This window comes from Arthrobacter sp. AFG7.2, from assembly GCF_002892835.1.
Taxonomy (GTDB): domain Bacteria; phylum Actinomycetota; class Actinomycetes; order Actinomycetales; family Micrococcaceae; genus Arthrobacter.
The window spans coordinates 1-112,965 of sequence record NZ_PJMB01000009.1 but is presented as its reverse complement, the minus strand read 5'-3'; the positions used below and the strand labels follow the sequence as shown (position 1 = coordinate 112,965).

The 112,965-nt window shown below is 64.4% G+C and carries 107 protein-coding genes and 2 pseudogenes (1 of these 109 only partly in view); 44 read left to right on the top strand and 65 right to left on the bottom strand.

Features of this window, described 5'->3' with window-relative positions:
- The 4 genes from CXX84_RS15390 to CXX84_RS15375 all read left to right on the top strand — a co-directional run.
- On the top strand, positions 1-729 hold the 3' portion of the coding sequence (locus CXX84_RS15390; RefSeq protein ID WP_102977593.1) for an MSMEG_6728 family protein. Its footprint begins 183 nt before the window's first position; 729 of the gene's 912 nt are visible here — the last part of the coding sequence; its start codon lies beyond the left edge, outside the window; the stop codon is at positions 727-729.
- 3 nt (positions 730-732) lie between these two features.
- Complete coding sequence (locus CXX84_RS15385; protein ID WP_102977592.1) at positions 733-1,593, top strand: SDR family oxidoreductase; 861 nt, start codon at positions 733-735, stop codon at positions 1,591-1,593.
- Between the two features lie 74 nt (positions 1,594-1,667).
- A complete protein-coding gene (locus CXX84_RS15380) occupies positions 1,668-2,063 on the top strand; it encodes a DUF1622 domain-containing protein (protein WP_102977591.1) in 396 nt (131 codons plus the stop codon).
- Positions 2,064-2,295: 232 nt separating this feature from the next.
- Positions 2,296-3,063 (top strand): YqjF family protein, encoded by a 768-nt coding sequence (locus tag CXX84_RS15375; RefSeq protein WP_223253112.1) that lies wholly within the window; start codon positions 2,296-2,298, stop codon positions 3,061-3,063.
- Here the strand turns inward: CXX84_RS15375 and CXX84_RS15370 are convergent.
- On the bottom strand, positions 3,060-3,380 hold the full coding sequence (locus CXX84_RS15370; protein ID WP_102977590.1) for a hypothetical protein: 321 nt from the start codon (positions 3,378-3,380) through the stop codon (positions 3,060-3,062). The two genes, CXX84_RS15375 and CXX84_RS15370, sit on opposite strands and share 4 nt — an antisense overlap.
- A 104-nt stretch (positions 3,381-3,484) precedes the next feature.
- On the opposite strand from CXX84_RS15370, the gene CXX84_RS15365 reads away from it, so the two are divergent.
- Positions 3,485-4,276, top strand: coding sequence for a ZIP family metal transporter (locus tag CXX84_RS15365; RefSeq protein WP_102977589.1), 792 nt, complete (start codon positions 3,485-3,487; stop codon positions 4,274-4,276).
- Positions 4,277-4,304: 28 nt separating this feature from the next.
- Here the strand turns inward: CXX84_RS15365 and CXX84_RS15360 are convergent, their stop codons facing one another.
- Positions 4,305-6,713 (bottom strand): Tex family protein, encoded by a 2,409-nt coding sequence (locus tag CXX84_RS15360; RefSeq protein WP_102977628.1) that lies wholly within the window; start codon positions 6,711-6,713, stop codon positions 4,305-4,307.
- 133 nt (positions 6,714-6,846) lie between these two features.
- Between CXX84_RS15360 and CXX84_RS15355 the strand changes: the two genes are divergently transcribed.
- The gene (locus CXX84_RS15355; protein WP_102977588.1) at positions 6,847-7,164 is read left to right on the top strand and encodes a hypothetical protein; all 318 of its coding nucleotides are present in this window, start codon (positions 6,847-6,849) and stop codon (positions 7,162-7,164) included.
- A gap of 222 nt (positions 7,165-7,386) precedes the next feature.
- Here CXX84_RS15355 and CXX84_RS15350 read toward each other — a convergent pair whose 3' ends face one another.
- The 4 genes from CXX84_RS15350 to CXX84_RS15335 form a co-directional block, all read right to left on the bottom strand.
- Complete coding sequence (locus tag CXX84_RS15350; RefSeq protein ID WP_102977587.1) at positions 7,387-8,457, bottom strand: alkene reductase; 1,071 nt, start codon at positions 8,455-8,457, stop codon at positions 7,387-7,389.
- A gap of 126 nt (positions 8,458-8,583) precedes the next feature.
- A complete protein-coding gene (locus tag CXX84_RS15345) occupies positions 8,584-9,384 on the bottom strand; it encodes a hypothetical protein (RefSeq protein WP_102977627.1) in 801 nt (266 codons plus the stop codon).
- Between the two features lie 143 nt (positions 9,385-9,527).
- The gene (locus CXX84_RS15340) at positions 9,528-9,992 is read right to left on the bottom strand and encodes a DUF6318 family protein (RefSeq protein WP_223253111.1); all 465 of its coding nucleotides are present in this window, start codon (positions 9,990-9,992) and stop codon (positions 9,528-9,530) included.
- 400 nt (positions 9,993-10,392) lie between these two features.
- The gene (locus CXX84_RS15335; RefSeq protein ID WP_102977585.1) at positions 10,393-12,120 is read right to left on the bottom strand and encodes a purine-cytosine permease family protein; all 1,728 of its coding nucleotides are present in this window, start codon (positions 12,118-12,120) and stop codon (positions 10,393-10,395) included.
- A gap of 211 nt (positions 12,121-12,331) precedes the next feature.
- On the opposite strand from CXX84_RS15335, the gene bioB reads away from it, so the two are divergent.
- The 4 genes from bioB (at position 12,332) to CXX84_RS15310 (ending at position 15,329) form a co-directional block, all read left to right on the top strand.
- Positions 12,332-13,348 carry a biotin synthase BioB gene (bioB, locus tag CXX84_RS15330; RefSeq protein ID WP_102977584.1) on the top strand — a complete coding sequence of 339 codons (1,017 nt, stop codon included), beginning with the start codon at positions 12,332-12,334 and terminating at the stop codon, positions 13,346-13,348.
- A 337-nt stretch (positions 13,349-13,685) separates the two neighbouring features.
- Complete coding sequence (locus CXX84_RS15320) at positions 13,686-14,120, top strand: pyridoxamine 5'-phosphate oxidase family protein (protein WP_102977582.1); 435 nt, start codon at positions 13,686-13,688, stop codon at positions 14,118-14,120.
- A gap of 19 nt (positions 14,121-14,139) precedes the next feature.
- The gene (locus CXX84_RS15315) at positions 14,140-14,568 is read left to right on the top strand and encodes a very short patch repair endonuclease (RefSeq protein ID WP_102977581.1); all 429 of its coding nucleotides are present in this window, start codon (positions 14,140-14,142) and stop codon (positions 14,566-14,568) included.
- Between the two features lie 350 nt (positions 14,569-14,918).
- Complete coding sequence (locus CXX84_RS15310) at positions 14,919-15,329, top strand: Hpt domain-containing protein (protein WP_102977626.1); 411 nt, start codon at positions 14,919-14,921, stop codon at positions 15,327-15,329.
- On the opposite strand, the gene CXX84_RS15305 is transcribed toward CXX84_RS15310, so the two are convergent.
- Positions 15,302-16,072: a response regulator transcription factor gene (locus CXX84_RS15305; protein WP_102977580.1), complete on the bottom strand. Its 771-nt coding sequence runs from the start codon at positions 16,070-16,072 to the stop codon at positions 15,302-15,304. The two genes, CXX84_RS15310 and CXX84_RS15305, sit on opposite strands and share 28 nt — an antisense overlap.
- 93 nt (positions 16,073-16,165) lie before the next feature.
- Here CXX84_RS15305 and CXX84_RS15300 point away from each other — a divergent pair, with 93 nt between their 5' ends.
- Positions 16,166-17,821, top strand: coding sequence for a sensor histidine kinase (locus tag CXX84_RS15300; RefSeq protein WP_102977625.1), 1,656 nt, complete (start codon positions 16,166-16,168; stop codon positions 17,819-17,821).
- Positions 17,822-17,871: 50 nt separating this feature from the next.
- On the opposite strand, the gene CXX84_RS15295 is transcribed toward CXX84_RS15300, so the two are convergent.
- From CXX84_RS15295 to CXX84_RS15250, 10 genes are all read right to left on the bottom strand, one after another.
- Positions 17,872-18,105, bottom strand: a complete 234-nt coding sequence (locus CXX84_RS15295; protein WP_102977579.1) for a PLDc N-terminal domain-containing protein — start codon at positions 18,103-18,105, stop codon at positions 17,872-17,874.
- An 86-nt stretch (positions 18,106-18,191) separates the two neighbouring features.
- Positions 18,192-18,608, bottom strand: a complete 417-nt coding sequence (locus CXX84_RS15290) for an acyl-CoA thioesterase (protein WP_102977624.1) — start codon at positions 18,606-18,608, stop codon at positions 18,192-18,194.
- Between the two features lie 32 nt (positions 18,609-18,640).
- Positions 18,641-20,716: an ABC transporter ATP-binding protein gene (locus CXX84_RS15285; protein WP_102977578.1), complete on the bottom strand. Its 2,076-nt coding sequence runs from the start codon at positions 20,714-20,716 to the stop codon at positions 18,641-18,643.
- Positions 20,713-22,446 (bottom strand): ABC transporter ATP-binding protein, encoded by a 1,734-nt coding sequence (locus CXX84_RS15280; RefSeq protein ID WP_102977577.1) that lies wholly within the window; start codon positions 22,444-22,446, stop codon positions 20,713-20,715. The genes CXX84_RS15285 and CXX84_RS15280 overlap by 4 nt, the downstream gene beginning before the upstream one ends.
- A gap of 162 nt (positions 22,447-22,608) precedes the next feature.
- Complete coding sequence (locus CXX84_RS15275; protein WP_223253110.1) at positions 22,609-24,219, bottom strand: MFS transporter; 1,611 nt, start codon at positions 24,217-24,219, stop codon at positions 22,609-22,611.
- 10 nt (positions 24,220-24,229) lie between these two features.
- On the bottom strand, positions 24,230-24,703 hold the full coding sequence (locus CXX84_RS15270; protein WP_102977575.1) for a MarR family winged helix-turn-helix transcriptional regulator: 474 nt from the start codon (positions 24,701-24,703) through the stop codon (positions 24,230-24,232).
- Between the two features lie 147 nt (positions 24,704-24,850).
- Positions 24,851-26,554, bottom strand: a complete 1,704-nt coding sequence (locus tag CXX84_RS15265; protein ID WP_102977574.1) for a thiamine pyrophosphate-binding protein — start codon at positions 26,552-26,554, stop codon at positions 24,851-24,853.
- 4 nt (positions 26,555-26,558) lie between these two features.
- The gene (gene speB, locus CXX84_RS15260) at positions 26,559-27,623 is read right to left on the bottom strand and encodes an agmatinase (RefSeq protein ID WP_102977573.1); all 1,065 of its coding nucleotides are present in this window, start codon (positions 27,621-27,623) and stop codon (positions 26,559-26,561) included.
- Positions 27,624-27,768: 145 nt separating this feature from the next.
- Entirely contained in the window at positions 27,769-28,344 is a 576-nt protein-coding gene (locus tag CXX84_RS15255) for a helix-turn-helix domain-containing protein (RefSeq protein ID WP_102977572.1), read from the bottom strand.
- A 300-nt stretch (positions 28,345-28,644) separates the two neighbouring features.
- A complete protein-coding gene (locus CXX84_RS15250; RefSeq protein WP_102977571.1) occupies positions 28,645-28,872 on the bottom strand; it encodes a hypothetical protein in 228 nt (75 codons plus the stop codon).
- A 254-nt stretch (positions 28,873-29,126) separates the two neighbouring features.
- Here CXX84_RS15250 and CXX84_RS15245 point away from each other — a divergent pair, with 254 nt between their 5' ends.
- Positions 29,127-30,299 (top strand): VIT1/CCC1 transporter family protein, encoded by a 1,173-nt coding sequence (locus CXX84_RS15245; protein ID WP_102977570.1) that lies wholly within the window; start codon positions 29,127-29,129, stop codon positions 30,297-30,299.
- Positions 30,299-31,231 (top strand): matrixin family metalloprotease, encoded by a 933-nt coding sequence (locus CXX84_RS15240; protein ID WP_411266220.1) that lies wholly within the window; start codon positions 30,299-30,301, stop codon positions 31,229-31,231. The genes CXX84_RS15245 and CXX84_RS15240 overlap by 1 nt, the downstream gene beginning before the upstream one ends.
- Positions 31,232-31,254: 23 nt before the next feature.
- Here CXX84_RS15240 and CXX84_RS15235 read toward each other — a convergent pair.
- A pseudogene (locus tag CXX84_RS15235) lies at positions 31,255-31,584 on the bottom strand (LOG family protein); the annotation flags it as partial.
- A 1,093-nt stretch (positions 31,585-32,677) separates the two neighbouring features.
- Here CXX84_RS15235 and CXX84_RS15225 point away from each other — a divergent pair.
- From CXX84_RS15225 to CXX84_RS19015, 3 genes are all read left to right on the top strand, one after another.
- Positions 32,678-33,112, top strand: coding sequence for a hypothetical protein (locus CXX84_RS15225; protein ID WP_102977568.1), 435 nt, complete (start codon positions 32,678-32,680; stop codon positions 33,110-33,112).
- A 132-nt stretch (positions 33,113-33,244) separates the two neighbouring features.
- Positions 33,245-33,604 (top strand): PadR family transcriptional regulator, encoded by a 360-nt coding sequence (locus tag CXX84_RS15220; RefSeq protein WP_223253109.1) that lies wholly within the window; start codon positions 33,245-33,247, stop codon positions 33,602-33,604.
- A 905-nt stretch (positions 33,605-34,509) separates the two neighbouring features.
- Positions 34,510-34,974 carry a hypothetical protein gene (locus CXX84_RS19015; protein ID WP_146031885.1) on the top strand — a complete coding sequence of 155 codons (465 nt, stop codon included), beginning with the start codon at positions 34,510-34,512 and terminating at the stop codon, positions 34,972-34,974.
- A gap of 285 nt (positions 34,975-35,259) precedes the next feature.
- On the opposite strand, the gene CXX84_RS15210 is transcribed toward CXX84_RS19015, so the two are convergent.
- From CXX84_RS15210 to CXX84_RS15200, 3 genes and pseudogenes are all read right to left on the bottom strand, one after another.
- Positions 35,260-36,348, bottom strand: coding sequence for an IS110 family transposase (locus CXX84_RS15210; protein WP_102977565.1), 1,089 nt, complete (start codon positions 36,346-36,348; stop codon positions 35,260-35,262).
- 294 nt (positions 36,349-36,642) lie between these two features.
- Positions 36,643-37,461: pseudogene (locus CXX84_RS15205) on the bottom strand (Rossmann fold nucleotide-binding protein); the annotation flags it as partial.
- Positions 37,462-37,556: 95 nt separating this feature from the next.
- Positions 37,557-38,975, bottom strand: a complete 1,419-nt coding sequence (locus CXX84_RS15200) for a sugar porter family MFS transporter (RefSeq protein ID WP_102977564.1) — start codon at positions 38,973-38,975, stop codon at positions 37,557-37,559.
- A 293-nt stretch (positions 38,976-39,268) separates the two neighbouring features.
- On the opposite strand from CXX84_RS15200, the gene CXX84_RS15195 reads away from it, so the two are divergent.
- Genes CXX84_RS15195 through CXX84_RS15185 form a run of 3 tightly spaced genes read left to right on the top strand, consistent with a single transcriptional unit; the run spans position 39,269 to position 41,981 of the window.
- Entirely contained in the window at positions 39,269-40,009 is a 741-nt protein-coding gene (locus CXX84_RS15195) for a GntR family transcriptional regulator (RefSeq protein WP_102977563.1), read from the top strand.
- Between the two features lie 19 nt (positions 40,010-40,028).
- A complete protein-coding gene (iolB, locus tag CXX84_RS15190) occupies positions 40,029-40,922 on the top strand; it encodes a 5-deoxy-glucuronate isomerase (protein ID WP_102977562.1) in 894 nt (297 codons plus the stop codon).
- 36 nt (positions 40,923-40,958) lie between these two features.
- Positions 40,959-41,981, top strand: coding sequence for a LacI family DNA-binding transcriptional regulator (locus CXX84_RS15185; RefSeq protein ID WP_102977561.1), 1,023 nt, complete (start codon positions 40,959-40,961; stop codon positions 41,979-41,981).
- Here CXX84_RS15185 and CXX84_RS15180 read toward each other — a convergent pair.
- From CXX84_RS15180 to CXX84_RS15100, 17 genes are all read right to left on the bottom strand, one after another.
- Positions 41,978-43,021 carry a Gfo/Idh/MocA family oxidoreductase gene (locus tag CXX84_RS15180; protein ID WP_102977560.1) on the bottom strand — a complete coding sequence of 348 codons (1,044 nt, stop codon included), beginning with the start codon at positions 43,019-43,021 and terminating at the stop codon, positions 41,978-41,980. The two genes, CXX84_RS15185 and CXX84_RS15180, sit on opposite strands and share 4 nt — an antisense overlap.
- A complete protein-coding gene (locus CXX84_RS15175; RefSeq protein WP_102977559.1) occupies positions 43,018-43,803 on the bottom strand; it encodes a TIM barrel protein in 786 nt (261 codons plus the stop codon). The genes CXX84_RS15180 and CXX84_RS15175 overlap by 4 nt, the downstream gene beginning before the upstream one ends.
- Positions 43,803-44,891 carry a Gfo/Idh/MocA family oxidoreductase gene (locus CXX84_RS15170; RefSeq protein ID WP_102977558.1) on the bottom strand — a complete coding sequence of 363 codons (1,089 nt, stop codon included), beginning with the start codon at positions 44,889-44,891 and terminating at the stop codon, positions 43,803-43,805. Before CXX84_RS15170 ends, CXX84_RS15175 begins: the two co-directional genes overlap by 1 nt.
- A gap of 34 nt (positions 44,892-44,925) precedes the next feature.
- The gene (locus CXX84_RS15165; protein WP_102977557.1) at positions 44,926-45,969 is read right to left on the bottom strand and encodes a Gfo/Idh/MocA family protein; all 1,044 of its coding nucleotides are present in this window, start codon (positions 45,967-45,969) and stop codon (positions 44,926-44,928) included.
- Positions 45,969-46,964, bottom strand: coding sequence for a Gfo/Idh/MocA family oxidoreductase (locus CXX84_RS15160; protein WP_102977556.1), 996 nt, complete (start codon positions 46,962-46,964; stop codon positions 45,969-45,971). The genes CXX84_RS15165 and CXX84_RS15160 overlap by 1 nt, the downstream gene beginning before the upstream one ends.
- A gap of 87 nt (positions 46,965-47,051) precedes the next feature.
- Positions 47,052-47,987 carry an ATP-binding cassette domain-containing protein gene (locus CXX84_RS15155; RefSeq protein WP_102977555.1) on the bottom strand — a complete coding sequence of 312 codons (936 nt, stop codon included), beginning with the start codon at positions 47,985-47,987 and terminating at the stop codon, positions 47,052-47,054.
- 10 nt (positions 47,988-47,997) lie between these two features.
- Positions 47,998-49,053: an ABC transporter permease gene (locus tag CXX84_RS15150; protein WP_102977554.1), complete on the bottom strand. Its 1,056-nt coding sequence runs from the start codon at positions 49,051-49,053 to the stop codon at positions 47,998-48,000.
- Between the two features lie 50 nt (positions 49,054-49,103).
- Positions 49,104-50,096, bottom strand: coding sequence for a substrate-binding domain-containing protein (locus CXX84_RS15145; protein ID WP_102977553.1), 993 nt, complete (start codon positions 50,094-50,096; stop codon positions 49,104-49,106).
- Positions 50,097-50,359: 263 nt separating this feature from the next.
- Entirely contained in the window at positions 50,360-51,799 is a 1,440-nt protein-coding gene (locus CXX84_RS15140) for a sugar porter family MFS transporter (RefSeq protein WP_102977552.1), read from the bottom strand.
- Positions 51,796-52,671: a sugar phosphate isomerase/epimerase family protein gene (locus tag CXX84_RS15135; protein WP_102977551.1), complete on the bottom strand. Its 876-nt coding sequence runs from the start codon at positions 52,669-52,671 to the stop codon at positions 51,796-51,798. The genes CXX84_RS15140 and CXX84_RS15135 overlap by 4 nt, the downstream gene beginning before the upstream one ends.
- 23 nt (positions 52,672-52,694) lie before the next feature.
- Positions 52,695-53,708: a Gfo/Idh/MocA family protein gene (locus CXX84_RS15130; RefSeq protein WP_102977550.1), complete on the bottom strand. Its 1,014-nt coding sequence runs from the start codon at positions 53,706-53,708 to the stop codon at positions 52,695-52,697.
- Positions 53,709-53,741: 33 nt separating this feature from the next.
- Positions 53,742-54,653, bottom strand: coding sequence for a sugar phosphate isomerase/epimerase family protein (locus CXX84_RS15125; RefSeq protein WP_102977549.1), 912 nt, complete (start codon positions 54,651-54,653; stop codon positions 53,742-53,744).
- A 15-nt stretch (positions 54,654-54,668) separates the two neighbouring features.
- Positions 54,669-56,183 (bottom strand): CoA-acylating methylmalonate-semialdehyde dehydrogenase, encoded by a 1,515-nt coding sequence (locus CXX84_RS15120; protein ID WP_102977548.1) that lies wholly within the window; start codon positions 56,181-56,183, stop codon positions 54,669-54,671.
- A gap of 40 nt (positions 56,184-56,223) precedes the next feature.
- Entirely contained in the window at positions 56,224-58,176 is a 1,953-nt protein-coding gene (iolD, locus tag CXX84_RS15115; protein WP_102977547.1) for a 3D-(3,5/4)-trihydroxycyclohexane-1,2-dione acylhydrolase (decyclizing), read from the bottom strand.
- Between the two features lie 32 nt (positions 58,177-58,208).
- Positions 58,209-59,144 carry a deoxyribose-phosphate aldolase gene (locus tag CXX84_RS15110; protein WP_102977546.1) on the bottom strand — a complete coding sequence of 312 codons (936 nt, stop codon included), beginning with the start codon at positions 59,142-59,144 and terminating at the stop codon, positions 58,209-58,211.
- Positions 59,141-60,151: a 5-dehydro-2-deoxygluconokinase gene (iolC, locus tag CXX84_RS15105; RefSeq protein WP_102977545.1), complete on the bottom strand. Its 1,011-nt coding sequence runs from the start codon at positions 60,149-60,151 to the stop codon at positions 59,141-59,143. Before iolC ends, CXX84_RS15110 begins: the two co-directional genes overlap by 4 nt.
- A gap of 185 nt (positions 60,152-60,336) precedes the next feature.
- On the bottom strand, positions 60,337-60,741 hold the full coding sequence (locus tag CXX84_RS15100) for a tautomerase family protein (protein ID WP_102977544.1): 405 nt from the start codon (positions 60,739-60,741) through the stop codon (positions 60,337-60,339).
- A gap of 155 nt (positions 60,742-60,896) precedes the next feature.
- On the opposite strand from CXX84_RS15100, the gene CXX84_RS15095 reads away from it, so the two are divergent.
- Positions 60,897-61,253 (top strand): ArsR/SmtB family transcription factor, encoded by a 357-nt coding sequence (locus CXX84_RS15095; RefSeq protein WP_102977543.1) that lies wholly within the window; start codon positions 60,897-60,899, stop codon positions 61,251-61,253.
- Positions 61,250-61,732, top strand: coding sequence for an SRPBCC family protein (locus CXX84_RS15090; protein ID WP_102977542.1), 483 nt, complete (start codon positions 61,250-61,252; stop codon positions 61,730-61,732). Before CXX84_RS15095 ends, CXX84_RS15090 begins: the two co-directional genes overlap by 4 nt.
- 182 nt (positions 61,733-61,914) lie before the next feature.
- Here CXX84_RS15090 and sucD read toward each other — a convergent pair whose 3' ends face one another.
- The 5 genes from sucD to pcrA form a co-directional block, all read right to left on the bottom strand.
- Complete coding sequence (gene sucD, locus CXX84_RS15085) at positions 61,915-62,817, bottom strand: succinate--CoA ligase subunit alpha (RefSeq protein WP_102977541.1); 903 nt, start codon at positions 62,815-62,817, stop codon at positions 61,915-61,917.
- A gap of 11 nt (positions 62,818-62,828) precedes the next feature.
- On the bottom strand, positions 62,829-63,998 hold the full coding sequence (gene sucC / locus CXX84_RS15080; RefSeq protein ID WP_102977540.1) for an ADP-forming succinate--CoA ligase subunit beta: 1,170 nt from the start codon (positions 63,996-63,998) through the stop codon (positions 62,829-62,831).
- A gap of 222 nt (positions 63,999-64,220) precedes the next feature.
- Positions 64,221-64,898, bottom strand: a complete 678-nt coding sequence (locus tag CXX84_RS15075) for a hypothetical protein (RefSeq protein WP_102977539.1) — start codon at positions 64,896-64,898, stop codon at positions 64,221-64,223.
- Between the two features lie 35 nt (positions 64,899-64,933).
- Positions 64,934-66,226: a glycosyltransferase gene (locus CXX84_RS15070; protein ID WP_102977538.1), complete on the bottom strand. Its 1,293-nt coding sequence runs from the start codon at positions 66,224-66,226 to the stop codon at positions 64,934-64,936.
- A 121-nt stretch (positions 66,227-66,347) separates the two neighbouring features.
- A complete protein-coding gene (gene pcrA, locus CXX84_RS15065) occupies positions 66,348-68,921 on the bottom strand; it encodes a DNA helicase PcrA (RefSeq protein ID WP_102977537.1) in 2,574 nt (857 codons plus the stop codon).
- A 121-nt stretch (positions 68,922-69,042) separates the two neighbouring features.
- Between pcrA and CXX84_RS15060 the strand changes: the two genes are divergently transcribed.
- Complete coding sequence (locus CXX84_RS15060; protein ID WP_102977536.1) at positions 69,043-70,479, top strand: HNH endonuclease; 1,437 nt, start codon at positions 69,043-69,045, stop codon at positions 70,477-70,479.
- Between the two features lie 6 nt (positions 70,480-70,485).
- On the opposite strand, the gene CXX84_RS15055 is transcribed toward CXX84_RS15060, so the two are convergent.
- Positions 70,486-72,651 carry a transglycosylase domain-containing protein gene (locus CXX84_RS15055; protein ID WP_102977535.1) on the bottom strand — a complete coding sequence of 722 codons (2,166 nt, stop codon included), beginning with the start codon at positions 72,649-72,651 and terminating at the stop codon, positions 70,486-70,488.
- Positions 72,652-72,828: 177 nt separating this feature from the next.
- Here CXX84_RS15055 and CXX84_RS15050 point away from each other — a divergent pair, with 177 nt between their 5' ends.
- The gene (locus CXX84_RS15050) at positions 72,829-73,431 is read left to right on the top strand and encodes a PadR family transcriptional regulator (RefSeq protein ID WP_102977534.1); all 603 of its coding nucleotides are present in this window, start codon (positions 72,829-72,831) and stop codon (positions 73,429-73,431) included.
- 23 nt (positions 73,432-73,454) lie between these two features.
- Here CXX84_RS15050 and CXX84_RS15045 read toward each other — a convergent pair whose 3' ends face one another.
- Both CXX84_RS15045 and CXX84_RS15040 read right to left on the bottom strand, forming a co-directional pair.
- Positions 73,455-74,249, bottom strand: coding sequence for a carbon-nitrogen hydrolase family protein (locus tag CXX84_RS15045; RefSeq protein WP_102977533.1), 795 nt, complete (start codon positions 74,247-74,249; stop codon positions 73,455-73,457).
- A 121-nt stretch (positions 74,250-74,370) separates the two neighbouring features.
- Positions 74,371-74,607: a DUF2630 family protein gene (locus CXX84_RS15040; protein WP_102977622.1), complete on the bottom strand. Its 237-nt coding sequence runs from the start codon at positions 74,605-74,607 to the stop codon at positions 74,371-74,373.
- A 58-nt stretch (positions 74,608-74,665) separates the two neighbouring features.
- Between CXX84_RS15040 and CXX84_RS15035 the strand changes: the two genes are divergently transcribed.
- Positions 74,666-75,064, top strand: a complete 399-nt coding sequence (locus CXX84_RS15035) for a DUF3592 domain-containing protein (RefSeq protein ID WP_102977532.1) — start codon at positions 74,666-74,668, stop codon at positions 75,062-75,064.
- 16 nt (positions 75,065-75,080) lie between these two features.
- On the opposite strand, the gene CXX84_RS15030 is transcribed toward CXX84_RS15035, so the two are convergent.
- The 3 genes from CXX84_RS15030 to CXX84_RS15020 are packed head-to-tail and all read right to left on the bottom strand — an operon-like array spanning position 75,081 to position 76,201.
- Positions 75,081-75,416: a DUF202 domain-containing protein gene (locus tag CXX84_RS15030; protein ID WP_102977531.1), complete on the bottom strand. Its 336-nt coding sequence runs from the start codon at positions 75,414-75,416 to the stop codon at positions 75,081-75,083.
- A gap of 3 nt (positions 75,417-75,419) precedes the next feature.
- On the bottom strand, positions 75,420-75,824 hold the full coding sequence (locus CXX84_RS15025; protein WP_102977530.1) for a YidH family protein: 405 nt from the start codon (positions 75,822-75,824) through the stop codon (positions 75,420-75,422).
- A 38-nt stretch (positions 75,825-75,862) separates the two neighbouring features.
- Positions 75,863-76,201, bottom strand: a complete 339-nt coding sequence (locus CXX84_RS15020; protein WP_102977621.1) for a YnfA family protein — start codon at positions 76,199-76,201, stop codon at positions 75,863-75,865.
- A 95-nt stretch (positions 76,202-76,296) separates the two neighbouring features.
- Between CXX84_RS15020 and CXX84_RS15015 the strand changes: the two genes are divergently transcribed.
- From CXX84_RS15015 to CXX84_RS14995, 5 genes are all read left to right on the top strand, one after another.
- Positions 76,297-77,337 carry an LLM class flavin-dependent oxidoreductase gene (locus tag CXX84_RS15015; protein ID WP_102977529.1) on the top strand — a complete coding sequence of 347 codons (1,041 nt, stop codon included), beginning with the start codon at positions 76,297-76,299 and terminating at the stop codon, positions 77,335-77,337.
- A gap of 213 nt (positions 77,338-77,550) precedes the next feature.
- Positions 77,551-78,648 carry a ferredoxin reductase gene (locus tag CXX84_RS15010; protein ID WP_102977528.1) on the top strand — a complete coding sequence of 366 codons (1,098 nt, stop codon included), beginning with the start codon at positions 77,551-77,553 and terminating at the stop codon, positions 78,646-78,648.
- 12 nt (positions 78,649-78,660) lie between these two features.
- On the top strand, positions 78,661-79,845 hold the full coding sequence (locus CXX84_RS15005) for a fatty acid desaturase family protein (protein ID WP_102977527.1): 1,185 nt from the start codon (positions 78,661-78,663) through the stop codon (positions 79,843-79,845).
- A gap of 127 nt (positions 79,846-79,972) precedes the next feature.
- Positions 79,973-80,170: a hypothetical protein gene (locus CXX84_RS15000; RefSeq protein WP_102977526.1), complete on the top strand. Its 198-nt coding sequence runs from the start codon at positions 79,973-79,975 to the stop codon at positions 80,168-80,170.
- A gap of 132 nt (positions 80,171-80,302) precedes the next feature.
- Entirely contained in the window at positions 80,303-81,139 is an 837-nt protein-coding gene (locus CXX84_RS14995; RefSeq protein WP_102977525.1) for an alpha/beta fold hydrolase, read from the top strand.
- A gap of 214 nt (positions 81,140-81,353) precedes the next feature.
- On the opposite strand, the gene CXX84_RS14990 is transcribed toward CXX84_RS14995, so the two are convergent.
- Positions 81,354-82,097 (bottom strand): GAF and ANTAR domain-containing protein, encoded by a 744-nt coding sequence (locus tag CXX84_RS14990; protein WP_102977524.1) that lies wholly within the window; start codon positions 82,095-82,097, stop codon positions 81,354-81,356.
- 297 nt (positions 82,098-82,394) lie between these two features.
- Between CXX84_RS14990 and CXX84_RS14985 the strand changes: the two genes are divergently transcribed.
- Together CXX84_RS14985 and CXX84_RS14980 are read left to right on the top strand one after the other, a co-directional pair.
- Positions 82,395-82,988, top strand: coding sequence for an adenylate kinase (locus CXX84_RS14985; protein WP_102977523.1), 594 nt, complete (start codon positions 82,395-82,397; stop codon positions 82,986-82,988).
- A 34-nt stretch (positions 82,989-83,022) separates the two neighbouring features.
- Entirely contained in the window at positions 83,023-83,895 is an 873-nt protein-coding gene (locus tag CXX84_RS14980) for an NAD-dependent epimerase/dehydratase family protein (RefSeq protein ID WP_102977522.1), read from the top strand.
- A 3-nt stretch (positions 83,896-83,898) separates the two neighbouring features.
- On the opposite strand, the gene CXX84_RS14975 is transcribed toward CXX84_RS14980, so the two are convergent.
- A complete protein-coding gene (locus CXX84_RS14975) occupies positions 83,899-85,020 on the bottom strand; it encodes a DNA alkylation repair protein (RefSeq protein WP_102977521.1) in 1,122 nt (373 codons plus the stop codon).
- A 135-nt stretch (positions 85,021-85,155) separates the two neighbouring features.
- Here CXX84_RS14975 and CXX84_RS14970 point away from each other — a divergent pair, with 135 nt between their 5' ends.
- Complete coding sequence (locus CXX84_RS14970; RefSeq protein ID WP_102977520.1) at positions 85,156-85,974, top strand: phosphatase PAP2 family protein; 819 nt, start codon at positions 85,156-85,158, stop codon at positions 85,972-85,974.
- Here the strand turns inward: CXX84_RS14970 and CXX84_RS14965 are convergent.
- Positions 85,971-86,291, bottom strand: coding sequence for a MerR family transcriptional regulator (locus CXX84_RS14965; protein WP_102977519.1), 321 nt, complete (start codon positions 86,289-86,291; stop codon positions 85,971-85,973). The two genes, CXX84_RS14970 and CXX84_RS14965, sit on opposite strands and share 4 nt — an antisense overlap.
- 138 nt (positions 86,292-86,429) lie before the next feature.
- On the opposite strand from CXX84_RS14965, the gene CXX84_RS14960 reads away from it, so the two are divergent.
- The 4 genes from CXX84_RS14960 (at position 86,430) to CXX84_RS14945 (ending at position 89,375) form a co-directional block, all read left to right on the top strand.
- Positions 86,430-86,855: an Hsp20/alpha crystallin family protein gene (locus tag CXX84_RS14960; RefSeq protein WP_102977620.1), complete on the top strand. Its 426-nt coding sequence runs from the start codon at positions 86,430-86,432 to the stop codon at positions 86,853-86,855.
- A 109-nt stretch (positions 86,856-86,964) separates the two neighbouring features.
- Positions 86,965-87,288, top strand: coding sequence for a J domain-containing protein (locus CXX84_RS14955; protein ID WP_102977518.1), 324 nt, complete (start codon positions 86,965-86,967; stop codon positions 87,286-87,288).
- A gap of 43 nt (positions 87,289-87,331) precedes the next feature.
- A complete protein-coding gene (locus CXX84_RS14950) occupies positions 87,332-87,709 on the top strand; it encodes a hypothetical protein (RefSeq protein WP_102977517.1) in 378 nt (125 codons plus the stop codon).
- Positions 87,710-87,797: 88 nt separating this feature from the next.
- The gene (locus tag CXX84_RS14945) at positions 87,798-89,375 is read left to right on the top strand and encodes a glycoside hydrolase family 1 protein (protein ID WP_102977516.1); all 1,578 of its coding nucleotides are present in this window, start codon (positions 87,798-87,800) and stop codon (positions 89,373-89,375) included.
- Here CXX84_RS14945 and CXX84_RS14940 read toward each other — a convergent pair.
- Both CXX84_RS14940 and CXX84_RS14935 read right to left on the bottom strand, forming a co-directional pair.
- Positions 89,372-90,478, bottom strand: coding sequence for an App1 family protein (locus CXX84_RS14940; RefSeq protein ID WP_102977515.1), 1,107 nt, complete (start codon positions 90,476-90,478; stop codon positions 89,372-89,374). The genes CXX84_RS14945 and CXX84_RS14940 overlap by 4 nt on opposite strands.
- Positions 90,479-90,544: 66 nt before the next feature.
- On the bottom strand, positions 90,545-91,276 hold the full coding sequence (locus CXX84_RS14935) for a DUF72 domain-containing protein (RefSeq protein WP_102977514.1): 732 nt from the start codon (positions 91,274-91,276) through the stop codon (positions 90,545-90,547).
- 127 nt (positions 91,277-91,403) lie between these two features.
- Between CXX84_RS14935 and CXX84_RS14930 the strand changes: the two genes are divergently transcribed.
- The 3 genes from CXX84_RS14930 (at position 91,404) to CXX84_RS14920 (ending at position 94,326) form a co-directional block, all read left to right on the top strand.
- Positions 91,404-93,212 (top strand): glycoside hydrolase family 15 protein, encoded by a 1,809-nt coding sequence (locus CXX84_RS14930; protein WP_102977513.1) that lies wholly within the window; start codon positions 91,404-91,406, stop codon positions 93,210-93,212.
- Positions 93,213-93,328: 116 nt separating this feature from the next.
- Positions 93,329-93,619, top strand: a complete 291-nt coding sequence (locus CXX84_RS14925; RefSeq protein WP_102977512.1) for a hypothetical protein — start codon at positions 93,329-93,331, stop codon at positions 93,617-93,619.
- A complete protein-coding gene (locus CXX84_RS14920; RefSeq protein ID WP_102977511.1) occupies positions 93,619-94,326 on the top strand; it encodes an HAD family hydrolase in 708 nt (235 codons plus the stop codon). Before CXX84_RS14925 ends, CXX84_RS14920 begins: the two co-directional genes overlap by 1 nt.
- A 16-nt stretch (positions 94,327-94,342) precedes the next feature.
- Here CXX84_RS14920 and CXX84_RS14915 read toward each other — a convergent pair whose 3' ends face one another.
- Positions 94,343-94,591: a hypothetical protein gene (locus tag CXX84_RS14915; RefSeq protein WP_102977510.1), complete on the bottom strand. Its 249-nt coding sequence runs from the start codon at positions 94,589-94,591 to the stop codon at positions 94,343-94,345.
- Between the two features lie 170 nt (positions 94,592-94,761).
- Between CXX84_RS14915 and CXX84_RS14910 the strand changes: the two genes are divergently transcribed.
- Positions 94,762-95,943: a zinc-dependent alcohol dehydrogenase gene (locus CXX84_RS14910; RefSeq protein ID WP_102977509.1), complete on the top strand. Its 1,182-nt coding sequence runs from the start codon at positions 94,762-94,764 to the stop codon at positions 95,941-95,943.
- Between the two features lie 101 nt (positions 95,944-96,044).
- Here CXX84_RS14910 and CXX84_RS14905 read toward each other — a convergent pair whose 3' ends face one another.
- Genes CXX84_RS14905 through CXX84_RS14890 form a run of 4 tightly spaced genes read right to left on the bottom strand, consistent with a single transcriptional unit; the run spans position 96,045 to position 101,238 of the window.
- Entirely contained in the window at positions 96,045-96,857 is an 813-nt protein-coding gene (locus CXX84_RS14905) for a bifunctional allantoicase/(S)-ureidoglycine aminohydrolase (RefSeq protein ID WP_102977508.1), read from the bottom strand.
- Between the two features lie 12 nt (positions 96,858-96,869).
- Positions 96,870-98,147, bottom strand: coding sequence for a DUF6986 family protein (locus CXX84_RS14900; RefSeq protein ID WP_102977507.1), 1,278 nt, complete (start codon positions 98,145-98,147; stop codon positions 96,870-96,872).
- A gap of 3 nt (positions 98,148-98,150) precedes the next feature.
- The gene (aceB, locus tag CXX84_RS14895; protein ID WP_102977506.1) at positions 98,151-99,749 is read right to left on the bottom strand and encodes a malate synthase A; all 1,599 of its coding nucleotides are present in this window, start codon (positions 99,747-99,749) and stop codon (positions 98,151-98,153) included.
- 37 nt (positions 99,750-99,786) lie between these two features.
- Positions 99,787-101,238, bottom strand: coding sequence for an NAD-dependent malic enzyme (locus tag CXX84_RS14890; protein WP_102977505.1), 1,452 nt, complete (start codon positions 101,236-101,238; stop codon positions 99,787-99,789).
- Positions 101,239-101,458: 220 nt separating this feature from the next.
- Between CXX84_RS14890 and CXX84_RS14885 the strand changes: the two genes are divergently transcribed.
- Positions 101,459-102,214, top strand: a complete 756-nt coding sequence (locus CXX84_RS14885) for an IclR family transcriptional regulator (RefSeq protein WP_102977504.1) — start codon at positions 101,459-101,461, stop codon at positions 102,212-102,214.
- A gap of 78 nt (positions 102,215-102,292) precedes the next feature.
- Here CXX84_RS14885 and CXX84_RS14880 read toward each other — a convergent pair whose 3' ends face one another.
- A complete protein-coding gene (locus CXX84_RS14880; RefSeq protein ID WP_102977503.1) occupies positions 102,293-103,804 on the bottom strand; it encodes a nucleobase:cation symporter-2 family protein in 1,512 nt (503 codons plus the stop codon).
- A gap of 142 nt (positions 103,805-103,946) precedes the next feature.
- Positions 103,947-104,855 carry a factor-independent urate hydroxylase gene (gene pucL, locus CXX84_RS14875; RefSeq protein WP_102977502.1) on the bottom strand — a complete coding sequence of 303 codons (909 nt, stop codon included), beginning with the start codon at positions 104,853-104,855 and terminating at the stop codon, positions 103,947-103,949.
- A gap of 377 nt (positions 104,856-105,232) precedes the next feature.
- On the opposite strand from pucL, the gene CXX84_RS14870 reads away from it, so the two are divergent.
- Positions 105,233-105,412, top strand: coding sequence for a hypothetical protein (locus CXX84_RS14870; RefSeq protein WP_102977501.1), 180 nt, complete (start codon positions 105,233-105,235; stop codon positions 105,410-105,412).
- 31 nt (positions 105,413-105,443) lie between these two features.
- Here CXX84_RS14870 and xdhC read toward each other — a convergent pair whose 3' ends face one another.
- The 3 genes from xdhC to CXX84_RS14855 are packed head-to-tail and all read right to left on the bottom strand — an operon-like array spanning position 105,444 to position 110,151.
- Positions 105,444-106,268: a xanthine dehydrogenase accessory protein XdhC gene (xdhC, locus tag CXX84_RS14865; protein WP_223253108.1), complete on the bottom strand. Its 825-nt coding sequence runs from the start codon at positions 106,266-106,268 to the stop codon at positions 105,444-105,446.
- Positions 106,265-108,658 (bottom strand): xanthine dehydrogenase molybdopterin binding subunit, encoded by a 2,394-nt coding sequence (xdhB, locus tag CXX84_RS14860; RefSeq protein WP_102977499.1) that lies wholly within the window; start codon positions 108,656-108,658, stop codon positions 106,265-106,267. The genes xdhC and xdhB overlap by 4 nt, the downstream gene beginning before the upstream one ends.
- A complete protein-coding gene (locus CXX84_RS14855; protein WP_102977498.1) occupies positions 108,655-110,151 on the bottom strand; it encodes a xanthine dehydrogenase small subunit in 1,497 nt (498 codons plus the stop codon). Before CXX84_RS14855 ends, xdhB begins: the two co-directional genes overlap by 4 nt.
- Positions 110,152-110,371: 220 nt before the next feature.
- Here CXX84_RS14855 and CXX84_RS14850 point away from each other — a divergent pair, with 220 nt between their 5' ends.
- Entirely contained in the window at positions 110,372-111,352 is a 981-nt protein-coding gene (locus tag CXX84_RS14850) for an aldo/keto reductase (protein ID WP_102977497.1), read from the top strand.
- A gap of 42 nt (positions 111,353-111,394) precedes the next feature.
- Positions 111,395-112,117, top strand: coding sequence for a uracil-DNA glycosylase (locus tag CXX84_RS14845; protein WP_102977496.1), 723 nt, complete (start codon positions 111,395-111,397; stop codon positions 112,115-112,117).
- On the opposite strand, the gene CXX84_RS14840 is transcribed toward CXX84_RS14845, so the two are convergent.
- The coding region (locus tag CXX84_RS14840) for a transketolase-like TK C-terminal-containing protein (protein WP_411266219.1) at positions 112,060-112,965 on the bottom strand (906 nt) is incomplete at its 5' end. The genes CXX84_RS14845 and CXX84_RS14840 overlap by 58 nt on opposite strands.

Below are 112,965 nucleotides of genomic sequence, written 5' to 3'. Positions count from 1 at the left end.
TACGGGCTGGCGATGGTTGACGAATGGACCAAGCGCGGCCACCCGGACAACACCCGGGCGAACATCACTGAGTTCGCCCCGCAGGCGGCCCACCCGGACTATGCGGCAAAGATTCCAATGCCCCCGTGGCTTGGCGACCCTGACTTCCACCTGAGCCACCGCTCCAAGCTGGTGCGCAAGGAACCCAAGTTCTACACCCCGGTCTTCACGGACGCCATTCCGGAAATGGACTACATCTGGCCTGAGCCCAGGCACGAGTTCCTGCCGCAGGAACCCGAGGGTGACATCCTGTGGATCCTCCGTGACCCGCATGACGACGTCGATCCCCAGACGCTGGATACCGTGTCACTTCCTCCGGTGAACGGCTTTACGGCTGCCGTGCCTGCTGAGGACGACGACTACTCACCGGTCTATGTTGAGGAGTCATCCCGCCGGCCGTCAAAGCAGTCCAGGAAAGCACCGCCGAAGCAGCAGGTGAAGAAACCCACGCGCAAGCGTCTGGCGCAGGAGGAAGCGTTCTCGACCCTCCCGGGAAAAACGCCTGTTGCAGTCCCGTTCGAGCACGGTTCAAAGTTCGCCGTCGGACAGGTTGTGGGCCGGCCCATCACGCTGGAGGACGGCAGGTTCGGCCGGAACTTTACCGTCACGGAAATCATCGACCGCTCCGCATTCACCTACCCCGCCCTCCTGCAGGACCCGCGCGTGTTCTTCCCGGTGGAGGCCCCGTAACCCATGACCATCCTCCTCGCCGGCTGCGGCGACCTTGGAACCGAAGCCGGGCTGAGGTTCCATGCCCTGGGCCACCGCGTGGTGGGCTGGCGCCGCTCCCCTGCCAAGCTGCCGGCGGCCATCGAAGGCGTGGCGGCGGACCTGAGCGCACCCAACCTGCCGCCAATTCCCGCCGATACCTCCGCCGTCGTCATAGCGGTCGCTGCTGATTCGCCCTCGGAGGACGCCTACCGGGCCGCGTACCTGGACGGAGTACGTCATGTCCTGGACGCACTGGAACGTGACCGGGTAGAGCCTGACCGGGTGCTCTTTGTCTCCTCGACGGCGGTTTACGGGGACGCCGGCGGCGGCTGGGTGGACGAAAGTGCCCCGCCGGCGCCGGGCGGATTCTCAGGCCGTGTCCTGGTGGAAACCGAACAGCTGCTTCAGGCCAGGTTCAGTGGAACGGCAACTGTGGCAACGTCCCTCCGGCTGGGCGGAATCTACGGGCCGGGACGGACCAGGTTGATCGACCAGGTCCGCAGCGGCACCGCTGTCATTCCGGAGGATGTCCGGTACACCAACCGGATCCATCGCGACGACGCAGCAGCAGCCATAGTCCACTTGGCCACCATGCCTCAACAGCCGGCCCCGATCTACGCTGGCGTGGATGACCACCCCGCAGACCTCGGCAGCGTCCTGCGCTTCCTCGCAGCGGAAATGGGCCTCGCTGAGCCCCCCGTGGGTGACGCCGGGCCTGCACGGGGCGGCAACAAGCGCTGCCACAACAGGCTACTGCGCGGCACCGGCTTTGAGTTCACATTCCCCTCGTTCGAGGAAGGTTACCGCGACATTCTTGCCGGCAACGGGGTACGGCATCCATAGCTGCAGGCAGGACACCGGGATCAGCGCTTAGGCTGGCTGCTTGTTGGGTTGGGGCGCAGAGGAAGGCATAAGCCATGGATTTTCGGCACATCATTGAGACGGTGGGAGAGTTCGTCGACTTTGCCGGAGTGGCGGTCATGGTAATCGGGGCGCTCATTTCCATCCCGCTGGCGCTTCGCGGGCACCAGCCCCGCAGCCTTCCCGCCGGTGCCGAAAAGCTCGGCTTCTACCGCTCGTACCGGCAATTGCTGGGCAGGTCCATCCTGCTGGGGCTTGAACTGCTGGTTGCCGCCGACATCATCAAAACCGTCGCTGTCACCCCCACCTATGAAAGCGTCGGGGTTCTGGCCGTCATCGTGCTCATCCGTACTTTCCTCAGTTTCTCGCTTGAGCTGGAAATCACGGGCCGCTGGCCGTGGCAGAAGGAAGGCCGCGAGTCCGCCAAACCTGCGGAAACGCCTGCCGGCTAAGTCCGGTTTCAGCCCTGGTCCCCGACTTATTGCCAGACCCCTTTGGCAGAGTATTCCGCAGGCTTCAAAACGTACGACGCCGGCATCATCCCCGCACCTTGGGGCGAAGCCACCACATCACCTACTGGTCACACGGCAGACCCACCACCACCACTACTTCAACCACCCCCACCACCAAAAGAATGACAATGTTCCGGGGTTGCTTGCCTGTGGCCTCAGTTAGGCTTCAACCGTGGACAAGCACCTTCGGGCCGCAGCCCCCTGGCCGGAACCGCCCGAACTGCCGCTGCCCGCCATCATGGACCAGCACTGGCTGGATGCGATTTTCCTTCATTGGCGGATACCGGAATTTATCGCGGCCCGGTTCATGCCGGCTGGGGTGGAGCCCGATGTCTTTGACGGTTCTTCATGGGTGGGCCTCATAGGTTTTCGCATGAAGGGAGCCGGAATCGGCCGGGGCCCCGCCGTTCCCTACCTGGGCAGCTTCAATGAGGTCAATGTGCGCCTCTACTCGCGGGAACCCGACGGAACCAGGGGCGTGGTTTTCCTGAGCCTCGACGCAGACAGGCTGCCCGTCGTCCTGGCTGCGCGGACGGCGGGAATCCCCTATGTCTGGTCCCGCATCCGGTCCTGGGGAACCCCTCCCGGAGACACCGGCTCCAGTGGGTACTCCGTCACCCGGTTCAGACGGGGAGCCTCCAGCAGCTTCAGCGTCCTTCCGGACCTTGGCACCGTTGCCGACAACCCCTTGGCCCTCCATGTCACAGCGAGATTCGGACTGCACAGCAACTTCTACGGCCGGACAATCTACATACCCAACACCCATGAACCTTGGCTGCTCTACAGCGCTGACCTGCACGAGCTTCAGGATGGGCTCATCAGCTCAGCAGGCATAACGGTGGCTGGCCCGCCCGAATCGGTCCTGTACTCGCCCGGGGTGCGGACCCAATTCGGCCGGCCGAGGCTGGTGGCCAGCCCGGGCCAACCCCGGAGGACCTAGGCGTCCTGCCAGCCCCGGCCCTCGCTGAACCTGGCCACGAGAGTTCCCACGCCGGACTGCAGGGAGTTGGAGGGGTCGAAGTAGAGGGAAGCTTCAGACGCGCGGCTGTGAATGATGAGCTGTTCAGCTTCCAGTTTTGCTTCCGGGACAGTGGCACCGATGATGCCCGTCCTGGCCGGAAGCTCAGGCGTATGCACAACCTCCGCGCCGGTTTCCGACAACGGAACAGTGGTACCGGCGTTGATCTCATCATGGGGAAATGCGAACTCAGCCTCTTTGGATGCCGCGGGAATCGTGTACTCCAGGAAATACGTCATGAACCAACCTTTACAGAAACCCCGTGGCGCCGAAAGTCTGCCCACACGGCGAGCTTCAAACATGTATTCCCTCGTCAGGCGGACGCTCCTATACTTTCCGCGTGATGTCGTTGTGGTTTGGGGTCATAGCATCCAGCGCACTTGTCCTGGGTGCACTCATCGGCGTCCGCTTCGAACTTCCCAAACGCCTCCTGGCCATGCTGTTGGCCTTCGCCGCCGGTTCACTCATCACCGCCCTGGCCTTCGAACTGTTCGAAGACGCCTACGAACACGGAGGCATCCTCCGCGCCGCTATCGGCTTGATGCTGGGTGCAGTGGTGTTCACAGTCCTGAGCGCTCTGCTGGACCGCTGGGCACAGGCCGGAGACCAGAAACGGGCCACCGCGGCGGACGAGTTCCAGGGCAGCGCCAAGCTCGATACCGACGCCGCGGCAAGCGACAAACGCGCCACCTCGGCGTCGACAGGCGGAGCCGCCGGCCTGGCACTGCTCGCTGCTGTGACCCTGGACGGCGTCCCGGAGAACCTTGCCCTGGGAATCTCGCTGGGAGAAGGAACAGGAGGACTTGCGCTTCTGGCAGCGATCTTCGTCTCCAACTTCCCCGAAGCACTGGTTGGCTCGGCCTCCATGCGGAGTCAGGGGCGATCAGCCGCGACCATCATCGGGCTGTGGGTGGCCTGTGCCGCCCTGCTGGTCATCGCCGTCGTCATCGGGGCAGGGCCACTTTCCGGCACCGATCCGGAGGCGATTTCAATACCTTTGGCGTTTGCTGCCGGCGCGGTGATTGCATCCCTGGCGGATACCCTGATGCCGGAAGCCTACGAACACGGTGGCCCGGCCGTTGCCCTCAGCACTGCAGCCGGGTTCGTCCTCGCATTCGTCCTCTCGCTCACCTGAACTCGGACAAGTCCCGCAAAAGAGGAACTTACTTCCCCAGGCCAGCTTTTCGCAGGGCCTCAGCCATAGCGGTATTTGCCGGGGCGGGCTTCTGCGCCGGAGCCGGCACCGCCTTGGAACGACCCGGCGCTGGCGAGCTCGCCGCGGGTTTGCCGCCCTGTGCCCTGCCGCGCGCCGGACCCTGCGAGCTGCCGCCCCGCCTCGAAACCGTCCCGCCAACGGCAAGCTCGTCGTCGAGCCGCAGAGTCAGCGAGATACGCTTCCGGTCAGGGTCCGCCTCCAGCACTTTGACGCGGACCACCTGCCCGGACTTGACCACTTCGCGGGGGTCGGACACAAACCGGTTGGCCATGGCCGAGACATGGACCAGCCCGTCCTGGTGGACGCCCACATCCACGAATGCTCCGAACGCCGCAACGTTGGTCACCGTTCCCTCCAGCACCATCCCGGGCTTGAGGTCAGAAATTTTCTCGACCCCCTCCGAAAACGTTGCAGCAGCAAACGCAGGACGCGGGTCCCGTCCCGGCTTATCCAGCTCGGACAGAATGTCCTGCACCGTGGGCAGCCCGACCGAACCGTTCACAAAGTCACGGGGATCCAGCGAAGAGGCCGGCGCCGAACCGGCAGCCACCAGAATCTTCCGGGCCACAGCATAGGACTCGGGGTGAACACTCGATGCATCCAGCGGCTCCGCTCCCCCGGTGATCCGCAGGAAACCTGCGCACTGTTCAAAGGCCTTGGCCCCCAGCCGCGGTACTTTCTTCAGGTCCGTCCGCTTGGCGAAGGGCCCGTGTTCGTTCCGGTAAGCCACAATATTTTCGCTGAGCAAGGGGCCGACGCCGGCCACACGGCTGAGCAGCGCGGGCGAGGCGGTGTTGACGTCCACGCCCACGGCGTTCACGCAGTCCTCCACGACCGCATCCAGGCTGCGGTCCAGTTTCGCGGCGGTCACGTCGTGCTGGTACTGGCCGACCCCGATCGATTTCGGATCGATCTTCACCAGTTCGGCCAGGGGGTCCTGCAGGCGGCGCGCAATAGAGACTGCGCCGCGAAGTGACACGTCCATCCCCGGCAGTTCAGCTGCAGCCAGAGCCGACGCCGAATACACGGATGCGCCCGCTTCGGAGACCACGAGCTTCTGCGGCTTGCGGTCCACCTCCGGCAGCAGCTTGATCAGTTCGGCCGCGAGCTTGTCCGTTTCCCTGGACGCCGTGCCGTTTCCAATGGCCACGAGTTCGACGGCGTGCTGCCGCGCCAGCCCCACCAGCGTCGCCAGTGCTTCGTCCCACTTCCGCGCCGGCGCGTGCGGGTAGACCGTATCAGTGGCCACCACTTTGCCTGTGCCGTCCACAACCGCAACCTTAACGCCAGTGCGGAGCCCGGGGTCCAGGCCGAGCGTCGCCCGGTTCCCTGCCGGGGCAGCCAAAAGCACATCGCGGAGGTTGGCGGCGAAGACCCGGACGGCTTCGTCCTCGGCCGCGGCAAACATCCTGCCGCGAAGGTCTGCGGTCAAGCGGGCGAGGACACGCGACCGCCATGCCAGCTGCGCCGTTTGCATCAGCCAGGCGTCGGCAGGACGTCCGCGGTCTGCAACCCCAAGGCACCTGGCCACTGCCGACTCGTAGCGTGAGCGCGCGGAGGCGAGGCCGTCGTCGTCCGTTGGATCTGCCTCGGCGAGGTCGAGCTCAAGGACGCCGTCTTTTTCCCCGCGCAGCAAGGCGAGCACGCGGTGGGACGGCATGCCCGCCGGAGCCTGGGCGAACTCGAAGTAGTCGGCAAATTTCTGGCCGTCAGCCTCCTTCCCCTTCTTCACACGGGACACCATGCGCCCTTGCGTCCACAGCCGCTCGCGCAGTGTGGCTGCCAGGTCAGGGTCCTGGGCCACCCGCTCAACCAGGATGGAGCGTGCCCCTGCCAGCGCCGCTGCGGCATCGGTGATGGCGTGCTCGGAGTTGAGGTACTTGGCAGCTTCGCGTTCCGGGTCAAGATCCGGCCGTTTGAGCAGCGCATCGGCCAGGGGTTCCAGGCCGGCTTCCCGGGCGATCTGCGCTTTGGTCCGTCGTTTCGACTTGAACGGCAGGTAGATGTCCTCAAGCCGGGACTTCGTGTCCGCAGCGAGGACGGCAGTTTTCAACTCCGGGGTCAGCTGGCCCTGGGCTTCAATGGCGTCCAGGACGGTACGACGGCGGTCGGCAAGTTCACGGAGATAGCGGAGGCGTTCGTCGAGCTCACGGAGTTGGGTATCGTCCAGCGTCCCGGTGGCTTCCTTGCGGTACCGGGCGATGAACGGCACGGTGGACCCGCCGTCGAGCAGTTCAACAGCTGCCTTCACCTGCCATGCTTTGACCCCCAGCTCAGCGGCGATCTGCGAGTAGAGCGCGTCATCCGGCTTTGCGGAGACGGATGGAGCGGACGGGGCCTGCGGCAGTTGAGTCACCAGAACATCTTGCCTCACCGCGTTGTCCGGCTCCACTGCTGCTCCAGGTGGCGTGTTTCGTCCGCGACCCGGGCAAGGGTATTCCGCTCCCGCCTCCAAAGTGCTGTAGTGGAGATGCCGTCACAGGCACCCAATGCTCGAGGAAGAGGCCACCATGAGGGAACTGCTGATCGTTTTTCAGGAAGGGTTCGACGAGGCCAACATCACGGTAACGGTCAACGGCAAGCAGGCACGGCGGGACACCGGGGTGTCCACCAACCCGCTCCTTGGGATTGCGAACGAAGTGTCTGTGGAGTTGCCGGCGAAGGGCGCGCAGGTTGGCGTCGAGGTTACCAACCGGGGTCTGAAGGCGATCACGAAGGTCAGCGGCAAGCCGAAAAGCGTGCTGGTTTCGATCGAGGACGGCCGGCTTGTGATGAAGGAGGGCACCGGCAGGGAGGCGCTGCTGTAACAATCCGCGGTTGCCGCGGATCAGGGTCTGGTAAAAGTCCATTTGATGGGAGTACCATCTGATCACCGCCGGCATCCCGCAGGACCCGGCGGGCCAAATTTCCAAACCGTGAGCCGAAGGCCGTCGGATGGCCATCGGTGCCAGCTGCCGGGACAGCACACCGCGCAGCCAGCGACGGCGGCACCCAAGCGGGTGCCGCCGTCGTCGTTTAAGGCGTCCTGCCTAGTTCTGGTAGGCGGGGTAGTCCGTGTAGCCTTCGGCGCCGTCTGCGTAGAACGTGGTTGGGTCCGGTTCATTCAGCGGAAGGCTTTCCTTCCACCGCCGGGCAAGGTCCGGGTTAGCGATCGCCGGGCGGCCGACGACGACAGCGTCGGCATGTCCGTCTGCTACCAGGGCGGCAGCTTCGTCGCGGGTCGTGATGACGCCAAAGCCGGTATTGACCAGGAAGGTTCCGCCGAAACGGACGCGGAGATCCTGGACAAGTTCACCCGCGGGCTCGTGATGCAGGATGCTCAGGTAGGCAAGGTTGAGCGGGGCGATGCTGTCCACAAGCACCTCGTAGGTGGCCCTGACGTCAGCGGCGTCGGTTTCGGCGATGCCCTGCACGTTGTGTTCCGGCGAAATGCGGATGCCAACACGGTTGGCGCCCACGGCGGCCACCACCGCGTTGACGGTCTCGATGACAAACCGGGCACGGTTCTCGGGCGAGCCGCCGTAGCTGTCGTCGCGGACGTTCGAGTTCGGGGCCAGGAATTCGTGCAGCAGATAGCCGTTGGCGGAGTGCAGTTCGACGCCGTCGAAGCCGGCCTCGATGGCGTTCAGCGACGCGTTCACGAATTCCTGGATGACCATGGGCAGCTCGTCCGTGGTGAGCGCATGGGGCACCGGGTACGGCTGCTTTCCTTCGGGAGTGCGGACCACGCCTTCAATGGCGACGGCGCTGGGGGCCACCAGCGGCAGGCCGCCGGTGATGTCCGGGTGCGAGACGCGCCCGCCGTGCATGATCTGGGCGAACATCCGGCCGCCTTCATTGTGGACGGCGTCGGTGACCTTCTTCCAGCCGGCCACCTGTTCCTCTGTGACGATGCCGGGCTGGCCGGGGTAGGAGCGGCCGGCGGGCGCGGGGTACGTTCCTTCACTGACGATGAGGCCAAGGGATGCGCGCTGGCGGTAGTGCTCGGCGAGGAGTGGACCGGGAACCCCTGCTTCGCCTGCGCGGAGCCTCGTCAAAGGCGCCATGACCAAGCGGTTGGGAAGCTCAAGTTCGCCGAGGGTGAGGGGGGAAAACAGCATGCGCGGTTCCTTTCGAAGGCTGAAGACGTCTTGCCTTGGCTAACCGGGATCCATGTGCAACTATTCCTGCTTGCGACACGGATCACAGCACGTGGGACGACACTTTCCGGCCCTGTGGAGCAGGGATCACCTCGGGGCGCCGGGGCAGCCCTGGCCTTGGGGGTTGGCGTTGCAGTCGTCGGCGTAGTTGCGGGTGAGTGAGCGCCACACGCTGATGGTTTGCGGAGGAGCGCTGAACTGGCCTTGGCCCGGGATGGGCAAGGGAGGCCCGGCGTTGACCGAGTACGTTCCCTGGAAGGTGGTTGTCAGGACCACCTGGAAGTCACCCGTGGCACCATAGGCATGGCTTGTCCGGGTCTCCTCGCCCCAGCGGTCCTGCGGGAGCGGCCCGCCCATCGAAGGCTGTGGACCGAACACGGTCCCGTCACCGTAATTCCATGTGTACTGGACGGGGGTGGCGACGATGTGGACCTGCTGCCCGAACATGGTGACATCGAATTGCTGTTCTGCGGCCTCGGCATAGAAGTTGGTTTCGGCACCCCTCAACGTGTGCGGGCTGGGCTGGGCCACAACAGTTCCAGCGCTCACCGGCAGGCTCTCGAACTGCCGCTGAATGTCCGCGGCGATCCGGGGCAGCAAGTCCTCCGGCTTTGCATCGTACAAACATGTGGGTCCGGAGTGATGAGCCCATACAGCGCCCGGCACGCCCCTTGGTCTCGAGAGCCAGGTGACGGGGATGCCTTCTTCACCATCAGGCCCGTCCTTGCACTCGATCTGCCTGGCCAGGCACGGGGTATCGAAGTCTCCCCCGCCCAGGTGGCACTGGAGCTCGTATTTGTACTCGTTGGGATCGGTATTAACGGCGCCTGGATCCGCACGACTAAACTCGCCGGTGTCGGGGTGAGGTACCCACTTGTCAGCTCCCATTCGAAGCCCCGTGTCTATAAAACCCCCGCCAATCTTTGGCTTCGGGTCTGGTCCCTCTTCGGCAGTGGCAGCAACGAAAGACGTCGTCAAAAGCACCGTGCAGCAGGCGAGGAATGCAAGGACCTTGCCTATGTAACCCATCGCTAACGGATCAATCCTAGGTCGCCGACTACCCATCCTGGATCAACGAACTTCACTATCGCGACACTTCCCGTGTTGGTTGCAGCTGTCTTATCTTGATACGGGCTTCCGTCACGGTTATGAATGACAAGCTCTTTCTGCAGTACTTGCAGAATCACCTGTGTAGAGCCGTCACTGGAAGGCTTCGCAGTTGCAGCAGGAATTTCTATTTTGCCGCCGGCTACCCATTTGCCGTCAGCCCAAGCAGCTTCGATATCGTCAACAAGCCCTCGACAAAAAGAACAATCAGGCGTAGCAAGCTTCGATAGTTCAGCAGTGTCCCCGGTCTCGTAGGCATAGCTCAGAACTGAAAACCAGTATTTCGTAAAAGCTTCTGCCCCCTCCTTCGACTCCGTCTTCGCCACCTCGGGCAGCACCGGTACGGGGACGTTTTGGGCTGGGCCGGACGCGTCTGCCGGCTTGTACACGGCGCTGGGTGTCGGCGTTGGGGTGGCCGAGGGGCTGGAGGTCGGTGACCCGGTAGGCGTGGACGATGCCGGTCCCGGATCTGCCGGCGCTCCGCCCGCACAACCGGCAAGCATCAGGGCTGCTGCAACAACGGCAGCAGCAATACCGGACCGCGTTCTCCAGGACGTAGAAGCGTTGTGTGATGCCATGGGCCGCTAATCCCCCAATAGTTTCAAGACGGCTTACTCCGGACAGTGCCTTAAGGGTAGCCCAGGTCACATTTTAGCGATAAGACTTATCCACAGCCACCTTGCCCCTGGTTGTACCACCAATATCTGTCCCGGGAAAAGTCATAAGGAAAGCCGGCGCATAAACGCACCGGCTTTCCCTTTGCACCATCTGGAGCAATGAATACAAGAACTACTTTTGAGGTGGCAGCACCAGCTCCCCTGTCTTATCCGTCGACAAGGCGAGGGACGAAACGTACTGCGGTCCGCCGTCGGGAGCGTCCTTGGCGGAACGGACCATGTCCGGACGCTCGAACTCAATGCCGGTCACGTGGCACAGGAGCTTCGCGTCGCTCGGGTTCCCATCGGCGTCGAACATCGGAAGATCGATACCGTCGTCGGTCCTGCGGAGGTAGTACCGGCCGCGGGTTGCCAGCGCCAGCACCGGCGGAAGGACCAGCGCCAGGCCTACGGCGAAGATCGGCGAGAACGGCTGAATCGCGGAACCGAAAGCACCAAAGAACACGGCGATAGAGATTCCCGCAGACACCAGCATCGACACAAACCCCACCGGATTCACGGCGAACAGCATGCCTCGGCGGAACTCGGGCACCTTGGGAGAGATCTTCAGCAGGTACTTGTTGATGGCGATATCGGACGCCACCGTGACCACCCAGGCCATGGCGCAGTTGGCGTAGAAGCCAAGAATGGTGTTGAGGAAGTCGAACATGTTGGCTTCCATCAGGACCAGGGCGATGGCCAGGTTGACCACCACGAATACCATGCGTCCAGGGTAGGTCTTGGTGATGCGGGTGAAGCTGTTAGTCCACGCCAGCGAGCCAGAATAGGCGTTGGTGACGTTGATCTTGATCTGCGAAATGACCACCAGGACCACTGCGAGCGTCATGGCCAGCCACGCCGGCATCATTTCCCGGTAGACACCCAGGAACTGGTGCACCGGCTCATTGGCGGTAGCAGAAGCGGCAGGATCAAGGGTGGCAATCAGGTAGATGGCGATGAACAGGCCCACGATCTGCTTGATCGCCCCGAAAATTACCCACCCCGGTCCGGCCAGGATCACTGCCCTCCACCACGCACCCTTGTTGGCCTCGGTGCGCGGCGGCATGAAGCGAAGGTAGTCGATCTGCTCGGCGATCTGTGCCATCAGGGACAGGCAGACGCCGGCAGCCAGCATGACAGACGCAAGGTTCGGGCCGCCGTCGCCTGACTCCCCCGTGTACGCGAAGAAGGTGTTGATACTCTCCGGGTGCGAGATCAGCAGGTATCCCACCGGCACCACCATCAGGAGCAGCCACAGCGGGGTGGTCCACACCTGCAACTTGGCCAGGGTGTTCATTCCGTAGATGACCAGCGGGATGATGATCACGGTGGACGCGGCGTATCCCAGCCACTGCGGGATGCCAAGGCCGACCTCCAGGCCCTGCGCCATGATGGAGCCTTCCAGCGCGAAAAAGATGAAGGTGAACGTCGCGAAGATGACGTTGGTGACTACTGACCCGTAGTAGCCGAAGCCGGAGCCGCGGGTAATGAGGTCCAGGTCGATGTTGTAGCGGGCCGCGTAGTAGGCCAGCGGGAATCCTGTGGCGAAGATGATGACCGCCGCCACCAGGATCCCGAAAATTGCGTTGACCGTACCGTAGGCGATCCCGATATTGGCGCCGATGGAAAAGTCCGCCAGGTAGGCGATTCCGCCCAGCGCACTGGTAGCCACCACCCCGGCGCTCCACTTCCGGTAGGAACGCGGCGCAAACCGGAGCGTGTAATCCTCCAGGCTTTCCTTGGTGGCGTTCAGCGCAGCAGCATTGCCTGCCGTCGTGGCCCCCGGAGAGTTTCCGACGACGGCGGCGCCAGGTTGTGCCGGCGGTTCCAGCAGTTGGGTTGTCTCTTTATCGTTGCTCATAGGTGCAGTCGCTTTCGTTTCCTGAAGGGGTTCGAAGCGACGCTATCCAACGGATTCGACAGGGCCGTCACCGGCATGTTTCAGGGTGGTTAATGCTTAACCACCTGCGTAAACAAAGCGGGCCATAAAGCCTTGTTCCTTATCCACAAAAAACTCAATGATTCCTGGAATTACCGTCAGGAGGAGAAACCAGCCGACGAAAAGGACCACAATGACAAACCCGGAGATCGAGGAATACCCCATCCTGACAACCGCCCGGCATCAGGTGCTGGAGCACGGTACCGGCCTCTCGGAAGCGCAGCTGGTGGAAGTCCTGCGCCTTCCGGACAGCGCCGTCCCCGCCGCACTGGATCTTGCACATCAGGTCCGCCTCAAGCACTGCGGTGAGGCCGTGGAGGTGGAAGGCATCATCTCCATCAAGACCGGCGGCTGCCCCGAGGACTGCCACTTCTGCAGCCAGTCAGGCCTGTTCGACTCCCCCGTCCGTGGCGTCTGGCTGAACATCCCGGAGCTGGTGAAGGCGGCCAAGGAAACCGCGGCAACCGGTGCCACCGAGTTCTGCATTGTGGCTGCCGTGCGGGGGCCTGACATCAAACTTATGAACCAGATCAAATTCGCCATTGACCGGATCAACGAGGAAGTGGACATCAACATCGCCTGCTCGCTGGGCATGCTCACCCAGCGGCAGGTGGACCAGCTGGCGGGCTGGGGTGTCCACCGCTACAACCACAACATGGAAACTGCGCGCAGTTACTTTCCGGAGGTGGTCACCACGCACACCTACGAGGAGCGGCTGGAAACCTGCGCCATGGTCAAGGAGGCGGGGATGGAACTGTGCTGCGGGGCATTGATCGGGATGGGCGAGACACTGGAGCAGCGGGCCGAGCTCGCGGCCCAGCTCGCCGCGCTGGAACCCCACGAGGTGCCGCTGAACTTCCTAAATCCCCGCCCTGGAACACCGCTCGAAAACCAGCAGATTATGGACGGCAAGGACGCCCTCCGGGCCATCGCAGCGTTCCGGTTGGCGATGCCCCGGACCGTCCTGCGTTACGCCGGCGGTCGCGAGCTTACCCTTGGCGACCTGGGCACGCGCGAGGGGCTCCTGGGCGGCATCAATGCCGTCATCGTCGGAAATTACCTCACCACCCTGGGCCGGCCCGCGGCCGCAGACCTCAACCTCCTGGTGGACCTGAACATGCCCATCAAGGAACTCCAGAAGACCCTGTGACCAACCTCTCCCCGGGCTCGACAAGCCCAACCACCGGCAGCTTTTGCGGCCACTGCGGCTCGCCGCAGCGGAAGGGAACATCCGACGGCGGGAGCCCGCCGCCGTCGGATGTTCTGGAGTGCGGCGCCCACAAGGAAAAGGCGGACCACCAGGCGTGCGCGGCCCGTTTGGAACTGGAACCGCCGCGTTACTGCACCGCATGCGGACGCCGCCTCAAGGTCCAGGTTTCTCCCCACACCTGGTGGGCCAGCTGCTCACGGCATGGCAGCGCCTGTTGACGGCATCCGAGGTCCGCAAAGCACTGGCGCATTTCTACAATAGGTAGAAGAATGGGGCCATGATGTTTGAACATGCAGATGGGCAACCCGTACTGGAACTCGATGATGAGCAGTCCTGGCGTCTCCTGGAAGGCACCAAACACGGACGGCTTGTGGTGTCCGTTGCCGGTGAGCCGGATATCTTCCCGGTCAACTACGTGACCGCTGACCGGAAGATCTACCTGAGGACTGCGCCGGGGAACAAACTGGCCCAGCTGACCATCAACGCCACAGTTCTCTTCGAAACGGACGGCATCCTCTCCGAGGAAGCATGGTCTGTTGTGCTTCGTGGAACAGCCCGTGTCCTCAGCAACTCCGCAGAACTGGAAGCAGTGGAGAAGCTCGGGCTGAAAACCTGGGTGCCAACACTGAAGGACTTCTACGTGGAGATTGACCCGACGTCCGTCAGCGGCCGCCACTTCCAGTTCGGCGAGCAGCCCGAGCGGGAGATCTAGGAGCTCCTAGACTGAAGGTATGGCGGACAAGCTCACTCCTGAGCGTCGGAGCTGGAACATGTCCCGGATCCGGGGCAAGAACACCAAGCCTGAACTGCTGGTGCGCAAGCTTCTCCACGCGAAGGGATACCGCTACCGGCTGCACGGGAAATCAGGCGGCACCCGCCTGCCGGGCAACCCTGACCTGGTGTTCGCCGGCCGCCGAAAGGTCATCTTTGTCAATGGCTGCTTCTGGCACTTTCATGACTGCCGGGCAGGCCAGCACGCGCCCCAGGCCAACGCCGAATTCTGGGCTGCCAAACGCAGCCGGACCCGCGACCGGGACGCAAGCCAGCGCCGCTTGCTCGAAGAGGACGGCTGGCAGGTGCTGACGCTATGGGAATGCGAACTTAAGGACAGTTCCGCGCTGGAGGCAGGGCTGGTGCAGTTCCTGGAAACTGGCGGCTGAAGACTCCGCCGCTCGCTCCGCCGCAAGTTTGCCTTTACCGGATCTTGATCGAATCTTTTGGCATTGCCACCTGAGTCCTTGAGTGCTGCCCGGAAGGATGGATTGGTTCAAGGCACGGCAGCCGGAGCCACGCACCCGGCGGTGCTGCAACAGCTCATCACCGTGCGAACTGGATGCCCAAAAACCACCAGCCCAGGCGTCAGGGGTAAACCCGCAGTCTCATCAAGAAACCCACAATTCTCATGCCAAAAGCTCTCGTGCCAAAGCAACGCCCCTAACCTGAAGTGAAACAAATGCCCCACCCCGCCACCCCCTTCCAGGAATGGACTGCACCCGCCGAAAGGACCGTCATGAGCGCCGCAAATGATGCCGCCCGGCCCTTGGTTGACCAGTCGGTTCTCGACCGGCTGCGGGAGGAGCTGGAAGAGGACGACGGGTACTGCAAGGTCTTCGTGGGGAACTTCATTGAATATCTGCCGCACCGGATCGGACGCCTGCGGCTGGCGCTGACAACGGGAGATCTGGAGGGGTCAGTGGACGCGGTCCTGAGCCTGAAGACTTCCAGCCAGATGGTGGGCGCCGAACGGCTCGCAGGCCTGGCCATGGACCTGGAAGGCGAAATCCGCAGCGAATCCCGCCAGTCGGATGTGGCGGTGGTCCTGCCCCAGCTGGCGGCCACCTTCCTCCGGACCATTAACCAGTGCAGCCGGCTGACGATGCACCGGCTACAGTCTCATTGTTCGCCCGGCGCCAGGCGGTAACCCACTCCCCGAACAGTCTGGAGCCAGCGCGGCTTCTGCGGCGAGTCGCCCAGCTTCTTGCGCAGGTTTCCCATGTGCACCTCGACGGACCGTTCGTCCGCCTCGCTGATGTAACTGCCGACGTCGTAATCCTCATCGCGCAGCCGGCGCACCAGGTCGGATTTGGTCCGGACCGTCCGGCCTGCCTCCAGCAGGGCGTGCAGGAGTTCGAACTCGGTGCGGGTCAGGTTCATTTCCGTGCCGTCAACGACGACGGTCCGGGACGAGTAGCTCAGCTCCAGCCCGTTGTGGCTGAAGTTCCCCCGCTCGGGGTGTGCGGCTCCCCCATCCCCTGGCAGCTCTGCCTGCGGAGCGTCGACAGGGTCTGCGACAGAACGTGGCCGGCGCATCATGGCGGCGATGCGGGCGCGCAGTTCCCTGGGGCGGAACGGTTTGGTGAGGTAGTCGTCAGCCCCGGATTCCAGCCCGATCAGGGTGTCCAGTTCCTCGGTGCGGGCCGTGAGCATCACGATGTAGGCATCTGAAAATTCGCGGATCTGGCGGGACACTTCGAAACCGTCGATGTCCGGCAGGCCCAGGTCCAGGGTGATGACGTCGGGATTGATGTTCTTGGCGACGAGGACACCTTCTGCCCCGCTGCTGGCTACGCTCACGTCGAAACCGGCCTGGGACAGCACGGTGCGTACCAGTTCCCGGATGTCGTGGTCATCCTCGATGACCAGTCCAACTCGTGCATCACTCATAGCGCCCCCTCAGCAGCCAACGTCAGAAGTATAGCTGGCTGCCGATATCCTGCTGGCATGGCTCCACACACCCCGCCCCGCAAGTTCCGCGCCATGGACCACCCCGTGGCATGGTCCTCAGGCAAGCTGAGGTTCTTCCGGCGGCCTTTCCACGAGTACCGGCTGACGGACCGTGTGGCCCTGAGCCAGATGCCGCTGTTCGTGACCACGCTCCTGACCGCATTCCTGGTGACTGCGTTCTTCCCCGAAACCATGGACAACCCGCTGTTTGTCACCTTCCTGGTATCGCAGCTGGCCATCATGGCGCTCTGCTACCTGGTTCCGTGGGATCGCCTGCCCTATACAAGTTTCCTGGTCATTCCGCTGCTTGATTTTGTTTCCATAGCCATAGGCCGGGAGGGCGGGCAGGACAGCCTGACGGGCATCAGCCTGCTGGCAGTGTTCCCGGTGATCTGGCTGTGCGCGTCCGGGTACTATCCGAGGATCTCGTTGTGGCTGTCCTTCCTGGCACCGCTCGCCATCATTTGGGTCCCGCTCCTGCTGAAAGGGAGCCTGACGCCCCAGGACCTGGCCCGGTCCCTCCTCCTGCCGGTGATGATGCTGGGCATTGGGGTTTCCGTCAGTGTCCTGACGCTCAGCATGACCCGGCAGCAACGCGCGCTTGAGGAGAAGGACGCCCAGCTGCAGGCCAACCTTCGCAGCAGCCAGCGCCAGGAGTCGCTTCTGAACACCATCCTGGACACTGTCCACCTGGGGGTCCTGGCCGTCGACGCGGACGGGCACGATGTCCTCATGAACAGGAAGCAGCGGACCAATCATGAACTTGCCCGGCCCAAGGACCTACCGGACCCGAACGAGTCCCAGTTGCTGGTCTTCGGGCCGGACCGCACCACGCTGGTTCCGGTGGAGGAGCGGCCGGTCCGCCGTGCCGTCCTTGGGGAGACTTTCACGGATTACCTCGTCTGGCTCGGCTCGGGAAGCGAACAGCGCGCCTTTGTGACAACCGCCCGGGCCATGAGGGACGACGACGGCGCGTTCGCCGGGTCCGTGATCGTCTTCAGTGACGTGACGGACCTGGTGAACGCCCTGACGGCCAAGGATGATTTTGTCTCCAGCGTCTCGCACGAATTCCGGACGCCGCTGACCTCCATCCTGGGCTACGTGGAAATCCTGCTCGGTGACGAGCCGGAGGAAGCCCAGCGGGACATGCTTGAGATCATCCGGCGGAACTCCGAACGCCTCCTGACGCTGGTCTCGGACCTCCTCTCGAGCCGTAACGGCCAGCTGATCGTGACGCCAGAGGCCGTGGACGTGGCCGACCTGGTGCGGTCCAGCGTTTCCTCGGCGATACCGCGGGCCGTGGCGTCAGGTGTGTCGCTCAGGGCGGATACTCCGGAGCGGCTGGAGGCCCACGTGGATGGGCCCAGGATTTCCCAGGTTCTGGACAACCTGGTGTCCAACGCCATCAAGTACTCCCCCGACGGCGGCAAGGTGCTGGTCTCGCTGGAGAAGCGGGACGGGCTCCTGGCGTGCCGGGTCACCGACACAGGAATGGGGATGACGCCGGAGGACGCATCTGAGGTGTTCGCCAAGTTTTTCCGTTCCAGCAACGTGCGCCGGACAGCAATCCCTGGCGTGGGGCTGGGCCTGCCGATCAGCAAGGCGATCATCGAAGCCCACGGCGGATCCATTGACGTGGACAGCACCCTCGGCGAAGGGACTACCTTTACGTTCCGGGTACCGGCCTAGTCCCCACCCGCACCTTAGCCCCGCAAGCTCAGCCAGGAACCCCGGCAATGCTACTTGCCCGCGCCGGGCCGCTTCCGGCCAAAGGTGAAGTAGCCCACGGGACCGATGAAGTTGATAAAGGATGCCGCCCGCCAGGCAGCCTTGGGACCGTTGATCAATGCCGCCGGCCGCTTTGAGATGTCCCGCTGTGCCGCCACCAGCAGGGACACCTGTGCGATCGCGACCAGGATGGTACCGGCCTTGGCGGACGGGGACATTTCTTGCCAGGTCTTCTTGTTGGCCATGTCTACTCCTTGATTGGGGTTTTCAGTTTCCGATGCAGGCCGCTCCTGCGCAACGGCCTCAGCGCTTGAGTGTCCGCAAAGACAGCTCAGGCAGTGAACGGCGCCAGGCGTTCCTTCTGGACGGGCGTGAGGCGTTGTACCCGCCCGGTGGCTTCATCCACGAACGCCAGATGGCTGCTCGCCTTCACGCAATCCTCCCGCGTGACCGGATCCTGGACCAGGTAATGGATGTCGAAGCTGGCTCCCTTGACGGCGCCGATCCACACCTGCACCACGGCCGGCACGTTGCGGTACTCAAGGGTCCTGACGTACCGGATCTTGTGGTCCACCACGAGGGCCATGGTGCCGTCGGGGACATCGTTGAAGAGGGAAACGTGCGGTTCCACGCCGGGCAGTCCCGCGCCCCGTGGCGGGCCGAAGGCCGCTATCCGCGCTTCCTCGAGCATCCGGACGATCTGCACGTTGTTGATGTGCCCGTACGCGTCCATGTCCCCCCAGCGCATGGGGACCAGGACCTCGATGGGTCTGCCGGCGCTCAACTGTGCACCGCCGTCGAATCATCCACCGGGACGTCCCCGGCGTCTGCCCCCGCGAATTGGGACATGTACAAGCGGTAGTACGCGCCCCGGGCGGCAAGGAGGACCTTGTGGTTGCCCTGTTCCACGATCTTGCCGTTTTCCATCACCAGGATGGTGTCCGCGTCGCGAATCGTGGACAGCCGGTGGGCAATCACGAAGCTGGTGCGGTCGGTGCGGAGCGCTGCCATGGCCTTTTGCACCAGCAGTTCGGTACGGGTGTCAACAGAGCTGGTGGCCTCGTCGAGGATCAGCAGCGAGGGATTGGCCACGAAGGCGCGGGCGATAGTGATGAGCTGCTTCTCGCCGGCGCTGACGTTGTTGCCCTCCTCGTCGATGACAGTGTTGTAGCCGTCCGGCAGGGCGCGCACGAAGCGGTCCACGAAGGTGGACTTGGCTGCAGCCATCACCTGCTCCTCGGTGGCGTCGAGGTTGCCGTAGCGGATGTTGTCGTAGATGGAACCGCCGAATAGCCAGGCGTCCTGCAGCACCATTCCCACCTTGGAGCGGAGCTCGGAGCGGCTGAGGCGGGTGATGTCCACCCCGTCCAGCATGATCGATCCGGAGTTGAGCTCATAGAACCTCATGACCAGGTTCACCAGGGTGGTCTTTCCGGCTCCGGTCGGGCCAACGATGGCCACGGTGTTTCCGGGTTCCGCGGTGAAGGACAGGTTTTCAATGAGGGCCTTGTCCTCGGTGTAGCTGAACGTGACGTCATTGAAATCAACGTGCCCGTCAGTCCTGGCCGGGAGGTGCTCCGTGGCGGTTTCCGCGTCCTGCTCGTCGGCGTCGAGGAACTCGAAGACCCGTTCAGCGGAGGCTACGCCGGACTGCAGCATGTTTGCCATGCCGGCCATCTGCCCCAGCGGCTGGGTGAACTCCCGCGAGTACTGGATGAAGGCGGTGGCATCGCCCAGGGACATGGACCCCGAGGCCACCCGGAGTCCGCCCACCACTGCGATCCCCACGTAGCTGAGGTAGGAAACAAACTGCATCACCGGGAAGATGATGCCGGAGACAAACTGCGCCCCGAAGCTTGCCCTGTACAGTTCCTCGTTGCGCTCCTCGAACCGTTCCAGCATGTCTGCGTCGCGGCCGAAGACCCTCACCAGGTCGTGTCCCGAGAAGGACTCCTCGATCTGCCCGTTCAGCGCGCCCGTGTTCTTCCACTGGGCGGCGAAGAGTTTCTGGCTGCGCACGCCGATCATGCCTGCCGCCACGCCCGAAAGGGGAAGCGCAACCAGGGCGATCAGGGCAAGCTGCCAGGACACGATGAACATCATGATCACGATGCCGATGACGGTCAGCAGTGAGTTGATCAGCTGCGCGAAGGCCTGCTGGAGCGCCTGCTGGATGTTGTCGACGTCGTTGGTGACCCGTGAGAGCACGTCGCCGCGCTGGCGGGTGTCGAAGTAGTTCAGCGGAAGGCGGTTGAGCTTTTTCTCGGTGTCGTCGCGGAGCCGGCGGATCACCTTCATCACGATGCGGTTCAGGACATAGCCCTGCAGCCACAGGAAAATATTGGCAACAAAGTACATCAGGAGGACCACGGCGATGAGCATGCTGAGCTTGTCGAAGTCGATGCCGGTGCCGGGCACCAGCTCCATCCGGGAGACCATGTCCGCGAAGTTGTCCTGGCCCTGCTGCCGCAGCCCGTCCACGAACTGTTCCTTGCTTGCGCCGGCGGGAAGCTGCTTTCCCACCACTCCGGCGAAGATGACGTCCATGGCCTGGCCGAGGATTTTGGGCGCGATGACATTCAGGACCACGGCGATCACCACCATGCCCACCACCACGTAAATTCCCATGGCTTCCGGCTTCAGCAACCCCATCAGCCGCTTGGCGGAAGGCCAGAAGTGCTCCGCTTTTTTGGCCGGCATCCCGCCGAACATGTCCCCGTCGGCTTCGGAAGGCTTGTACTCCTCCTCGATAAAGCCGTCGTCCTCGATGGTTTCGTGCTCCAGTTCCGCGCCGGGCCCGTCCTGTCCGGGTGCGGTTTGCTTCATGTCCGTGGAGTCCTTTTTGCGGGCGCTCATGCCATTTCCTCCACGCTCAACTGGGATTCAACGATTTCCTGGTAGGTGGGCGAGGTTTCCAGGAGTTCCTGGTGTGTTCCGCGATCCACAATGCGTCCGTTGTCCAGAACCAGGATCTGGTCCGCCTCAGTGATGGTTGAGATGCGCTGGGCGACGATGATCACCGTGGCGTCCGCCGTCATGGCTTTCAGTGCGGCGCGAAGGCGTGCGTCGGTAGCCACATCCAGCGCGGAGAAGGAATCGTCGAAGAGGTAAACCCGTGGCCTGGTGACGAGGGCCCGGGCGATGCAGAGCCGCTGTCGCTGGCCGCCTGAGACGTTGGTTCCGCCCTGGGAGATGCGGGAATCCAGTCCGTTTTTCTTGGCGCGGACAAACTCGTCCCCCTGGGCCACCCGCAGTGCCTCCCAGAGCTCCTGGTCAGTGGCTTCGGTTTTTCCGAACCGGAGGTTGTGCTCGATGGTCCCCGAGAAGAGGTACGGCCGCTGGGGTACCAGGGCTACGCGCTTGGTGATATCGGCCCGGTCCATTTTGCTGACCGGGACGCCGTCCAGGAGCACTTCCCCCTCGGCGGGATCGTACAGCCGGGGCAGGAGGGACAGCAGGGAGGTCTTTCCCGCGCCGGTGGAACCGATAATGGCGATGGTCTGCCCGGGACGGGCCGTAAAGCTGATGTTGCTCAGCACCGGCGACTCGGCACCGGGGTAGGCGAACGTGACGTTCCGGTACTCCACCACTCCGCTTAGCGTGGCCGGCACCTCCGGCCGCTCCGGATCATGGATGGAGGGTTCGACGTCGAGCACTTCACCGATGCGGTCGGCACAGACTGACGCACGGGGAATCATCATGGCCATGAAGGTGCCCATCATGACGGCCACCAGGATCTGGAGCAGGTACTGCAGGAAGGCGGTCAGGGCGCCCACCTGCATCTCACCGGAATCCACCCGCTGCCCGCCAAACCACAGCACGGCAGCAGTGGAAAGGTGGAGGATCATACTGATGGCGGGGAACATCAGCACGAACAGGGCACCGATCTTCAAAGAGACATCCGTCAGTTCCTTGTTCGCCTCGCCGAAGCGCTCCGTTTCATAGGGTTCCCGGACGAACGCGCGGACCACCCGGATACCAATGATCTGTTCACGCAGCACGGCATTGATCCGGTCGATCTTTTTCTGCATGGACCGGAACAGGGGCATGAGCCTGACCACGAGGTACCCCACGACCACCGTCAGGAGGGGCACGGAAACCCAGACCAGCCAGGACAGGTTGAGGTCCTCGCGCAGGGCCATGATTATGCCGCCAACGCACATGATGGGCGTGGCCACCATGAAGTTCAGTCCCATCAGCATCAGCATTTGGACCTGCTGGACATCGTTGGTGCCGCGGGTGATGAGCGTCGGCGCACCAAAGGCGTTGACGTCCTTGGCCGAGAAGCTCGTGACCTTGCGGAACACGCCGCGGCGCAGGTCGCGGCCCATCGCCATGGCCGTCTTGGAGCCAAAGTAGACACCCGCAATCGCAGTACCCACCTGGATGAAGGCCACCACCAGCATCACAGCGCCCGTCCGCCAGATGAAGTCTGTGTCCCCGCGGGAGACACCTTCATCGATGATCTGGGCGTTCAGGCTGGGCAGGTACAGTGCCGCGATGGTGGACGCCAGCTGGAACACGATGACGGCCACGATGTACGGCATATACGGCCTGGAAAACCGCCGTATGAGGGTAAGGAGCATGCCCACGGGTCCTTAAGATGAGTTCGAGGATGAGTTTGCGAAGATCAGTGGCTTAAGTAGTAGCAGCCGGGACTGACATCCTTAGCCTTCCCACTCTACGAAACTCCTCCCCGCGGTGAAACAGCTCCGGCAAAGATCATCCCCGGGGCGTACCCCTGGGGATCACCTGCCTGCCGGGGCAAGCTCCGCCGTCGTGCTCTCCCGGGCGCCCACAGGCTGAATATCAACCGTCCTCCGCAGGGGTTTTTCCTTGATGAACAATACGGAAACCAGCGCGACGACTGCCACGGCGGCGGATATCAGGAACACTTCCGCGGTGGCGTCCCCATACGCGGCGCGCATGATCTCGCGGACGGGTTCCGGCATGTGCGCCAGGTCCATGCTGGCCCCCGCTGTCCCGCCCTGCACCGGGATGCCCGCCGCGGCCATGCCCTGGGTGGCCAGTTCACTGACCCGGTTGGCCAGGATGGCGCCGAGCACCGAGACGCCGATGGCGCCGCCCACGGACCGGAAGAACGCTACTGAGGCACTGGCCGTGCCAATGTCTCCGGCGCGGACGGTGTTCTGCACGGCCAGGACGAGGTTCTGCATCAGCATGCCCAGGCCGAGGCCCAGCACTGCGGTAAAGATTCCTGCATGCCAGAGTTCCGTGGTGTGGTCCATGGTGCCGGACAGTCCCAGCCCGCCGATCAGCAGGATGGAGCCGGCGATCAGGAAGCCCTTCCACTTGCCCGTGCGGCTGATCAGCAGGCCGGACGCGACTGAGCCAATCAGGTTTCCGGCGATCATGGGCAGGGTGAGGAGTCCGGCTTCCGTCGGTGTGGCGCCGCGGGCCACCTGGAAGTACTGGCCGAGGAAGGTGGAGGACCCGAACATTGCGATACCGACGGCCACGGAGGCGAGGATGGCCAGTGCCGTGGTGCGTTCGGAGATGATATTCAGCGGGATGATGGGTTGCTCCACCTTGGATTCCACCAGTACCAGCAGTGCCAGCAGGAGGATTCCGCCGCCCACCATGAGGGCTGACTGCCAGGAGATCCAGTCGTAGTAGGCGGGGTTGCCGGCGAAGGAGACCCAGATCAGGAGCAGGCTTACGCCGGAGGTCAGCAGGATGGAACCGAGCCAGTCAATTTTTGCCGGACGGCGGACGTGGCTGATTTTGAGGGTGACCTGCAGCAGGATGAGTGCGACGACGGCGAGCGGCACGCAGACGAAGAAGGTCCAGCGCCAGCCGAGCGGGCTGTCCACGATGAAGCCGCCCAGCAGCGGTCCGCCGGCGGTGCCGACTGCCATGACCGCCCCCATGTAGCCGGAGTACTTCCCGCGGTTCCGCGGCGGGATCATGGTGCCGATAATGGCCTGCGACAGTGCCGTGAGTCCCCCCATGGCCACGCCCTGGATCACGCGGGCGCCCAGCAGCAGCGGGATGGTTTCGGACAGGCCCGCAAGGACGGAGCCGGCCACGAAGATGATGATGCTGAGCTGGACCAGGACCTTCTTGTTGAAGAGGTCCGCGAGTTTCCCCCAAATAGGGGTGGTTGCAGCGTTGGCCAGCAGCGCAGCGGTGATGACCCAGGCGAAGTCAGTCTGGGTGCCGTGCAGGTCCGACATGATGGTGGGCAGCGCGTTCGCCACGATGGTGCTGCTGAGGATCGCGGTGAAGAAGGCTGCGAGGAGGCCGGTGAGGGCTTCCATGATCTGGCGGTGGGACATTTCGGGTGGCGCCCCTGCGGGGGTGCCTGATGTAGCGCCGGGAGCGGCTGGACGTGCCATGGGTCTGTTCCTAAACGGTGGGTGTGATGGAGCCGGCCGCCGTTGCCCGGGCTGATTGCTTCAGTGATTCTGTGAGCTTGTGCAGGATTTTCGCCGTGGTGCCGGCGTCTTCCTCGCTCCAGTCGCGCAGGTAGTCCTGCAGGACAGCTGTTCTCTGCTCCTCGATGTGACGGAGTTTGGCCGCGCCGAGGGGCGTCAGGGCAACCAACTGCGCGCGGCCGTCGTCGGGGTCCTGCCTGCGGACCACCAATCCCTGGTCTTCCAAGTCCGCGATGTGCCGGCTGAGGACGGGTGCGCTGACTCCCAGCCGCTCGGCCAGGCGCGTGGCCCGGGCCTCCCCTTCGCCAACGAACCTCAGGACGCCCTGGAGCGCGACCCCGGTGTCCTGCCCGCGCACGCTGGCTGTGGCGATGCACCGCACCGCGCGCTGGAGGTCGAAGATCTGGTACACGAGCTCCGCTGCCGTATCCGGTGCTACTGCCATGACTAAGTGCTTTCCTTACTTGTTTGCCTGAAGCAACTATATAGGAAAGTTGTTGCTTTAGGAAACTAAACATCGTGTGCGGAAACCACGAAAGCCCCAACTCGCTATGAGCAGGGGCTTTCGCGGGCACTGAAGTTCAGGAGGGGGTCACTCAGGGAGATGGGTGGGTGCAAACATCTTCAGCAGGGTTTCCACCACGACGACGTTGGGGCCGTCGGCTGCGAATCCTGCCTTCAGCGCCTCCCCCACGTCTTCCGGCGCCACTTTCGTGGCCGGCACACCGAACGCTTCGGCGAGCTTGACGAAATCCGGCCGTGCAAGCTCTGTGGCGGTGGCCTTTCCAAAGGCGCCCACCATGTATTCGCGCAGGATGCCGTAGCCGCCGTCGTCCACGATCAGCCAGGTGACCGGCACATTGTGCTGCTTGGCTGTGGCCAGTTCAGAGATGGAGTACATCGAGGAGCCATCGCCGGACACTGCAAGGACCCGGCCGGGCCTGCCGACCGTTTCCAGCCCGACAGCCGCGCCAAGGGCGGCCGGGAAGCCGTAACCCAGGCCACCGGCGCCCTGCGCGGAATGGAACTGGCCCTCCCGGGCATCCCAGCAGCTCCAGCCCCAGTACGCGGCGATGGTCATGTCCCAGAAGGTCTGCATGCCGGCAGGAACTGCTTCGCGGATGTCTGCCATGAACTTCAGTTCCTTGGCCAGGTCCTGCGACTCCAGGCGGTCCCGGACCTTCGCCAGCGATTCCTTCACCAGCTCCTCCGGCGGCTTTCCGTGCCAGGTGGGCCCGGTTCCGCCCACCTCAACCACCAGCGCTTCATCGAGGGCGGCGAGCGCCTGGCCTGCGTCTGCCCGGATCCCCAGCCCGGGACGGTTGGATTCCAAAACCCGGGGCTCGGCGTCGATCTGGATGATGCGGCCGCGCGGTTCAAAGGTGAAGTAGTTGGAGGTGACCTCGCCCAGGGAGGAGCCGACTACCACCAGGACGTCCGCGTCTTCCAGGAGATCGGTCATGTAGCGGTCCTCGATCCAGGACTGCAGCGAGAGCTCATGGTTCCAGGGGAAGGCGCCGTTGCCCCCCGGAGTGCAAATGACGGGAGCACGAAGTTTCTCGGCGATCGAGAGCAGGGACTTCTCTGCCCGGCCCCGCCGGGTGCCGCCGCCGGCAATGATGGCCGGCCGTTCGGCCGCCTGCAGCCACTTCACCGCTTCCCGCACCAACTCCACCCGGGGCGGATTGTCCGCCGCTTCCGCCAGCGCGTCCTCGACGGGAGGCACCATGATGGGATCGAGCAGCACGTTCTGCGGGACCTCGAGCCACACTGGTCCCTGCGGCGAGGAAATCGCTTCGGTCCAGGCGTCCTGGATGGCGGACGGGATGCCGGATGCGTGCTGGATCAGCCGCTGGCTCTTGGTGACGTTCGCGGCCGATGCCTTCTGGTCATCAAGCTGGTGCAGCATGCCCTTGCGCCGCGCCCCCAGCCCTTCCAGCGGAATCTGGCTGGCGACGACCACCATGGGGACGCCTGTGGCGTAGGCTTCCTGCAGCCCGGCCAGGGACGTCAGTGCACCGGGGCCGGTGGACAGGAAGAGCACTCCCACTTCGCCGGTTGCCCGGGAGTACCCGTCTGCTGCGAACGCGGAGTTGTTCTCCACGCGGGAGGACACGAACTGCAGATTGCCCCTGCCCATGGCGTCAAAGAGTCCCAGGGCGTGTTGTCCGGGGATGCCAAAAACCGTCTTGGCACCCAGCGCCTCAAGGGTTTCGACGACGAGGTCCCCGCCGTTGCGGGCGCCGGCCCCCTGGCCTTTCCCGGCCGGTGCAGCTGCCGGCTCGAAACTGTCCACGGTGCTATTCCTTGCCTGCTGCGGCGAAGCCCGCCGGGCGGCGGACTTCCTGGCCCAGCGCCTGGGCAGCGTAGCCGGTGGCTGCTCCGTTCCGGTCCCCTGCCACCGCGCTGTCAGCCATCAGGGTCACCAGTTCGTAGGCAACATGGCTTGCCGCGACGCCGGTGATCTCGGCGTGGTCGTAGGCCGGGGCCACCTCAACCACGTCCGCGCCCACCAAATTCATGCCGCGGAAGCCCCGGATGATTTCCAGCAGCTCCCGGCTGGTGATGCCACCGGCCTCGGGGGTGCCGGTGCCCGGCGCATGGGCGGGATCCAGGACATCAATGTCCACGGAGATGTACAGCGGACGGTTGCCGATCCGGTCGCGGACCTTGGCCACAGTTTCCAGGACGCCCTGGTAGTAGACGTCCGCCGAGGTGACGATGCCGAACCCAAAGCGGTGGTCGTCGTCGAGATCCTTTTTGCCGTACAGGGGACCGCGGGTGCCGATGTGGCTGATGGCCTCCGTGTCCAGGATTCCCTCCTCCACGGCCCGGCGGAACGGCGTGCCGTGGGTGTACTCGGCACCGAAGTAGGTGTCCCAGGTATCCAGGTGCGCATCAAAGTGCAGCATGGCAATAGGTTCGCCGGCGCGTTCGGCAGCGGCGCGCAGGAGCGGCAGGGCGATGGTGTGGTCCCCGCCCAGGGTGACCAGCTTGCTGCCGCCGGCCGTGAGGTCCAGTGCGTTCTGCTGGACGGTCTCGATGGCCTCGTTGATGTTGAACGGGTTGACCGCCATGTCGCCGGCGTCCGCCACCTGGATGTTTTCGAACGGACTGACGTCCCAGGCCGGGTTGTAGGGGCGCAGCAGGCGGCTGGCTTCCCGGATGTGGTTGGCGCCGAAGCGCGCGCCGGGGCGGTAGGAAACGCCGGAGTCGAAGGGGACGCCCACCACGGTGACATCAGCCGAGGACACCTGGTCCAGCCGGGGAAGGCGGGCGTAGGTGGCAGCTCCCGCATAACGGGGAATCCGGGATGAATCGATGGGGCCAAGGTTGCCGTTGGCTTCGATGCGCAGCTCTTCCAATGGAGGCCTCTCCTTCAAGGAGTTGGGGGACTGATGTGACAGCCATCATACAGCGTGTTTTCCCGTGTGCACCATCTGTTTACTCTCTGCGCTTTCGAGGGCGCAGTCTGCCAGCGCAAGAGCTGGAGAGACAGGGTGGCCGGACTCAGCGGCTGGCGGCCGGGACCAGGACCCAGAGGACCTCGACGGGCTTGTCCGTCGGGTTGATCCAGGTGTGCGGTTCACGGCCGGGGAAGGTCACGGTATCTCCGGCGCTGAGGTCATACTCCTCATTGGTGAGGATCAGCCGGATGTTTCCCTTAATCACATGGAGGACATCCACGTCGCAGTCCACTGCGTAGAGCTCGGACTCACCCCGGCCGTGCGGCTCAATGCACGCCTGGATGATCTGGACGCGCCGCTCCGAGCGCGCAGTGAGGAGCCGCTCCACGATTCCCTGCCCGCCCAGCGAGATCCGCGGACCCTCATTGCGTTTGGTCAGGTGCGTTTCCGGTGCCGCAAAGAGGTCACCGATGGAGACGGAGAGGACCTGGCAGAGTGTCACCAGGGACGCCACGGACGGGGAGGTGAGGTCGCGCTCCACCCTGCTGAGGAATCCCTTGGTCAGGCCCGTCGCGTCAGCAACCTGTTCAATAGTGAGCCGCTGGGACTGCCGGGCCGCCCGGATCCTTGAACCGATGGCCACCGGAACGTTGCTCGGCTCAACTGGCAGTGCCTTCATCTACGAACCTTTCATGGCCGGCAGCCCGGCCCACTTTGGAGCAATACTAATGGCCCACCCCTTCTGTGACGCCTCATTGCATGCGCGCCATGGCACCTAAAGATACTTTGACTGGTATCACCGTCGCGGCCTCGCCATGGCACCACATACACCTCATATCAATGCCAACGTCGCGGATTCGCTGCTGTCCGGGCCCACCGCCGCCCGGCTAAGTCCCGCAGTATCCATCACCGGCAGGACGTACGACGGCGGCACCTCCCCTTCGCTTTCCACGAAAGGGAGGTGCCGCCGTCGTCAGTCCTACTCGCTGTTCCGGACCTCGTCAGGGTCCTCCGGCGGGACCACGCGGTCCTCGGCGTCAATGACGACGGGAGGGGCCTGGACCACAGGTTCCTCCTCGTCCAGGAATTCGTCCTCCGTGTCCCAGTCGTCCTCCACTACGGGTGCATCCTCGGCGTAGTCGTAGGCGGGATCCGCCTCGACGGCGTCAAGATGCGGCATGTCCGGGTGCTGTCCGGTGGTGCTCATGATCGAACCTCCGTTTGTTCGCCTGACGTGCTCTTTCAGTGAGGGCGCCGGCTGCGCCACACTTTCATCACAGCACCGCACCGCAAGGGGGTCAAGAGCCCGTTGCCTGCCTTGCCGGATCTGGACATCGCCCGAAAGTTAAGGCGGGCCGAAACGTCCCGGCGAGGAATACCTGCCAAAAAACAGCGGATTTTCGCAGTAGGCTGGCAACTGCAATGGGGCCGCACCATGCCCCGTCCAGCCCAGGAGTTTCCGTGTCCCAGCACGCCAAATCAAACCGCCATGCTATGCCGCAAGCGTCGTCCCTTCCTGCTGCAGCGGAACCCCGCCAACCCCAGCAGCAGAGCCAGCCATCGGCGTCGGACGTCAAGCGGTGGCGGCAGTACCTCGCGGATGAACGGGCAGAGGCCTCCGTCTACCGCGATCTGGCGCAGAACCGGCAGGGTGAAGAACGCGACATCCTGCTGGCCCTGGCCGAGGCGGAAGGCCGCCACGAGGCACATTGGCTGGCGCTGCTGGGTGACCGGGCGGGCAAGCCGCGGCGCGCATCGCTGCGCAGCCGGATGCTGGGGTTCCTGGCCCGCCACTTCGGCTCCGTCTTTGTCCTCGCGCTGGCCCAGCGGGCAGAAGGCCGCTCCCCCTACGCCAAGGACCCCAACGCCACTGACGCCATGGCTGCCGACGAGCAGATCCACGAGGAAGTAGTGCGGGGGCTCGCCACCCGCGGCCGCAACCGGCTGGCGGGCACCTTCCGTGCCGCCGTCTTCGGTGCAAACGACGGCCTGGTCAGCAACCTTTCCCTGGTCATGGGCATGGCAGCATCGGGCGTGGCCAGCAGCGTAGTGCTGCTCAGCGGCATCGCCGGGCTCCTGGCCGGAGCGATGTCCATGGGCGCCGGTGAGTTTATTTCCGTCCGGTCGCAGCGGGAACTGCTGGCAGCAACTCGTCCCACCCAGGTCACCCTGATGGCGGCCCCCAAGCTGGACCTTGAACACAACGAACTGCTGCTGGTGTACCTGGCCCGGGGCATGACCCAGGAAGCAGCCGAGCACCGCGTCGCCGAGCGGATGGGCCTGTTCTCCTGCGACTGCGATCCCAGCCTGTCGCTGCAGCCGGAGCTGCCCGACGTCGAGGACCAGCATGAGGCCGTGGGCACCGCATGGGGTGCGGCCCTGTCCAGCTTCTGCTTCTTTGCCTCCGGTGCCATCATTCCCATCCTGCCGTTCGTATTCGGCCTGACCGGGACGGCCGCACTCGTGGTGGCGGGCGTACTGGTGGGCCTCGCCCTCCTGGTCACCGGCGCCACCGTGGGCCTGCTGTCCGGCACGTCACCCCTGACACGCGGGCTCCGGCAGCTGGCCATCGGGCTGGGCGCCGCCGCAGTCACCTACCTGCTGGGGCTGGTCTTCGGCACCGTCGTGGGCTAGTGGAAGTCCGGCGGCCGGGCCACAAGACGTCCCGCCACGCGGGGAGCAAGGCGCGGCTGGGTGTCCGCCGCGGTGTTGAACTTCTGTTGGCCGCTGCCTTGACCGTGGCCGCCGTGTTCGGAGCAGCATTCCTTCTGAATGACCCGCGCTTCAAGGATCTGCTCGATGTCCGCATCGGCCCCGGGACAGGACAGAACGCCGGGCAGCATGACGCCGGCCGCTCAGGGGAGGCCGGGCAAGCGCCCCATGCTGAAGGCCGGACGGGCACCCCGCCCCCGGGGCTGGAGGAGTCCGACTCTCCCCTGGCAGCCGCCAGCGCTCCGCCACTTGGCAGCGATTCCTACCGCTTCCTCGCCGTGAACGGGGACGGCAGCCCGGTGGGATATTCCCCCTGCAGGCCCCTGCATTATGTGATCAATGACGATCTCGCCCCGGCCGCCTCGCAGCAACTGATCCCGGAGGCCATCGCCACTGTCTCCGCCGCGACCGGAATCCAGTTCATCTACGACGGGACCACGGATGAACAGCCCTCCCCTCAAAGGCCGCCGTACCAGCCTGATGCCTACGGTGAACGCTGGGCGCCGCTGCTCATCGCATGGACAACGCCGGAGGTGGCGCCGCAGCTGAAAGGCAAAGTCATCGGTACCGGAGGCAGCACCCATTTCAGCTACGGTGACGGCCCCAAGGCTTTCGTCACGGGCGGCCTGGACCTGGACGCACCTCAGATCGCGGATGAACTGCTGAACCCGGACGGGCACCTGTATGCCGGCGCGGTGATCCTGCACGAGCTCAGCCACGTGATGGGCCTCGACCATGTGGACGATCCCACACAGCTGATGTACCCGGAGATCGGCACCCCGGAGGGGCTCTCGGCCGGGGACCTCAACGGGCTCTTTGAGCTGGGCAAAACCCAATGCCGGAAGGACCTCTGACGGGCCGGACGCATGCACCAGTTTCACGCCGCCGCCGGCGTGCGCCGCAACACCTCCACAGCCTCCTGCACCGTGTCCACCAGGAAGATCCGGTCCTCCATGTGCCGACCTGCAGCCAGGCTGCGGAGCATCGGCCACGCGGGGAACTGGTGCTCCCAGTGGTGTTTGCCCACGAGCACCATGGGCGTGATCTTCTCCCTTGCCCCGTAGTAGTTTTCGCAGGCGTCCTGGAAAATTTCCTGCACGGTGCCGGCGGCGCCGGGCAGGAAGACAATACCTCCGGTGCACAGTTCCAGCAGGATCGCTTCACGGACGGCGTTCGCGAAGTACTTGGCAATGTGGGTCGCGAAGTAGACGCTTCTATGTCTTGTCAAGCGGTAGGAGTCAGGCTTGGCAGTCTGCCAACCAGCTTTTTCTCCCCGTTGTTTTGGTTGCTGGCGAAGCTCGCGGAGCTGTGTCCGAGGGAGGCCTGTCTACCCTTGGGCAAGTGCCGGGATTAGACAGGAACATACTCCCGCGGGGCAAGCCTGTGAGACGTCTCGTATCCCAAGGGATATGAGACGGAACAGACAGTTGCAGTTGACCCCCGTTCAGCGTGCATGCTCACCGTGCGGGGTAAACGTACATTGCCCTATTGGTGGGGAGCCGGACACCGAGGTTGGAATGTGCAGAGTGGTGAGCGACCGGCTTACGGGCAGACTGTGCGGGCGGGGTTCCGAGAATGTTTCGCTGTGTCTCGTGGGTGCCCGGTGCCGGTAGGGGGCCCGGCAACAGAATCGCCCAGGGCCTTGGCCTATTCTTCGAAGCGTAAGATCACCTGCATGCACGTCGAAAAGTCCTACGAACGAGACAGCAGTTGGGAGCAACACCAGAGCACTTTCCGCGTGTACTTTTTTGAGGAGCCCGGGCCCGGCTACTCGGTCAGCACCTACGATCTAACGGATGCGACTTTGTCGGAAGCCAGAACCTGGGCGGAAGATGAGGCTGGTGATCGCATGTATTCGATTGCACTAGTTTCGTCGAATGAGCAGGGACATCGGGGACTTATTTGGCTCATCGGCGACGATGCCAATGATGTGTTGGACCAGGCCCCCACGGAGGCTCGCCAACGAGTCCAAAGTAGGCTGCGACAAGAAATGATAGAAAATCGCTCGCGTCGAAATTAGGCCACGATCCCCGCAACCGTTGCGCGGCACCGTCCGCTCAGGGATCCCTAAATGGCTCCAGCCGCGGTGGCGGGGTAGCCCTATTCCGCACCGATCAATAGCATAAGGTGTGGCCACGCCAAGTGAGAGTTCAAAGTTGATCAGGCGCCTAACGGTTGTCCTGCTCGGTCTCTCTCTTTTCGCTACGTCTTGCGCCGGAACGGGGCCTGCGGGTCGGGCCGGCGAAGCTGCCCAGCCGCCCATGCAGGAGCCGACGCCAATCCAACCGCCTACTGGCTCATTGGTCAGTCCTGAAGCTGCACCTGCGGACGGAACGATCTCTCATGCGGCCAGCACGCTGAGTGGGGAGCTGGCAGGGGATGCTGAATTCGCCTCAGTCGAAGTGGTCGAGGGGAACCGGATTATCGTTCATTGGCACGGCCCGGTGGGCGCGAAGCTACAGGACCTACTGGCCCGGTTTCCAAACGTCGACATTTCAGTCCAGACAGCAGCCTGTTCCCCCGGGCAACTCTCCGATTTTGCCAGCGAGCTGTTGGCCTCCGACCCTGCTGTGAACATCACTTCGGTATCGCCTGACGGTTCACATCTGACCCTCACGCTGGATGAATCAGTCAGGGCCGCATCGGACGTTGCAAGTCTGGAGCGCAAGTACTCGAAGGCAGCTGGGTGCCCGGTCAACGTGGAATTCGGGGGTGTTGCCCCGCTCGGCGGTTAATCCGCACTCAATACTGGACGCGGTAAGGCACCCCCAGCCTGCATCATCCGCAATCTCCCCGGGGTGTCCGCTAAAGGCTCCTCATCCGGGCATGTCTGTCCATATATTCCCATGTTGGGTATATTGCTGAGCATGACCGAAGTTGCCTTTTGGATCCTCACGGCCCTCGCCGGCGGACGTCAGCACGGATACGCCATCTTGGGTGACGTTGAACAGCTCTCCGCGGCCGCCGTTTCGTTGCGGGTTACGACGCTCTACGCCACGCTCGAGCGTCTTGAGCGAGATGGGCACGTTCGCAGAGCGGGCGACGAAACGGTCGACGGGCGGGCGCGCCGCTATTACGAACTGACGGAAAATGGGCATCAAGCCTTGGCCTTGGAGGCGGAGCGACTCGCTGCCAGGCTCCGGGCGGCGGAAAGCCGGTTAGCGGCTCCCCGCGCTGCTCACAGCCGTCCCGCGCCGGCGACAATGTCATGGGGGCTCGCTCAGTGAGCGGCCGTCGGCGGAGTCGGTATGCCCGACTGTTGCGGTGGTATCCGCGATCCTGGCGTGAGGAGCACAGCAGTATTGTGCTCGACAGTCTCGAACAGCACGCCAGTGACCGAGGCCTGATGCGCCCTTCTGTTCCGGAAGCGTGGTCCCTCCGCGGCCACGGGCTGGGCGAGCGGGCAACGCTCCGCTGGGCGGCCGGATTGGCCGCGACAGCTCTGGTCGCGTATATCGGTGCCACCGCACTGTTGTTGAGCAACGCGATAATCCTCCCTGGAGCCGGCTTTGCCCGGCTCGTCCTGGCAGTGTTCATCGGACCACTCGCATTGGCCCTCTCCGCCATAGTTCTCTTGCATCGGGCTGGGCGGCTCTCCGCCCCGGCCGCTATGTCCACCGCAGCCAGCGCCATACCGGCCTGCGGCTTCGCGGCGCTGACGGCAGCGAGTTGGTCGGTCGGTTTTGAGGAAGCGGACGCCGACCTCGGCCGCAGTTGGTTTGGATCGTCGACCCTCTTATTCCTTATCCTCGCGTGGATAGCCGGGACAATCTGTCTTGTGGCACCGGTCGAATCGATGCTGAGTAAACGACGCGCTCTGCCCATGCGCCTTGTGCAAAGTACTGCCTTGGCAGCACCGTTGGCGCTCGTCTTCGGGGCGTTGACGCTGATGACACCACTGATCGGCACACTGGGCGCTGTCGTGCTGTTGGTCGTCGCTCTGCGGCAGAACAGTGCGAACCGCCCGCCAGCACCGCGCGACACATTTCGGGCAGCGCCGTGGTCTCCGCCGATTTCGGCGGCAACTTGGACCCGGCGGCGGGCCGCGCCAGCTGGCGCGGCCGCGCTGGTGACCATAACCGCCGGAGTTGGGTGTGCCCTCTTTGCCCTCACCGGCAGTAGCTGGGCACCAATGGTCAAGGATTCCACCCACGCCATGAACCTCGGCCTGGCCGTCGGCGCGCTGGCAGCCATCCCCGCGACCATCGCGGCCGGGACAGTGCTGACCCCGCGTTTCGGTGGCGTCATGCGCTGGTCGGCCCTCCTGTGTTGTGCAAGTCTCATCGTGGTGGCGGCCGCCCAATTCCTTGGGGCCGGGCATCCTAACCAGTGGCCGCTGATCCTTGCGGCAGCAGTATTGATGGGCTTCGCGGTTGCCCTGCCTTTTGGACGGCTCATTCCCGGAGGCTCCGCACTCCGCGTCGGAGTGACAACGATGTTTGGCTTCGCCGGTTCAATTGTCGGCCTCAGCCTGGTGACCATGGCAGCCTTCATCGCACCCCTTGCCGCTACCGCACTCCTCGTCTGGTCAATGACGCGCCCGGCAGCGCACGGTAAGCAACCAAGCCCGCCCCTGATCACGTACCAAGGCGGTTGAGACGCCGGGAAAGGCTCTGCAGGCGACTTCGAACCTTCCGTTCAGACGATTCCAGGAAACGACAACGTGACGGCGGCGGCGTCTGCCAAATCTGCAATTGGATGACGCTTCCTAGTTGCTGTCCCGCAGGGATCCTTTAATGGGCACCACGCCCGGACCATGATGTGACCTCGTAGCGCCCGGTGACGGATCATTTACCGGGCACACAGAACGCGGAATGTGGAGATGACGCTGCTGCTACCGGATTAAGGAGAGCTGTTATCGCAACGCCACACCGGTCCTGAATCACGCTGCCATAGCCAAAGGCGTTTGTGTTGCTGAGGCGTTGAGCGTGCGGTAGATATGGCGTGCGAGGTAGCGCTTGATGCAGCGGCGTATTTCCTTGTTGGTTCTCCCTTGGGCGCGTCGTTTTTCGGCGTACTCGCGGGTTTTGGTGTCATGGCTCATTTTGGTGACCGCGACCATGTGCAGGGCACTGTTCAGGGATCTGTCTCCGCCCCGGTTCAGTCGGTGCCTGACCGTGTTCCCGGATGATGCGGGTATGGGATTCACCCCGGCCAGGGATGCGAACGCCGCCTCGTTACGGACTCTTCCTTCGTGTGACCAGGCAGCGAGGCACTTCGCGGCGCTGATCGCTGCGAACCCTGTTTCCTCCAGCAAGGGTGCGGCCTCACTGACCTTGACCAACTCATCGAGCTGGTTCTCGTTGGCCGTGAGCTGCTCGTCGAGAAGCAGGATGTGTCTAGCCAGCCGCACGGCCTCGGTGCGGGCGATGGACAAGGAGAGTTCTTCCTCCCGGGACCGCCACTTTGAGACCTCAGTGATCTGGTTGCTGGTGAGCTTCTTGCGGGCGTCGATGCCCAGGTCATTGCCGCGCACCAGGGCGTTGAGCGCGTTGATCGACCGGGTGCGGTCCTTGCTCAGGGATCCCCGCGCCGTCACCAGAATCCTCACGCCTTGGCGGATCCCGTCATGCAGGCGGGGGCGGCGCAGCTTGTCCACCGGTAGGGGCAGGGTCGAGATGGCGATCTGGTGGGCGTCCAGGGCATCGGTCTTGCCCACCCCCCGACGCTTCCTGGCATCCATGCGCGGCGCCTCTGCCACAGGGAAGCCGTGGCTGGCTACGGTGCCGGCCAGGATCGCCCCGTAGGATGCGGCACCTTCGATCACCCAGAGAGTATCGGCACTACCATCGGTGCGGCGGGCGACCCAGTCGATTGCCCGGTTGATCCCGGCACCAGTGGCAGGGAAATCCCGGGATTCTAGCAAGGCGCCGGTATTCGCGGCGAGGATCGCGTAGACGTGGTTTCGGGCGTGCGTGTCGACACCGACGACGAATGGATGGGTATGCGCGACGATAGACATGGCGGTCATTGGTACCTTTCCTCTTCACGGACACGGTCATGGCCGTCGCTGGCCGACGCCAGTCCGGGTGAGGTCACCAAGGAACAGCACTGTGATGGGTCACGCCCCGCAAAAGGGGTGGACAATCTTCTGATCAAGCTACCGAGGTGGGCCGGACAGGTGCCGGCCGGACCACCCAATGGACCGACAAATCTACTTAAAGACACCATGCGGGTCAGTTGTGCGGTGAGTCGCATCCACGGGCGGAACGGCCTGCACCCATCCTGCCAGCCAGTCCCGGACCAGCCACTGTCAAGACTCACAGTTGGGCGGCTCGTGGCCATAGAACCACGTCGGAATTCCGAGCGACGGCGTGCCGCCGGGAAAACGTTCGACGACGGCGGCCGCCGCCCGCGCCCACGCTGACACGGAGGGGCGGAAGCCGGGGACGGAGGCGAGGTCGTCCAGCGCGGCCAGCATCTCGCCGTCGGACGCCTCGCTGAGGTACGCACCCAAGTTTGCTGCTTCCATTGCGCCCGGTCCCCCGCCGGTAGCCACTACACGTCCGTCCCGCGCCAGGAGCCTGCCCAGCAGGGCGGCGTTCGCAAAGTCCGTACTGCCGCGCTGCGCGGCATGCCCGCCCATCACTCCCACCACCCCACGGCCCTGCCATGCGTCGGACCGGGTCACTTCGTCCAAGGCATCGCCGATGGCATGGTCATGGAGCGCCGACGCCAGTGTCGCGTCCAGCCGGTGCCGCTGGCCCGGCTGGATGCTCCACTGGTAAATGCGTGCATCCGGCAGCGCTTCGTACGGGGCGTCCGCCAGTCCGGCGTACAACTCTTCCGGCGCGTACAGCGTGGCACGGTACGGGTCGAACGGGACCGACTCCAGCCGGGGGAAGATCAGCGCTCCCCGCCGGCGAAGGAGATCCTCCACGCCCTCGTCGAACGCGCAGCCCAGGAAAATGGCTCCCTCAACCTGGACGCGTTCCAAGGCCGCCGCCCTCCCCCGAAGGTCCAGGGACTGCGCATGCCAGCCGTGCAGGTCCACTGCGCCGGCGTGGAGGAGCCGGTCGAAACTGTCCAGGTCCTCCACTTCCAGGTTGTGCGGATTCGGTCCCAGGTTTCCGGAGAGGTTCACGGTTCAAACCTAAAGCAACGCGGGGTCAGATACCGCCCGTTCCGGAGCACCGGGATGGCTGTACCTGACCCCGCGTTGGTACGGGATACGGAAAGCTAGGCCGGCAGGCTCGCCGGCTGGGCGCCCTCGCGGAAGTGGGCCTCCAGTTCCTCGAGTGAACGGCCTTTGGTTTCCGGGACATATTTCATCACGAAGGCAAGGGAAGCAACGTTGACCAGGACGAAGAGGGCGAACGTTCCGGTGGATCCCAATGCCTCCACCACGATCGGGAACAGGAACGAGATGGCGGCGTTGACGGTCCACAGCGCGAACACCGCGATTCCCATCGCGAAACCGCGGATGGCCAGTGGGAACATTTCGGAGAGGAGCAACCAGACGCAGGTGCCGATGAAGCACTGGACGAATGCCACAAAGAGCATCATTGCGGCGAGGATCGTGTAGCTGGCCAGGTCGGACTGGGGCAGCAGGAAAACCACTGACAGCAGTGCCTGTGAGCCCACCACGCCGGAGAATCCAATCACGAGCATCGTGCGCCGTCCGACGAAACCAAGCAGCCAGATGCCCAGGATGGTCATCAGGACGGAGGTCACACCGACGCCGATGGTCGCCACCAGTGAAGCGCTGACTCCCAACCCGCTTTTCTCGAGGATGGTGGGGGCATAGTAGTTGACCGTGTTGATGCCGGTTGCCTGCTGGACTGTGGCAAGGCCAATGCCGATCCACAGCAGGCGCCGCATCCAGGGGTTGTCCCGAAGATCGCGCCACGCATGGCCGCGCTCTTCCTTGGCGGTCCTGGCTGCCGCCTCGATCTCCTGGAACTCGTTCGCAGCTTCTTCGGGGCTGCGGCTGAGGTTAAGCACGCGGCGGCTGTCCTCCAGCCGGCCCCGGATGGCGTACCAGCGTGGGGATTCGGGCAGCATCAGCATTCCGGCGAGCAGTGCGATGGCCGGGAGGGACGCGATGCCAAGCATCATGCGCCAGACTTCGGTGTCCTGGATCAGGGCGTCCAGCAGGGCGTTGATGGCGAATGCCAGCATCTGCCCGGTAACGATCATGAGTTCGTTGATGGTCACCATGCGGCCGCGCAGGTGGGCAGGTGCCATCTCCGCGAGATACAGCGGGCAGGTGACGGCGGCAGCACCGACGCCCAGTCCCAGCAGGATGCGGGCTGCGATCATGAAGGACACGGTGGGAGCGATGGCGCAGCCGATGGCTCCAAACAGGAACAGCAGGGCGCAGACCAGCAGGGATCCGCGGCGTCCCAGCCTGTCCGCCATGCGTCCGCCGGTGAGGGCGCCCACCGCAGCGCCCGGGAACAGCAGGGCGCTGACCACCATGGCTTCCTCGACGGAGCTCATGTTGAGGGAATCGTTCATGTACAGCAGGGCGCCTGAGATCACGCCGGTGTCGTAGCCAAAGAGCAACCCGCCCAGGGTGGAGATGACAGTGAGCCGGGCAAGGTAGCCCCGGCGTTGACTTGCGGGGGCGTTCGGTGACGGTTTCTGCAACAGCATTGTTGCCTCTCAAATTCTCTCGGGGACCGGATGCCCGGCCGGGGAATGTGATGCGGTCCACTCAGATTAGAGCGCTCTAACGTTAGCCGTCAAGAGAAAGTCCTAATGTCCTTACATGATCACGCCCCTAGCTTCCGCCCTCAGTGGCGCAGCCCCTTGACCCGAAGGGAGCGCCTGCTAGGATCAAGAAGGAAGAAAAGTATGTCCTATCAAGCGAACATATAGCGGCAAAGCGGCCGTTTGAGCCCCACCGGGCGACGACGTCCCGCACCAAGGAACATGAGGGAAGTACCGTGGCGAACAACCTGGGTCTCAGCATTGACCGCTCCTCCCCCGTCCCGCTCTACCACCAGGTGGTGCAGGGGATCGAAGCCGCAATCTTCAGCGGAGTACTGGAGCCCGGCAGCCGGCTCGATAATGAGATTGACCTGGCTGCACAGTTGAACCTTTCCCGTCCCACCATGCGCAAGGCCATGGATGAACTGGTCCGTTCCGGCCTGCTGGTGCGCAAACGCGGTGTGGGAACCCAGGTGGTGTCCAGCCAGGTGCGTCGTCCGCTGGAGCTCTCGAGCCTCCATGACGACCTCACCAACAACGGCAAGAAGCCCACCACTGATGTCCTGAGCTTCTCGCATGTCGAGGCGGATGATGCCACCCTGGCCACGCTCCAGCTGCCGGCCGGCTCCAAGGTCTACCACTTCACCCGGCTGAGGAAAGTTGGGGGCAAGCCGCTGGCCCTGATGGAGAACTGGGTCCGGGACGACATTGCAGCCATGGACGAGGCGATGCTGTCGGCCGAGGGGCTTTACGCCATCCTTCGCCGCGGCGGCGTCAACTTCCGGCTTGCCAACCAGCGGATAGGGGCCGTGGTGGCCAACGACTACCAGGCCACCCTCCTGGAGACCGCGCCCGGATCAGCACTGGTCACCATGGAGCGCACGGCCACCGATGACACAGGCCGGCGCGTGGAAACCGGGCACCACGTGTACCGCGCCGATTCCTACAGCTTTGAAATGACACTCGTACAGCGCTAACCGCAAGGAGCCAATTCACATGACCAACTGGGTATATCCGCTGGGTACCGCCGCCGACGGCGCATGGGACGTCTCGATCGGGGCCTCCGACTCTGAACTTACCGTGGACGGCTGGGCACATACCGGACTGAAGGTGGCCACCCTCGCCGCAGGGGCCGACGTCGTCCTTCCCGCCGCCCAGGAGGAACGCATCGTGGTGCCGCTCAACGGAGCCTTCACCGTCACGGTGGACGGTGAAAAATACTTCCTAGAAGGCCGGACGTCCGTGTTTCACGGGCCCAGCGACGTTCTCTACTCCGGCACTGGACGGACAGTCACCATCAGCTCGGCCGACGGCGGAAGGGTAGCGGTTGCCACCGCACCGGCCAAGGATTCGTACCCCACACGGCTGGTGACTGCTGCTGAGACCCCGGTGGAACTGCGGGGCGCCGGCAATTGCTCCCGGCAGGTCCACAACTTCGGCACGCCGGCCGCACTGGAGGCCGACCGGTTCATCGTGTGCGAGGTCCTCACTCCCGCCGGCAACTGGTCCTCCTATCCCCCGCACAAGCATGATGAGGAGAAAGACGGCGAGACGCACCTCGAGGAGATCTACTACTTCGAGACCCAGGTGGCAGCCGGGTCCCCGGCCCCCGCAAACTCCGACGCCATCGGCTACCAGCGTGTCTACGCCTCAGACGAACGCCCCATCGACGTCTCTGCGGAGGTAAGGACAGGCGACGTTGTCCTGGTGCCCTATGGCTGGCACGGTCCTGCAATGGCCGCTCCGGGCTATGACTTGTACTACCTGAACGTGATGGCAGGCCCGGGTCCCGTACGTGAATGGCTGATCAGTGATGACCCCCACCACGGCTGGGTCCGCCAAACATGGGACGGGCAGGATATCGACCCGCGGTTGCCGTTCGGCGCCTGAAGCCCGACCGGCGCGGCGATGGCATAGTGGAGCCTTGTGAAACAGCCTTCTTCCGGCCCCCGGTCCGTGACCATGGAGGACGTGGCCCGTGAGGCCGGGGTAAGCCGCGCCCTCGTTTCCCTGGTGATGCGCGACTCCCCCAAGGTCTCACCCGCCAAGCGTTCAGCTGTTCTGGAGAGCGCCGCCGCCCTGGGCTATTCCCCCAACAGGCTGGCCAGCAGGCTCGCAAGCTACCGGACCAACACGTTGGGCGTCCTGTTCCTTGACCTTCACAACCCGGTGTTCGCCGACATCTATGACGGCATCGCCGATGGCCTCGCCGGCAGCGGCAACCAGGTGATGGTCGCCGTCGGCTCCGCTGACCCGGGCACGGAACTCGAAGCGGTGCGCTCCTTCGTGGACTTGAGGGTGGACGGCGTGATCCTCGCCGGCTACACAGGTTCGCCGGAGGATCTGGCGGCAGCCCTGCGGGGGACGCCTGCGGTGGTCATCACCCGGGAGTTGGAGGTCGACGGCGTCGATTCCGTCCTGTGCGACGACTTCCGTTCCGGGGCGCTGGCCGTGGAGCACCTGCACGGACTAGGGCACCGGCGGATTGCCCACGTGGATATCTCGGAGTGGCTGCCTTACACCGCGCGCAGGGAAGGCTACCTGTGGGCCATGCGGCAGTTCGGGCTGGAGCCGCTGCTGGTGCACAGCGACATGACGGAGCGCGGCGGACGGGCCGCGATGAACAACTTCCTGGCTTCGGGTGCCGCTGTGCCCACTGCGGTCTTTGCCCACAACGACCTGACTGCGATCGGCATCATGGAAGCCCTGGCTTCGCATGGCCTGGCCGTCCCGGATGACGTGGCTGTTGTGGGCTGCGACAACATCGAAGTTGCGGCCTCCCCACTGATCGGGCTGACCTCCATCGACCAGCACGCCGGCGAACTGGGCAGGCTGGCGGCCGGCGCCATGCTGAAGCGGCTGGCCGGCGGCCCGGGACCCGCCGTGGCCCGCAAGCTCGAACCTGCCCTGCTGGTCCGGCGCTCAACGGGCCCCGGGGCGGCCCCTTAGATCCTGCTGCTCCTCACCGTCGCTGCCACCCGGACCGGAACGCCGCTGGCCAGGGAATCCTGGGCAGCATCCGCCACGCGGGAGGCGGCCACAGCATCCTCGGGTGTGCACGGGTTCTCCCGCTGGCCCAGGACAAGCTCAACGAAGGCGGCCATTTCGGAACGGTAGGCCTGGTCGAAACGCTCGGCAAACGTCCTGTGCGGCTCACCCGAGGGGAATGCGACCCCGGGTTCGGCCGATGCCATGGCACTCTTCTGGTCCAGGCCCACCATAAGGGACCGGCTGGACCCCTGGATTTCCAGCCGCACATCGTGGCCCGCCCCGTTATAGCGGGTCGCCGAAACCGTTCCTACCGTGCCGTCGTCGAATGTCACCAGGGCAAGCGCGGTATCCACGTCCCCTACGTCGCCGATTGCCGGGTCGCCGTTGTTCGAGCCCTTGGCGTAGACCTCGACGATCTCGCGGCCGGTCAGCCAGCGGAGGATGTCGAAGTCGTGGACCGAGCAGTCCCGGAAGAGCCCGCCGGAGGTTGCGAGGAACTCCACGGGCGGCGGGGCCATGTCGCAGGTGACTGCACGCAGGGAATGGATCCATCCCAGCTCGCCGGCCTGGTATGCCCGCCGTGCCTCAAGGTAGCCGGCATCGAAACGGCGCTGGTGTCCGATCTGGACCACGCCGTGGTTGTCCCGGATGTAATCCAGGACCGGCAGGGCGTCCGCCACGTTCAGGGCCACCGGCTTTTCGCAAAAGACCGGGATACCGGCGTCCACCCCCGCCGTGATCAGCTCGGGATGGGTCACGGTGCCGGTGGCTACCACCAGGCCGTCCACGCCCGAGGCCAGAAGCGCCCCCACGGAGGAAACATACTCGGCATCCACGTCCGCGGCGACGTTCCGGGCATGCTCTTCGGCCACGTCCGTGAGCCGGAGCGTGACGTTAATTCCTTTCGGATTCAGCATTCCGTTGAGGGCTGCGATGTTTTTGGCGTGCATCACACCGATCCGGCCCACGCCCACGAGGCCAAGCGTTACGTTCTTCATGATTTGTCCTCTGCATAGACGATAAAGGCAGCGCGGAAGGCGTCGAGGGCTGCGTTGCTGTCATCCTTCGCCCAGGCCTCCATGCCTACTGTGCCCAGGTAGCCCGCCTCAGCGAGGGCCCGGGCCACGGCTGCATAGTTGATTTCCCCGGTGCCCGGCTCGCAGCGTCCGGGAACGTCCGCAACCTGGATTTCACCGATGTACTGCAGGGCGCGCCTCACGAGTTCGATGAGGTTCCCCTCCCCCAACTGGGCGTGATACAGATCCAGCATCAGCTTGGCGTTCGGGTGCCCGGCGGCCTCCACCAGGGCGAGGGTGTCCTTGGCCCGTGCCAGTGGAATGCCGGGGTGGTCGAGGATGGTGTTCAGGTTTTCCAGGCAGAACGTCACCCCGTGCTTCTCGCCCAGGTTGCCGAGCCTCTCCAGCGTCCGTGCGCCGGTGGACCACATGCGGCCGGTGGAACGGTAGGCGGGGCGGGCGGCCCGGCCTTCCACCAGTTCCGCCGGGTGCACCACCATCCGGCTGACGCCAAGTTCAAGGGCTGTGGGGATCAGGGATTCAGCTGTCCGCACCACGTCATCGGCAGTGTCTGGATCCACCAGGCTGCCGGACGCGTAACCGGTCATCGAGGAAAACACTGCGCCGGTGGCCTTTAATGCCTTGACGTCCTTGGTGCGCGAATCCCACAATTCCACGTCGAATCCGGCCTCGTGGATCCGGCGGACCCGTTCCACGAAAGGCAGGTCCAGGAACACCATTTCCGCACAGACGGCCAGCCGCATCAGACGTTTGCCTTCTGCGCGACGGCAGCCGGGACGCCGCTCTTGACCGACTCGATGCAGGCGAGGGCCATCGCCAGGGCACGGCGGGCGTCGGCGGCGCCGGGCGTAAGGGTCACCTCCGACGACGGCGAGGGCACGCCGTCGCGCTTTGCCCGCACCGCGGCGGCGAAGTCGGCGAGTTCGTCCGTATAGGCCTGGCGGAACAGCTCCACGTTGAGCCGGGGCGTGTCCGCCGAAAGTCCTTCTGCGGTATAACGCCGGGATGCCGTTTCGGTGGCCCGGCCGGCCTGCACCATGCCTTTGGAGCCGAAGACTTCGCCGCGGATGTCGTATCCGTACAGTGCACTGAAATTCGCTTCGGCCACTGCCACTGCGCCGTTGCTGTACCGGATGGTCACCACAGCCGTGTCCAGGAACCCCTGGTCGCGCAGGGACGGCTCCACGAGCGCATCCGCCACCGCGTAGACCTCCACGGGCTCGGCCCCCTCGTTGAACCAGTTGAGGGTGTCGAAGTCGTGGATGAGCGTCTCCAGGAAGATGGTCCAGGCCGGGACCCTGGCAGCGTTGGGGATGCTTCCGGTCCCGGGGTCGCGGGTCAGCGAGCGAAGGAGTTGAGGGGTACCCGCCACTCCGGCGGCGAGATCCTTCTTCGCTGCCTGGAAGTCATCCGCGTAGCGGCGGTTGAAGCCGATCTGGAACAGGACGCCGGCTTCGTCCACAGCGGCCAGGGCGGCATCGAGTTCGGCCAGGGACTGGCCGGCCGGTTTCTCGCAAAAAACGTGTTTCCCGGCGGCAGCGGCCTGGGCAATCAGGGCGGAATGGAACCGTGCCGGGCTGGCGATGATCACGGCGTCAATCTCCGGATCCGCCAGGATATCGTCGGCAACCGCCGTCACCTTAGCGGTACCCAGCTCCTGGGCAAGGTTCTGCGCGGATTCCACGTTGGGGTCCGCAATGGCGGCCAGGCTGGCACCGGGCACGCGGCGGGCAATGCTTTCGGCATGGAACGCGCCCATCCAGCCTGAGCCGATGAGTCCAATCCGGACCGGTACGGGGGCTGCCGCAGGGTGCTGTGAGATGTAAGCCAATGGCTCGTCCTTTCGATGGTGTGAACAGGGAGGATCAGGCGGGCGGGTTGCCTTCGCCTGGAAATTCAATGCCGAGCTGCCGGCGGAGGGCGTCCGCTGCCTCCATCGTCCGGATGGACGCGCCGAGTGTGCGTTCGGAAACTTCGGCCAGGCCGCTCGTGACGGCGCGCGCCACGGCGGCGGCCTCATAGTGCAGGCCCTCAAAGTGCGCTCCGGGCGGTTCGTCATGGCGGAGGCGTGATCCGTCCGGGAACCGCAGCTCGAATCCCCCGGGCATGGTGAACGGGCCGTCCATTGCCAGGGTGGCTTTGGTGCCCACGATCGTTGCCGCCGTGGGTGTGACGTTATGCAGGTGAGTGTTCATGACCGCGTGGCTCCCGCCGTCGAACGCCATCACGGCTGAGAGTTGCGCGTTCACTCCGGATTCGTGCTGTTGCGCAACGGCCCTGACCTGTTGCGGAGCCCCCAAAACTTCTGTGATCAGGGCCAGCGGGTAAGTTCCAAGGTCCAGCAGCGGTCCGCCCGCCAGTGCGGGATCAAAGATCCGGTGGCTGGGCTCGAAGTGTTCGCCGTACTCTGCAAGGACAGTGGTGACCGTACCAAGCGTCCCGTCTTCGAGTATTTGGCGGACCACATCGAATTTGGGCAGGAAGAAACTCCACATCGCCTCGGCGGCAAACACCCCGGAGGCACGGGCCTGCGCTGCGATGTCCCGCGCCTGGGCTGCGTTCAGGCCGATCGGCTTCTCAATCAGGACGTGCTTGCCCGCCTCGATCGCGAGCAAGGCCGCCCTGTGGTGGAAATTGTGGGGTGTGGAAACATAAACGATGTCAACGTCCGGGGCGGCAGCCAGTTCTTCGTAGCTTCCGTAAGCCGCGGGCACGCCAAAACTGTCAGCGAAGGCTTTTGACCTCGCCAATGAGCGGGAGCCGACGGCGGCGATCACCTGGCGCGAATGCGCCTGTACGGATTCGGTGAAGCGTTCCGCTATCCATCCCGGCCCCATGATCCCCCACCGCAGGACCGGAGCGTCCATGGAGTCCGGCATGCGCGGGGACGGCAGGCGTGCAGCGGGCATCAGTAGATCACCTTCGTGTAGGCGCCGTCGCTGTGCAGTGACCGGATCATGGCTTGGGCCACCTGGGAGGCCCGCAGTCCGTCCTCTCCCGTGGCAAGCGGGGCAGGTTCGCCATGGTTGAGCGCGGCAATCCAGGCCTGCAGCTGGAGCCGGTAGGCGTCGGCGAACCGCGGACGCCAGTCGGCGGGAATACCGAAACGCCGCTGGCCTTCCTCCTGGACCGCCAAAACCGCTGGTTCCGGCAGGGCGCTCGTGCCCCGTTCCGACACAACCTCGCATGCGGTGGTGTAGCCGTAGCGTGCGTTGAGGAACAGCTCGAGGGTTGCCAGGGTACCGTCGGCCAAGCGGAACAGCATGAACGCCGGATCCTGGAGGCCGCCGTCCGCGTGCCGCGAACTCCGGCCCGCCTGCCACGAGACTTCAGCAATGGGAGACTGCAGCAGCCACGGGACGATGTCCAGTTCGTGGATAGCGGAATTGGTAATGGCGGATTCGGCGGTGGTTCCTGGCCCTGCGAAGGCGTTGCGGCTGGTGCAGTGGACCATCAGCGGCTCGCCCTGGGCCCGGTCCTGCACGGACTCGCGCAGGGACACGTACCCCGGATCGAAGCGCCGCATGAACCCCATGGACAGCAGCCGCGTACCGGTTGCGGCAATGATGTCCGCCTCTGCCGCGACCACCTCCAGGCTTTCCAGGAGCGAGGGTGCCAGCGGTTTTTCGCACAGCACCGGTGTCATCGCTTCGAAACACTCAAGCACCAGCCCGGCGTGCGTCGAGTCATGCGAGGCCACGACCACCGCGTCCACCTCGCTCGAATTAATGAGCTCGGAAGGGTCTGCGGTGGTACGTGCCGACGGTGGCGCTGCTGCAGCGGCGCGCCCGGCGTCGAGGTCCGCCACGAAGGTGACTTCGGCCCCGCTGATGGTAGTGGAGAGGTTCCTGATGTGGTCTGCGCCCATGACACCGGCGCCGATGACGCCAACCCGGATCGTCATACTGTCTTCCCGTCTGATGTTGTGGTGCACTTGCGGCATGGCGAGGGGGCCCATTGGGTCTTGCCGCCGGGCCCCCTCCTCCCCTTGCTAGGCGTGCCGCGGGCTGCTTTCCCTTGGCGTTTCTGCGCTGTGGGTGACGTCGGCGACCTCGGCCTGGACTTCCTTGACCACATCACCGTGACCGCCGAGCTGCTCCAGCTCGTGGGCGAGCTCTGCGAGTTCGGCGCCGCCGGCCATCTGGGCCGTCAGCTCGTCCAGGGAAATGTCCTTCTTGTCGTAGTAGCCGATTGATTTGCCGCGCTTGAGCAGCAGGAACCGGTCGCCCACCGGGAAGGCGTGGTGCGGGTTGTGGGTGATGAAGATGACTCCGAGTCCGCGGTCCCTGGCCTGCAGGATGTAGCGCAGGACGACGCCCGACTGCTTCACGCCGAGGGCCGCGGTCGGCTCGTCCAGGATGAGGACCTTGGCGCCGAAGTACACCGCCCGGGCGATTGCCACACACTGGCGCTCACCGCCCGAGAGCTGGCCGATGGGCTGTTCCACATCGCGCAGGTCGATGCCCATGTCCGCGAGCTCTTTTTTGGTGATGTCCTTCATTGCCTGGACATCCATCCGCTGGAAGGGGCCTTTTCCGGTCGTCAGCTCGGAACCCAGGAAGAAGTTGCGCCAGATAGGCATCAGCGGCACCACCGCAAGGTCCTGGTACACGGTGGCAATGCCGGCATCCAGGGCCTCCCGTGGAGAAGTGAACTTCCGTTCCTCGCCCATGATCTGCAACGCGCCTTCGTCATGCTGGTGCAGGCCGGCAATGATCTTGATCAAGGTGGACTTACCGGCCCCGTTATCACCAAGGACGCACGTGACGCGGCCGTTGTCCACGGCCATGGTGACGTCCCGCAGCGCCACGATATTGCCGTAATGCTTGCCCACTCCTTCAAGGGACAGCAGGTGGACTGGGGTATGCGTCAGCGGGTCTGCCTCGTTCCGGAGCAACGTCTGCTGGTCAATCTGTTTGGCATTCATGTTCGGCCCCTTACTTCAGTTCCGCGCGGCGCTTGACGATGAGGTTGACGATGGTGGCCAGCAGCAGCATCAGGCCCAGGAAGAACTTGAACCAGTCCGGATTCCACTGGGCGTAGACGATGCCCTTGTTTGCCATGCCGAAGATGAAGGCGCCGATGGCACCGCCAACGGCTGAGCCGTAGCCGCCGGTGAGGAGGCAGCCACCGATCACGGCGGCGATGATGTAAAGGAACTCATTGCCCACGCCTTCGCCGGACTGCACCGCGTCGAAAGCGAAAAGGTTGTGCATTCCCAGGACCCAGCCGCAGAATCCCACGGCCATGAAAAGCCCGATCTTCGTCGCCTTGACCGGCACGCCCACGGCGCGGGCTGCGTTCTCGTCACCGCCGACAGCGAAAATCCAGTTGCCCACCTTGGTCCGCAGAAGCACCCAGGAGGCCACCGCGACGAGCGCAATCCAGATGAAGACAGTGTTTTTTACATCTACGCCGCCAATGTTCACCGATGAGGAAAAGACCGCCTTCGCGGATACAAATCCGTCCATGGAGGAGATGGACGGCGACGAAACGCCGCCCCCGATCAGCCGTGTCAGGCCCAGGTTCAAACCCGTCAGCATCAGGAACGTTGCCAGGGTGACGATAAAGCTGGGGAGCTTTGTTTTCATCAGGATCCAGCCGTTGATGTAGCCGATACCGAGTGAAACAACCAAGGCCAGAACCACGCCGACCCATACGTTCACGCTGAAGTACCAGCTGAACATTGACGCTGTCAGTGCGGAACTGATGACTGCTACACCAGTGGAGAGGTCAAACTCCCCTCCAATCATCAGCAAGGAAACGCCCACTGCCATGATCCCGATGGTCGAGCTGCCATAGAGCACTGTGGCAAAAGCATTGGGTTGAATGAATGTCTGCGATACAGAAGCAAAGAAAATGAAGAGGACGATCGCGCCTACAAGAGCGCCCACTTCGGGCCTGCCTAACAGCTTCTGCAGCGGATTGCGTTTGCCAATCCGTTCATCCTTGATTGCCGCCGCTGGCCTTTTGAGTGTATTTGTCGCGGTCATGATGTTTCTCCTTTGTGCCTGGCCGTTACCCGTCCAGAGACACGGGGTGGTTAGCGGACGCCTTGCTGGGCAAACTGGAGCGCGTCAGCCGCTGCGGCCTTGTCGACGATGGCCGGACCGGTGAGTACCGGCTGGCCGCCGCCGATGGTGAAGCCGCCACGCTTGTTTTGCCAGATTGAATCGATGGCGCCATATCCCTGCAGCCAGGGCTGCTGGTCCACCGTGAAGAGGATCTCGCCGTCAGCGATCTTTTGGGCAAGCTCGGCGTTCATGTCGAATGAGGCCACCTTGACCTTGCTGCCGGCGGAGCTGACCGCCTTCAGGATGGTCAGGGTGTACGGGGCACCCAATCCGATGATGGCATCAGCGTCAGCCGTTGCCTGCAACTTTGCAGTGACGGTGGACGACACCTGGGTCATGTCCGTGCCCGTTACGTAAAGTATTTCTGTTGCCGGAATCTTTTCCTTGACTCCAGCGCACCTGGCCTCCAGGCCAACGTGGCCCTGTTCCTGGATAACGCAGATGGGATGGGACAACGATTCACCCGCGAGTTTCTGTCCCACAGCAGCACCAGCGAGTTTTTCGTTTGACCCGAAATGGGTAAAGGCTCCCAGCTGGGCGGAAACCGTCTCTCCAGCATTCAGGCTGACAACCGGGATGCCGGCATCCGTAGCCTTTTTCAAGGCACTCTTCAGCGCGTCGGGCTTGGCGAGCGTGACTGCGATGCCGTCGACTTTCTGATCCACGGCCTGCTCGATCAGCTGTGCCTGGCGGCCGCCTTCGGGGTCTGACGTGTACAGGAGCTCCACGTTGTCCTTGGCTGCAGCTTCTTCGGCCCCCTTGCGGACAATGTCCCAAAAAGTGTCCCCTGGTGCCGCGTGGGTGATCAACGCAATCTTGATCCTGTCAGTGGTGGCCACCTGTCCGGCGGCGGCCCCGTTTCCACTCTCGGCAGGCCTGCCGCCGCTGGAGCAGGCGCTCAAGGCCATCATGGGGACGACCGTGGCCACAATCGCTGCTTTCCGCCAGGAAAAGTTCTTCATGATAAATCTCCTTCGATTTTCGGGCGGTGCCGCCCGCGTCCTTGCGTGCGTTCAAATGCCTTCTCCTCGATCATGGTGACCCGCCTCACAAAAGTCAATACTTTGTCCTGTCATTAGCATGTTCTTACGTAGTAAGTTACGTTTCAGATGCTCTGGGCAGGGTTCGTGGCCAGGGGACGCACTGAAGCACAACGGCGAAATGCCCCCGTTGAGCCAGGCTCAACGGGGGCATTTCGCGGACAAGTGGTGGAGACCGGCGCCTCCTAGGCCTTCCCGGTTATTGCTTCTTGAGGCCTCTTCCCAGCCATGGTCTTGAAGTAGTGCTCCAGGTCCTCAAGGCTCTTGTCCTTGGTCTCCGGGACGTACTTGGCGGCGAATGCAATGGCGCCGACGCCCAGCACGGCAAACAGGAAGAACGTGTTCGAGAGCCCAAGGGCGGCCAGGAGCTGCGGGAAGCCGAAGCCCACCAGGAAGTTCACGATCCACAGGACAAACGCCGAGGCGCCCATGCCCAGGCCGCGCATCTTCAGCGGGAAGATTTCCGACAGCATCAGCCAGGTCACGGGTGAGATGGCTCCCTGCTGGAAAGCCAGGAACGTCACCGTCAGCGACAAGATGACGAACCCCCGCGCGGGGCCTTCAGGCAGGATCAGCGAAAACAGGCCGATCAGTACCAGGGCCGAGGTAGTCCCCACCTGTCCTGTGATCAGCATCCGCCGGCGCCCCGCCCTGCCGAGCAGCCAGATGCCCACAAATGTCGCCAGGACGGAGATGACCCCGTTCGCGATGTTGGCTGTCAGGGCCGCCTCCCGGCCGAAGCCGGACTCGGCAAGGATCTGGGTGCCGTAGTACATGATGGAGTTCACGCCGGTAATCTGCTGGATCACCGCCAGGCCCAGGCCCACACAGAAGATCCGGCGGAGCCATGGGATGCCCAGGTCCGCCCAGGAACCCATTTTGGACTTATAGTCCTCGACGGCCATGGCCTTGACTTCTTCGAATTCCGCACGCGCGTCAGCCTGGGACCGGATGCGCTGCAGCACGCTGAGCGTTTCGCCGAAGCTTCCCATGGACGCCAGCCAGCGCGGGCTCTCCGGCATGAAGTTCATGCCGATCCACAGCGCGATGGCCGGAAGCGTCGCGATCACCAGCATCCAGCGCCAGATACCACCGGCTTCCCCGAAGGTGTTGCCGAGGTAGGCGTTGAAGATGAAGGCCAGCAGCTGCCCGGTGACGATCATCAGTTCGTTCTGCGTGACAATCCTGCCGCGGCGCGCACTCGGCGACACCTCTGCCAGGTACACGGGTACAGTGACTGACGCGCCGCCCACGGCAAGGCCCAGCACGAACCTGGCGGCGATCATGACTTCGGTGTTCGGCGCGAATGTGCAGGCGAGCGTTCCCAGCAGGAAGATCACCGCCAGGACCATGATCATTGTGCGCCGGCCGTTGCGGTCGGCCAGGCGCCCGCCGAACAGCGCACCAAAGGCTGCACCGAACAGCAGCGAGGAGGTGACCAGGCCCTCGGTCAGCGGCGTCAGCCCCAGATCCTCCTGCATGTACGGCAAAGCTCCGTTGATCACACCAGTGTCGTAGCCGAAGAGCAAGCCGCCGAAGGTGGAAATAATGGTGACCGTACGGAGGGCCTTCTTGTGGTTGGCCGGAGCCTTGGCGGTGGTGGCAGCGGGAGCTGGACCACTCATACGCAAACCTTCTGTACGTACTGGTTCATCGTCTCAAGCTGGTAGCGCGAGACCTCCTCCGCATTCTCGTCCTCGGCAAACACGCTGGACACCATGACGGTGTCCTCCCGGTCCAGGAAGCCGATCTCCTTCAGGCCGCCGAAGAACTCGTCCCAGTTCACGTCGCCGTCGCCGATTTTAAGGTGCTGGTGCACACGGACGGGGTTTCCCGGCGGGTTGGTGATATACCGGAGCCCATGCGACGCATGGTGGTTCATGGTGTCAGCCACGTGGACCAGCCGCAGCTTGTCCCCCGCCGCGCGCATGATGTCCAGCGGCTGGTCCTTCATGTGGAAGCTGTGCGAGGCCACGTAGACCAAGCCCACATTCTTCGAGTTCACACCGCGGATGATGCGAAGGGCGGCGAGGCCTTCCTCCACGAAGTCGTCCGGGTGCGGGTCGATCAGCAGGTCGATGCCCTCCCGTTCGATGATGGGCAGCAGTTCCTCCATGGAGCGGTAGAAGGCCCTTTCGGATTCCTCGGCCTTCTCCGGACGGCCGCTGAACTCCGTGTTCATGGTGCTGACGCCCAGGTCCACAGTGATCTGGATGGCACGCTTCCAGTAGCGGATTGCCGCTTCCCGGGCGTCCTCGTCAGGGCCGGACCAGCGGAGCACCGGCAACACAGAGGCGATCTCGATGCCAGCATCCTTGCACGCTTTGTTCAGCTGGCCTACCAGCCCGTCATCCGCTTTGGGGTGGTTGTAGAAAGGGATGAAGTCCGCGTGCGGAGTCATCTGCATATATTTGTAGCCAAGGTCCGCAACCACCTTGGGGAATTCAAGCAGGCTGTGGGTGTGGTGGAACGGGGTAGGGTCAAGCGCGATTTTCACGGGGAAAACACTCCTCAGGGTGGCTACTTGTAGATGTCGGGCTTTGCGGCCAGCTTTACAGCGACCTTTTCGCCGTTCTTCTGCGCCTCGACGCCCGCTTCGCAGCATGCTGCGGTGGCGTAACCGTCCCAGGCGGTGGGGCCGCCTATTTCGCCTTTAAGTGCCGCGTCGACCCATGACTGGATTTCGACGTCGTACGCCGCACCAAAACGCTCCTCGAAGCCGGGGGTGATGTTGCCGCCCCACTGGCCGGCGCTGCGGGTGTAAGGCCCCTTGTCCCCGCCGATGCTGACGATGCCTTCTTCGAAGGACGCCTGGGTGGCCACTTCATAGCCGAACTTGGCGTTGACGAAGATTTCGACGTCGGCCAGGACCCCTGACTCGGTTTCAATCAGGACGTGCTGGGGGTCGTGTTGGCCGGCCGGGGCATTCCGGGTGGCCTTGCCGAGGCGGACCTGGACGCTGGTGATTTCCTCACCGGTGAAGTACCGGATGGCATCGAATTCGTGGACCACGGAGTCGTGGATCAGCATCTCGTTGGTGAAGCCCGGAGGCGTGGTGGGGTTGCGGTGCTGGTGGTGCAGCATGAGCAGCTCACCAAGTTCACCGTTGCGGATGATTCCGCCCAGGGCTGCGTATTCAGCGTCGAAGCGGCGCATGAAGCCCACCTGGATGCGCTTGTGGCCCAGGGCGACCTCGGCCTCGACAATCTTCCAGGATGACTCGGCGTCCGGGGTCAGCGGCTTCTCGCAGAGGATGGGAATGTCCTTGGCGAGCGCTTTGAGCAGGATGTCCTCGTGCAGGAACCCGGGGGTGGCGATCAATACCGCGTTGACGTCACCGTTGTTGAGGGCTTCCTCGGCATCGGCCAGTGCCACGGCGCCCTGGATGCCTTCAATGGCGGCCTGGGCGCGGGCAAGGTCGACGTCAACGACGGCGGCAACTTCGGCTCCGTGGATGCGCTTGTTGAGGCGCTGGATGTGGTCGGCGCCCATGCGCCCGGCGCCAATGACGGCTACGCGGAGGGTTTGTGTCATTGTTCTGTCCTTCGAAGTCTGGGGATGGATTGGTCAGCTGACAGCGGTGCGGGAGCCGCAGGACAGCAGGTAGTTGCGGGTGCGCTTGGCGATGGGCATGGGGACGTCGAAGGCGACCGGATACATATCCTGCTCCACGATGCCGAAGATGGGCCGGTTGAGGGCTTCCACGGCTTCGATGACCGCGCGGAGGTCCGGCAGGCCGTTCGGCGGCTCGGTCATGACGCCGGCCAGGTTAGCGGCAGCCCAGGTCATGTTCTCCTCATTGACCTTCCTGAGGATCTCCGGATTGATCTGCTTGAGGTGCAGGTAGCCGATGCGGTCCGGGTAGTTCTTGATGAGTTCCAGGCTGGAAGCACCGCAGTATTCGGCGTGGCCCGTGTCCAGGCACAGGTTCAGGTACTTCGCATCCGTTGCGGCCAGGAGGGTTTCAATGTCTTCCTGGGCGCCAACATGGGAGTCGGCGTGGGAATGGAACTGCTGCTTCAGCCCGAAGTCCTCCAGGAGTGTCTTGCCGAGCCGGTTGTGGCCGGCGAACAGGTCCGCCCACGCCTTCTCGCTCAGCCTGCCGCTTTCCACTGCTTCGCCTGTAACGTCATCCCGCCACATGGCCGGAATGACCACGATATGCTCGCCGCCCATGGCCGCCGTCAGCTCTGCCACCTTCCGCGCCGGTTCCCAGGCGGTTTCCCACTGGTCCAGGCCGCGGTGGAAGGCAGTGAACACGGTGCCTGCGGTGACTTGGAGGTCGCGCTGCTTCAGTTCTTCTGCGAGGCGGGCGGGGTCGGTGGGCAGGTAACCGTAGGGGCCCAGTTCGATCCACTTGTAGCCGGATTCCGCAACCTCGTCCAGGAAGCGTTCCCATGGGGTCTGCTTCGGATCGTCTGCGAACCAGACGCCCCAGGAGTCCGGTGCGGTGCCGATGATCAGCTTGTTCTCAGTCATGACAGCGTTGTCTTTCTAGTTCGACGGGAAGTTGTAGGAGGCGCCGGAGGCGTGGTGGGTTTCCGGCCAGCGTGAGGTGACCACCTTGCCGCGGGTGTAGAAGGAGACGCCTTCGGGACCGTAGATGTGCTTGTCGCCGAAGAGGGAGGCCTTCCAGCCACCGAAGGAGTGGTAGGCCACCGGGACGGGCAGCGGCACGTTGATGCCGATCATGCCGACGGTGACGGAGCGCTGGAACGTGCGGGCTGCGGCGCCGGAGGAGGTGAAGATGGCGGTGCCGTTGCCGTACGGGTTGGCGTTGATGAGCTTGATGCCGTCCTCCAGTGTGTCGACGCGGACCACGACGAGGACAGGTCCGAAGATTTCCTCGGTGTAGGCGGTCATCTCCGTCTTGACGTGGTCGATGACGGTGGGGCCCACCCAGAAGCCGTCTTCGTGGCCCGGGACCACCAGGTCACGCCCGTCCACCACCATGGCCGCGCCGGCCTGTTCGGCTTCGGTGACGATCCGGACGATGCGTTCCTTGGACGCCGGGGTGATGACCGGGCCCATTTCGGCGTCGGGTTCGGTTCCGTTCTTGACCTTGACGGCCAGGGCGCGCTCTTCGACCTTCTTGACGATCAGGTCCGCGGCATCTCCGACGGCGACAGCAACGGAGATGGCCATGCAGCGTTCGCCTGCGGAGCCGAAGGCAGCGGCGGCGAGGTGGTCGGCGGCGTTGTCCAGGTCGGCGTCGGGCATCACGATGGCGTGGTTCTTCGCCCCGCCCAGGGCCTGGACGCGCTTGCCGTGCCTGGTGGCGGTTTCGTGCACGTACTGGGCGATCGGGGTGGAGCCGACGAAGGAGATGCCGTCCACGTCCGGGTGGGTCAGGAGTCCGTCCACGGTTTCCTTGTCGCCGTGCAGGACCTGGAACACGCCGTCGGGCAGGCCTGCCTGCTTCCACAGCTTTGCGAGGAGCAGCGAGGCGGAGGGGTCGCGCTCGGAGGGCTTGAGGATGAAGGCATTGCCGGTGGCGATGGCCATCGGTGCCATCCACAGCGGCACCATCACGGGAAAGTTGAACGGCGTGATCCCGGCGACAACGCCGAGCGGCTCACGGAAGTTGAAGACGTCGATGCCGGTGGACACCTGGTCCGAGTAGTCGCCCTTGAGCAGGGTAGGGATCCCGCAGGCGTATTCGATGACTTCCAGGCCGCGGCCGATCTCGCCCTTGGCATCGGAGATGACCTTGCCGTGCTCGGCGGTGACCAGCTGCGCGAGTTCTTCCACGTGGGCAGCAACCAGTTCGCGGAACTTGAACAGCACGGCCGTGCGCTTGGCCAGGGAGATGTCACCCCAGGTGTCGGCGGCCTTGCGGGCGGCGGCGACGGCGGTCTCCAGGTCGGCCCGGTTGGCCAGGCGCAGGGTGGCGGACACGGCGCCGGTAGCGGGGTTGTAGACGGACGTGGTTCTGTCACCCTCGCCGGGGGTTTCGGCGCCGTTGATGAAGTGGTTGATGACAGTGGTCTCAGTGGTGGTGGCAGTCATGGGGACTCTTCCTTGAGTGGTGGTCAGGAGGTTCGGGGGTTCAGCCGAGCAGTTTGCGCTGGCGTGCTTTGTGGTCGGTGTAGGTCTGGTACGCCTGCTGGGTGGAGTCCAGTTCGGAGGCCTGGGAGACGGGAACGTCCCACCAGGATTCCGAGGACGGGGCATCCAGGAGCGGGTCAGATTCAACGTGGATCAGGATCGGTCCGGATCCTTCGGGTGCTGCCTTTGCATCGCGGATGGCCTGCTCGAGTTCGGCGATGACTTTCTCCCCCGGTTCGATCCGGATGACCTTCACGCCGAGGGACTCGGCGTTCAGGGCGAGGTCAACAGGCAGGGTTTCGCCGTCATCGAAGCTGTGCTGCTCCTCGTCCAGGGTCCGGTACTGGGTACCGAACCGCTGCGAGCCCAGCATTTCGGAGAGCGATCCGATGGACGCATAGCCGTGGTTCTGGATCAGGACCACGATCAGCTTGATGCGTTCCGCGACGGCGGTGACCAGTTCGGTGTGCATCATCAGGTAGGAGCCGTCCCCCACCATCACGACGACGTCCCGGACGTCCGGACGGCCCTCGCCGCCCGCCGTCGTACGTGCCGCCGCTTCAGCCAGCGCTGCGCGCTTGACGCCGAGGCCGCCCGGGATTTCGTAGCCCATGCAGGAGTAGGCGTATTCCACGTGGTAGCCGAACGGGTCGCGGACGCGCCACATCTTGTGCAGGTCGCCGGGCAGGGACCCGGCGGCGCAGATCACCACGTCACGGGGGTCCATCGCCCGGCTGGTGGCGCCGATGATCTCATTCTGGGCAGGCAACGGGGTATGGCGGGTGTCAAACGCCTCATCCACCGTGGCATCCCAGCGCTTCTTTTCCGCCGCGACCTTCTGCTCCAAGTCCGCGCCGGTCCGGTAGCCGCCCAGTGCCTGGTTCAGCTTCACCAGCGCCTTGCGGGCGTCGGCCACGATTGGCAGCGTGGTGCCGTGCTTGTAGGCGTCGATCGGGGCGACGTTGATGTTGATGAACCTGACGTCCGGGTTCTGGAACGCGGTCCGGGATGCGGTTGTGAAGTCCTCGTACCGGGTGCCGATGCCGATGATCAGGTCCGCCTCGGCAGCGAGGGCGTTCGCCGCCGTCGTACCCGTGGAGCCGATGGCGCCAAGGCTGAACTGGTGGTCCCAGGGCAGCACACCGACGCCGGCCTGCGTGTTGCCCACCGGTATGCCCGTCAGTTCCACGAACCTGGCAAGCTCCTCGTTGGCGTAGGCGTAGAGGACGCCGCCGCCGGCAATGATCAGCGGCCGCTTCGCGGCCCGGATGGCATCGGCAGCGCGGCGGATGTCGTCGTCGTCCGCGTCCGGGCGGCGGATCCGCCACTCCCGCTCGGCCAGGAACTCCTCGGGGACGTCGAACGCCTCGGCCTGGACGTCCTGCGGCAGCGAAATGGTCACCGCACCGGTCTCTGCCGGGTCCGTCAGGACACGCAGGCCGTGGTGGAACGCGGAGAACAGCTGCTCCGGCCGGGACACCCGGTCGAAGAATTTGGACAGCGGCCGGAACGCGTCGTTAACGGTGATGTCGTAGGCGTAGGGCTGTTCCAGCTGCTGCAGCACCGGGTCCGCGGCACGGGTGGCGAACGTGTCACTCGGCAGCAGCAGCACCGGAAGCCTGTTGGTGGTGGCCAGCGCGGCTCCGGTCAGCAGGTTCGAGGAACCGGGCCCGATCGAGGTGCTGACCGCGAAGGTCTGGCGGCGGCGGGTGTGCCGGGCATACCCCACGGCCTGGTGGACCTGGGCCTGCTCGTTCCGGCCCTGGTAGTACGGCATGATCGCCGGATCCAGCTGCTGGTACTGCTTCAGCGCCTGGCCCACGCCGGCCACATTGCCGTGGCCGAAAATGCCGAACGTGCCAGGGATCAGCCGCTCCCGGTAATCAACACCGTTGACCGAGTCCACGGTGTACTGCTTGGAAAGGTATTCGACGACGGCCTGCGCCACCGTCATCCTGCGCGTTCCTGGTGTTGTTCCCACGGGATCTACTCCGATACTTCTGGGGTGTGGTTAAGAAGGGAAGCGGCTGTGGCTACGGCGCCTGCCACGTCCCCGTCAGCGGGGTACAAAAGCGTGCGGCCAACGGTCAGGCCCTGCACGCCAGGAAGGGCAAGGGCTGCCTGCCAGCTGGCGAACACTTCATCCTGGCTGCTGTCCGGGTCCCCGCCCAGGAGGACCGTCGGCATGGTCGTGGCCGCCATGACACGCTCCATGTCAGCCACCACGGGCAGTTTCATCCAGGTGTAGGCACTGGTGGAGCCCAGCCCTTCGGCGATGGCGATGGACTTGATCACGGCATTCGTGGACAGGTCGTTGCGCACTTTCCCGTTCTCGCGGACCGAGAGGAACGGCTCCACCATGGCGATCAGCTTGCGCTCCGCGAGGGAATCGATCGCCTTGGCTGTTGCCTCAAGGGTCACCACGGTGTCCGGGTCTCCCAGGCAAATCCGGGTCAGCATCTTGCCACCGTCAGCGCCCAGCGCTTCCAGTGCTGCTGCGGTGTGCCCGGTGAAACGGTCGTCAAGCTCATTGACCAGGCCGGAGAGTCCGCCGCGGTTCATGGATCCGAACACCAGCTTGCCGTCCAGGGCGCCCAGCAGCAGCAGGTCGTCCATGATGTCCGGGGAGGCGAGGACGCCATCCACGTCCGGGTTGGCCAGGGCAACCTGTAACCGATCCAGGAGCTGGCGCCGGTCCGCCATTGCCACCGGATCATTGCCCACCGCGAGGGCTCCGCGGGCCGGGTGGTCTGCTGCCACGATGAAATTCTGGCGCCCGGCTTTGACGCCGGGGTGCCGCCGGCGCGCCTTCGCTGCCCGCGCTACGGCCTCAGGGTCTTCCAGCCTGATGGTGCTGAGGTGTTCGTAGCGGCGGGGGTTATCGTCCACCGCATTGTTCGAGGCAAGGGGTGTAAGGGTCACAGTGCTGCTCCTTCGGTGGCAAGCTGCGGAACGGTGCCAGGAACAGTGCGTCCGCGTTCGGCCAGCAGCGAGGTCACCTCTTCCGGCGTAGGCATAGCGTCAGCGCAGGATACTCGGGATGCCACGATGGCACCGGCCGCGTTTGCGTAGTCGAGGACCTGGGACAGCGGCCAGCCGGACAACAGTCCGTGGCAAAACGCACCGCCGAACGAGTCACCGGCCCCCAGTCCGTTGACGGTTTCCACCGGAACCGGTGCGGAGACGACGCGCTCCGTGCGGCTCTTCGCCATGACGCCTTCGGGGCCCAATTTGACGACGGCGATCTCGACGCCGGCGGCCAGCAAACGGTCCGCCTGCTCGTCAGGGGTCCCCTCCCCTACGGCGACGGCGCATTCCTTGTCGTTGCCAATGGCGACAGTGACGTGCGGCAGGACCTTGGCCACCTCGGACCGGGCTTCTTCCTCCGACGCCCAGAACATGGGCCGGTAGTCAAGGTCGAGGATGGTGAATTGCCCTTCGGCCAGTCCGGTCCGGGGCCGGGCCTCGTGCGCCTTGATGTGCGCTTCCCTGCTCGGCTCCTGGCACAGGCCCGTCACGGTGGACCAGAAGATGCCTGCATTCCTGATCGCCTCAAGATCCAGGTCTTCGGCTTTGATCTGAAGGTCCGGAGCTGTGGGGAAACGGCCGTAGAAATACAACGGGAAGTCCTCCGGCGGCTCGATGGCGCAGAAGGTGACCGCCGTCTGAAGGCCCTGCACCGGGGTGACGAAAGAATCGTCCACGCCGAACTTTTCAAGTTCCCGATGCAGGAACGTGCCGAAGGGGTCCTGGCCTGTCCGGGTGATGATGCCGGCCCGGCGGCCGTGCCGCGCAGCGGCAACAGCGACGTTGGACGGTGATCCGCCGAGGTATTTGCCAAAGGAGGTTACATCCTCCAGGCCAACCCCAATGTCGTTCGGGTAGATATCAACGCTGATGCGCCCGATCGTAAGAAGCTCGTGGGTCACGGTGATCGTGGACCTTTCTGGTGTGGAACGCTGCACCTTTAGTGGGCAGGAACTCCGGAACTGGCAGGCCGTGGCGGGGGCCACAGTCACTACTTTGCCTTAGATTGAATGTCCTGTCAAAGGTTTGTACTGACATGCTTACAACAAGCTTTACGGCAGGCCAGCCCCCCATGACTGGCCGGCTTCTACTTCTTCGGAACCGCCAGTTCCCCCGTCACGTACTGCGCCCGGCCGAAGCCAAAGGACCAGTCGCCCGCGGTGTTTTCGACGTACCCGATGAACACGTCCTCGCCCGCGACGTCCACCTCGGAAAGCTTCTCGGCAACGGCCGAGAACAGAGCCTGCTTGGCGCCCTGGGAGCGGCCGCCCTGGGTGAAGATCTGGATCATCACCACTCCCCCCGACCGCTCGAAGCCCAGGCCGGCATCCTGCGCGAAGATCTGCCCCTGCGGGTGTTCAGTCAGGATATGAAAGTAGTCGCGTTCCGGAATTCCATATTCGGCAAGGATCGCGTCATGGATTCCCCGGCTCAGCCGCTGCAGCTCTTCCGGCGAGCGGCCTTCGTTGACGTCAATGCGGACTAGAGGCATGGCATTCTCCTTCACGTAGTTTGTACTGACATACTAACAAAGTTCGGTGCGGCGAAACAAGGCTCGAGCAGCCCTTGAACTGGACCCTTTCGAGGCGTACGGTTTAAACAACCAAAAGGTTGATAAACGCTTTGGTTGATTAGCGAGGCACACTGATGACGCAGAGCGTGGAGTTGGACTCGGCCTTTATGGCCCTGGCGGATCCTGTGCGGCGAAGCATCATCGCCCGGCTGAGCCGGGGGCCTGCCACAGTAAATGAATTGGCGGAACCTTTCGAGATCTCCAAGCAGGCAGTCTCGAAACACATCCAGGTGCTTGAGCAGGCAGAACTGGTCACCCGGACCAGGGATGCACAACGCCGGCCTGTGCACCTGAACCCGGCACGGCTGGAGGCACTCACCGCATGGATTGACCAGTACAGGTTGGTTCGTGAAGAGCAGTTCCGCGGCCTGGACGCCGTGCTTCAATCCAGCGCCGGGCACAACGGCGCCAAGGCAAAGGAAAAGCCATGAGCAATCCCCTTAAACTCAGCGTTCCGGAAGGGCTCCCCTTCATTGACTACGAGCGCGAGTTCGATTTCCCGGTCGCAGACGTGTTCCGCGCCCACAAGGAACCGGACCTGATCGTCCAGTGGCTCGGTCCGCGTGGACTGAAGATGGACATTGACCATTACGACTTTCGCACGGGTGGCAGCTACAGCTACCTCCACACCGGGCCCGACGGCGTGGCCTACAAGTTCAGCGGCGTCTTCCATACTGTCCGGGAAAACGAATTTGCCATCCAGACCTTTGAATTCGGCGGATACCCGGACATCGTCAGCCTGGAATTCATGACCTTTGAAGACCTCGGCAACGGACGGTGCCGGCTGCGGGGCCATTCGGTCTATCCCACGCAGGAGGCACGGGACGGGATGGCGCAGTCCGGCATGGAAGGCGGCATGACCGAAGGCTACGAGCGCCTGGATGAACTGCTGAGCGGGGCCAAAGTCTAGGACGCAGAAGTACGACGGCGGCGGTTGCTTTCCGTAGGGACGGTGACCCGGCGCCGTCGTACTTAAATACAACGCCCGCTTAAACAACAACGGGGGCTTAAACAACAACGCGGGGCCACTTCGGGCCCGTCCACGTTTGTGGAACGGGCGCGAAGTGACCCCGCGTTGGCTTGAAAGGGGAACTACAGCGCTGCGTAAACCTCGCGCAGCAGCTTGGCGGTCTCGGACGGCGTCTTGCCGACCTTGACGCCCGCAGCCTCAAGCGCTTCCTTCTTGGCCTGGGCGGTTCCGGCGGAACCGGAGACGATGGCGCCGGCGTGGCCCATGGTCTTGCCTTCGGGAGCGGTGAAGCCTGCAACGTAACCAACAACCGGCTTGGTGACGTTGGCCTTGATGAAGTCAGCAGCGCGCTCTTCGGCGTCGCCGCCAATTTCGCCGATCATCACGATGGCCTTGGTTTCGGGATCAGCCTCGAACGCGGCCAGGGCGTCGATGTGGGTGGTGCCGATGATAGGGTCACCGCCGATGCCGATAGCGGTGGAGAAGCCCAGGTCGCGCAGTTCGTACATCATCTGGTAGGTCAGGGTGCCGGACTTGGAAACCAGTCCGATGGGGCCCTTGCCCGTGATGTTGGCCGGGGTGATGCCGACCAGGGCCTCGCCCGGGGTGATGATGCCAGGGCAGTTCGGTCCGATGATGCGGGTGACCTGGTTGCCGTCGCCGTCCACCGTGGACTGGGCCAGCGCCCAGAACTCGGCGGAGTCCTGGACCGGCACACCTTCGGTGATAACGACGACAAGGCCAATGCCGGCCTCGATGGCTTCGACAACGGCGTTCTTGGTGAATGCCGGCGGAACAAAGACGATAGAGACGTCCGCACCGGTTTCCGCCATGGCTTCCTTGACGGTGCCGTAGACGTTGATTTCGTTGTCGCCGTGCAGGACGGTGGTGCCGGCCTTACGGGCGTTGACGCCGCCAACAATGTTGGTTCCGGCCTTGAGCATCAGGGCGGTGTGCTTGGTGCCTTCGCCGCCGGTGATGCCCTGGACGATGACCTTGGAGTCTTTGTTGAGATAGATAGACATGGTGCGTCCCTTTACTTAGCTGCGTTGGCGAGCTCGGCGGCCTTGTCGGCGCCCTCGTCCATGGTTGCGGCCAGGGTAACCAGCGGGTGGTTGGCCTCGGCCAGGATGCGGCGGCCTTCCTCAACGTTGTTGCCGTCGAGGCGGACTACCAGCGGCTTGTTCGCGGAGTGGCCCAGCTCGGCCAGTGCGCCCACGATGCCCTTGGCGACAGCGTCGCACGCGGTGATGCCGCCGAAGACGTTCACGAACACGGACTTGACCTGCTCGTCACCAAGGATGACGTCCAGTCCGGCAGCCATGACCTCGGCGGAAGCTCCACCACCAATGTCCAGGAAGTTGGCGGGCTTGACGTTGCCGTGGTTTTCGCCTGCGTAGGCAACGACGTCGAGCGTGGACATGACCAAGCCGGCACCGTTGCCGATGATCCCCACTTCACCGTCGAGCTTGACGTAGTTCAGGTCCTGCTCTTTGGCCTTTGCCTCTAGCGGATCAGCAGCGTCCTTGTCCTCAAGGAGGGCGTGCTTGGCGTGGCGGAAGTCGGCGTTCTCGTCCAGGGAGACCTTGCCGTCCAGTGCGACGATCTCGCCGGCGCCGGTCTTGACGAGCGGGTTGACCTCCACGAGGGTGGCGTCTTCCTTCTTGAAAACGTCCCAGAGCTTAAGGATGACGGCGGCGACCTTGCCGCGCAGTTCCTCAGCGAAGCCGGCAGCAGCGACGATCTCGTCTGCCTTGGCCTGGTCGATGCCCACGGCGGGGTCGATGGCGATCTTCGCCAGGGCCTCGGGGCGTTCGACGGCGAGCTGTTCGATTTCCATGCCGCCTTCAACCGAGCACATGGCCAGGTAGTTGCGGTTGGCCCGGTCGAGCAGGACGGAGAAGTAGTACTCCTCGGCAATGTCCGCACCCTGGGCGATCATCACCTTGTTGACGGTGTGGCCCTTGATGTCCATACCGAGGATGTTGGTGGCGTGCTCCAGTGCCTCATCCGCGGACTTTGCCACCTTGACGCCGCCGGCCTTGCCGCGACCGCCAACCTTGACCTGTGCTTTAACGACAGTAACGCCGCCGATCTTCTCGGCAGCTGCCTGTGCTTCTTCTGGGGTGTACGCCACGATGCCGGCAAGCACGGGTACACCGTGCGCCTCGAACATATCGCGCGCCTGGTATTCAAACAGGTCCACGGTTTAGTGTCCTTCTACGTCGAAGTAGTTTCTGTACAGTCGGACACCATCGGAGACGATGACCGGGCTGCGGAATTGCACGCACCGGCGGCCTGTTGGAAACAAGCCACGCGGCGTGATGCTCCACTGGGAACTCTAGTCCTTCGGGAGGACCGGCCCGTCCCAGAGTACCCCTTATGTGAGTAAGGACACTATTCTATGGAACGTAGAAAAACCGCGGAATTACGGGGTTTTTGAGGGCTCTGCCGGGGCGGGCGAGGGGCTTTCAGCTGGTGCGGAGATCAGTTCGTAACGATCGGTTGAAACAAAGAAACCTATGCCGGCGGAAACGTTTCCGCACGCTACCCCGCCGTTGTATGCAGAACACCGCAGCCCGTTGCGCTCAAGGTTCTGGCCGTCAGCCAGGACAGGCAGGCCGGCGATTGGCCCGGCTTTGCTTCCGCGGGGCCCGTACGTTGCTTCCATCTCTGTGACGCCGGAGCGGCACTCGCCATACCTTGCGCTGTCGGGCGTCAACAGGGCTGTCCCGCCCAGGTAGCCGAGGTTCATCGCCCCACAGTCATCCGCTACATCTCCCGGAGCAGGTTTGGGATACTCGGCCAGCTCGCAGTGGGCCACCGGCACGATCGCCAGCTTGTTGTTTTCGCTGTCACTGAAGCTGTTTTGCTGATAGGGCAGGTTGATGTGCGGTCCACGGGCGGCTGTGAGCGAGCAGGCCACTTTTCGGTCTTCAGTGATGAAGGACAGCAGGTCGTCACCACCGGAAAAATCCTGCGGGTCCGCCAGCACTGCCTGTTCAAGCTGCTCCATGGGCGGCAGAGGCGGCGGCGCCACGTATCCGGGGTCCTCCACGGTGACCGAGCATGCCGTTGCGGCCACCAGGAACAGGGCAGAGAGCATCCCCCATACAGTCCGTCGCATGGCCCCATTATGCTTTACTGCCGCAGCCGCCTGGAGCCGGTCACGCTTTCGATGACCTCCGCTGCCGCCTGGGCCGGGTCCTGACGCGCGAATTCCTGCTGCATCTGGCGGGCACGGTCCTTCCACTGTGGGTCGGCCAGGATTGAGCGCACTGCTGTGCGGATCTTCGCCGGAGCCGCAGACTCTGTGCGCAGGTTGATGCCGGCCCCTGCATACTCCACCCGGGCGTTGACGTCGCTTTTACCTTCATTGATCCCGGACATCACCAGCGGGACTCCCTTGGAAAGGGCCAGCTGCACACCGCCGAACCCGCCATTGGTGACGAAAACATCCGTTGATTCAAAGACGGCGGCAAAGTCCACATAGTCCCGGACGTGGATGTGCGGCTGCGGGTAGCGATCACGCAGCCGGGCGGTTCCCCTGCCGCCTGTTGCCACAATGACCAGCGCGTCCATATCTTTCAGCGCCTCCAGCGCGGGAATGATGAGCTTGTCCTGGTCCGCGTTGTCCACGGTGCCCTGGGTGACCACAATGGTCGCCGGATACCCGTGGGGCAGCTCCTCCCGGGCCGCCGTGAGTGGGCGCCGGTACGGCAGGAGCGCCCCCACGTAGTGCACCTTCGGGTTGTTGTGGCGGCGCGGAAAGTCCAGGGACGGCGTACCGGTCTGGATGATGGCGTCCGAGCACCGGTAGGCGTCGTCAGTGAGCCTGCCCCCTTTGGGAACATCCTGGCGGTAGAAGGTGTGCTGGCGCCGGTAGCTTAGGTGCGCACGGCGGAGGATAACCTTGTTCGACAGCAGCCCGGCCATGCCCTGCAGGGCCTTCTCTGCAGGGTTTCGCGGCGGCCGGAACCCGAAGAAGAGCGGGGGCACCAGCGGATCGCTTTCCATATTGGGGATCACTACTACATTCACCACCGGCTTGCCCAGCACGTGCGCCACGAGCCGCTGGATAAACATGGAACTGTCCACCACCAGGGCGTCGAAGGGAAATTCCTGGTCCAGTTCCCGGATGTCTTCGAAGAAGTTGCTGATGTTGCTGGCGAAGATCTTTTCACCGTCGAAGCCGATGGCCCAGGGACCCTTGAGTTTGGCCCGTTCGGGGTACAGCTCGAAAAGGTTGTCGGCGCGGTGCTCAATGGCCCGCTGGAAAGGAAAGAGGGGAATCCCAAGGTCCTGAAGCTTTTCCGCGAACACCGGGCCCGTGTACCAGCGGACGTCGTGGCCGCGCTCCTTCAGCCTCATGGCCACCCCGGTCATCGGGTTGAGGTGACCATCTATGGCCTGGCTGGCGAAAAGGATCTTCATGGCCGTGCTCCGACAGGTCCTGCTCTCTTGCAGGACGGTTCCTGAACTTTAGTCCTGGGCCCTGGTACCGGCAAGGAGCGGATTCCTTTCCGGCACCAGGGCTGCCGCTGTCCCTGAGCTGTTACGCGTCGAGCCTGGTCAGCGGGGCGTACCGGAGCAGCAGCCGTTTCTCGCCGACGTCGAACTTCACCTTGGCCACGGTCTTGTCCCCTGCGCCTTCCAGCGCCAGGACCGTTCCATTACCGAAACTCGTGTGGTTGACCTTGTCCCCCACGCTGACTGCCACGATTTCCTTCTGCGGTTGTACCCGGTTCTTCGCAATGGCAGCCGGAACGTCTGCGTTGAAGCCGGCGGAGGCGTCAGCTGCCGCGCCTCTCGCCGTCCCGGCGCCCCAGAAGGATCCGCTGTAACGGCCGGACCCGATGGAACCGCTGTTACCCCAGCTGCCGGCCTGCCTGCTGCTGCCCTCCCGCTTCCATTCAACAAGGTCGGCGGGGATTTCCTCCAGGAACTGGCTGGCAGGGTTGTACTGGCTCTGGCCCCACATGCTGCGGACTTCGGAGCGGGTGACGTAGAGCCGTTTCCTGGCGCGGGTGAGGCCAACGTAGGCAAGCCGGCGCTCTTCAGCCAGCTCCTTGGGATCGGTAGCTGAACGTTGGTGCGGAAACAGTCCGTGCTCCATACCGGTCAGGAACACCACGGGGAATTCGAGCCCCTTGGCGGTGTGCAGGGTCATGAGAGTGACCACACCCAGCCGTTTGGCCTCCGCCACGGCGGCGTCGATGTCCGCTCCCGGGGCATCAGGGATCTGGTCAGCGTCGGCAACGAGCGAGACCTGCTCCAGGAAAGCGCCCAGGGTCCCTTCAGGGTTCTCCTGTTCGTATTCACGCACCACGGCAACGAGTTCGGCCAGGTTTTCCACCCTGGACTCGTCCTGTGGATCAGTGCTGGAGCGCAGCGCAGCAAGATAGCCGGTCTGCTCCAGCACGGCTTCCAGGGCGGCAGCTGCGCCGGAGCCGGCGGCCACCTCTGCGAGGTCATCCAGCAGCTTCACAAAGCCCAGGACCGCATTGACGGAGCGCGTCGCCATCGCCGGGGCCTGCTCAGCGCGGCGGGCGGCAGCCATGAACGAAATGCGCTCCCGCTGCGCCAGTGCCGCTACCGCACCTTCTGCACGGTCGCCAATGCCGCGCTTGGGTTCGTTAAGCACCCGGCGCAGGTTGACGTCGTCGTCCGGGTTTACCAGCACGCGGAGGTACGCCAAGGCGTCCTTGATCTCCTTGCGCTCGTAGAAGCGCGTGCCACCTACCACCTTGTACGGCAGGCCTACCCGTACCAGCACGTCCTCTATTGAGCGGGACTGGGCGTTGGTGCGGTAGAAAATGGCGACATCGCCGGGACGGAGGTTGTCCTCATCCTGGAGCCGGTCAATTTCCTTGGCTATGAACCGGGCCTCGTCATGCTCGTTCTCGCCTACGTAACCAACAATTTTGTGTCCGTCACCTTCAGCAGTCCACAGCCGTTTCTCGGGACGGTTGGGGTTCCGTGAAATCACCGAGTTGGCTGCGCTGAGGATGTTCTGCGTGGAGCGGTAGTTTTGCTCCAGCTTGATGGTCCGTGCCTCGGGGTAGTCCTTCTCGAACTCCACAATGTTCCGGATATCGGCGCCGCGGAAGGCGTAGATGGATTGATCTGAATCGCCTACGACGGTCAGCTCCGACGCGCCGGGGCCTTCCCCCACGATCTCCCGGACCAGAGCGTACTGGGCGTGGTTGGTGTCCTGGTATTCGTCCACCAGGACGTGCCTGAACCTCCGACGGTAGGAGTCCGCGAGGGCCGGGAAGGCCCGGAACATGAACACCGTTTCGGCGATCAGGTCATCGAAGTCCATGGCATTGGCCTGGCGCAACCGCTGCGTGTAGCCCTTGTACACCTCAGCCACGGCCTGTTCGAAGGGATCGTTGTAGTTCGCGGCGGACGAGTACGAGTCAGCATCGATGAGCTCGTTCTTCAAGGCGGAGATCTTGTGCTGGATGGCCTTGGGCGCAAACTTCTTCGGGTCCAGGTCCAGGGCCTTGGCTACCTGGGTCACCAGCCGGAGCGAATCCGCCGAGTCATAGATGGAGAAGTTGGACTTCAGCCCCACGTTCGCGGCTTCCTGGCGCAGGATCCGGACGCAGGACGAGTGGAACGTGGAGATCCACATGATCTTGGCCCGGCCGCCCACCAATGCTTCGATGCGTTCCCGCATCTCCGCCGCAGCCTTATTGGTGAAGGTGATGGCGAGGATCTCACCGTGGTGTGCACGTCCGGTGGCGATCAGGTAGGCAATCCTGTTACTGAGCACACGCGTCTTGCCGGAACCGGCCCCGGCTACGATCAGCAGCGCGGAACCCGCGTGCTTGACAGCTTCCTCCTGCTGCGGGTTCAGCCCTTCCAGGAGCTGGGCCGCGTCCGGCCGGCGGTGGCCGTGCCGATGCCCTTCTGCATGCGGTCCATCTACGTGCTGTCCATCTAGGTGCTTCCCTTCCGCCTGGGAGCCGCCGGATACCCCGGAACGGGACCGGTTTTCCCAAGGCGCAGCTCCGCCGGGACCGGCCGCCGTAGCACCTTCAGTGCGCGATTTTTTGCGGGCAGCTGCGGGGGAAGCAGCCTTGAACGGTCCGTCAGAGTACGGGTCAAACAACATATCCATGGTGCCTACAAGTCTAGGCGGTGGGACCGACACGCACTTCCAGCCTGTGGACTGTGCGCCTTTATCCACATAGGGCGGATGGGTACGTACGGAGAGTGGCACCGGCTGAAAGGCTTGGTGGATGGAAGCGATAACGACGGCGGCGGGCAGTGTGGAGGGCGGGATAGTCCCTGCTCCCGGCGACCTTGCGGGCGTCCATCAAGCCCTCGCTTCCGTCCGTCCTGCTTCTACCGGCGCTGGGATGATTAACCAGCTCAGAATGCTTGAGGATCTGAAGTCGCTGGCCGCCGCGAAAGAGGCTGAAATCGCTGTTGCTTTTGATCTCTCCCGGCGCCAGGATCAGGCCGCGGCAGGTGGTCGGGCGGATGAGTTGGGTGCTGGGGTGGGATCCGAGATCGCGTTGGCGCGGCGTGAGTCCCCGGCCCGGGGTGGCCGTTTGTTGGGGCAGGCCAAAGCACTCGCCACGGAGATGCCCCGCACCCTCGCGGCCCTGCGGTCCGGGCAACTGAACGAGTGGCGGGCCACCCTTATTGTGAAGGAAACCGCGTGTCTGTCCGCCGAGGACCGCTGCGCCGTGGATGAGGAAATGGCCGTGGACACCGGAACGCTTTCAGGCTGCGGGGACCGGGCCATCATCGCCGCCGTCCGTGCCGCCGCGTACCGGCGGGACCCGCACTCCGTCGCGAAACGGGCCAGCCACGCCATCAGTGAGCGGACCGTGACCCTCCGGCCGGCACCGGACACCATGACCCGCCTGACCGCCCTGCTGCCCGTGGCGCAGGGTGTCGCTGTCTTTGCGGCCCTCACCCGGCACGCAGACAGCGCGAGATCAAAGGGTGACGAACGGTCCAAGGGCGCGATCATGGCCGACCAGCTCGTCGAGTCCGTCACGGGTACCCCTGCCGGGATCAGCGGCATCGAAATTCAGCTCGTCATGACCGACCGCACCCTCTTCCAGGGCGACAGCGAACCAGCCCGCCTGGCCGGCTACGGCATCGTCCCCGCCGAGTGGGCCAGAAAAGCAGTCCTGGACCAGGAACCCGAAACCGGAGAGCTCACCACGTGGCTCCGCCGGCTCTACACCGCCCCCGGCACCGGCGACCTGCTCGCCATGGACTCCAAAGCCCGGCTCTTCCCTCCCGGGCTCCGCCGCTACCTCCAAGTACGCGATGACACCTGCCGCACCCCCTACTGCGACGCACCTATCCGCCACCACGACCACATCATCCCCTGGCACCAGCACGGACCCACCACCAGCACAAACGGCCAGGGCCTCTGCGAAGCCTGCAACCACACCAAAGAAACACCCGGCTGGACAACCCACACCGTCCCCGGACCACGGCACACCGTGCAGCTCCGGAGCCCCACCGGCCACACCTACCACTCCACCGCACCACCACCGCCAGGCACAGTCAGCGCCGCTACTCCGGACGGCTCCGCCCGCCGTCGTAATGTCCACCCGCAGTTGAGGGCCTCGGCGACACGTTCGCGTTTGGTCGATCATGAACGTCCGAAACCTGCTGTGGAAGTGCTCGGCCGCGTCGTTCCGGCCCGCTAAAAGCAATCAGGGTTTGGGGCTCGGACCGATCATGGGCGGGGGCGGAGGCGGGAACGGCCCGGCCGGGTAAAGCGGGGCTACGTTCACCATGTAGTTCGCCCACTGCGGCCCGGCAATCATGAAACCGTCCAGCCGGGGATAGAACGTGCCGTTGATCGTGACGTCCTGCCCGGCCCGCTTCTGGCCCTCAAGCGCATCACCAAAGAAGGACGCGGTGGCCAAACCGGTGGTGTGGCCAACTACCCACGTGGCTCCGTTGTTGTTCGAGGTTCCCGTCTTCGCCGCCACAGGCACCTTGTCCTGGACCTTCGGCTTGATCCACACGCCGGAGCCCACCTTCATCACATCCTGCAGCACGGAATTCACTCCGCGGGCCACATCCGGTTTAACCGCATCCCGGCACTCAACCGGCTGGACCGGCAGGATGCCGCCGGCAGCATCCTTCACCTCCACCAGTGCCACGGGTGTGCAGTAGCGGCCGTCGTGGGCAAAGGTAGCAAAAGCGTTGGCCATGTGCAGGGGGGCCACATTGGTAGCTCCCAGCAGGTTGCCCAGCTGGTGCATATTGATGGGTGAGCCGTCCAGACCGCTGTGGAGCCCCACAGCGTCCACCATCTTTTGGATGCCGCAGAAATCCAGCTGGGTCGCTGAGGCAAAGGTGGCAGTGTTGATGGAGTTGTAGAGGCCGTAGTTGATGGGCATCTTTCGGTAGAAACCCTCCTCGGCGTTTTGCAGGTCATCTGCCGCGCCCAGCGCTGGGTTGCTCTGGGCGGTGCTGTAGGCGCCCAGGACCTTGCCGCAGCTTGACCGCCAGGGGAAGCCCAGCGGGTAAACGCGCTTTGAAGCATCCACTTCCGCCGTAATGGTCCTGCCCTCGTTAAGCCACTCGGCAAAAGTGAACGGCTTCATCGTGGACCCGGTCTGGAACCCGCCGGCTCCGTTGAGGTTATTGCCCTGGGGGTCTTTCGCGTCAACGTTGAAGTTCAAGTGGGTATCGAATTTTCCCGGTTCAGGAAGGAACACCGTGTTCTGGGCCATCGCAAGGATCTTCCCTGTCCCGGGCTGAACGGTCACCAGTGCTGCGCCCCACCGGTCGGGGTTGGGACCTGCGGTTCCGTCAACCTGCGCCTGGGCTGCCGCCTGGAGCCTGCTGTCAAGGGTGGTGACGATTGTGAGCCCGCCCCGGTACAGCTTCCGTTCCCGTTCGGTCTGGTCGGGTCCGTACGCCGGGTTGTTCAGGATGAGGTGGGAGATGTAATCGCAGAAGTAGGGCGCCATGGTGGCGTTGGCACAGCCCTGCCGTTGCGGGGTGATCTTCAGCTCGATGGGAGTTGCCGCCGCCTCATCATGCTGCGCCTGGGTGATCTTGCCCAAGCGCAGCATCTCGCCGAGGACCTGGTTGCGGCGGACCATCGATTTGTCCGGATTGATTGACGGATTGTAGAACGTTGGGCTGTTGACGAGGCCGGCCAGCAGGGCGGACTGCGGAAGGTTCAGGTCCTTGGCGGTGGTACTGAAGAAATAGCGGGCCGCAGCCTCCACCCCATAAGCATCGCTGTTGAAGAAGACAATATTCAGGTAGCCCTCGAGAATCTGTTCCTTGGTGAACTTCTTTTCCAGCGCAACAGCCAGCTTCATCTCCCGAAGCTTGTCGCCGATGTCCTTCTGCCCGCTGAGGATTACCTCATCCGGCCGGTCCTGTGACAGCCTCGCCTCGTTGACCACGTTGGTGACGTACTGCTGGGTGATGGTGGACGCGCCCTGTTGGTCACCCTTGGTCACGTTGGCCACCACCGCGCGAAGAATGCCCTGCGGGTCCAGGCCCGCGTGATCGTAGAACCTGCTGTCCTCGATGGCGATAACGGCGTCCTTGATGTGGGGTGATATCTGGTCCAGCGGGATCCTGACGCGGTTCTCGGCATAGAAAGTGGCAATAGGCTGGCCGTCCGCGGTGAGCACCTTGGTGGATTGCGACGGCGGCTGGACAGCCAGTTCCTCCGGCAGGCTGTCGAAGAATCCAATGGAACGGCTGACTCCAAATCCGGCGGCAGCCACGGCCGGAACCACCAGGCTGGCTGCCAGGACGCCGCACACGGCACTTGCTACCAGGAACCCCAGGAGCCTTCCCAGGGCCGCGCCGAAACCGCGTCTTCGCATGTCCGTCTTCGCCATCACTCAGCCCTCGTGCTTGGAGGTCTCAAAAGAATACGCCGGTCAAGGACCTCTTTGGCGGCCTGAAAGGTCAGGATTTGATCAAGCTCTTTCCCTTGACGTCGCGATAGTTAGCGATCTATCGTTAACTATCGCCGAGGAGCTCGGCGAACTACTATCCGAAAGGACGATGCCACGATGAAAGGCATGCCTGAAGAGCGATTTCCCAACCCTGAATTTGCGAGGGGACGATTTGAGCGGGGCAGGGGCCACAGAGGGCCTCACGGACACCGCGGCGGGGGCTTTGGTCCGGGTTTCGGCCCGGGCTATGGGCCTGGCTTTGGCCCCGGGTTCGGCCGGGGTTCACGAAGGGCCAGCAGGGGGGATGTCAGGTCCGCAATCCTCTCGCTCCTGGCAGAAGCACCCTCAAACGGTTACGGATTGATCAAGACAATTGCCGAAAAGACAGACGGGGCGTGGCGGCCAAGTCCAGGGTCCATCTACCCCACCCTCCAGCAACTCGTTGACGAAGACCTGATCTCAGCCGTCAGCGAGGGCCGCGGGACAGAGTTCACACTGACCGGCGCCGGCGAGGCTTACGTGGCCGAACATGCCGAAGAGATGGAAAATGCCTGGAACGCCGGGCAGGACAGCTCCGACCGCGACTTCCACCAGAGCATCGGGAAGCTGATGGGCGCCATTCACCAGTTCCGCAGCGGTGTCACCGAGGAGCAGCGAATCGCCGCCATCGAAAAAATGGACGAAACCCGCAGGGCGTTGTACAAAATCCTGGCTGACTAAGGGCTGATTCACCGCCCCGGACGTTAGAACTGCCGGGCGTTGGCCAGCACCGGCAGCCTGGCGCGCACCTCGTCCACCACTGAAGGATCAACGTCGACGACGGCGAGTTCCGGCTTTCCGCCCAGTGCTGCCACAGCTGAGCCGAGGGGAGTGATGACGGCGCTGTGCCCAATGCCCGTCGGGGCAGTCCCGGCGGGATCCGCGCCAAGGGTCCCAGGGTCACCCTGGCCGCAGGCCACCACGAAAGTGGTGCTGTCCAGCGCGCGCGCCCGAACCAGGAGGTCCCACTGCTCCGCCTTGCCTTCGCCGGCACCCCAGGAGGCACACACGATGTTGACCTGCGCCCCCGCCCGGGCATTGGCGGCGAAAAGGGCGGGGAAACGGACGTCGTAGCACGTGGCCAGGCCAAAGACCGTGCCGTTCAGTTCGAAGGTCACCGGGGACTCGCCCGCGTCCACGGTTTTGGACTCGGCAAAACCGAACGCGTCGAAGAGGTGCACCTTGTCATAGGACGTGTCCAGGCCGGGAGCCGTGACCAGGAGGGTGTTGCGGACCCGTCCGTCCTTCCCGGGAGTGAACATCCCTGCCACTATCGCGATGTCCAGCTCCCGCGCGATGCCCCGGACTCCTTCAGCCCAGGGGCCATCCAGCGGCTCGGCGATATCCAGGAGGGAGTTCCCGAACGCCCGCATGGCTGCCTCGGGGAACACCACCAGTTCCGCGCCCGCGGCCTTGGCCTGCGTGGCGTAATCCCGGATCAGCTCCAGGTTGGCCGCGGGGTCTGCACTGCTGATGATCTGGGCTACTGCCAGGCGCATGGAGGGCTCCAATCTGTCCGCGGACCGGCTCAGGCACGGCGGTCTCAGGGCAACGATGTCACGCGCAACGTTACCGAACTGCCGTCCGGTGCTGCAGGACCAGCGGATGGAGCGGAAGCAGTTACTGCTTGTAGCCCTCTACCTCGCTGACCGGGCGCGCTTCGGCTTCGTTGGGGTTTTCGCCTGATTCCTCCTTGGCCCTGCGCTGGCGCAGCAGGTCCCAGCACTGGTCAAGGCTTTCTTCCACCTGCTTCAGCCGCGCCTTGTCCGGCGCCTGGCCGTCTCCGGATCCCTCCCGGAGTGAGTGCTCCTCCTCGACGAGGGACTGGATGCGCGTCAAAATATCCTGATCGTCCATGGCTTCCCCTTCTTCAGTGGACCGGTCACCCTCAGAGTACGCCTGTACCATCTGAATCATGCCCACTGTGCTCGAGATGGCAGGTCCAATCCTGGAAATGCTGACCTGGTTATGCTTGCCCGCCGGGCTCGGACTGCTCTTCTACACCGGGTTCCTCCGCCGCTTCATTCATCCCTGGGCGGTTGCTGAAGCGGTGGTTTACTCGGACAGCAGCGGCGTGGGCTTCCGGTGGTTCGACCGCAAGTACCGGATACACCACGCACCAATGTCCCCGCACGACATCAAGGACCTGGCAGTGGGCGACACCCTCCCCATTTACTACCACCCCAAGCGCCCCACCCAATGGCAGACCGCAGCGCCGGAAGAGGCGGGCCGGACGGCCTCCGTGCTGGGCCGCTGCCTCACAGGCATTGGGGCGGCAGCCTTTCTGGCCGGTTTCGTGCTGCCGATGTTCTGAGAGTGGTCCTGCCGGGCTAACCCATCAGGACAATCCCGACGCCGAGCCCTCCCAGCAGCACCCCCGCGAAAGCCGTCCACAGCACTGCGGTGATGTCGGCGTCGACGTTTCCTTGATGGATGCCGTCAGAACTCACGCTGTAGCGGCGGCGCTGGGTGGCATAAATGGCTGCAGCCGCCCCGGCCGAGACAGCGAACAAAAGCAGGATGGGTAAGCCGTGCTGCGGAAGCCACCGCAGGAAAATGGCGCTCACTGTCACCAGTGCCATCATGGTCCTGCCCCAGGCCAGCGAAGTCCGTTCAGGCTGAAGGCCGGGATCCCCGTGGGTTGCGGCCGGGCGGGGAGGTGCCACGGGTCAGCGCCAGAGAATAAAGGCGAGGACGACGGCGGCCGCCAGCGCCCCGGCCGCGGCCAGCAGCGGCACGATGAGCGGCAGCGGCAACGGTGCCTTGTTGCGCATGCTGCGTTCCACCCGAAGCCACCGCACGGCAGAGCCGGCGCTCAGCAGCATGCCGAGCAGCAGCAGGACCACCGCCAGCCCCTTGCGGACAGGTTCCAGGAAGAGATCCGCGGTGAAGGCCTCAATGGCAATGCCGCCGGCCAAAAGCGCGAGCGAGGTGCGGATCCAGGCAAGGAAGGTGCGTTCGTTGGCCAAGGTGAACCGTGGGTCCGGTTCTTCTCCTCCGGGCAGCAGGCGTTCGGCGATTTTCCCGCGCGACGGCGGGAGGGAGGCGCTTGCGGGCTGCTCGGGGTTGGTCACGGTGCCAGTTTAGCTACGTGGTGGTGGGGAACGTCTCCCTATCCTCCGCTGCGCGGGGCGAACATGATCACGGCCACGCCCAGCAAGCAGATCAGCGAACCGCCGATGTCCCAGCGGTCCGGCCGGAAGCCGTCGAAGACCACACCCCAGGCAAGCGACCCGGCCACAAACACTCCGCCGTAGGCAGCAAGGATCCGGCCGAAGTGGGCGTCGGGCTGGAGCGTGGCCACGAAGCCGTAGGCTCCCAGGGCGATCACGCCCAGCCCGGCCCACCACCAGTCCTTGCCTTCGCGCACTGCCTGCCAGACCAGCCACGCCCCGCCGATTTCCGCCGCGGCTGCCAACACAAACAACACGGCGGTTTTGGTGATGTTCACGGCTTCATCAGGGATACCCACCCAGCCATCATGCCAGCAGGGGTTTCACGGGAGGCGGTGGGAATGCCGGCGGCCGGACGGCAGTTGGGGCAGGTATGCAGCGCATCGGATTTCTTTCTTTCGGCCATTGGGGTCCCGGGCAGGGTTCGCGCACCAGGACCGCCGGTGATGCCCTCCTCCAGGCAATTGATCTCTCGGTGGCTGCCGAGGAGCTCGGACTGGACGGCGCGTTTTTCCGGGTGCACCACTTCGCCCGGCAACAGGCGTCGCCCTTCCCGCTTCTTTCCGCGATTGCCGCACGCACCAGCAGGATTGAGATCGGCACGGGCGTCATCGATATGCGTTACGAAAATCCGCTCTATATGGCCGAGGAGGCTGCGGCCGCGGACCTGATCAGCCGCAGCAGGCTGCAGCTCGGCGTCAGCCGCGGATCACCCGAGGCGGCCCGCCAGGGGGCAGCAGCTTTCGGCCATGTCCCCGCCCCTGGAGAAACCGACGCCGACATGGCCCGCCGGCATACTGCCCTTTTCCGGAGAGCGATCAGCGGAGCAGGGGTGGCCGAAGCGGATCCGCGGTACGCAGGGGGAGCCACGGGCCTCCTGCCGGTCCAGCCGCAGTCACCAGGGCTCGCCCAGCGCATCTGGTGGGGAGCCGGTTCCCGGAAGACTGCAGTGTGGGCGGCGGAACAGGGGATGAACCTGATGAGCTCCACGCTGCTGACCGAAGACACCGGCGTGCCCTTCCATGAGCTCCAGGCAGAGCAGATCCAGCTGTTCCGGGATGCGTGGGCCGCAGCAGGGCACCGGCACACCCCTCGGGTATCGGTCAGCCGGAGCGTCCTTCCGGTGGTGGACGAGGAAGACAGTCGTTTCTTTGCCGGCGCGGCCCTTCGCGACGGGCGGGACCAGGTGGGCGTCATTGACGGGCTGACGTCAAGGTTCGGCAAAAGCTATGTTGGCGCTCCTGACGTCCTGGCGGAGCAGTTGGCCGGTGACACGGCTGTCCGGGCGGCGGACACTCTCCTGCTCACCGTCCCCAACCAGCTGGGTGTGGAGTTCAATGCCAAGCTGTTGGGCAATATCGCCAGGCACGTTGCGCCCGCGCTGGGATGGACCCCCGCTTCTGAGCAGCGCTAATACCGTTGTCCGGCCACAGGTTCCTTCTCTGGAGGCGCTTTTCCGCTATATACTAAGCAAGCTTACTGAATACAGGGAACTTTCCGCGTTGCCGAACCGTTACTCTTAGAGTGCGGCTTTGGGGGGCTTAGCGCCACCATTACAGCGTGACTGCGGAACGGTCATATGACGGAGAGAGAGAAATATGGCTCGCGCCGCTCTAGGCTTAATCGCATGATCCGGTTACGTCAGCTGGCCCAGGCGGCCACTGTGCTCACAACCCCCTTGTCGCCGGAGGACATCCTGGCGCTGTTCAACCCTGTCTACTCGGCACGGCAACTTCGCGGCGTTGTGACGCGCGTGGTGCAGGAGACCGCACAGTCTGCAACGATCTTTTTCCGGCCCGGCCGCGGCTGGCACTCCCACCTGGCCGGTCAGTGGGCGAGGATCGGCGTCGAACTCGACGGTGTCCGCCACTGGCGGTCCTACTCCCTGAGCGCTCCCGCAGGCAAGGACCCTGCCATTACGGTCACTGACGTCGGGGCCGTCTCCGGCACCCTGGTCCGGACCACCAAGCCAGGCGACGTCCTGTTCCTGGCTCCTCCGCAGGGCGACTTCGTGCTCCCGGAGCACCCCAGGCCCCTGCTGATGGTGACAGCGGGCAGCGGGATCACTCCGGTGATGTCCATGATCCGGACCCTCGTTCCGCGGCGTCCCGATGCCGACGTCGTGCTGGTCCACTCGGCCCGTACTCCCGGTGACAGCCTCTTCCGGGAGGAACTCGCCGAGCTGGCAGACCAGTTCCCCAACTTCCGCCTTGCCCACTGGTTCACGGGCGAGCAGGGCCGCATGGACCTCACCAACACCTCCCAGTTGGACGAAATCTGTCCTGACTGGAAAGAACGTTCAGCCTACGCCTGCGGCCCGGACAGTTTCCTGGACGACGCCGAGGCGTTGTGGAAGCGCGCGGCGCTCACCACTGCTGCGCCCGGCTCCGATGTGGCAGTCGCGGGCGGTGCCGGCAACCTGATGATCGAACGGTTCAACACAACGTTCGACGCCGGGGTAGGGCACGACGGCGGACTGGTCACCTTCGAGGCCTCCGACCGGGAGGTCCAGGCCGACGGCGACACCCCCATCCTGGATGTGGGTGAGGACGCCGGGGTGCTGATGCCCAGCGGTTGCCGGATGGGCATCTGCCACAGCTGCCTGACCCCACTCCTGTCGGGCCAGGTCCGCGACCTTCGAACCGGGGAAGTCCACGGCGAACCCGGCCAACTGATCCAAACGTGTGTCTCGGCAGCCGCCGGACCCGTCAACCTCGAAATCTGAGGAGCACCAGGTATGACTGTAATTTCACCGAGCAAAGCCACCCCCGCCGAAGGCACTGCAACCGGAGGGTCAAGGACGCGCCCCGGAAAGCTCGCCGAATCCGGCAGTCCCACGGTCCGCCCTCCCGCTGCTGCGCATCTCTCTGATGAGCAGGTAGCGGAACTCGGCCGCGAGCTGGACGCCATCCGCGACGAGATCCTGGCCAAGCGCGGGGCAGCGGATGCTGCCTACATCCGCCGCGTGATCAAGATCCAGCGCGGCCTGGAGATCTCCGGCCGTGCTGCACTGCTGGTCAGCAAGAACAAGGCTGCCTGGGTGACCGGAACCACGCTGCTGAGCCTGGCCAAGATCCTGGAAAACATGGAGATCGGGCACAACGTCCTGCACGGCCAGTGGGACTGGATGCGGGACCCGGACATCCACTCCACCACTTGGGAGTGGGACTTCGTCACCCCGTCGCGTTCCTGGCAGCACACCCACAACGACCTGCACCACCGCTGGACCAACGTGGTGGGCAAGGACAACGACGTCGGATACAACCTCCTGCGCATGGACGAACAGCAGCCGTGGAAGCCCGTCAACCTGGCCAACCCGCTGTTCAATGCCATTTTGGCGCCCCTCTTCGAGTGGGGCATCGCCATTTACGACCTTGAGCTCACGGAGTTCAAGGAAGGCAAGAAGTCCAAAGAGGCGCTGCTCAAGGACCTGAAGGCCCTCGGCAAGAAGGTTGTCACCCAGTTCACCAAGGACTACGCCGCGACCCCCGCCGTGGCCATGCTCACGGGCTCCGGGAAGCAGGCGCTCTATGGAACGCTGACCGCCAACGCCGTCCGCAACGTCTGGGCCCACGCTGTGATCTTCTGCGGCCACTTCCCCGAAGGAACAGACACCTTCACGGAGGAAATGGCCGAAGGCGAGACCCGCGGCGACTGGTACATCCGCCAGATGATCGGTTCCGCCAACATCTCCGGGTCAAAGTTCATGCACATCATGACCGGCAACCTGTCCCACCAGATCGAGCACCACCTCTTCCCGGACCTGCCGTCCAACCGGTATGCCGAGGTTGCGCCCAAGGTCCGCGAGATCTGCCAGCGCTACGGCCTGAAGTACACCACGGGGCCGCTGCTGAAGCAGGTCGGATCCACCTGGGGCAAGATCTTCAAGCTGGCACTGCCCGGCAAGACGGCCCAGGCCTAGCCGCAGTAAGGTTTGCCCGAACCACCGAAAGCACCTCCTGTTCCGGGATCACCCCGGGACGGGAGGTGCTTTTTAGTTGCCGAAGCGCATAATTGATCCCACAGCCGCCGCGGCCAATGGAGGAATCATGCGGATTCTGGGAGCACTCGTCGTTATCTGGCTCATCATCGGCGGCGTTGCCGCCTGGCAGCGCGGCTACTTCGGCGCAGCCCCCGGCAACTGCGCGCAGGCCGGAACCATCGCAGTCACCATCGTGGCCGGCCCCTTAAACTACATGGGTGCCAATCCGCAGATCTCCTGCGAGCTTCCGCAGCCGTCACAATAGCGGAGAGCCGCCTGCGGGAGACCACCGCGGGCGGGACTGGACTGTGCGGCCCGCCGCCCTAGAGTAGGTACTGCACGGCCGCACCACCTTGGCGGCCGCATCGATCCCACAGTCTCGAAAGGACCCGCCGCGATGGCCTTCATCACCGTTGGAACCGAAAACAGCACTGACATCGAGCTTTACTACGAAGACCACGGCTCCGGCCAGCCCGTCGTGCTGATCCACGGCTACCCGCTGGACGGTTCCTCCTGGGAAAAGCAAACGGCCGCCCTCCTGGAAGCGGGCTACCGCGTCATCACTTACGACCGCCGCGGCTTCGGGAAATCAAGCAAGACCACCGAAGGCTACGACTACGACACCTTCGCCGCCGACCTCAACACCGTACTGACAACCCTGGACCTGAACGACGTCGTCCTGGTGGGCTTCTCCATGGGCACCGGCGAGGTGGGCCGCTACCTGGGCAACTATGGTTCTGCACGGGTGGCGCGGGCTGCGTTCCTCGGCTCGCTGGAACCGTTCCTGCTGAAGACCGATGACAACCCTGACGGCGTCCCCCAGGAGGTCTTCGACGGGTTGACTGAAGCCGTCACCGCAGACCGGTACGCCTTCTTCACCGAGTTCTTCAAGAACTTCTACAACTCCGACACGTTCCTCGGCACGCCCCGCCTCAGCCAGGAGGCCGTGAACGCCAGCTGGAACCTTGCCGCCGGGGCAGGCGCCACAGCATCCGTCGCAGCCCAGCCCGCCTGGCTCACCGACTTCCGGAACGACATCCCCAAAATCGACGTTCCCGCACTCATCCTCCACGGCACTGCGGACAACATCCTGCCCATCGACTCCACCGGCCGGCTGTTTGCCAAGGCCCTGCCCAGCGCAGAGTACGTGGAGATTGAAGGCGCCCCGCACGGGCTCCTCTGGACCCATGCCGCCGAGGTTAATGAGGCGCTCCTGCGCTTCCTCGCCAAGTAGGCCAAACGCAGAAAACTTCCGACGACGGCGGGAGGCCGCCGCCGTCGGAAGTGCGTGAGCGTTGGGGTTTTCCCGGCAGGACGTGCGTGAGCGTTGGGGGAAAGCGTGCGTCAGGTGATGGAGCGTTGGGGAACGGCCGCGTTAGGTGACAGAGCGTTGGGCTACCAGCGGGGGCCGCCACCGCCGCCTCCGGGGCCCTGTGGGCCTATGAACACTAACCGTCGTAGTGCGTGCGGGCCGGCCCCTGGCCCAGCGATTTAACGACGGCCGCGGCAACATCATGCAGCTTTGAGTTGCGTGTGCTCGATGCCGTTTTCAGGATCTCGAAGGCGTCGTCCTGGCTGCACCGGTTTTGGGCCATGATGATGCCCACCGCCATGTCGATCACCGTCCGGGACTCCAGGGTGGCGCGGAGATTCGCCGCTGTTTCGCTGTAGTGGGCAAAGCGCACTGCCAGCCGCAGCGCCAGCGACGTCTGCCCCACAAAGTCCTCGGCGAACTCGAGGATGCGCGGCTCAAAACGGTTGGGCTGGCGGGAATACAGCAGCAGCGCAGCCTTCGTCCCGCCCTCCAGCTGGAACGGCAGGGCCAGGACGGACCGGACGCCCTGGGCGACCACAGCCGAGGAGTATTCGGGCCAGCGGCCGTCATGCCGGGCATCCGGGACGTGAACGCTCTCACTCGTGGTGGAGGCCGTCAGGCTCGGTGTCTCGGTGAATTCATACTCGAGTTGCGCTATCGACTTTGCCGAGGGGCTGCTGCTGGCCACGGTCGCGGCCTTCCGCTGCCGCAGGAGGGTGATGGCGCACATGATCTCGTCATCGGGCCCGGAAAGGTTGCGTGCGGACACCTGAGCCAGTTCATTGAGGAAGTCCTCAACGTCAGAGCTGTTGAGGACCAGTTCATGCAGGTGCGCGGTGATGGATGTGTCGGATTTTGCTGTTGACTCGCTGGCCACGGTTTCTTGGTGCCATTCGCTCAGGACAACCCGGTGACTCCAGCTCCCCCGGCTGACGCGGGAAGGCTGTGATGGTCGCTGGATCGAGGAACTTTCCAACGGCCTGCTGCTAAACCGATATCAAGAAGTATATACATCCTCCGGCGGGAGGAAGCGTCACCCTGACACGGGCAGGGACGGGTTCTCTGGCGCCTGCCGGGGGTTACCGGCAGAATGAAGCAGGCGCCGTCCCGTGGCGGCAGGCCCAGGGACAACCGCGGCCGGCGCGGCCCGGAGGGGCAGGAAGAGGGACATGACATGACCAGGCTGCTTATCATCGGTCCGCCAGGCTCCGGCAAAGGAACGCAAGCAGAAAAGCTCGCGCGGCATTTCGGTGTCCCTGCTGTCTCCACCGGCGACATCTTCCGCACCAACGTCAGCCAGGAGACCGAGCTGGGAAACCAGGCTGCCGGCTATCTCGACGACGGTGATTTTGTCCCGGACCAGCTCACCAACGCGCTGGTCAAGGACCGCCTGCTGGACGCTGACCTTCAGGAAGGATTCCTGCTGGACGGCTATCCGCGGACGGCTACCCAGGTGGCGGAACTGGACACCATGCTCGCGTCCCAGGGGTTTGCCCTGGACGCAGTCATTGAGCTGTCCGCCCCCGATGCCGTGTTGGAACAGCGGATGCGCAGGCGTGCCGCGGACCAGGGCCGAACGGACGATACGGTGGATGTGTTCCGCCGCCGCCTGGATCTCTACCACCGAGAGACGCATGAAGTAGTCTCGGTTTACGCCGGCCGCGGAATGCTCGTGCCCGTGGACGGCAGCGGAGAACCTGGTGAGATTACGGAGCTGGCGATCGCCGCCGTCGAAAAATTCCTTGCCACCCCGAGCCCACGCGCCTGATCCGGCGCACGTCCCCAACGAAAAGGAAAACCTGATGAGAATTGCGGTCACCGGCGGAAGCGGAAAACTCGGACGGCACGTTGTCCGCAGGCTCACAGAGGACGGCCACCAGGTGCTCAACCTGGACCGCGCCGGTGTCCGCCACCCCGGCCTGGTAGTGGTGGACCTCCGCAACTACGGGCAGGTCCTGGACGTGTTCCTGGGGGTGGATGACAGGCATGATGAGGGTTTTGACGCCGTCGTTCACCTGGGCGCCATCCCTGCCCCGGGCATCATCCCCGATGCCGCAACCTTCGAGAACAATATGCTGTCCACCTATAACGTGTTCCAGGCTGCACGCCGGGCGGGCATCAAGAAGATCGTGTACGCCTCCAGCGAGACGGTGCTGGGACTGCCGTTCGACGTCGACCCGCCGTACATTCCCGTGGACGAGGAATATCCTGCCCGGCCCGAAAGCACGTACTCCCTGGTGAAGCACCTGGAAGAGCAGATGGCTGCCGAACTGACCCGCTGGGACCCGGAACTGAGCATTGTGGGGCTGCGGTTCTCCAATGTGATGGACGTGGAGGACTACGGCAAATTCCCGTCCTTCGACGCTGACGCAACCCAGCGGAAATGGAACCTCTGGGGCTACATCGACGGCCGGGACGGCGCCCAGGCAGTGGTCCGCGCCCTCGAAAACGGGAAGCCCCGATTCGAGGCATTCATCATCGCCAACGCGGACACCGTCATGAGCCGGCCGAGCGCTGACCTTGCTGCGGAAGTGTTTCCCGGCGTCAAGGTGGTCAAGGAGCTGGGCGAACACGAAACCATGTTGTCGATTGACAAGGCACGGCGCCTGCTGGACTTCGAGCCTGAACACACCTGGCGGAACCATGCGCAGGACGCCGCCAGTTCGGCACGCTAGCTGCTAGCCGCCACTTTCGGTCTCGAGCTGGAATTCGGCACGGCCGTGCACATCACCGTTGATCTGCAGTTCGAGGGCATGCAGGCCGGGATAGTGCACCCTGGTGGTCATCTGCCGAAAGGCGTGGCGTTTCGAAAAGCTCCTGCTCCTGCCCGGGGCAAGGGTCACGGTCGAGACCTTGAAGACCTTGGCCGAGAGGCCGCCGTTGGCCTTGCGGTAGTGGACACGGTAGTCCACCGCGAGGCGCACATCCTGTGTTCCGGTGTTGCTGATCTCGAAAGTAAACGTCAGTTCACCCGGCACGGTCACGACCTTCCGGTCGAGTCGGGGCCCGCTCACAGCTACCTGTGCCGGGGCAAAGCCCAACAGCGCCAACGCGTCCGGATCCCCCTTCTTGACGAGGGTGCGGAGACCGTGGCGGACCACCCAGCCCGTATTACCGTCAGCCGCGGAGAGCCACTCTCTGGCCGTCGCCACTACAGTGCCAGGTGCGTCCCGGGCAAGATCATTAAGGTGGTTGGCCACGGACCGCCGCACGTATTCGGACGGATCGCGGTAGAGCGCATTGAGGACGGGAAGGGTAACCTCGGGCCGCCGGGCAAGGCCGGGCACCCGGACCGCCCACGGCAGGTAGGGCCGGGTGCCCTCGCTCGCGAGACGGCGGACATGCTCATCCGGGTGGGCAGTCCACCCGAGGACTGCCTTCAACGCCCTGTCCAGGTCGTGGCCGAGCAGGCGGCGGATGGCAAACTCGCCGGTGAGCCTGGGTGTCAGCTCCGCCAGCAATGCCAGGCCATCGTCAAAATCGTCACCGCTGCCGGAGGCGACAGCAAGTGCCGCTGCCGCCTCCGAAACCGGCCATAAAATCCAGCCCGTGAACTCCGGAACCCGCAGGGCTTCCCGGAAGCTGCCCGCCGCCGTCGGATATCCCGCACCGGGGACGCTGCCGATGTCCTCAAGGATGGCCTGGGCCACAAGGTCCGTCCTGGCCCGCAAGTTGAGGTCATTCAGGAGAGGGGCAGTGGCAGCTGTCCGGTCCCACCGCACCCCCGGAGCGGCCCGGGTCAGAATCGCGGCAGCAGAACGAACGGCGCAAGCGTCAATCAGTTCGTTCATGGCACCCATGGAGACAGGCTACCGCCAGGCGTGTGCCAGGGAAGCGGCAGGCGCCGGAGAGTGCCCGTGGCTAAAAGGCGCCGGCGCCACGCGGGCGGGATACTCTTCACCCTAGGAAATCTTCTCGGCACAGGGACGGGCACAGTGGGACACCAGGATTCGGCAGGCTCCGGAAGTACCGAACACAGCCAGGGCCGGTGGCGTACCTTCCACGACAAGTTCGTGGTTGAGGAGCGCTACATGGACCCCGCCGACCGGCGCGGCCTGTACCGGGCAGCCATCATCCTGGTGGTGGCGGGTGTGGCACTGTTCATTGCCACCCTGGCCAGCGTGCTGCAGGCGGACGGTCTCTCTGCTGCCGACGTGCCCGTCCGGGACTGGCTCCTGGGGCTGAGGTCCGACGTCGGCACGGCCGTCATGATTTTCCTCGCCGTGGTCTTCGGTCCCATCGCCCTGCCCATCATTGTCCTGGTGGTCATCCTGGTGTGGGGGTTCGCCGCGAAGCATGCCTGGCGCCCCATCCTCCTGGCATCCGCCATGATCACCGGGGTCATCATTTCCCAGGTCATCCTCCAGATTGTGCGGCGCTCGCGGCCGCCGGTGGACCAGATGCTCTTCGGCATCGACCACACGTTCTCGTTCCCCTCGGGGCACGTCCTGGGGGCGTGCGACTTCCTCCTGGTGGGCGCCTTCCTGATTTTTTCCCGGCGCAGTAACCGAGCGGCCGCCCTCCTGGGCTTCGCCGGGGCAGGGCTTGGCATCCTGCTGGCCGCCCTGAGCCGGTTGTACCTGGGGTACCACTGGCTCAGCGATGCCCTTGCCTCGGTGTCACTTTCGCTCGTGATCCTCGGCGGAGTCATTGCCCTTGACACCTGGCGGACCGTGCGGGTCCCGGGGGAGCGGATCACCGGTGTGCTCTCCAAAGCGGACGTGCCGGGAAGCGAGCTCCAGGGCGGCGGTTAACCCGGCGGCCGGGACCGGGCCCGTTTGAGTGCACGAAGCAGTTTGACGTTGGCGGCCTCAAGTTCCAGCACCTTGGCCACGCCGGCGAGGTTGAGTCCCTGGTCCAGGAGTTCGCCGATCCGCAGCAGGACAGCGATGTCGTCCTCACTGTACTGGCGGGTCCCGCCGGACGTCCGCGCCGGGGACACCAGGCCCTTGGTCTCGTAGAGCCGGATGTTCTGCTGGCCCGTTCCGGCCAGCTTCGCGGCAACGGAGATTGCATACACCGCCCGGCTGCTGTTGGGGCCGCTCAAGCGTCCCGCGTTGTGGTCAGCCATCAGCTCTCCTGAAAATTCGTCCGGCCCTTGCCTCAGTTTCCCACGAGTGCTATAAAAAATCTATATCCATCACCATAGATTAAGCGGATGGATATGACACAGGTTCACCAGCTACGGATGCTGAAGGAGTGGGAAATGATGTTAATGCGCACGGACCCGTTCCGTGAGTTGGACCGGCTCACGCAGCAGGTCTTTGGAACTGCCGCCCGTCCGGCTGCCATGCCCATGGACGCCTGGCAGGAGGACGGCGAGTTTGTGGTGGCGTTTGACCTGCCGGGCGTGAAGATGGATTCCCTGGACCTGAATGTTGAACGCAACGTCCTCACCGTCCGGGCGGAGCGCAAGGATCCTACCCAGCCCAACGTGGAGCTGGTGGCGGCCGAGCGTCCCCGCGGCGTCTTCAGCCGGCAGCTGATCCTTGGCGACACCCTGGACGCAGACAACATCAAGGCCAGCTACGATCAGGGCGTCCTGACGCTGCGGATCCCGGTGGCCGAAAAGGCAAAGCCGCGCAAGATCGAGATCCAGACGCAGCACAACGACATGCACCAGATCGGAACCTAGCCACAGCCGGCGGTGCGGGCAGTGCTGCGGCGTTGCCCGCACCGCTCATCCTTTCGGTGCCGGCGTCAGGGACCGGCTCCCCGCTGCCGGCAGGGGAAAGGGGAGGCAGATGACCAATAATCCTGACTATTACGCCATCCTGCGGGTCCGGCCGCATGCCACCCCGCAGGAAATTTCCCGGGCCTACCGGGCGCTCATGCGAAGCCATCATCCCGACGTCGACGGCGGCACCGCCCCTGAAGGTGAGCTCCTGAAGATCATGCAGGCCTTCAACGTCCTGCGTGATCCGCGGCGGCGCGCCGGGTACGACGAGGAACGAGCCGCCGCCGCGGGGCAGCAGGTTCCCGTCCGGAAGGTCCGCAGTACCGGCGGATCCCCTGGCCCCGCCATCAGGGTTACCCCCGTGCGGTGGGAGAGCGGGCCCTGGTCCTGACCAAAAGGAACATCAGAACAACCGCGAGGAGGCGGAGAACCGAATGACCGACTGGCGCCGCTACGATTCACACCTGATCCCGGCATTCCATGAGCGCTTTGAGGAGCGCTGGGGTGCCGGCACTGCTCCCTTCCTGGACCCCGAAGCCCACGAGCAACCGCTGCCCCGGGCACAGTGGATCAACCCTGCCACCGGTGCGGCGTTGGCCGTGGTGCCGGTGTGGACTGTTGAAGAAAAGCAGCAGCGGTCCTTCGGGGTGTTCTACCTTCCGCCGGCAGGCGATATCTGGGTGCTGCGCCCGGGCTACACCGGATACCTGGAACCTGCTGACGGGGAAAGCGAGCACCTGGTGACGCTCCGGAACGATGCCTTCCGCAAAGCGGTGGCGCATGCCAAGGAGTTCCTGTTCGGCTCGCGGTAGCGGCCGGAACCGCCCCGCTCGTCAGGCGCCTGCGGCTGTGCAATCCTGAGACGTACTCGAAAACGTTCCGTCACAAAAAGGCCCGCCGATGCACATCACCGCCAAAGAACTCGCCGCACTCATCCCTTCCGGGTTTACATTGGGCGTTGCAACAGCAGCTTTCCAGATCGAAGGGGCGCTGGACGAGGACGGGCGGGGTCCGGCGGGCTGGGATGTGTTTGCGGCCAAAGAGGGCGCCATCGTCGACAACCACAGCCCGGTCACGGCCACCGGCCACTACCACCGTATGCCCCAGGATGTTGCCCTGATGAAGCAGCTGGGCGTGGACTCCTACCGGTTTTCCTTCGCCTGGCCCCGCGTCCAGCCCACCGGGAGCGGGCCGGCCAACCGTGCCGGCCTTGACTTCTACGACCGGCTTTTGGACGAACTGCTGGCCAACGGGATCTCCCCGATGGCCACCATCTACCACTGGGACACTCCGCTGGCGCTGGACGAAGCCGGCGGCTGGATGAACCGGGACACGGCCTACCGCCTGGGCGAGTATGCCGCCATCCTGGCGGAAGAGTTCGGCGACAGGGTGGCCCGGTGGGTGACCATCAACGAACCGGCAACCGTGAGCACCAACGGGTATTCGCTCGGACTGCACGCACCGGGTAAAGAACTGGTCCTGGGCGCCTTTCCCACCGTGCACCACCAGTTGCTGGGTCACGGCCTCGCCGTCCAGGCCCTGCGCGCCGCCAACGTGCCGGGTGAGATCGGCATGAGCAACGTCTACTCGCCCATGGTGCCGAACTCGATCAACCCGCTGGACAGGATCAGCGCCGGGCTCATGGACCTGGCACAGAACCGGCTATACGCGGACCCCGTCCTGACCGGAAAGTACCCGGACCTGATCCGTGCGGCAAAGTTTTTCAGCTCATTTGAGCACCCTGACGAGGACATGGAACTCATCTCCCAGCCGCTGGATTTCTACGGGCTCAACTACTACATGCCCACCAAGGTGGCGGTGGGCCCTGGCGGCGGTGCCGTGCCTGCGAGCATGGCGGAGGCCATGGGCAGCGACCTGAGCGCGGCGGGCAGCGGCGGAACACCGTTCCATGTGGAAACCTGGCCTGAAGCGGACATTACCGCCTACGGCTGGCCGGTGAAACCGGAATACCTGGCGGTGGCCCTGAAGGAGATGGGCGAGAGGTACCCGAACCTGCCGCCGGTCATCCTCACGGAGGGCGGAGCAAGTTTTGAGGACATCATCGTCCGGGACAAGTCCAGCAACACCAAATTCATCCCTGACGAACGCCGGCTGAAGTACCTTTCGGACCACCTCGAGACCGCGCTGAAGGCCACGGCGCCGGGCGGGGATGCTGAATCCGTGGACCTGAGGGGCTACTACGTCTGGTCGCTCATGGACAACTTCGAATGGTCCGCCGGCTACAACCAGCCTTTCGGACTCCTGCACGTGGATTTCGAAACCCTGGAACGGACGCCAAAAGCTTCCTACTTCTGGTTCCAGGAACTCATCGAGGAACGTGACCTTGCCGCCGCTGCCAGTGCTGCAATTGCGGAAGCCATGGTGGGCGACGACATGGATGCCGACGTTATGGACGACACACCCATGGGCACCGACGTACCGGACGACGGCGTTCCCGCCCTGGGTGCCAGCGCTTAGAGCAGGTCCAGCGCCGTGAGCTGCCTGGCCATGCCCGCACCGTCCGGAGAGTAGATCCACGGAACCTGGGACGCGGTATGGTCCCCGTCTTCGGAGTGGCCGCCTGCGAACACGGATTCGCTGATGGACAGCTGGCGGATGGCGATCGCGGCAACCTTGTCCGGATTCTCCTGCGCGAAGCCGGAGTAGATAGCTTCGTCATGCTGGCCGTTGTCGCCGATCAGGAGCCAGCGCATGTCCGGGAATTCCTTGGCAAGCCGCTTCAGGTTGCGGTGCTTGTGGTCCTGGCCGCTGCGGAACCAGCGGTCCTGCGTCAGGCCCCAGTCCGTCAGCAACAGGGCTCCGGACGGATACATGTTCCGGGTCAGGAAGCGGGCCAGGGTGGGGGCCGCGTTCCATGGCCCCGTGGACAAGTAGATCACCGGTGCGTCCGGGTGCTCCACGGTGAGCCGGTCGAGCAGCACGGCCATGCCGGGCGTGGCCATGCGTGCGCGTTCGCTCAACACAAACGTATTCCACAGGGCCAGGAAGGGCCGGGGCAAGGCGGTCACCATCACGGTGTCATCAATATCGGACACGATCCCGAACTTCACATCAGGTGCGACGACGCGGATCCTGGCTTCAACCGGCTCCGTGCCCTCGGCCCGCAGGACCGCGGTATGCCATCCCGGCGAAAGCTCCACCTTCACTTCCGTGTCGATCAGGCCCCCGCGGTCAGCCCGGACGTGGGTGACAACATCACCGATGGTGATTTCGACGTCGGTGAACTGCAGGGGCACGCTGGTGAAGGCCCGCCAGCCACGCACGTTCTGGTTGCCGTTCTGCGCCGCGTGTTCGGCTTTGCTGCCGGGCAGCGGCTTTTGGGTCAGCAGAACCCGTCCCAGCACACGGACCAGGCTGGTTGAACCATAGCCCTGGTACGCGATGGTCTGTGGAACAAACTTCCAGCGTTTGGCCAGCTGGATGCGCACATTGTTCGCGCCATCGGAGATCCGGTGTGCGAGCCTGAAGACCTGGTTTCCGGAGATCAGCGTGTGGTGTGTCCCGTGCTGGTCAACGGGTGTGGCTGCATTCTGGGGCGGGGTTTGGGGGGCCGTGTCCATGGAACCACTCTGCCACAGGCTGAACCGCGGCGGGCGGCCCGCCGTCCCTGCCGTCCCTCCATGACGTCACCCTTCCCCAAGGATCCACCGCAGCGTCTCGGCGTTGCGCACAGCGTTGCCCCCGCCGTCGTTGTTGAAGTAGGTATACACGTCCAGCCCGGCACCGGACCACTCCCGGATCCGGTCAGCCCACCAGTGCAGGTCTGCGTCCGAGTAGGAGCCGGCGTAGAGGTGCTGGTGGTCGGGGCCATGCAGCCGTACGTACGTAAAGGGGGCGGTGGTGCGCAGGATGCACGGCAGGTTGGCACCGCTCATGATGACGTAGGCAGCCTGGTGCCGCTCCAGCAGTGCGTAGACGTCGGAACACTCCCAGCTGGGGTGCCGGAATTCCACCGCCACCCGGATCCATTGCGGGACCGCGCCCAGGAAGTAGTCCAGCCGGGCATCGTCCCGTTCCATGCCGGGCGGCAGCTGGACCAGGAGCACCGCCCGCTTATCGCCGAGTTCATGCCAGCACTTCTCAATCCGTTCCAGCCACACCTCCGGCTGGTGGAGCCTGCGGGCATGGGTCAGGCCGCGGGGAGCCTTCACGGACATGCTGAAGCCCTGGGGGAGGCGCTGGTTCCAGCCGGCAAACGTGGTGTCCCGGGGCCAGCGGTAGAAGCTGGCGTTGAGCTCCACGGTGCTGAACCGGGCGACATAATGCTTCAGCCTGTCCTTGACCGGGAGCTTGGGTGGGTAGAGGACATTTTCCCAGTGGTCATAGCTCCAGCCGGATGTGCCAATGTGGATGGCCATAGTTCCTCCAGTAGGCCTCGGTGGCCGGGGCGCCCGGGCTGCAACCCAAGAGCGCGCTGCCTGACGATCTTCAGGCTACACCGGCTGGTGCCCTTCCCTTTCGGGACGGCTGTGGCAGGGTAAGGACATGGCGCGCATTGAGGATTACGCAGTTGTTGGAGACCTTCAAACCGGAGCCCTGATCAGCAAGGAAGGCTCCATTGACTGGCTCTGCCTTCCCCGGTTCGACTCCCCGGCCTGCTTCAACGCCCTGCTGGACACGCCCGAGGCAGGGCGGTGGTTGCTGGCACCCAGGACTGGTGGGGCATGCACCCGAAGAGGGTACCGGGACGGCACCCTGGTGCTGGAGACGGAGTGGGAAACACCCGAAGGAACAGTGCGGGTCATCGACTTCATGCCGCCGCGCGATTCCGTGGCGGACATCGTCCGCATCGTTGAGGGGGTCAGCGGCAGCGTCCGGATGCACAGCGAACTGGTCCTCCGCTTTGACTACGGCCACATCATTCCGTGGGTTCGCCGGGACAAGCTGGGCATGCATGCCATCGCAGGGCCGGACGCTGTCTACCTGGTGACGCCGGCACCCCTTCATGGCGAGAACATGCACACGGTCAGCGACTTCACTGTGAACGCAGGGGACCGCGTTCCCTTTGTCCTCACCTGGGCACCAAGCCATGCCGGGCGCCCCCACACAGTGGACGCTGAAGAAGTCCTGGGCACCACGTACGCATTCTGGCGGGGCTGGGCGTCCCAGTGCACAGTCAAGGGGGAGTACCAGGAGGCGGTGGTACGTTCCCTGGTGACACTGAAGGCCCTGACCTACGCCCCCACCGGCGGCATAGTCGCGGCGGTCACCACTTCCCTGCCGGAGCAGCTGGGCGGCCCCCGCAACTGGGACTACCGCTACTGCTGGTTGCGGGACGCCACCATGACGCTGCAGGCACTCCTCGCCGCGGGCTACACAGCCGAAGCGGCCGCGTGGCGGGACTGGCTGCTCCGCGCCGTGGCGGGCGATCCGGCCGATCTGCAGATCATGTATGGAATCCACGGCGAGCGGCGCCTGCCCGAAATGGAGCTGCCATGGCTGAAGGGCTACGAAAATTCATCGCCGGTACGTATTGGCAACGGCGCGGCCGAGCAGCTGCAGCTGGATGTGTGGGGTGAAGTGCTGGACTGCCTGGCCTTGACCCGGAACTCGTTGCTGAAGCATCCGGACGAGGCCTGGGATGTCCAGCTTGCCCTGATGGCGCATCTTGAAACCATCTGGGACCAGCCGGACAACGGGCTCTGGGAAATGCGCGGGCCCCGCCGCCACTTCACCCATTCGAAAGTCATGGCCTGGGTGGCCGCGGACCGGATGATCAAGGGCGTCCGCGAGTCCGGCCTGCCCGGGCCGGTGGAACGGTGGGAGAGGCTGCGCGACGTGATCCACCGGGACGTCATGGCCAACGGGTTTGATGCATCCCGCAATACTTTCCTTCAGTCCTATGGCCGGCCGGAGCTGGATGCCAGCCTCCTCCTGATCCCGCGCGTCGGCTTCCTGCCGTCCGATGATCCCCGGGTCATTGGCACCATCGACGCGATCCAGCGGGAGCTCACCGAGGACGGCTTCGTGCTGCGGTACCGTCCGGAAGAGAGCGACGACGGACTGCCGGGGGATGAGGGCGTGTTCATCGCCTGCTCCTTCTGGATGGTGGAAGCGCTGTTGGGTGCGGGCCGGCACGAGGAATCCCGGAAACTTTTCGAGCGGCTGCTTGAGCTGCGGAATGATGTGGGACTGCTGAGTGAGGAATGGGCTGTAAAGGCCGGCCGGCAGCTGGGCAACACCCCGCAGGCCTTCAGCCACTTTGCCCTTGTGACTAGCGCTCTGGAGCTCCATCAGGATACCGTTCGGCGGAGTGACACCCCCATCCCGCCGGAGACGGCGGGCCCGCGCTGAGGCGGCGCGGTCCGGGGTGGCTTCTCCTTCGCAGAATAGATAAGTATACTTACTAACACCTCATGAAGTGCTCCTAGACAAAGCACAACGCGGTGACTGATGGAGGAGTGATACAAATGGCCGGGTATTTTGAGCTCGTGGACGCGCCCGACGGCGGCTACAGGGTCCGGATGATGGATGGAGCCGGGAGCCTGATGGCCATCTCGGTCACCTTTCCCACAAAGAGGGCTGCTGTTGCCGGTGTGGCAATGGCGCGGGAGATTGCCGGAACCGGGCTGATCCGGGACAAGAGCAACGACGGCGCCGGGACAGTCCTGCGGGAGCGCGTCCGCCCTGTGAACTCCGCCAAGGAGGAAGCGGCGCGCCAGAAAAAGGCTCCAGCGGCAAAACGGGCAGCGGTCAGCTGATGGTGCCCCAAGGCTCTGTACCCCCTGGCGGACGACGCCGGGGGGTTCTTTTTGACGTTGACGGGACGCTGATCGATTCGTCCTACATCCATACGATCGCCTGGTGGGGCGCTTTTCGCCAGCACGGCTATGACATCCCCATGGCGTCCATCCACCATTACGTGGGAATGGGTGGGGACCGGCTGGTGGACAACCTGTTGCCCGAAGCCCGCGACCGCTCGCAGGATCCGGAGGTCATGGCAAGCCACGGCGCGCTCTATGCATCCCACTGGCCTGCCCTGCGGGCGTTTGAGGGAGTGAAAGATCTGCTCGCCCAGTGCCATGCGGGAGGGCTGGCCATTGCCCTGGCTTCATCGGCACGCAAAAAGGACCTGGAGGTGATGAAGGCCATCCTGGACGCCGATGCTTTTATTGACGGCGCCACCAGCGCCAACGATGCCAAGGAGAGCAAGCCCTCCCCGGACATCCTTGTGGCCGCACTGGACACGATCGGCGTGGACGCTGCTGACGCCGTCTTCATCGGGGACGCCGTCTGGGACATGAAGGCCGCGGCGGCGCTCGGCATCCCCGCCATTGCTGTCACGTGCGGCGGAGTCAGTGCCGCGGAACTGCGTACCGCGGGGGCAGTGGAGGTCTACGAAGGACCCCTGGACCTGCTCCAGAACCTCACGTCCAGCGCCGTGGGCCGGCTGATCGCCAGGCCGTAAGCGCCAACGGGCTCAGTCAGACTGTCTGTCCGCCGGTGACGGCATCCTCATCACCGGTGTTCGCAGGCTTGTTCCACACCACTGCCACTACGACGGAGCCGTCGTCGTTCCGCACGATATCCGTACTGACTTCCGCCATGTTGGCACCCATCTCCATGATGCGGGTCCGGTAGGTGCTGACGAGCTCCTCCAGGCTGGCTTCCGTCCACTCACCGGGCCGGATGCGGGTGGAAATTTCGACCGGTTCCGGCTGGTAGAGCGTCATGGCGTTCCTCTTTCAGTCGTGTCTGCGGATCTGGCTCTTCCTACGCTAGAAGCCCCGGGGCCCCACGACAAGACTTTAGTCAGCTTGCTTACTTTTTTCTGCTGAAGCCGATACCGTCGACTCATGGGCTTTGGCCCGGACTGAAGGCAATACCTCCAGAAAGGCGAATTGTGAAAGCACTGACGTGGCAAGGAAAGCGCTCGGTAAGCGTGGAAGAAGTACCGGATCCCGTGATCCAGGAGCCGACGGACGCCATCGTGCGGATCACCTCCACCGCCATCTGCGGCTCGGACCTGCACCTGTACGAGGTGCTGGGCGCCTACATGCACAAGGGTGACGTGATCGGCCACGAACCGATGGGCATCGTGGAGGAGGTTGGAAGCGCTGTCACCAACCTCCGCAAGGGAGACCGGGTGGTGATTCCCTTCAACATCTCCTGCGGCCGCTGCTACATGTGCAGCCAGGGCCTGCAGTCCCAGTGCGAGACCACCCAGGTCAAGAGCAAGGGCTCAGGCGCTGCGCTCTTTGGCTTCTCGGAGCTGTACGGTTCGGTTCCCGGCGGCCAGGCTGAGTTCCTGCGGGTGCCGCACGCCGACTACGGGCCGGTGAAGGTGGGGTCTGAGCTGCCGGATGAACGGTACCTCTTCCTCTCGGACATCCTTCCCACCGCGTGGCAGGGCGTTGAATACGCCGATGTCCAGCCGGGAGGCACCCTGGCAGTGTTCGGACTGGGTCCCGTGGGGCAGTTCGCCAGCCGGATCGGTGTTCAGCGGGGCCTGCGGGTCATCGGCGTGGATCCGGTCCCCGAGCGGCGGGAGATGGCTGCCCGGCATGGGGTGGAAACCCTGGATTACACCAAGGGTGTGGCGGACGAACTGCGGGAGCGGACGGCCGGAAGGGGCGCGGACGCGGTAATTGACGCCGTCGGAATGGAAGCCCACGGTTCCCCGGTGGCGGGCTTTGCCCACCAGGCGCTGAGCCTCCTGCCGGACAAGCTGGCCCAGAAAGCGATGGAAACCGCGGGTGTGGACAAACTTGCCGCACTGCACACCTCCATTGACGCCGTCCGCCGCGGCGGGACGCTGTCCCTGAGCGGCGTGTACGGCGGCCAGGCCAGCCCCATGCCGCTGCTCACCATGTTTGACAAGCAGATCCAGGTCCGGATGGGCCAATGCAACGTGCGCCGCTGGACTGACGACATCCTGCCGCTCGTGGAGGACGACGCCGATCCGCTGGGTGTGATGGACCTCGTCACCCACCGCTCCGGCCTGGACGGGGCGCCCGCCCTGTACGAAAAGTTCCAGAAGAAAGAGGACGGCTGCATCAAGGTGGTCCTGAATCCGGGGGCCTGACGCCGGCGAAGTTTAGTTCGTTTCCCCAAGCAGGGAAGCAGTAACTGCCGTTGCGGGCCTCCGCAACGGCAGTTACTGCTTCCCTGTTGGGCCGGGCAGGGCTAGGTGAGGCGGACCTGCCGGTTCATGTCCTTGTAGAGCAGGTAGCGGAATTCGCCCGGGCCGCCGGCGTAGCAGGCCTGCGGGCAGAAAGCGCGCAGCCACATGAAGTCGCCGGCCTCCACCTCAACCCAGTCGTTGTTCAGCAGGTACATGGCCTTGCCCTCCAGGACGTACAGCCCATGCTCCATGACATGCGTTTCCGGGAACGGGATGACGCCGCCAGGCTGGAACGTCACGATGTTCACCTGCATGTCGTGGGCCAGGTCGCTGGAGTCCGTGAAGCGGGTTGTCTTCCAGGCGCCGTCGGTGTCCGGCATCGCGGTGGGCTCCACGTCCTTTTCGTTGGTGACGAAGGACTTGGCCTCGTAGCCCTCAAGGCGTTCGTAGGCCTTGCGGATCCAGTGGAAGGACACGACGTCGTCGGAAACGTTCTCCAGGCCCCACTCGGAACCGGCAGCCAGGTAGGCGTAGCCGCCTTCCTCAAGCTGGTGCAGTTCGCCGTCGAGGGTGAGGTTGACCTTGCCGCGGGTGAAAAAAATGACGCCTTCGACGCCGGCCTCGAATTCGGCCTTGGGAGCACCGCCGCCCGGGCCGATCTCCACGATCAGCTGCGAGAACGTGGTGGCGAAGCCCGAGATGGGTCGGGCGATGATCCAGGAGCGCGTGTTTGCAAAGCCCGGCAGGTTGGACGTGACGATGTCCGTCATGACCCCCTTCGGGATGACTGTGTAGGCCTCGGTGACGATGGCGCGCTCAGTGGTCAGGTGGGTCTGCGGCGGCAGTCCGCCGGTGGGGGAGTAGTACTTGCCCATAGTGGTCCTTACTTAGGAATTGGAAGTGGTGGCGAGCCGCGGGTGCGCCAGGGCGGTCAGTTGCGGGACTCCGACGCCGGCCAGCGCCTGGACTTCATCCGCACCGACGGCGCCGCACTGGACGCCGCGGAGGACGAACGAGGCCAGGGCGCGGGCCGTGGCGGGCTCGTCCATGACGCCGCCTTCGGTTTGTTCCACGTAGTTGCGCAGGCGGGCAGCGGCGGCCGGCAGGCCTTGCCGGTAGAAGGCATAGGTGGCGGCGAACCTGCTGGGCAGCTGGGCCGGGTGCAGGTCCCAGCCCTGGTAGTAGCCCCGTTCCAGCGACCTCCGCACCAGGCGGCCATGCAGCTGCCAGGCGTTTTCCACGTTGTCGCCCACCGGGATGATGTTGGTGGACCCGTCCGAGAGCCGGATGCCGGTTCCCGCGACAGCCAGCTGCATGACTTCCTTGGCGAAGTCCGCCACCGGATGTTCCATGGACTGGTATTCGGCAGAGATCTGCAGTGACGCCGAGTAGTCGTAGGTCCCGTAGTGCAGGCCGCTGATCCGGCCCGGGACGGCGTGCGGCAACCGGGCCACCGGGGACGTCCCCTCGGGACCGAGGATCAGCTGCGGGGTCTCCACCTGGACTTCGAAACGGAGCCGTCCGGCGGGCAGGGAGTGGACCTCCTCCAACCGGGACACGGCGTAGTCCATGGCCTGGACCTGGGCCACCGTGGTGACCTTGGGGAGGGTGAGGACCAGGCCCTCCGGGAGTTCGCCGGCCGAGGCCAGGCCCGAGACAAACAGGTCCAGCGTCCGGAGCCCGCGGGCCCTGGTGGGAGCCTCGAAGCACTTGAACCGGATGCCGATGAAAGGGGGAGCAGAGCCGGCAGCCACGGCGGCGGCCACGGCGGATGCCGCGGTGACCGCGGCGGCGTCCTCGGCGTCGTCGCCCCTGTCCCCGAAGCCGTCCTCGAAGTCGAGGCGCAGGTCCTCAATGGGCTCGTCCGCCAGCTTGTCTTCCACGCGGGCAGCGACCGCCTCCGCCAGCCCGCTGTCCTGGCCCAGCAGCGCGCCGAGCTTCGCCAGGCCGCCGTGCGCTTTGGCCGTATTCAGTGCCTCGGCTCCCCAGCCGGCAGCGAACGACGGCGTGAAGCGGTCTGCGGGCACGTATACCGTGTGGACGGGCTGGCGGGTCCCGTCGTCACCCGGGTAGTTCTGCTCCAGCAGCCGGTCCGTCGCAGCCAGTTGTCCGTCGATGTGCGCGAGGTCCCCGGGGGAGAGCGACGCCTTGGGTGTTGCCGCCATGCCTCAGCCCACCAGTTCGTAGGCCGGGGTGGTGAGGAAGTCGGTGTAGTCCTCCGACAGGCAGATGTCCGCGATCAGGTCGCTGGCAGGCTGGTAGTAGCGGCGGAACGCCTCGTCACCGAACTCGGTGCGGAGCCGCTCGGTTTCCTCGCCCAGGATGCGCTCCACCAGTTCGCGGGAGACGGTGTTGCCCGTGTCCGCCAGGACTGACTTGTTCCGGATCTGCTGCCACACCTGCGAGCGGGAGATTTCCGCGGTGGCGGCGTCCTCCATCAGGTTGTGGATGGCCACGGCGCCGTTTCCGGACAGCCACACGGCCGTGTAGGCAACGGCAACATAGAGATTCAGCCGCAGCCCGGCCTCAGTGACCTGGCCGTCGGCAGAGGACACGTCCAGCAGCTGCCCGGCGGTCACGGAAACCTCGGGCCGCTGCTTGTCCAGCTGGTTCGGCTTGTCGCCCAGGACGGAGTCGAAAACTTCCCGGCACGTGGACACCAGGTCCGGGTGCGCAACCCAGGAACCGTCGAAGCCGTCGTTCGCCTCGCGGGTCTTGTCCGCGCGGACCTTGGCGAAGGCCGCCTCAGTCACCTCGGGATGGCGGCGGTTGGGTATCACTGCGGCCATGCCGCCCATGGCAAAGGCGCCGCGCCTGTGGCAGGTCTTGACCAGCAACTCGGTGTAGGCGCGCATGAACGGCGCGGTCATGGCCACGGAGGCGCGGTCCGGCAGCACGAATTCCTCGCCGGCGTCACGGAAGTACTTGATGATGCTGAACAGGTAGTCCCACCGGCCGGCGTTGAGGCCGGAGGCGTGGTCCCGCAGCTCGTACAGGATCTCATCCATCTCGAAAGCGGCCGGAATGGTTTCGATCAGGACCGTGGCGCGGACAGTGCCCTGGGGCAGCCCGAGGTAGTCCTGCGCGAACACAAAGACGTCGTTCCACAGCCGGGCCTCGAGGTGGCTCTCCATCTTCGGCAGATAGTAGTAAGGTCCCTGGCCGTTGTCCACCAGCTGCCTGGCGACGTGGAAGAAATGCAGGCCGAAGTCCACCAGCGCACCCACGGCCGGTTCGCCGTCGATCAGCAGGTGCTTCTCCGGCATGTGCCAGCCGCGGGGACGGGCCACCACGACGGCGAGCGGCGCGTCAGTGCGGAGCTTGTATTCCTTGCCTTCCTCCGAGGTGAAGGCCAGGGTGCCGCGGGAGGCGTCACGAAGGTTGAGGATGGCGTCGACGACGTTCGCCCAGGTGGGTGTGCTCGCATCCTCAAGGTCCGCGAGCCACACCTTGGCGCCGGAGTTCAGGGCGTTGATGGCCATCTTCGCCGGCGATGCGGGACCCGTCATCTCAACCCGGCGGTCCTGCAGGGCCGCCGGTGCGGGCGCAACCTTCCAGTCGCCGTCGCGCACGTCCTGCGTTTCCGGCAGGAAGTCCAGCTTGCCGGTCTCGGCTACGCGCTGCCGCTTGGCGCCGCGGGCTGCCAATAATTCGTTGCGGGTGCCGGCAAAGCGCTGGTGGAGCTCTTCGATGAACGCCAGTGCCTCCGGAGTGAGGATCTCCTCCGCGCGGTCGATGGGCCGGGGGTCTGTGACAGTGATGGCCATTTCTGGTCCTTTCCTTGTGCTGAAGTCAGGCGGTGAATCAGGCGCCGGCCAGGGCGGCTTCGGGCAGTGCGGCCCCGGCTGCCGGTTCCACAGCGCCGGCCTCGTTGGCATTGCGGGCGGCCGCGGCCACTGCTGCAGCCACGTCAGCGGCCACATGGGGATCGAAGACGCTGGGGATAATGTAGCTGGCATTCAGCTCGTCGTCAGCTACCCGGTTGGCAATCGCCTCCGCGGCGGCAACCAGCATCTCCGGCGTGATGTCCGAGGCTCCGGCGTCCAGCAGGCCGCGGAAGAACCCGGGGAAGGCCAAAACGTTGTTGATCTGGTTGGGGAAGTCGCTGCGGCCGGTGGCCACCACTGCGGCGTGCTTGGCAGCGATAACGGGGTCGATTTCCGGCGTCGGGTTGGCCATGGCGAACACGATGGCGTCCTTGGCCATGGAGGCCACCTGCTCCTCGCCGATCACGTGCGGGGCGCTGACGCCGATGAAGACGTCCGCTCCCTTGAGGGCGTCGTGGAGGGTTCCGGAGAATCCTTCCTCGTTGGTGTTCGCGGCAATCCAGCTGCGGTGCTCGTCGCCGTACTCTTCCCCCGAATGGATGGCTCCGGAGCGGCCGGCGGCGACGATGTGCTGTGCGCCCTGCGCCTTCAGGAGCTGGATGATGGCTGAGCCTGCCGCGCCGACGCCGGAGACGACGATCTTCACCTCTGAGAGCTTCTTGCCCACCACGCGCAGGGCGTTGACCAGGGCTGCGAGGGTGACGATGGCGGTGCCGTGCTGGTCATCATGGAAGACGGGGATGTCCAGTTCATCGCGCAGGCGCTTCTCAATCTCAAAGCAGCGCGGGGCGGCAATGTCCTCCAGGTTGATCCCGCCATAAACGGGGGCCATGGCCTTGGCGATCATGATGATCTCCTCGGTGTCCTGGGTGTCCAGGCAGACCGGCCAGGCGTCCACATTGGCGAACTGCTTGAACAGCGCGGCTTTGCCTTCCATGACCGGCAGGGCGGCCGCCGGGCCGATGTTGCCGAGCCCCAGGACTGCCGAACCGTCGGTGAGGACGGCGATGGTGTTGCGCTTGACGGTCAGGTTGCGGGCCGCTGCCGGGTCTTCTGCGATGGCGAGGCAGACGCGTGCGACGCCGGGAGTGTAGGCGCGGGAAAGATCGTCGCGGTTGCGGAGGGCCACCTTGGGGACGACCTCGAGCTTGCCGCCGAGGTGCATCAGGAAGGTGCGGTCCGAGACGTGCTGGACTTTGACGCCGTCGAGTGCGTTGAGGGCGTCCTTCACCCGTGCGGCGTGGGCGTCGTCGGTGGTGTTGCAGGTGACGTCCACCACGAGCGTCTCGTGGTGGGACTCGGTGACGTCCAGGGCGGTAATGGCGGCGCCGGCCGCTCCCACTGCTGCCGCGAGTTCGCTGGTGGCGCTGAAGCTCGAGGGTGCTTCCACGCGCAGGGTGATCGAGTTTCCGGGGCTGGGGTTCGCCATTGAATGTCCTCCTGTTGGGCCTTGTCCGGGCTTCTTGTGAATCCGAATGTTTTCGTATTATGGATATTATTATCTACAAGATGGAAATACAAGCCCCGGATGCATACCCGGGGGAAGGGCATCGCGGGGGCAGGTGCGGTGCTGTATCTTGGGTGTTCTAAGCAGCTCTTTCACGATGCGGATAAGAGTTGTCGGATTCCGAGCCGTAGGAGACAACGGAATGGCAGAAAAGTCCTCAGGCGGCGTGCAGTCGGTGGAGCGCGTCTTCGAGCTGCTGGAGCTCATAACGGACGCCGGCGGTGATGTGACGCTCAGCGAGCTCTCCTCATCCACGGACCTCCCCCTGCCCACCATCCACCGGCTCCTGCGGACCCTGGTGTCCCTCGGCTACATCCGCCAGCTGCCGAACCGGCGCTACGCCTTGGGCCCGCGGCTCATCCGGCTGGGCGAGGGAGCCAACAAGCAGCTGGGCGCCGTAGCCCGGCCGCAACTCAAGAATCTGGTGGACACCCTGGGGGAGACCTCCAATATGGCCGTCCTCGACTCGGACATGGTCATCTACGTGGCACAGGTGCCCTCGCTGCACTCCATGCGCATGTTTACCGAGGTGGGCCGCCGCGCCCATACCCACGCCACCGGCGTCGGCAAGGCCATATTGGCCCAGCTGGATGACGAAACCGTCCGCGGCATCGTGGCCCGCGCCGGCATGCCCACCCCCACGACCAAGAGCATCGGGGATGTGGAGGAGTTGCTGGCGGACCTGAAACTCATCCGGGAACGCGGCTACTCCATTGATGAGGAGGAACAGGAGCTGGGCGTCCGCTGCTTTGCCATGGCGGTGCCCAACGCTCCCACCCCCACCGCGATTTCGGTTTCCGGCCCGGTGTCCCGGGTGGACGAGCATTTTGCCGATAAGGCTGTTCCGGTCCTCCGCGACGCTGCCGAAGCCATCTCCCTGGAGATGAACCGCGCCTGACCTTCTTTTCAAACTGCCGACGACGGCGGCCCGCCCCTTCGGGGACGGGCCGCCGTCGCTGTTTGATGCCTTCTGCCATTAGTGCTCCGACGCTTTCTCGGACGACTGCACCGGGACTTCCTTGCCCTCGCAGTCGATGAGCTTGCCGTTCTCGTAGCGGTCCCCGTGCTCGAGGCACTTGAGGTCTTCTTCCTTGATGACCCGCCCCGTGCCGGCGACGAAGACCGACTGATTCTCCGAGTTGCCTGCCTTCAGGTGGTTGAACAGCAGGTTCAGCAGGATGGCCATGACGGCGGCCGAGCTGATGCCTGAGTGGAAGATGGTGCTGAACCAGGACGGGAACTGGTCATAGAACGTGGGGGCAGCGATGGGAATCATGCCGAAGCCAATGGACGCGGCCACGATGATGAGGTTCATATTGTTCCGGTACTCCACCTTGGCCAGGGTCCTGATGCCGCTGGCGGCGACCGTGCCGAACAGCACGATGCCTGCACCGCCGAGGACTGCGGTGGGGACAGCGGCAACGACGCGGCCCAGGACCGGCAGCAGGCCGAGGATGACCAGGATGACGCCGCCGGCAGCTACGACGTAGCGGCTCTTGATCTTGGTGACGGCTACCAGGCCGACGTTCTGTGCGAAGGCGCTTTGGGTGAATGAACCGAAGACCGGGGCGATCAGGCTGGAGCCCATGTCTGCCCGGAGTCCTGCTGCGATCCGCTTGGAGTCGACCTTGGTTCCAACGATTTCTCCAACAGCAAGGATGTCCGCCATGGTCTCGGTGAGGATGACCAGGACGACGATGACCATGGAGATGATGGCGGCGATTTCAAAGGTGGGAGCACCCAGGTGGAAGGGGGTGGGGAAAGCGGCGATGGGTCCCTGGCCCACCTTGGAGAAGTCCGCCATGCCGGTGACGACGGCGATGATGGTGCCTCCCACCATGGCGAGGAGGATGGACAGCCGGGAAATCGTGGCGCTGCCCACCTTGCTCAGGAGCAGCACGAGGGCCAGGGTGACGGCGGCGAGGCCGATGTTGGCCATGCTGCCGTAGTTCTCTGCCTTCCGGTTGCCGCCCATCGCCCAGTTCGCGGCAACGGGCATCAGGGTCAGCCCGATGGTGGTGATGACTGTTCCGGTCACTACCGGCGGGAAGAACCGGACGATCTTGGAAAAGACCGGGGCGATCAGGAGGCCTATGGCGGCCGAGACGATCACCGCACCGAAGACGGCAGGCAGGCCGCCGCCTCCGCTGACAATGGCCACCATGGTGGCGACGCTTGCGAAAGACACCCCCTGCACCAGCGGAAGCTGGGATCCGAAGAATGGCACTCCGATGGTTTGCAGCAGGGTGGCCAGGCCGCCCATGAAGAGCGCCGCGGCAATCAGGACGCCAATATCGGCCGGGGAGAGGCCTGCGGCCTGGCCTACGATCAGCGGGACGGCGATGATCCCGCCGTACATGGTCAGGACGTGCTGGAATCCGTAAGCAAAGCTGCTCCCGATCGAAAGCCGTTCGTCCTCCGGCCGGTCTGAGGCGGGGCGCTTGCCGCGTTGCTTGGTGTTGGCTTTGAGGGGGTTTTTGATGTTCATGGCAGACTTTCTGGTTCATGGCAGACGTCATCGTCTGGCTAACGTTGTCTGGCTAACAGGGGAAAGAAGTGGGGTGGTGGCCCGGAGTTTTTGTCCAGGGTGGCAAAAACTCCGGGCGGGTGTAACTGGTGGCGCTTTTGCTTTAGCAGAAGCCGGCGATGCCGGACCAGGCGATGCCCGCCGGGGCGGCATCCTCGCGCTGGACGGTGGCCTCGATCAGGCCATAGGGGCGGTCCGCGGCGAAGAAGACCTCGTTGGGGTTGTCGAGGCCGAACGGGGAGAGATCGACGAGGAAGTGGTGCTTGTTGGGCATCGAGAACTTGATTTCGTCGATTTCACTGTGGGCTTCCAGGACCTTGGTGCCCATGTCGAACAGGGTCTGCTGGAGGGCGTGGGAGTACTTTTCGGTGAACCCTTCGAGCAGGAGGGCCTTGACGTCGTCGTAGCTCTTGTTGAAATCGACTGTGCTGAAGTCGGTTCCGGTCTTGAACCGCCAGCGCGCGGAGACGTCGGTGGCCAGGATGCGGTCCGTGGTCTCCTGAAGGGTGGTGTATTTGTCCTTCGGGTAGCCGACGAAGCCGGATTCGGTGGACTTGAGGACGGTCAGGTCCTTGAGGCCGGAGATCAGGTGTTCGGTGGCGCCTTCGCGGACCAGGACTGCAGTGCGGACTTCCTGGCCGTTGCGAACGAAGGAGTGGTTGTGCTCCGTGCCGTGCGCCTGGATCCGGTTCCAGCTGTAGGACTCGGCTTCCCAGCGTCCGCCGGTAACCCAGTCAAAGCTGGACGTGAAGTGCTCACCGAGGCGCAGCAGGAAGGCTTCCGGGGAGCCGATGCCTTCACGGGCAAAGGCGTAGACGGTGTTCTTCTGGGTGTCGGTGGGGACCACGTGGCTGTTGTCGCCCTCAAGGTGGGCGGCTGCGAAGTCGCCGCGGAGCTGCGAGGTGACGTTCAGGTCTTCAATTTCGTGGCGGTCGGTGTCCCGGGTGATTTTGACGACCCGGACTTCGGCCTTTCCGAACTGGTTGTGGCCGAGGATGATGTTGCTGCTCATGGTCAGATTCCCAACTTCAGGTATGTGGGACCACGGTCCCGCATAGAAATTAAGCGCGCGTTTCCCGCACGTTTCTTGTACCGTCGGCCCACAAAAAAGAGCCGACATCGATTGATGTCAGCTCATTACGACCCTGCCTGCTGCTCCCAGGTTACGTGACTCGCGCCACGAATTGACATTCAGCGTAGCTCAGTCCGGCGGTGGTGTACATCACAAATTCAAATATTCATTTATGACCGGATGCTGCATCCCGGGCTGCCGGCGGAGGAAGGCACCCCTTGACCGGAGCCGCAGAGCCGCTCTACTCTTTCCATGTAACAATAATTCTTTTCCGTAATGCGGAATAAACTAGGACAATATATCAGAAGGAGGACAAGATGGACCTGCAGGACGCGAAGCCCGCCACGGAGTTTCCGGCGCCCGGCCAGGAGCTGTACCACCCGTACGGCGGCACTGACCCGGACTTCTACATCCCGGCCGATTGCGACCGGCCCACCCGCGGTTTCTCGCGCTGGTTGCGCGCGCTTCCGGTCTTCGGACGTGAGCGCTCAGCATGAGCCGGTCAGCTACGCTCCCGGGGTATCTTTCCTACTGCTGAGCGGACGGCAGGCTGCCGAGCAGCGCCGCCGCGGAGCTCACCGCAATAACCGCGGGCGCCTTTCCCCGCACATTCGGCAGGCCGATCGGGCACTGGATCCTGTCAATGTCAGAACCAGTAAAACCTTCCGCTGCCAGCTTCTGCCGGAACCGCAGCCACTTGGCCCGCGAACCGATCAGGCCTACGTTCCCCAGGTCGCCGCGGCGCAGGGCGGCGTGGCAGAGCAGGAAATCCTCGGAGTGGTCGTGGCTCATGATGAAGACGTGCGCACCCGGGGGCAGACCGGCAAGGAACGAGTCCGGTACAGGGGTATGCACCGTCCGAACGTCCGCGATGCCGGACGTCACGTCGGCCAGCCTGGCGGCATCGAGCTGGTCCCCGCGGCTGTCCACCAGATACAGGGTCATGGGCAGCCGGGACAGGATGCGCCCGAGTTCGTGTCCCACATGCCCTACGCCGAAGATCGCCACCGTGGGAAGCGACAGGAAAGGTTCCAGCAGCACGCGCACTTTTCCTCCGCAGCACTGACGCCCGTGCTGCGTAACGGCATGCTCGTTCAACGCAAACTCGGCATTAACAGGTACGGAAACGCCCCGGGCCATCATGTCCCTGGCCTGGTCCACGACAGTTGCCTCGAGATTTCCGCCCCCAATGCTTCCCCATGCAGCTTCCACTCCCACCACCATTTTCGCGCCCGCCTCCCGCGGCGCGTGGCCGCGGACCTCGGAAACGGTTGCCAGGACGCCGGGCAAACCGGCTGACCTCAGGTGCTGCAGGGCTTCGAGCCAGTCCACGTCACCGCGCTCCCATGTCAAAGCGCTGACGTTGGGACCGGCGGCCGGACGGCGTCACGGCCGTACCCGTCAGGGGAGGAAGCTGACACCCTCACCCGTTCAAGCGCCCAGAACACTGCCTCGGGCGTTGCCGGGCTGGCCAGCTCTACAGCGATGCCGCGGGGGCCGAACGCGGCTACTGCTTCCCGCAGTGCCTCACGGACACTGATGGCCAGCATGAGCGGCGGCTCACCCACAGCTTTGGAGCCATAAACCACGCCGCTTTCAGTGGCCCGCTCGAACAGGTGGACGTTGAATTGCTCCGGCATTTCGGAGAAGCTGGGCAATTTATAGGTACTGGCAGACTGCGTGGTGAGACGTCCGCGCCCCGCTCCGTCTGAGACATCCCACCGCAGGTCCTCAAGGGTCAGCCACCCGGCACCCTGGACAAATCCGCCTTCAATCTGCCCGATGTCGATCAACGGCGAAAGGCTGTCGCCGACGTCGTGCATGATGTCCGCACGCAGCTGGCGGTATGCGCCCGTAAAGCGGTCTACCTCCACCTCGGTGACGGCAGCGCCGTAGCTGAAGTACTTGAACGGTTCGCCCTGCATGCGGGCGCTGTCCCAATGCAGTCCCTCCGTCCGGTAGTACCCGGCCGCAAACAGGGGAATCCGCTGGAAGTACGCGTCATGAACTACGTCGGCGAAGCTAAGGTCCCGGTCATGGAATCCGATCCCGGTGACCTTGCCGTCGTCGAACCTGACATCGTCCGGATGGATGTTCAGCTTCCTCGCGGCCACCTCCGCCAGGCGCGCACTGATTTGTTCACAGGCATTCTTGACGGCCCCGCCGTTGAGGTCCGCCCCGGAGCTGGCAGCGGTGGCGGAGGTGTTCGGCACCTTGTCCGTCCGGGTGGGCGCCAGTCGGATGAAGGAGAGCGGGACCCCCAAGGCCGTGGCAGCCACCTGGCGCATCTTGGTGTGCAGGCCTTGCCCCATTTCCGTGCCGCCATGGTTAATGAGCACAGACCCGTCCTTATATACGTGGACAAGGGCGCCGGCCTGGTTGAAAGCGGTGAGGTTGAAGGAGATGCCGAACTTCACGGGCGTCATCCCGATGGCCCGCTTGATGTTCGGATGGACGGAATTGAATTCCGCGATGGCCGCGCGCCGCTGTGCCACGTCAGCCCGGTCAAGCAGCGACTGCCAGATTGCCGTGAGCCGTTCGGCGTGCCGTACGGGCTGCCCGTACGGCGTGCTCTGTCCCGGCTCGTAGAAATTACGACGGCGGAGCTCGGCCGGGTCGAGGCCCAGCAGCGGCGCGCACCGGCCCAGCAGGTCCTCCATCACCAGCATCCCCTGCGGACCGCCGAAACCCCGGAACGCCGTCTGCGACGTTTTGTTCGTCTTCGCGACCCGGCCGTGCACCTGGATATGGGGAACGTAGTAGGCGTTGTCGATGTGGCACATGGCCCTCGCCAGGACGGGCTCGGACAGGTCCAGGCTCCAGCCGCCGTCGCTGGTGAGGGTCGCTGTCAGCGCCTGCAGGCGGCCCTCGGCGTCGAATCCTGCTTCCCAGCTCGCATGGAACGGGTGCCGCTTGCCGGTCAGGGTGATGTCCTGGGTGCGGTTGAGGCGCAGCCGCACGGGGCGGCCAGTCATGCTTGCACCCAGCGCTGCGATGGCGGCGAAGCCGTGCGGCTGCATCTCCTTGCCGCCGAAGCCGCCACCCATGCGGAGGCACTGCACCGTTACCTCATGGTTGGCGAGCCCCAGGACGTGCGCCACGATTTCCTGCGTCTCCGAAGGGTGCTGCGTGCTCGACTGGACAAAGACCTGCCCGCCTTCGTCGATGTAGGCGAAGGATGCCTGGGTTTCCAGGTAGAAATGCTCCTGGCCGCCGAATTCGAACTCGCCGCTGAACCGGTGGGCAGCGCCGGCCAGGGCCTGGTCCGGTTCGCCCCGCGCCACCGTGGGCTGGTTGCCCTGGAAGCTTCCGGCCGCCATGGCTTCGGTGAGCGTGAGGATGGACGGCAGCGGCTGGTATTCGACAACCACAGCCTCTGCACCCAGGCGTGCCGCTTCGATTGATTCGCCGAGGACCCAGCACACGGCGTGGCCGTGGAACATGACCTCGCTGGGGAAGAGCGGTTCGTCATGCTTCACGCCGGCGTCGTTGACGCCGGGAACGTCCGACGCCGTCAGCACCTTCACCACCCCGGGAACCACAAGCGCGGGCTGGGTCTCCATCCGGAGGATCCGGGCGTGGGCGTGCGGAGCCTGGACGGGCCAGGCGTGCAGGACGTTTTGGCTTCGGACCACGAGGTCATCGGTGTAGAGGGCTGTTCCGGTCACGTGCGCGGCGGCGCTCTCGTGGGACACCGGGACCCCCACCACGGGGTTAACGGGGCGGTCAGCAAGGGACTTCACTTCGACACCTCCAAGGTCGGCGCATCCGCCGCATGGAACCTGAGCAGGGCCTGCCCCAGCAGGGCCTGCCGGTAGAGGGCGCTTGCGCGCATGTCGTCGATCGGGGTTCCCTCGCCGGCCATGACGGCCGCCGCCCTGGCCACGGTGTCCGCGGTCCAGGGCTGGTTGAGCAGCACTTCTTCTGTTGCCAAGGCCCGGATCGGCGTGGCCGCCACCCCGCCGAGGCCAATTCGGGCCGAGGTTATGACGCCGTCCGCCACCTGCAGTGCGATGCCAACCGAGACGCTTGAGATGTCGTCGAAACGCCGTTTGGAGATTTTGTAGAAGGCGGTGCTTTCGGCCAGCGGCAGCGGGATCCGCACTGCCCGGAGCAGTTCGTGGGGCTTCCTGACGCTTTGCCGGTAGCCGGTGTAGTACTCGGACAGCGGGACTTCCCGCTCGCCGTCGAGCGAGCACAGGACAACTGTGGCGTCCAGGGCGAGGAGTACCGGTGCCGAGTCGCCGATGGGCGAGCCCGTCGAGAGGTTTCCGCCGAGGGTGGCCGCGTTACGGATCAGGCGGGACGCGAACTGGGGAAACAGCTGGGCCAGGAGGGGCACCCTGCCGTCAAGTCCGCGCTCCACGTCGGACAGGGTGAGGGCCGCGCCGATCTCAACCAGGCCGTCGTCGAACGCTATTGTCCGCAGCTCGTCCAGCCGGTCGATCGCCAGCACAAGGGGCGGCCGGGAATGCCGGAGGTTCACTTCGACGCCGAGGTCGGTGGCCCCTGCCACTGGCTTTGCATCGGGGTTTTCCTGCATCACCTGCAGCGCTTCGGCCAGTGTTCCCGGGCGGAGGAACCGCGCTCCGCGGTCAATGCTGGTGTGCCTGGCAGGCGGGGCTGGCCGGTTCTGCCTGTCCAGCAAGGGGTCTGCGTCCGGCGGCGTCCCGAGTGCATAGGCCGCGTCCCGGATGGGCCGGTAGCCGGTGCACCGGCAAAGGTTGCCGCTGAGCGCGTGCAGGTCGAAGCCGTTGGGGCCGCATTCGTCGTCTGTTGCGTGATCTTCGCCCACGGCGCCGGTTCCCGTGTCCCTGGAGGCCTGGGCGGGGCTTCGGTCCGGGCGGTAATACTCTGCCGCCATGGAGCAGATGAATCCCGGCGTGCAGTATCCGCACTGGGAGCCGCCCCGGTCCGCCATCTCACGCTGCACCGGGTGGAGATCCTCGACTGCGCCGGGCCCGGCCACGGTACCCAGGCCCTCGGCTGTAACGATCTCCTGGCCGTCGAATGCCAGGGCAGGCGGCAGGCACGCGTTGAGGGACGTCCACCGGCTTCCGCTGTGCCCGTCCGGCCGGGCTACCAGGACGGCACACGCCCCGCACTCGCCCTCAGCGCAGCCTTCCTTTGCTCCTGTGAGGCCTTCAGCACGCAACCAGTCAAGAAGCCTCACGTGCGGGCTGGTCCCGCTGCAGTCCCGTGCCTTCCCGTTAACGAATATTTCGATGCCGTCCATGCCTCACGCTCCCCGTACGAACCAGACCGACGCGCCAATCAAACCTCTGGTGCCGGGAAAAGTACCCCATATTCAGTGCCAGAATGTCCGCAACGTGTTTCAGTGTGATTAAGCTTACCTTTGCCTCCGGGAAGGGGTTTTCCAGCGCCGGCTGAAGGTAGGCCCGTGGCGTGGCCGGTAAGATTCCGGCACCCCGGGGCCCACAACATATAGTCGAGGGATGGAACAGCGGATTTTAGGCAAGACCGGACGGAACGTCTCGATCGTGGGGCTGGGCACCTGGCAGCTCGGCGCGGACTGGGGCAACGTCGACCCGGCACAGGCACAGGCCATTCTGGCAGCGTCAGTGGAAGCCGGCGTTACCCTCTTCGACACCGCCGACGTCTACGGTGACGGCAAGAGCGAGCAGGCGATCGGCAAGTTCCTGGCGGACAACCCCGGCCTGGACATCACGGTGGCCACCAAGATGGGCCGGCGCATGGACCAGGTGCCGGGAAACTACACCTTGGCCAACTTCCGCCAGTGGGTGGACCGCTCCCGGAAGAACCTGGGCACTGACACCCTGGATCTGGTCCAGTTGCACTGCCCGCCTACCCCCGTCTACAGCAACGCCGAAGTCTATGACGCGCTGGACACCCTGGTATCCGAGGGCGCTATCCGTAATTATGGCGTCAGCGTGGAGCGCGCGGACGAGGCCTTGGAAGCCATCAGGCATGGGGGCACCGCGTCGGTCCAGATCATCCTGAACGCCTTCCGGCTCAAGCCCCTGGACGAGGTCCTTCCCGCGGCCAAGGCAGCAAACGTGGGAATCATTGCCCGGGTGCCGCTGGCTTCGGGGCTGCTCTCCGGGAAGTACTCCAAAGAGACAACCTTCGCAGACAACGACCACCGAAACTACAACCGCAACGGTGACAAGTTCGATGTCGGCGAGACCTTTTCCGGCGTGGACTACGAACTCGGCCTCAAAGCCGTCGCGGAATTCGAGCAGCTTGTTCCGGCCGGCGCCAGCACCGCGCAGGCAGCCATCGCCTGGATCGCCGCGCAGGACGGCGTCACCACTGTGATTCCCGGTGCACGCAATGTGGAGCAGGCCACGGCAAACGCCGCCGCAGCTTCCGTCGCGGTCACCGACGAATTCGACGCCGGCGTTCGCTGGATCTACGACCACTACTTCCGTGAGGCCATCCACCCGCGCTGGTAACCCTTTCGCCGCCTGCCAGTGCAGCTGGAGCCAGGAGGAGGCATGGCAGAGTCTTCCGTCCACGACTTCGTCGAGCGGCTGGCATCTGTGCCGTCTGATGACGGCCGCAACAACTTCCTTGATCACAGCATCGCGGGAAATGCGCAGCGCCGGCACAACCTCGAGCTTTACCTCGGGGAGATGCTGGACCGCGCACCGAAAGTGCTGCTGCTGGGAGAAGCCCCCGGCTTCAGGGGCATGCGGATCACCGGTGTTCCCTTCACCAACCGGACCATGTTCCAGGGACCGGCCAACAGCTTCGGCCTGTTTGGTCCAGGGAAGGGCTATGTGCTGCCCGCAGACGCTGCGGGTATTGCAGCCGAGCCCACCGCAACGGTGATGTGGGAGGTGCTGTCGGAACTGCAGTTCCTTCCGCTGCTGTGGAGCGCTTGCCCGTGGCACACCCACGTCCCCGGAAAGCCTCAAACCAACCGGACGCCGCGGACCAGCGACACCAGGCTTGGGACCCCCTTCTGGCAGTCACTGACTGAGCTGTTCCAGATTCGGACAGTGGTGGCAGTGGGCAACGTGGCGCACCGCAGCCTGCTCTTAAACGGCATCGAGGTGCCCAAGGTCCGGCACCCCTCCCACGGCGGGAGATCCGGCTTCAAGCAGGGCCTGGCGGACCTGCTTGAAGCCGGGATGCCCGGCCGACTGCAGGACGTTCCTCAGCTGTCGCCGCCGGTCCCGCCGGTGGTCCCGGCGGTGACGTCCAGGAGCTTGTAGCGGTCCATGGCGTACGACGGCGCGCCCTCCGCCACCTCACCCCTCGCCGCCAGCAGCTGCAGCACTTTCACCACGATGGAGTGGGTGTCGTTTTTGAAGAAGCGGCGGGCTGCGGCGCGGGTGTCGGAGAAACCGAAGCCGTCGGCGCCGAGGGTGGCGAATTCGTTGGGGACGAATTGGCGGATCTGGTCGGGGACGGCTTTCATGTAGTCCGACACGGCGACGACGGGGCCGGTGGCGCCTTCGAGCTGCCGGGTGACGAAGGGGACGCGGGCGGGTTCGCCGGGGTTGAGGAAGGCTTCCTCCTCGGCGGCGAGGCCGTCGCGGCGCAGTTCGTTCCAGGACGTCACGGACCAGACGTCGGCGGAAACGGACCAGTCTTCGGCGAGGATGCGCTGGGCCTCGATGGCCCAGGGCACGGAGACGCCGGAGGCGAGGATCTGGGTCCGGGGACCGTCGATTTTCGCCGGTGCCACGAGGTAGATGCCCTTGAGTACGCCTTCGACGTCCAGTTCCTCCGGTTCGGCGGGCTGGATGATCGGTTCGTTGTACACCGTGAGGTAGTACATCAGGTTCCGGTCTTCCGAGTCCGGCCCGTACATGCGTTCGATGCCGTCGCGGATGATGTGGCCCATTTCGTAGCCGTAGGCGGGGTCGTAGGTGAGAACGGCGGGGTTGGTGGAGGCGAGCAGGGGGGAGTGGCCGTCGGCGTGCTGGAGGCCTTCGCCGGTGAGGGTGGTCCGGCCTGCGGTGGCGCCGATGATGAAGCCGCGGGTCATTTGGTCTGCTGCGGCCCAGAACGCGTCGCCGGTGCGCTGGAAGCCGAACATGGAGTAGAACCGATCATC

Bases quoted from the DNA above. Each gene is read 5' to 3' on its own strand.
- CXX84_RS15385 (WP_102977592.1), top strand. From the start codon at position 733: ATGACCATCCTCCTCGCCGGCTGCGGCGACCTTGGAACCGAAGCCGGG.
- CXX84_RS15380 (WP_102977591.1), top strand. From the start codon at position 1,668: ATGGATTTTCGGCACATCATTGAGACGGTGGGAGAGTTCGTCGACTTT.
- CXX84_RS15370 (WP_102977590.1), bottom strand. From the start codon at position 3,380: ATGACGTATTTCCTGGAGTACACGATTCCCGCGGCATCCAAAGAGGCT.
- CXX84_RS15365 (WP_102977589.1), top strand. From the start codon at position 3,485: ATGTCGTTGTGGTTTGGGGTCATAGCATCCAGCGCACTTGTCCTGGGT.
- CXX84_RS15355 (WP_102977588.1), top strand. From the start codon at position 6,847: ATGCTCGAGGAAGAGGCCACCATGAGGGAACTGCTGATCGTTTTTCAG.
- CXX84_RS15350 (WP_102977587.1), bottom strand. From the start codon at position 8,457: ATGCTGTTTTCCCCCCTCACCCTCGGCGAACTTGAGCTTCCCAACCGC.
- CXX84_RS15345 (WP_102977627.1), bottom strand. From the start codon at position 9,384: ATGGGAGCTGACAAGTGGGTACCTCACCCCGACACCGGCGAGTTTAGT.
- CXX84_RS15335 (WP_102977585.1), bottom strand. From the start codon at position 12,120: ATGAGCAACGATAAAGAGACAACCCAACTGCTGGAACCGCCGGCACAA.
- bioB (WP_102977584.1), top strand. From the start codon at position 12,332: ATGACAAACCCGGAGATCGAGGAATACCCCATCCTGACAACCGCCCGG.
- CXX84_RS15320 (WP_102977582.1), top strand. From the start codon at position 13,686: ATGATGTTTGAACATGCAGATGGGCAACCCGTACTGGAACTCGATGAT.
- CXX84_RS15315 (WP_102977581.1), top strand. From the start codon at position 14,140: ATGGCGGACAAGCTCACTCCTGAGCGTCGGAGCTGGAACATGTCCCGG.
- CXX84_RS15310 (WP_102977626.1), top strand. From the start codon at position 14,919: ATGAGCGCCGCAAATGATGCCGCCCGGCCCTTGGTTGACCAGTCGGTT.
- CXX84_RS15305 (WP_102977580.1), bottom strand. From the start codon at position 16,072: ATGAGTGATGCACGAGTTGGACTGGTCATCGAGGATGACCACGACATC.
- CXX84_RS15300 (WP_102977625.1), top strand. From the start codon at position 16,166: ATGGACCACCCCGTGGCATGGTCCTCAGGCAAGCTGAGGTTCTTCCGG.
- CXX84_RS15295 (WP_102977579.1), bottom strand. From the start codon at position 18,105: ATGGCCAACAAGAAGACCTGGCAAGAAATGTCCCCGTCCGCCAAGGCC.
- CXX84_RS15290 (WP_102977624.1), bottom strand. From the start codon at position 18,608: ATGCGCTGGGGGGACATGGACGCGTACGGGCACATCAACAACGTGCAG.
- CXX84_RS15285 (WP_102977578.1), bottom strand. From the start codon at position 20,716: ATGAGCGCCCGCAAAAAGGACTCCACGGACATGAAGCAAACCGCACCC.
- CXX84_RS15280 (WP_102977577.1), bottom strand. From the start codon at position 22,446: ATGCTCCTTACCCTCATACGGCGGTTTTCCAGGCCGTATATGCCGTAC.
- CXX84_RS15275 (WP_223253110.1), bottom strand. From the start codon at position 24,219: ATGGCACGTCCAGCCGCTCCCGGCGCTACATCAGGCACCCCCGCAGGG.
- CXX84_RS15270 (WP_102977575.1), bottom strand. From the start codon at position 24,703: ATGGCAGTAGCACCGGATACGGCAGCGGAGCTCGTGTACCAGATCTTC.
- CXX84_RS15255 (WP_102977572.1), bottom strand. From the start codon at position 28,344: ATGAAGGCACTGCCAGTTGAGCCGAGCAACGTTCCGGTGGCCATCGGT.
- CXX84_RS15250 (WP_102977571.1), bottom strand. From the start codon at position 28,872: ATGAGCACCACCGGACAGCACCCGGACATGCCGCATCTTGACGCCGTC.
- CXX84_RS15220 (WP_223253109.1), top strand. From the start codon at position 33,245: ATGACCGAAGTTGCCTTTTGGATCCTCACGGCCCTCGCCGGCGGACGT.
- CXX84_RS19015 (WP_146031885.1), top strand. From the start codon at position 34,510: ATGGTCAAGGATTCCACCCACGCCATGAACCTCGGCCTGGCCGTCGGC.
- CXX84_RS15210 (WP_102977565.1), bottom strand. From the start codon at position 36,348: ATGACCGCCATGTCTATCGTCGCGCATACCCATCCATTCGTCGTCGGT.
- CXX84_RS15200 (WP_102977564.1), bottom strand. From the start codon at position 38,975: ATGCTGTTGCAGAAACCGTCACCGAACGCCCCCGCAAGTCAACGCCGG.
- iolB (WP_102977562.1), top strand. From the start codon at position 40,029: ATGACCAACTGGGTATATCCGCTGGGTACCGCCGCCGACGGCGCATGG.
- CXX84_RS15180 (WP_102977560.1), bottom strand. From the start codon at position 43,021: ATGAAGAACGTAACGCTTGGCCTCGTGGGCGTGGGCCGGATCGGTGTG.
- CXX84_RS15175 (WP_102977559.1), bottom strand. From the start codon at position 43,803: ATGCGGCTGGCCGTCTGTGCGGAAATGGTGTTCCTGGACCTGCCTTTC.
- CXX84_RS15165 (WP_102977557.1), bottom strand. From the start codon at position 45,969: ATGCCCGCTGCACGCCTGCCGTCCCCGCGCATGCCGGACTCCATGGAC.
- CXX84_RS15160 (WP_102977556.1), bottom strand. From the start codon at position 46,964: ATGACGATCCGGGTTGGCGTCATCGGCGCCGGTGTCATGGGCGCAGAC.
- CXX84_RS15155 (WP_102977555.1), bottom strand. From the start codon at position 47,987: ATGAATGCCAAACAGATTGACCAGCAGACGTTGCTCCGGAACGAGGCA.
- CXX84_RS15150 (WP_102977554.1), bottom strand. From the start codon at position 49,053: ATGACCGCGACAAATACACTCAAAAGGCCAGCGGCGGCAATCAAGGAT.
- CXX84_RS15145 (WP_102977553.1), bottom strand. From the start codon at position 50,096: ATGAAGAACTTTTCCTGGCGGAAAGCAGCGATTGTGGCCACGGTCGTC.
- CXX84_RS15140 (WP_102977552.1), bottom strand. From the start codon at position 51,799: ATGAGTGGTCCAGCTCCCGCTGCCACCACCGCCAAGGCTCCGGCCAAC.
- CXX84_RS15130 (WP_102977550.1), bottom strand. From the start codon at position 53,708: ATGACACAAACCCTCCGCGTAGCCGTCATTGGCGCCGGGCGCATGGGC.
- CXX84_RS15125 (WP_102977549.1), bottom strand. From the start codon at position 54,653: ATGACTGAGAACAAGCTGATCATCGGCACCGCACCGGACTCCTGGGGC.
- CXX84_RS15120 (WP_102977548.1), bottom strand. From the start codon at position 56,183: ATGACTGCCACCACCACTGAGACCACTGTCATCAACCACTTCATCAAC.
- iolD (WP_102977547.1), bottom strand. From the start codon at position 58,176: ATGACGGTGGCGCAGGCCGTCGTCGAATACCTTTCCAAGCAGTACACC.
- CXX84_RS15100 (WP_102977544.1), bottom strand. From the start codon at position 60,741: ATGCCTCTAGTCCGCATTGACGTCAACGAAGGCCGCTCGCCGGAAGAG.
- CXX84_RS15095 (WP_102977543.1), top strand. From the start codon at position 60,897: ATGACGCAGAGCGTGGAGTTGGACTCGGCCTTTATGGCCCTGGCGGAT.
- CXX84_RS15090 (WP_102977542.1), top strand. From the start codon at position 61,250: ATGAGCAATCCCCTTAAACTCAGCGTTCCGGAAGGGCTCCCCTTCATT.
- sucD (WP_102977541.1), bottom strand. From the start codon at position 62,817: ATGTCTATCTATCTCAACAAAGACTCCAAGGTCATCGTCCAGGGCATC.
- CXX84_RS15075 (WP_102977539.1), bottom strand. From the start codon at position 64,898: ATGCTCTCTGCCCTGTTCCTGGTGGCCGCAACGGCATGCTCGGTCACC.
- CXX84_RS15070 (WP_102977538.1), bottom strand. From the start codon at position 66,226: ATGAAGATCCTTTTCGCCAGCCAGGCCATAGATGGTCACCTCAACCCG.
- pcrA (WP_102977537.1), bottom strand. From the start codon at position 68,921: ATGGATATGTTGTTTGACCCGTACTCTGACGGACCGTTCAAGGCTGCT.
- CXX84_RS15060 (WP_102977536.1), top strand. From the start codon at position 69,043: ATGGAAGCGATAACGACGGCGGCGGGCAGTGTGGAGGGCGGGATAGTC.
- CXX84_RS15055 (WP_102977535.1), bottom strand. From the start codon at position 72,651: ATGGCGAAGACGGACATGCGAAGACGCGGTTTCGGCGCGGCCCTGGGA.
- CXX84_RS15050 (WP_102977534.1), top strand. From the start codon at position 72,829: ATGAAAGGCATGCCTGAAGAGCGATTTCCCAACCCTGAATTTGCGAGG.
- CXX84_RS15045 (WP_102977533.1), bottom strand. From the start codon at position 74,249: ATGCGCCTGGCAGTAGCCCAGATCATCAGCAGTGCAGACCCCGCGGCC.
- CXX84_RS15040 (WP_102977622.1), bottom strand. From the start codon at position 74,607: ATGGACGATCAGGATATTTTGACGCGCATCCAGTCCCTCGTCGAGGAG.
- CXX84_RS15035 (WP_102977532.1), top strand. From the start codon at position 74,666: ATGCCCACTGTGCTCGAGATGGCAGGTCCAATCCTGGAAATGCTGACC.
- CXX84_RS15015 (WP_102977529.1), top strand. From the start codon at position 76,297: ATGCAGCGCATCGGATTTCTTTCTTTCGGCCATTGGGGTCCCGGGCAG.
- CXX84_RS15010 (WP_102977528.1), top strand. From the start codon at position 77,551: ATGATCCGGTTACGTCAGCTGGCCCAGGCGGCCACTGTGCTCACAACC.
- CXX84_RS15005 (WP_102977527.1), top strand. From the start codon at position 78,661: ATGACTGTAATTTCACCGAGCAAAGCCACCCCCGCCGAAGGCACTGCA.
- CXX84_RS15000 (WP_102977526.1), top strand. From the start codon at position 79,973: ATGCGGATTCTGGGAGCACTCGTCGTTATCTGGCTCATCATCGGCGGC.
- CXX84_RS14995 (WP_102977525.1), top strand. From the start codon at position 80,303: ATGGCCTTCATCACCGTTGGAACCGAAAACAGCACTGACATCGAGCTT.
- CXX84_RS14985 (WP_102977523.1), top strand. From the start codon at position 82,395: ATGACCAGGCTGCTTATCATCGGTCCGCCAGGCTCCGGCAAAGGAACG.
- CXX84_RS14980 (WP_102977522.1), top strand. From the start codon at position 83,023: ATGAGAATTGCGGTCACCGGCGGAAGCGGAAAACTCGGACGGCACGTT.
- CXX84_RS14975 (WP_102977521.1), bottom strand. From the start codon at position 85,020: ATGGGTGCCATGAACGAACTGATTGACGCTTGCGCCGTTCGTTCTGCT.
- CXX84_RS14965 (WP_102977519.1), bottom strand. From the start codon at position 86,291: ATGGCTGACCACAACGCGGGACGCTTGAGCGGCCCCAACAGCAGCCGG.
- CXX84_RS14960 (WP_102977620.1), top strand. From the start codon at position 86,430: ATGTTAATGCGCACGGACCCGTTCCGTGAGTTGGACCGGCTCACGCAG.
- CXX84_RS14955 (WP_102977518.1), top strand. From the start codon at position 86,965: ATGACCAATAATCCTGACTATTACGCCATCCTGCGGGTCCGGCCGCAT.
- CXX84_RS14950 (WP_102977517.1), top strand. From the start codon at position 87,332: ATGACCGACTGGCGCCGCTACGATTCACACCTGATCCCGGCATTCCAT.
- CXX84_RS14945 (WP_102977516.1), top strand. From the start codon at position 87,798: ATGCACATCACCGCCAAAGAACTCGCCGCACTCATCCCTTCCGGGTTT.
- CXX84_RS14940 (WP_102977515.1), bottom strand. From the start codon at position 90,478: ATGGACACGGCCCCCCAAACCCCGCCCCAGAATGCAGCCACACCCGTT.
- CXX84_RS14935 (WP_102977514.1), bottom strand. From the start codon at position 91,276: ATGGCCATCCACATTGGCACATCCGGCTGGAGCTATGACCACTGGGAA.
- CXX84_RS14930 (WP_102977513.1), top strand. From the start codon at position 91,404: ATGGCGCGCATTGAGGATTACGCAGTTGTTGGAGACCTTCAAACCGGA.
- CXX84_RS14925 (WP_102977512.1), top strand. From the start codon at position 93,329: ATGGCCGGGTATTTTGAGCTCGTGGACGCGCCCGACGGCGGCTACAGG.
- CXX84_RS14920 (WP_102977511.1), top strand. From the start codon at position 93,619: ATGGTGCCCCAAGGCTCTGTACCCCCTGGCGGACGACGCCGGGGGGTT.
- CXX84_RS14915 (WP_102977510.1), bottom strand. From the start codon at position 94,591: ATGACGCTCTACCAGCCGGAACCGGTCGAAATTTCCACCCGCATCCGG.
- CXX84_RS14905 (WP_102977508.1), bottom strand. From the start codon at position 96,857: ATGGGCAAGTACTACTCCCCCACCGGCGGACTGCCGCCGCAGACCCAC.
- CXX84_RS14900 (WP_102977507.1), bottom strand. From the start codon at position 98,147: ATGGCGGCAACACCCAAGGCGTCGCTCTCCCCCGGGGACCTCGCGCAC.
- aceB (WP_102977506.1), bottom strand. From the start codon at position 99,749: ATGGCCATCACTGTCACAGACCCCCGGCCCATCGACCGCGCGGAGGAG.
- CXX84_RS14890 (WP_102977505.1), bottom strand. From the start codon at position 101,238: ATGGCGAACCCCAGCCCCGGAAACTCGATCACCCTGCGCGTGGAAGCA.
- CXX84_RS14885 (WP_102977504.1), top strand. From the start codon at position 101,459: ATGGCAGAAAAGTCCTCAGGCGGCGTGCAGTCGGTGGAGCGCGTCTTC.
- CXX84_RS14880 (WP_102977503.1), bottom strand. From the start codon at position 103,804: ATGAACATCAAAAACCCCCTCAAAGCCAACACCAAGCAACGCGGCAAG.
- pucL (WP_102977502.1), bottom strand. From the start codon at position 104,855: ATGAGCAGCAACATCATCCTCGGCCACAACCAGTTCGGAAAGGCCGAA.
- CXX84_RS14870 (WP_102977501.1), top strand. From the start codon at position 105,233: ATGGACCTGCAGGACGCGAAGCCCGCCACGGAGTTTCCGGCGCCCGGC.
- CXX84_RS14855 (WP_102977498.1), bottom strand. From the start codon at position 110,151: ATGGACGGCATCGAAATATTCGTTAACGGGAAGGCACGGGACTGCAGC.
- CXX84_RS14850 (WP_102977497.1), top strand. From the start codon at position 110,372: ATGGAACAGCGGATTTTAGGCAAGACCGGACGGAACGTCTCGATCGTG.
- CXX84_RS14845 (WP_102977496.1), top strand. From the start codon at position 111,395: ATGGCAGAGTCTTCCGTCCACGACTTCGTCGAGCGGCTGGCATCTGTG.